111 protein-coding genes and 1 tRNA gene (2 of these 112 only partly in view) are annotated in these 112,465 nt (G+C 62.2%); 46 read left to right on the top strand and 66 right to left on the bottom strand.

The window, feature by feature from the left end; translation table 11 throughout:
- Positions 1-1,267: the 3' portion of a phenylalanine--tRNA ligase subunit beta gene (pheT, locus tag I554_RS0110065; protein ID WP_024576742.1), read on the top strand. The gene continues 1,166 nt to the left of window position 1, outside the view; the window shows 1,267 of its 2,433 coding nt (coding positions 1,167-2,433); its start codon lies beyond the left edge, outside the window; the stop codon is at positions 1,265-1,267.
- 91 nt (positions 1,268-1,358) lie between these two features.
- Here pheT and I554_RS0110070 read toward each other — a convergent pair whose 3' ends face one another.
- Positions 1,359-2,801 (bottom strand): FAD-dependent oxidoreductase, encoded by a 1,443-nt coding sequence (locus I554_RS0110070; RefSeq protein ID WP_024576743.1) that lies wholly within the window; start codon positions 2,799-2,801, stop codon positions 1,359-1,361.
- A gap of 193 nt (positions 2,802-2,994) precedes the next feature.
- On the opposite strand from I554_RS0110070, the gene I554_RS0110075 reads away from it, so the two are divergent.
- Both I554_RS0110075 and I554_RS0110080 read left to right on the top strand, forming a co-directional pair.
- On the top strand, positions 2,995-3,879 hold the full coding sequence (locus I554_RS0110075; RefSeq protein ID WP_024576744.1) for a YiiX/YebB-like N1pC/P60 family cysteine hydrolase: 885 nt from the start codon (positions 2,995-2,997) through the stop codon (positions 3,877-3,879).
- Between the two features lie 254 nt (positions 3,880-4,133).
- The gene (locus I554_RS0110080; protein ID WP_024576745.1) at positions 4,134-4,886 is read left to right on the top strand and encodes a sulfate transporter family protein; all 753 of its coding nucleotides are present in this window, start codon (positions 4,134-4,136) and stop codon (positions 4,884-4,886) included.
- A gap of 128 nt (positions 4,887-5,014) precedes the next feature.
- Here the strand turns inward: I554_RS0110080 and nth are convergent, their stop codons facing one another.
- The gene (nth, locus tag I554_RS0110085; protein WP_024576746.1) at positions 5,015-5,761 is read right to left on the bottom strand and encodes an endonuclease III; all 747 of its coding nucleotides are present in this window, start codon (positions 5,759-5,761) and stop codon (positions 5,015-5,017) included.
- A gap of 22 nt (positions 5,762-5,783) precedes the next feature.
- On the opposite strand from nth, the gene I554_RS0110090 reads away from it, so the two are divergent.
- Positions 5,784-6,308, top strand: coding sequence for a DUF2244 domain-containing protein (locus I554_RS0110090; protein ID WP_024576747.1), 525 nt, complete (start codon positions 5,784-5,786; stop codon positions 6,306-6,308).
- An 81-nt stretch (positions 6,309-6,389) separates the two neighbouring features.
- Complete coding sequence (locus tag I554_RS0110095; RefSeq protein ID WP_024576748.1) at positions 6,390-7,304, top strand: bifunctional helix-turn-helix domain-containing protein/methylated-DNA--[protein]-cysteine S-methyltransferase; 915 nt, start codon at positions 6,390-6,392, stop codon at positions 7,302-7,304.
- A gap of 4 nt (positions 7,305-7,308) precedes the next feature.
- On the opposite strand, the gene I554_RS0110100 is transcribed toward I554_RS0110095, so the two are convergent.
- Together I554_RS0110100 and dapB are read right to left on the bottom strand one after the other, a co-directional pair.
- The gene (locus I554_RS0110100; RefSeq protein ID WP_024576749.1) at positions 7,309-7,929 is read right to left on the bottom strand and encodes a 2,3-bisphosphoglycerate-dependent phosphoglycerate mutase; all 621 of its coding nucleotides are present in this window, start codon (positions 7,927-7,929) and stop codon (positions 7,309-7,311) included.
- Positions 7,930-7,956: 27 nt separating this feature from the next.
- The gene (gene dapB / locus I554_RS0110105) at positions 7,957-8,772 is read right to left on the bottom strand and encodes a 4-hydroxy-tetrahydrodipicolinate reductase (protein WP_024576750.1); all 816 of its coding nucleotides are present in this window, start codon (positions 8,770-8,772) and stop codon (positions 7,957-7,959) included.
- Positions 8,773-8,924: 152 nt separating this feature from the next.
- Here dapB and I554_RS0110110 point away from each other — a divergent pair, with 152 nt between their 5' ends.
- Positions 8,925-9,917: a hypothetical protein gene (locus I554_RS0110110; RefSeq protein WP_024576751.1), complete on the top strand. Its 993-nt coding sequence runs from the start codon at positions 8,925-8,927 to the stop codon at positions 9,915-9,917.
- 168 nt (positions 9,918-10,085) lie between these two features.
- Here I554_RS0110110 and I554_RS0110115 read toward each other — a convergent pair whose 3' ends face one another.
- The 6 genes from I554_RS0110115 to dnaK all read right to left on the bottom strand — a co-directional run bounded on the left by I554_RS0110115 (position 10,086) and on the right by dnaK (position 15,876).
- On the bottom strand, positions 10,086-10,391 hold the full coding sequence (locus tag I554_RS0110115) for a DUF1330 domain-containing protein (RefSeq protein ID WP_024576752.1): 306 nt from the start codon (positions 10,389-10,391) through the stop codon (positions 10,086-10,088).
- 16 nt (positions 10,392-10,407) lie between these two features.
- Positions 10,408-11,115, bottom strand: a complete 708-nt coding sequence (gene pyrF, locus I554_RS0110120; protein WP_024576753.1) for an orotidine-5'-phosphate decarboxylase — start codon at positions 11,113-11,115, stop codon at positions 10,408-10,410.
- A 6-nt stretch (positions 11,116-11,121) separates the two neighbouring features.
- Entirely contained in the window at positions 11,122-11,703 is a 582-nt protein-coding gene (locus tag I554_RS0110125; RefSeq protein WP_024576754.1) for an NAD(P)H-dependent oxidoreductase, read from the bottom strand.
- A 190-nt stretch (positions 11,704-11,893) separates the two neighbouring features.
- Positions 11,894-12,493 (bottom strand): rRNA adenine N-6-methyltransferase family protein, encoded by a 600-nt coding sequence (locus tag I554_RS0110130; RefSeq protein WP_024576755.1) that lies wholly within the window; start codon positions 12,491-12,493, stop codon positions 11,894-11,896.
- 254 nt (positions 12,494-12,747) lie between these two features.
- On the bottom strand, positions 12,748-13,884 hold the full coding sequence (dnaJ, locus tag I554_RS0110135) for a molecular chaperone DnaJ (protein WP_024576756.1): 1,137 nt from the start codon (positions 13,882-13,884) through the stop codon (positions 12,748-12,750).
- Positions 13,885-13,974: 90 nt separating this feature from the next.
- Positions 13,975-15,876: a molecular chaperone DnaK gene (gene dnaK / locus I554_RS0110140; protein ID WP_024576757.1), complete on the bottom strand. Its 1,902-nt coding sequence runs from the start codon at positions 15,874-15,876 to the stop codon at positions 13,975-13,977.
- 344 nt (positions 15,877-16,220) lie between these two features.
- On the opposite strand from dnaK, the gene I554_RS0110150 reads away from it, so the two are divergent.
- Positions 16,221-17,153, top strand: a complete 933-nt coding sequence (locus I554_RS0110150; protein WP_024576758.1) for a hypothetical protein — start codon at positions 16,221-16,223, stop codon at positions 17,151-17,153.
- 5 nt (positions 17,154-17,158) lie between these two features.
- On the opposite strand, the gene grpE is transcribed toward I554_RS0110150, so the two are convergent.
- Together grpE and hrcA are read right to left on the bottom strand one after the other, a co-directional pair.
- On the bottom strand, positions 17,159-17,752 hold the full coding sequence (gene grpE, locus I554_RS0110155) for a nucleotide exchange factor GrpE (RefSeq protein WP_024576759.1): 594 nt from the start codon (positions 17,750-17,752) through the stop codon (positions 17,159-17,161).
- 89 nt (positions 17,753-17,841) lie between these two features.
- Complete coding sequence (hrcA, locus tag I554_RS0110160) at positions 17,842-18,933, bottom strand: heat-inducible transcriptional repressor HrcA (protein ID WP_024576760.1); 1,092 nt, start codon at positions 18,931-18,933, stop codon at positions 17,842-17,844.
- A gap of 172 nt (positions 18,934-19,105) precedes the next feature.
- Between hrcA and rph the strand changes: the two genes are divergently transcribed.
- From rph to hemW, 3 genes are read left to right on the top strand one after another with little or no spacing between them, the layout of a single operon-like run.
- A complete protein-coding gene (gene rph / locus I554_RS0110165) occupies positions 19,106-19,822 on the top strand; it encodes a ribonuclease PH (RefSeq protein ID WP_006023335.1) in 717 nt (238 codons plus the stop codon).
- 43 nt (positions 19,823-19,865) lie between these two features.
- Positions 19,866-20,507 (top strand): RdgB/HAM1 family non-canonical purine NTP pyrophosphatase, encoded by a 642-nt coding sequence (gene rdgB, locus I554_RS0110170; protein WP_024576761.1) that lies wholly within the window; start codon positions 19,866-19,868, stop codon positions 20,505-20,507.
- On the top strand, positions 20,497-21,654 hold the full coding sequence (gene hemW, locus I554_RS0110175) for a radical SAM family heme chaperone HemW (RefSeq protein WP_024576762.1): 1,158 nt from the start codon (positions 20,497-20,499) through the stop codon (positions 21,652-21,654). Before rdgB ends, hemW begins: the two co-directional genes overlap by 11 nt.
- A 165-nt stretch (positions 21,655-21,819) precedes the next feature.
- On the opposite strand, the gene I554_RS0110180 is transcribed toward hemW, so the two are convergent.
- Positions 21,820-23,007, bottom strand: coding sequence for a penicillin-binding protein activator (locus tag I554_RS0110180; RefSeq protein WP_024576763.1), 1,188 nt, complete (start codon positions 23,005-23,007; stop codon positions 21,820-21,822).
- Between the two features lie 172 nt (positions 23,008-23,179).
- On the opposite strand from I554_RS0110180, the gene rsmI reads away from it, so the two are divergent.
- The 9 genes from rsmI to I554_RS0110230 all read left to right on the top strand — a co-directional run bounded on the left by rsmI (position 23,180) and on the right by I554_RS0110230 (position 33,517).
- The gene (gene rsmI, locus I554_RS0110185; RefSeq protein WP_024576764.1) at positions 23,180-24,124 is read left to right on the top strand and encodes a 16S rRNA (cytidine(1402)-2'-O)-methyltransferase; all 945 of its coding nucleotides are present in this window, start codon (positions 23,180-23,182) and stop codon (positions 24,122-24,124) included.
- Positions 24,111-24,572 (top strand): YraN family protein, encoded by a 462-nt coding sequence (locus I554_RS0110190; RefSeq protein ID WP_034461802.1) that lies wholly within the window; start codon positions 24,111-24,113, stop codon positions 24,570-24,572. Before rsmI ends, I554_RS0110190 begins: the two co-directional genes overlap by 14 nt.
- Before the next feature lie 88 nt (positions 24,573-24,660).
- Positions 24,661-25,602, top strand: coding sequence for a glutathione synthase (gene gshB, locus I554_RS0110195; RefSeq protein ID WP_024576766.1), 942 nt, complete (start codon positions 24,661-24,663; stop codon positions 25,600-25,602).
- A gap of 173 nt (positions 25,603-25,775) precedes the next feature.
- Positions 25,776-26,609, top strand: a complete 834-nt coding sequence (locus I554_RS0110200; protein WP_024576767.1) for a hypothetical protein — start codon at positions 25,776-25,778, stop codon at positions 26,607-26,609.
- A gap of 150 nt (positions 26,610-26,759) precedes the next feature.
- On the top strand, positions 26,760-27,740 hold the full coding sequence (locus tag I554_RS0110210; protein WP_024576768.1) for an MBL fold metallo-hydrolase: 981 nt from the start codon (positions 26,760-26,762) through the stop codon (positions 27,738-27,740).
- 116 nt (positions 27,741-27,856) lie between these two features.
- Positions 27,857-29,395 carry a YifB family Mg chelatase-like AAA ATPase gene (locus I554_RS0110215; protein ID WP_024576769.1) on the top strand — a complete coding sequence of 513 codons (1,539 nt, stop codon included), beginning with the start codon at positions 27,857-27,859 and terminating at the stop codon, positions 29,393-29,395.
- Positions 29,396-29,508: 113 nt separating this feature from the next.
- Entirely contained in the window at positions 29,509-29,973 is a 465-nt protein-coding gene (locus I554_RS0110220; RefSeq protein ID WP_024576770.1) for a hypothetical protein, read from the top strand.
- Between the two features lie 153 nt (positions 29,974-30,126).
- The gene (locus I554_RS0110225) at positions 30,127-32,379 is read left to right on the top strand and encodes an ATP-binding protein (RefSeq protein WP_024576771.1); all 2,253 of its coding nucleotides are present in this window, start codon (positions 30,127-30,129) and stop codon (positions 32,377-32,379) included.
- A gap of 109 nt (positions 32,380-32,488) precedes the next feature.
- Positions 32,489-33,517: a GNAT family N-acyltransferase gene (locus I554_RS0110230; protein ID WP_024576772.1), complete on the top strand. Its 1,029-nt coding sequence runs from the start codon at positions 32,489-32,491 to the stop codon at positions 33,515-33,517.
- A gap of 101 nt (positions 33,518-33,618) precedes the next feature.
- On the opposite strand, the gene coaA is transcribed toward I554_RS0110230, so the two are convergent.
- The 7 genes from coaA to hisB form a co-directional block, all read right to left on the bottom strand.
- The gene (coaA, locus tag I554_RS0110235; RefSeq protein WP_024576773.1) at positions 33,619-34,575 is read right to left on the bottom strand and encodes a type I pantothenate kinase; all 957 of its coding nucleotides are present in this window, start codon (positions 34,573-34,575) and stop codon (positions 33,619-33,621) included.
- Positions 34,576-34,629: 54 nt separating this feature from the next.
- Positions 34,630-34,953: a phosphoribosyl-ATP diphosphatase gene (locus I554_RS0110240; protein ID WP_024576774.1), complete on the bottom strand. Its 324-nt coding sequence runs from the start codon at positions 34,951-34,953 to the stop codon at positions 34,630-34,632.
- Between the two features lie 99 nt (positions 34,954-35,052).
- Complete coding sequence (gene hisF / locus I554_RS0110245; protein ID WP_006023320.1) at positions 35,053-35,817, bottom strand: imidazole glycerol phosphate synthase subunit HisF; 765 nt, start codon at positions 35,815-35,817, stop codon at positions 35,053-35,055.
- A 12-nt stretch (positions 35,818-35,829) separates the two neighbouring features.
- A complete protein-coding gene (gene hisA, locus I554_RS0110250) occupies positions 35,830-36,570 on the bottom strand; it encodes a 1-(5-phosphoribosyl)-5-[(5-phosphoribosylamino)methylideneamino]imidazole-4-carboxamide isomerase (protein ID WP_024576775.1) in 741 nt (246 codons plus the stop codon).
- A complete protein-coding gene (hisH, locus tag I554_RS0110255; RefSeq protein WP_024576776.1) occupies positions 36,567-37,217 on the bottom strand; it encodes an imidazole glycerol phosphate synthase subunit HisH in 651 nt (216 codons plus the stop codon). The genes hisA and hisH overlap by 4 nt, the downstream gene beginning before the upstream one ends.
- A complete protein-coding gene (locus I554_RS0110260) occupies positions 37,214-37,714 on the bottom strand; it encodes a DUF2628 domain-containing protein (RefSeq protein WP_024576777.1) in 501 nt (166 codons plus the stop codon). The genes hisH and I554_RS0110260 overlap by 4 nt, the downstream gene beginning before the upstream one ends.
- Positions 37,715-37,820: 106 nt before the next feature.
- Complete coding sequence (hisB, locus tag I554_RS0110265) at positions 37,821-38,414, bottom strand: imidazoleglycerol-phosphate dehydratase HisB (RefSeq protein WP_024576778.1); 594 nt, start codon at positions 38,412-38,414, stop codon at positions 37,821-37,823.
- A gap of 182 nt (positions 38,415-38,596) precedes the next feature.
- On the opposite strand from hisB, the gene hslV reads away from it, so the two are divergent.
- The 3 genes from hslV to hslU are packed head-to-tail and all read left to right on the top strand — an operon-like array spanning position 38,597 to position 41,106.
- Positions 38,597-39,148, top strand: a complete 552-nt coding sequence (gene hslV / locus I554_RS0110270) for an ATP-dependent protease subunit HslV (RefSeq protein ID WP_024576779.1) — start codon at positions 38,597-38,599, stop codon at positions 39,146-39,148.
- Positions 39,145-39,756: a DUF2585 domain-containing protein gene (locus I554_RS0110275; protein ID WP_024576780.1), complete on the top strand. Its 612-nt coding sequence runs from the start codon at positions 39,145-39,147 to the stop codon at positions 39,754-39,756. Before hslV ends, I554_RS0110275 begins: the two co-directional genes overlap by 4 nt.
- Positions 39,757-39,804: 48 nt before the next feature.
- Positions 39,805-41,106, top strand: a complete 1,302-nt coding sequence (hslU, locus tag I554_RS0110280; protein ID WP_024576781.1) for an ATP-dependent protease ATPase subunit HslU — start codon at positions 39,805-39,807, stop codon at positions 41,104-41,106.
- A 5-nt stretch (positions 41,107-41,111) separates the two neighbouring features.
- Here hslU and I554_RS0110285 read toward each other — a convergent pair whose 3' ends face one another.
- The 3 genes from I554_RS0110285 to I554_RS0110295 are packed head-to-tail and all read right to left on the bottom strand — an operon-like array spanning position 41,112 to position 44,075.
- A complete protein-coding gene (locus tag I554_RS0110285; protein ID WP_024576782.1) occupies positions 41,112-41,696 on the bottom strand; it encodes a Smr/MutS family protein in 585 nt (194 codons plus the stop codon).
- Positions 41,693-43,399 carry an MltA domain-containing protein gene (locus I554_RS0110290; protein ID WP_024576783.1) on the bottom strand — a complete coding sequence of 569 codons (1,707 nt, stop codon included), beginning with the start codon at positions 43,397-43,399 and terminating at the stop codon, positions 41,693-41,695. Before I554_RS0110290 ends, I554_RS0110285 begins: the two co-directional genes overlap by 4 nt.
- On the bottom strand, positions 43,377-44,075 hold the full coding sequence (locus I554_RS0110295; RefSeq protein WP_024576784.1) for a Tim44/TimA family putative adaptor protein: 699 nt from the start codon (positions 44,073-44,075) through the stop codon (positions 43,377-43,379). The genes I554_RS0110290 and I554_RS0110295 overlap by 23 nt, the downstream gene beginning before the upstream one ends.
- Positions 44,076-44,467: 392 nt before the next feature.
- Here I554_RS0110295 and secB point away from each other — a divergent pair, with 392 nt between their 5' ends.
- Entirely contained in the window at positions 44,468-44,953 is a 486-nt protein-coding gene (gene secB, locus I554_RS0110300) for a protein-export chaperone SecB (protein ID WP_024576785.1), read from the top strand.
- Between the two features lie 44 nt (positions 44,954-44,997).
- Here secB and dnaQ read toward each other — a convergent pair whose 3' ends face one another.
- The 4 genes from dnaQ to I554_RS0110320 are packed head-to-tail and all read right to left on the bottom strand — an operon-like array spanning position 44,998 to position 47,787.
- Positions 44,998-45,693 carry a DNA polymerase III subunit epsilon gene (dnaQ, locus tag I554_RS0110305; protein ID WP_024576786.1) on the bottom strand — a complete coding sequence of 232 codons (696 nt, stop codon included), beginning with the start codon at positions 45,691-45,693 and terminating at the stop codon, positions 44,998-45,000.
- Positions 45,694-45,725: 32 nt separating this feature from the next.
- Positions 45,726-46,325 (bottom strand): dephospho-CoA kinase, encoded by a 600-nt coding sequence (gene coaE, locus I554_RS0110310; RefSeq protein ID WP_024576787.1) that lies wholly within the window; start codon positions 46,323-46,325, stop codon positions 45,726-45,728.
- Between the two features lie 14 nt (positions 46,326-46,339).
- Positions 46,340-46,948, bottom strand: a complete 609-nt coding sequence (locus I554_RS0110315; RefSeq protein ID WP_024576788.1) for a Maf family protein — start codon at positions 46,946-46,948, stop codon at positions 46,340-46,342.
- A complete protein-coding gene (locus tag I554_RS0110320; RefSeq protein WP_006023305.1) occupies positions 46,945-47,787 on the bottom strand; it encodes a pyruvate, water dikinase regulatory protein in 843 nt (280 codons plus the stop codon). Before I554_RS0110320 ends, I554_RS0110315 begins: the two co-directional genes overlap by 4 nt.
- Before the next feature lie 522 nt (positions 47,788-48,309).
- On the opposite strand from I554_RS0110320, the gene hemJ reads away from it, so the two are divergent.
- The 8 genes from hemJ to I554_RS0110360 all read left to right on the top strand — a co-directional run bounded on the left by hemJ (position 48,310) and on the right by I554_RS0110360 (position 57,193).
- The gene (gene hemJ, locus I554_RS0110325) at positions 48,310-48,732 is read left to right on the top strand and encodes a protoporphyrinogen oxidase HemJ (RefSeq protein WP_024576789.1); all 423 of its coding nucleotides are present in this window, start codon (positions 48,310-48,312) and stop codon (positions 48,730-48,732) included.
- 274 nt (positions 48,733-49,006) lie between these two features.
- Positions 49,007-50,272: a transcription termination factor Rho gene (rho, locus tag I554_RS0110330; protein WP_024576790.1), complete on the top strand. Its 1,266-nt coding sequence runs from the start codon at positions 49,007-49,009 to the stop codon at positions 50,270-50,272.
- Positions 50,273-50,475: 203 nt separating this feature from the next.
- Positions 50,476-51,147 carry a GNAT family protein gene (locus tag I554_RS0110335; RefSeq protein WP_196812816.1) on the top strand — a complete coding sequence of 224 codons (672 nt, stop codon included), beginning with the start codon at positions 50,476-50,478 and terminating at the stop codon, positions 51,145-51,147.
- Positions 51,148-51,276: 129 nt separating this feature from the next.
- The gene (gene mnmE, locus I554_RS0110340; RefSeq protein WP_024576792.1) at positions 51,277-52,611 is read left to right on the top strand and encodes a tRNA uridine-5-carboxymethylaminomethyl(34) synthesis GTPase MnmE; all 1,335 of its coding nucleotides are present in this window, start codon (positions 51,277-51,279) and stop codon (positions 52,609-52,611) included.
- Between the two features lie 175 nt (positions 52,612-52,786).
- A complete protein-coding gene (gene mnmG, locus I554_RS0110345; RefSeq protein WP_024576793.1) occupies positions 52,787-54,655 on the top strand; it encodes a tRNA uridine-5-carboxymethylaminomethyl(34) synthesis enzyme MnmG in 1,869 nt (622 codons plus the stop codon).
- A gap of 8 nt (positions 54,656-54,663) precedes the next feature.
- On the top strand, positions 54,664-55,320 hold the full coding sequence (rsmG, locus tag I554_RS0110350) for a 16S rRNA (guanine(527)-N(7))-methyltransferase RsmG (RefSeq protein WP_024576794.1): 657 nt from the start codon (positions 54,664-54,666) through the stop codon (positions 55,318-55,320).
- Between the two features lie 36 nt (positions 55,321-55,356).
- Positions 55,357-56,214, top strand: a complete 858-nt coding sequence (locus tag I554_RS0110355; RefSeq protein ID WP_024576795.1) for a ParA family protein — start codon at positions 55,357-55,359, stop codon at positions 56,212-56,214.
- A 91-nt stretch (positions 56,215-56,305) separates the two neighbouring features.
- Positions 56,306-57,193, top strand: coding sequence for a ParB/RepB/Spo0J family partition protein (locus I554_RS0110360; protein ID WP_024576796.1), 888 nt, complete (start codon positions 56,306-56,308; stop codon positions 57,191-57,193).
- A gap of 189 nt (positions 57,194-57,382) precedes the next feature.
- On the opposite strand, the gene holA is transcribed toward I554_RS0110360, so the two are convergent.
- The 4 genes from holA to I554_RS0110380 form a co-directional block, all read right to left on the bottom strand.
- Positions 57,383-58,411, bottom strand: a complete 1,029-nt coding sequence (gene holA, locus I554_RS0110365) for a DNA polymerase III subunit delta (RefSeq protein WP_024576797.1) — start codon at positions 58,409-58,411, stop codon at positions 57,383-57,385.
- 24 nt (positions 58,412-58,435) lie between these two features.
- Positions 58,436-58,990, bottom strand: coding sequence for an LPS assembly lipoprotein LptE (gene lptE / locus I554_RS0110370; RefSeq protein WP_024576798.1), 555 nt, complete (start codon positions 58,988-58,990; stop codon positions 58,436-58,438).
- Positions 58,977-61,607 carry a leucine--tRNA ligase gene (leuS, locus tag I554_RS0110375; protein WP_024576799.1) on the bottom strand — a complete coding sequence of 877 codons (2,631 nt, stop codon included), beginning with the start codon at positions 61,605-61,607 and terminating at the stop codon, positions 58,977-58,979. The genes lptE and leuS overlap by 14 nt, the downstream gene beginning before the upstream one ends.
- Positions 61,608-61,709: 102 nt before the next feature.
- Complete coding sequence (locus I554_RS0110380; protein WP_024576800.1) at positions 61,710-63,401, bottom strand: diguanylate cyclase; 1,692 nt, start codon at positions 63,399-63,401, stop codon at positions 61,710-61,712.
- 106 nt (positions 63,402-63,507) lie between these two features.
- Between I554_RS0110380 and I554_RS0110385 the strand changes: the two genes are divergently transcribed.
- The gene (locus I554_RS0110385) at positions 63,508-64,197 is read left to right on the top strand and encodes a YggS family pyridoxal phosphate-dependent enzyme (RefSeq protein ID WP_024576801.1); all 690 of its coding nucleotides are present in this window, start codon (positions 63,508-63,510) and stop codon (positions 64,195-64,197) included.
- Positions 64,198-64,203: 6 nt separating this feature from the next.
- On the opposite strand, the gene I554_RS0110390 is transcribed toward I554_RS0110385, so the two are convergent.
- On the bottom strand, positions 64,204-64,773 hold the full coding sequence (locus tag I554_RS0110390) for a L,D-transpeptidase family protein (protein ID WP_024576802.1): 570 nt from the start codon (positions 64,771-64,773) through the stop codon (positions 64,204-64,206).
- Between the two features lie 130 nt (positions 64,774-64,903).
- Here I554_RS0110390 and I554_RS0110395 point away from each other — a divergent pair, with 130 nt between their 5' ends.
- Complete coding sequence (locus I554_RS0110395; protein WP_006023290.1) at positions 64,904-65,590, top strand: response regulator transcription factor; 687 nt, start codon at positions 64,904-64,906, stop codon at positions 65,588-65,590.
- 33 nt (positions 65,591-65,623) lie between these two features.
- Positions 65,624-66,064: a cyclic nucleotide-binding domain-containing protein gene (locus I554_RS0110400; protein ID WP_024576803.1), complete on the top strand. Its 441-nt coding sequence runs from the start codon at positions 65,624-65,626 to the stop codon at positions 66,062-66,064.
- 24 nt (positions 66,065-66,088) lie between these two features.
- Here the strand turns inward: I554_RS0110400 and I554_RS0110405 are convergent, their stop codons facing one another.
- From I554_RS0110405 to I554_RS0110440, 8 genes are all read right to left on the bottom strand, one after another.
- Entirely contained in the window at positions 66,089-66,904 is an 816-nt protein-coding gene (locus I554_RS0110405; protein ID WP_024576804.1) for an exodeoxyribonuclease III, read from the bottom strand.
- 138 nt (positions 66,905-67,042) lie between these two features.
- Positions 67,043-67,873: an outer membrane lipoprotein carrier protein LolA gene (locus I554_RS0110410; protein WP_024576805.1), complete on the bottom strand. Its 831-nt coding sequence runs from the start codon at positions 67,871-67,873 to the stop codon at positions 67,043-67,045.
- 85 nt (positions 67,874-67,958) lie between these two features.
- Positions 67,959-70,403 carry a DNA translocase FtsK 4TM domain-containing protein gene (locus tag I554_RS0110415; protein ID WP_024576806.1) on the bottom strand — a complete coding sequence of 815 codons (2,445 nt, stop codon included), beginning with the start codon at positions 70,401-70,403 and terminating at the stop codon, positions 67,959-67,961.
- A 4-nt stretch (positions 70,404-70,407) separates the two neighbouring features.
- Positions 70,408-71,640, bottom strand: a complete 1,233-nt coding sequence (locus I554_RS0110420; RefSeq protein ID WP_024576807.1) for an aminotransferase class I/II-fold pyridoxal phosphate-dependent enzyme — start codon at positions 71,638-71,640, stop codon at positions 70,408-70,410.
- A 334-nt stretch (positions 71,641-71,974) separates the two neighbouring features.
- The gene (locus I554_RS0110425) at positions 71,975-73,417 is read right to left on the bottom strand and encodes an ammonium transporter (RefSeq protein ID WP_024576808.1); all 1,443 of its coding nucleotides are present in this window, start codon (positions 73,415-73,417) and stop codon (positions 71,975-71,977) included.
- A 37-nt stretch (positions 73,418-73,454) separates the two neighbouring features.
- The gene (locus I554_RS0110430) at positions 73,455-73,793 is read right to left on the bottom strand and encodes a P-II family nitrogen regulator (protein WP_002713927.1); all 339 of its coding nucleotides are present in this window, start codon (positions 73,791-73,793) and stop codon (positions 73,455-73,457) included.
- A gap of 331 nt (positions 73,794-74,124) precedes the next feature.
- Positions 74,125-75,435: an ammonium transporter gene (locus I554_RS0110435; protein ID WP_024576809.1), complete on the bottom strand. Its 1,311-nt coding sequence runs from the start codon at positions 75,433-75,435 to the stop codon at positions 74,125-74,127.
- Between the two features lie 75 nt (positions 75,436-75,510).
- Positions 75,511-75,849: a P-II family nitrogen regulator gene (locus I554_RS0110440; protein WP_024576810.1), complete on the bottom strand. Its 339-nt coding sequence runs from the start codon at positions 75,847-75,849 to the stop codon at positions 75,511-75,513.
- Between the two features lie 247 nt (positions 75,850-76,096).
- Here I554_RS0110440 and I554_RS0110445 point away from each other — a divergent pair, with 247 nt between their 5' ends.
- On the top strand, positions 76,097-76,972 hold the full coding sequence (locus tag I554_RS0110445; protein ID WP_024576811.1) for a DUF4339 domain-containing protein: 876 nt from the start codon (positions 76,097-76,099) through the stop codon (positions 76,970-76,972).
- 87 nt (positions 76,973-77,059) lie between these two features.
- Here I554_RS0110445 and tesB read toward each other — a convergent pair whose 3' ends face one another.
- Positions 77,060-77,947: an acyl-CoA thioesterase II gene (tesB, locus tag I554_RS0110450; RefSeq protein WP_024576812.1), complete on the bottom strand. Its 888-nt coding sequence runs from the start codon at positions 77,945-77,947 to the stop codon at positions 77,060-77,062.
- A gap of 157 nt (positions 77,948-78,104) precedes the next feature.
- Between tesB and I554_RS0110455 the strand changes: the two genes are divergently transcribed.
- Complete coding sequence (locus I554_RS0110455) at positions 78,105-79,325, top strand: ubiquinone biosynthesis hydroxylase (protein ID WP_024576813.1); 1,221 nt, start codon at positions 78,105-78,107, stop codon at positions 79,323-79,325.
- Positions 79,326-79,342: 17 nt separating this feature from the next.
- Positions 79,343-79,846, top strand: coding sequence for a hypothetical protein (locus I554_RS0110460; RefSeq protein ID WP_152527622.1), 504 nt, complete (start codon positions 79,343-79,345; stop codon positions 79,844-79,846).
- Positions 79,847-79,858: 12 nt separating this feature from the next.
- On the opposite strand, the gene I554_RS0110465 is transcribed toward I554_RS0110460, so the two are convergent.
- The 3 genes from I554_RS0110465 to I554_RS0110475 form a co-directional block, all read right to left on the bottom strand.
- On the bottom strand, positions 79,859-80,251 hold the full coding sequence (locus I554_RS0110465) for a nuclear transport factor 2 family protein (protein ID WP_024576815.1): 393 nt from the start codon (positions 80,249-80,251) through the stop codon (positions 79,859-79,861).
- Between the two features lie 70 nt (positions 80,252-80,321).
- Positions 80,322-80,519 (bottom strand): Trm112 family protein, encoded by a 198-nt coding sequence (locus I554_RS0110470; protein WP_019199222.1) that lies wholly within the window; start codon positions 80,517-80,519, stop codon positions 80,322-80,324.
- A 104-nt stretch (positions 80,520-80,623) separates the two neighbouring features.
- On the bottom strand, positions 80,624-81,199 hold the full coding sequence (locus I554_RS0110475) for a TetR/AcrR family transcriptional regulator (RefSeq protein ID WP_029659486.1): 576 nt from the start codon (positions 81,197-81,199) through the stop codon (positions 80,624-80,626).
- Positions 81,200-81,285: 86 nt separating this feature from the next.
- On the opposite strand from I554_RS0110475, the gene I554_RS0110480 reads away from it, so the two are divergent.
- Complete coding sequence (locus I554_RS0110480; RefSeq protein ID WP_024576817.1) at positions 81,286-81,648, top strand: hypothetical protein; 363 nt, start codon at positions 81,286-81,288, stop codon at positions 81,646-81,648.
- A 10-nt stretch (positions 81,649-81,658) separates the two neighbouring features.
- Here I554_RS0110480 and I554_RS0110485 read toward each other — a convergent pair whose 3' ends face one another.
- Positions 81,659-82,333: an LON peptidase substrate-binding domain-containing protein gene (locus I554_RS0110485; protein ID WP_024576818.1), complete on the bottom strand. Its 675-nt coding sequence runs from the start codon at positions 82,331-82,333 to the stop codon at positions 81,659-81,661.
- 40 nt (positions 82,334-82,373) lie between these two features.
- On the bottom strand, positions 82,374-83,294 hold the full coding sequence (gene trxA, locus I554_RS0110490; protein WP_024576819.1) for a thioredoxin: 921 nt from the start codon (positions 83,292-83,294) through the stop codon (positions 82,374-82,376).
- Positions 83,295-83,642: 348 nt separating this feature from the next.
- Here trxA and I554_RS0110495 point away from each other — a divergent pair.
- Positions 83,643-83,717: transfer RNA gene (locus tag I554_RS0110495), tRNA-Gly, on the top strand.
- A 234-nt stretch (positions 83,718-83,951) separates the two neighbouring features.
- Positions 83,952-85,007: an alpha/beta fold hydrolase gene (locus I554_RS0110500; protein WP_024576820.1), complete on the top strand. Its 1,056-nt coding sequence runs from the start codon at positions 83,952-83,954 to the stop codon at positions 85,005-85,007.
- A 58-nt stretch (positions 85,008-85,065) separates the two neighbouring features.
- Here the strand turns inward: I554_RS0110500 and panE are convergent, their stop codons facing one another.
- The 3 genes from panE to I554_RS0110515 form a co-directional block, all read right to left on the bottom strand.
- Positions 85,066-85,995: a 2-dehydropantoate 2-reductase gene (gene panE / locus I554_RS0110505; protein WP_024576821.1), complete on the bottom strand. Its 930-nt coding sequence runs from the start codon at positions 85,993-85,995 to the stop codon at positions 85,066-85,068.
- A gap of 159 nt (positions 85,996-86,154) precedes the next feature.
- The gene (locus I554_RS0110510) at positions 86,155-86,892 is read right to left on the bottom strand and encodes an SDR family oxidoreductase (RefSeq protein WP_024576822.1); all 738 of its coding nucleotides are present in this window, start codon (positions 86,890-86,892) and stop codon (positions 86,155-86,157) included.
- Between the two features lie 71 nt (positions 86,893-86,963).
- A complete protein-coding gene (locus I554_RS0110515; protein WP_024576823.1) occupies positions 86,964-88,175 on the bottom strand; it encodes an ABC transporter substrate-binding protein in 1,212 nt (403 codons plus the stop codon).
- Between the two features lie 227 nt (positions 88,176-88,402).
- Here I554_RS0110515 and I554_RS0110520 point away from each other — a divergent pair, with 227 nt between their 5' ends.
- Positions 88,403-88,900: a helix-turn-helix domain-containing protein gene (locus I554_RS0110520; protein ID WP_024576824.1), complete on the top strand. Its 498-nt coding sequence runs from the start codon at positions 88,403-88,405 to the stop codon at positions 88,898-88,900.
- A 10-nt stretch (positions 88,901-88,910) separates the two neighbouring features.
- Here I554_RS0110520 and I554_RS0110525 read toward each other — a convergent pair whose 3' ends face one another.
- A complete protein-coding gene (locus I554_RS0110525; RefSeq protein WP_024576825.1) occupies positions 88,911-89,510 on the bottom strand; it encodes a DUF2239 family protein in 600 nt (199 codons plus the stop codon).
- A 142-nt stretch (positions 89,511-89,652) separates the two neighbouring features.
- Here I554_RS0110525 and I554_RS0110530 point away from each other — a divergent pair, with 142 nt between their 5' ends.
- The gene (locus tag I554_RS0110530; RefSeq protein WP_024576826.1) at positions 89,653-90,318 is read left to right on the top strand and encodes a glutathione S-transferase; all 666 of its coding nucleotides are present in this window, start codon (positions 89,653-89,655) and stop codon (positions 90,316-90,318) included.
- Here I554_RS0110530 and I554_RS0110535 read toward each other — a convergent pair.
- The gene (locus tag I554_RS0110535; protein WP_024576827.1) at positions 90,315-91,211 is read right to left on the bottom strand and encodes an amidohydrolase family protein; all 897 of its coding nucleotides are present in this window, start codon (positions 91,209-91,211) and stop codon (positions 90,315-90,317) included. The two genes, I554_RS0110530 and I554_RS0110535, sit on opposite strands and share 4 nt — an antisense overlap.
- Positions 91,212-91,368: 157 nt before the next feature.
- Here I554_RS0110535 and I554_RS0110540 point away from each other — a divergent pair, with 157 nt between their 5' ends.
- The gene (locus tag I554_RS0110540) at positions 91,369-92,046 is read left to right on the top strand and encodes a nitroreductase (RefSeq protein WP_024576828.1); all 678 of its coding nucleotides are present in this window, start codon (positions 91,369-91,371) and stop codon (positions 92,044-92,046) included.
- A gap of 37 nt (positions 92,047-92,083) precedes the next feature.
- Here I554_RS0110540 and I554_RS0110545 read toward each other — a convergent pair whose 3' ends face one another.
- The 4 genes from I554_RS0110545 to ggt all read right to left on the bottom strand — a co-directional run bounded on the left by I554_RS0110545 (position 92,084) and on the right by ggt (position 97,440).
- Entirely contained in the window at positions 92,084-92,950 is an 867-nt protein-coding gene (locus I554_RS0110545) for a L,D-transpeptidase (protein ID WP_081710761.1), read from the bottom strand.
- Between the two features lie 27 nt (positions 92,951-92,977).
- Positions 92,978-94,012: an amino acid ABC transporter substrate-binding protein gene (locus I554_RS0110550; protein WP_051358587.1), complete on the bottom strand. Its 1,035-nt coding sequence runs from the start codon at positions 94,010-94,012 to the stop codon at positions 92,978-92,980.
- A 239-nt stretch (positions 94,013-94,251) separates the two neighbouring features.
- A complete protein-coding gene (locus I554_RS0110555; RefSeq protein ID WP_024576830.1) occupies positions 94,252-95,550 on the bottom strand; it encodes an MFS transporter in 1,299 nt (432 codons plus the stop codon).
- Positions 95,551-95,694: 144 nt separating this feature from the next.
- Positions 95,695-97,440 carry a gamma-glutamyltransferase gene (gene ggt / locus I554_RS0110560; protein ID WP_024576831.1) on the bottom strand — a complete coding sequence of 582 codons (1,746 nt, stop codon included), beginning with the start codon at positions 97,438-97,440 and terminating at the stop codon, positions 95,695-95,697.
- Between the two features lie 147 nt (positions 97,441-97,587).
- Here ggt and I554_RS0110570 point away from each other — a divergent pair, with 147 nt between their 5' ends.
- On the top strand, positions 97,588-99,003 hold the full coding sequence (locus I554_RS0110570) for an MFS transporter (RefSeq protein WP_024576832.1): 1,416 nt from the start codon (positions 97,588-97,590) through the stop codon (positions 99,001-99,003).
- Here I554_RS0110570 and purH read toward each other — a convergent pair.
- From purH to I554_RS0110585, 3 genes are all read right to left on the bottom strand, one after another.
- The gene (gene purH, locus I554_RS0110575; RefSeq protein WP_024576833.1) at positions 99,000-100,592 is read right to left on the bottom strand and encodes a bifunctional phosphoribosylaminoimidazolecarboxamide formyltransferase/IMP cyclohydrolase; all 1,593 of its coding nucleotides are present in this window, start codon (positions 100,590-100,592) and stop codon (positions 99,000-99,002) included. The genes I554_RS0110570 and purH overlap by 4 nt on opposite strands.
- A gap of 140 nt (positions 100,593-100,732) precedes the next feature.
- Positions 100,733-102,487, bottom strand: coding sequence for a heparinase II/III family protein (locus tag I554_RS0110580; protein WP_024576834.1), 1,755 nt, complete (start codon positions 102,485-102,487; stop codon positions 100,733-100,735).
- 267 nt (positions 102,488-102,754) lie between these two features.
- Complete coding sequence (locus I554_RS0110585; protein WP_024576835.1) at positions 102,755-104,104, bottom strand: RsmB/NOP family class I SAM-dependent RNA methyltransferase; 1,350 nt, start codon at positions 104,102-104,104, stop codon at positions 102,755-102,757.
- Positions 104,105-104,356: 252 nt separating this feature from the next.
- On the opposite strand from I554_RS0110585, the gene I554_RS0110590 reads away from it, so the two are divergent.
- Together I554_RS0110590 and I554_RS27575 are read left to right on the top strand one after the other, a co-directional pair.
- Positions 104,357-104,581 (top strand): DUF1674 domain-containing protein, encoded by a 225-nt coding sequence (locus tag I554_RS0110590; RefSeq protein ID WP_024576836.1) that lies wholly within the window; start codon positions 104,357-104,359, stop codon positions 104,579-104,581.
- A 134-nt stretch (positions 104,582-104,715) separates the two neighbouring features.
- On the top strand, positions 104,716-105,249 hold the full coding sequence (locus I554_RS27575) for a thermonuclease family protein (protein WP_244432736.1): 534 nt from the start codon (positions 104,716-104,718) through the stop codon (positions 105,247-105,249).
- 178 nt (positions 105,250-105,427) lie between these two features.
- Here I554_RS27575 and I554_RS0110600 read toward each other — a convergent pair whose 3' ends face one another.
- From I554_RS0110600 to tsaD, 8 genes are all read right to left on the bottom strand, one after another.
- Positions 105,428-105,940 carry a L,D-transpeptidase gene (locus tag I554_RS0110600; protein WP_024576838.1) on the bottom strand — a complete coding sequence of 171 codons (513 nt, stop codon included), beginning with the start codon at positions 105,938-105,940 and terminating at the stop codon, positions 105,428-105,430.
- A 235-nt stretch (positions 105,941-106,175) separates the two neighbouring features.
- A complete protein-coding gene (locus I554_RS0110605) occupies positions 106,176-107,303 on the bottom strand; it encodes a kelch repeat-containing protein (protein WP_024576839.1) in 1,128 nt (375 codons plus the stop codon).
- A gap of 20 nt (positions 107,304-107,323) precedes the next feature.
- Positions 107,324-107,713 carry a Kazal-type serine protease inhibitor family protein gene (locus I554_RS0110610; RefSeq protein WP_024578275.1) on the bottom strand — a complete coding sequence of 130 codons (390 nt, stop codon included), beginning with the start codon at positions 107,711-107,713 and terminating at the stop codon, positions 107,324-107,326.
- Positions 107,714-107,745: 32 nt separating this feature from the next.
- Positions 107,746-109,698, bottom strand: a complete 1,953-nt coding sequence (gene acs / locus I554_RS0110615; protein WP_024576841.1) for an acetate--CoA ligase — start codon at positions 109,696-109,698, stop codon at positions 107,746-107,748.
- A gap of 167 nt (positions 109,699-109,865) precedes the next feature.
- Positions 109,866-110,537: a 50S ribosomal protein L11 methyltransferase gene (locus tag I554_RS0110620; RefSeq protein WP_024576842.1), complete on the bottom strand. Its 672-nt coding sequence runs from the start codon at positions 110,535-110,537 to the stop codon at positions 109,866-109,868.
- On the bottom strand, positions 110,534-110,947 hold the full coding sequence (locus I554_RS0110625; RefSeq protein WP_024576843.1) for an EVE domain-containing protein: 414 nt from the start codon (positions 110,945-110,947) through the stop codon (positions 110,534-110,536). Before I554_RS0110625 ends, I554_RS0110620 begins: the two co-directional genes overlap by 4 nt.
- Before the next feature lie 11 nt (positions 110,948-110,958).
- Complete coding sequence (locus I554_RS0110630; protein ID WP_024576844.1) at positions 110,959-111,939, bottom strand: NAD(P)H-dependent glycerol-3-phosphate dehydrogenase; 981 nt, start codon at positions 111,937-111,939, stop codon at positions 110,959-110,961.
- Positions 111,940-112,000: 61 nt separating this feature from the next.
- Positions 112,001-112,465: the final stretch of a tRNA (adenosine(37)-N6)-threonylcarbamoyltransferase complex transferase subunit TsaD gene (gene tsaD / locus I554_RS0110635; RefSeq protein ID WP_029659488.1), read on the bottom strand. It continues 618 nt past the right edge of the window; only the last 465 of its 1,083 coding nucleotides appear in the window; the start codon falls outside the window, past its right edge — the gene reads right to left on this strand; it ends in the stop codon at positions 112,001-112,003.

Genomic DNA, 112,465 nt, shown 5'->3' on the forward strand with positions numbered 1-112,465 from the left:
CGGGTCACCGTCGGAGATCGTGGTCGCCGGACAGTCCCATGGCGATGACCGGATTATCGAGTTTCCGCTGTCCGAGGTGAAACGTCTGGCCGGCATCGACGTGCCGTTCCCGGAGATGAAACTGATTCTGGGCCATCTCGGATTCATGGTCGCTGGCACCGGTCCCGTGGTGAAGGTCGCGGTGCCGTCGTGGCGCAGCGACGTGCACGGCAAGGCCGATATCGTCGAAGAGATCGTGCGCATCGTCGGCGTCGACAGCGTGCCGCTGACGCCGTTCGAGCGCGGCGATGCGCCGCGCAAGCCGGTGCTGACCCAGCTTCAGCTCCGCACCCGCCGCGCCAAGCGCGCACTGGCGGCGCGCGGCATGCTTGAGGCCGTGACATGGTCGTTCGTCTCCAGGCCGCAGGCCGAACTGTTCGGCGGCGGTCAGCCCGAACTCACGCTGGCAAACCCGATTGCATCGGATCTCTCCGACATGCGCCCTTCGCTGATCGCAGGACTCGTCGCAGCCGCGCAGGCGAACGCCGACCGCGGTTTTCCCGATGTGGCGCTGTTCGAGGTCGGCCAGATCTTCAAGGGCGATAAGCCCGAAGATCAGTTCATGGCGGCAAGCGGCGTGCGCCGCGCGATGGCGTCATCGAAGGGCATCGGCCGGTTCTGGTCCGGCTCGGCCACCGTCGATGCGCTGGACGCCAAGGCCGATGCGCTCGCGGTCCTCGCGGCCGCAGGCGCACCGATGCAGGGACTTCAGATCGTCTCCGCAAAGGAATCGAAGAATTTTCCGGCATGGCTGCATCCCGGCCGCTCCGGTGCGATCCAGATCGGGCCGCAGAACGTTCTTGGCTATTTCGGCGAGTTGCATCCGCGCGCGCTGGAAGCCCTGAAGGCTGACGGCCCGCTGGTGGCATTCGAAGTTATCCTCGAGCGCATTCCCGACGCCAAGGCGAGGCCGACCCGCGCCAAGCCGCTGCTGGAACTATCACCGTTCCAGCCGGTGTCACGCGACTTCGCGTTCATCGTCGATCGCAGCGTTAAGGCCGGCGACATCGTGCGCACGGCGCAGGCCGTCGACAAGAAGCTGATCACCGGCGTCACTGTGTTCGACGTCTATGAAGGCAAGGGCATCGATGACGACAAGAAGTCTATCGCCATCGCCGTGATGTTGCAGCCGCGCGAGAAGACCCTGACCGATCAGGAGATCGACGCGGTCGCGGCGAAGATCGTTGCCGATGTGACCAAGAAGACCGGCGGCACGCTGCGGGGGTAAATCTCTCCTTCACCTCTCCCGTGGGGAGAGGGAGCCGGCTCTCGCTTGATGCGACATCGAAGCGACGATTCCGATCAAACGAATACAGCGATCAATTCCGCGGCCAGTTCAGGCCGCGCCCTCCGGGCACAGATGGCTCTGCCCTGGCACGCGACTGCGTGCGCTTCGGCTTCTTGGCGGACTTCTCGGCGACCGGCGCATCTTTCAGCGCACCGATCTTGCGCAGGGCCGCATCCGCAGCACGCTCGCCGGATTCCCACGCACCGCCGACAGTACCCCACTGGGTTTCGTGCGCGGCTTCGCCTGCGAAAAACAGGCTGCCCAATGGCTCCATCAGAACCTTGCGCGCCGGCTGACCGCCGGGCGCCGCCGCCGACATCGCCCCATAGATGTACGGCATGTCGTTCCAGCGCGTCGCCGTGGTGCGCTTGGCGATGTTCTTCACATCGGCGCCGAACAGTTTGGTCAGCCAGTCGGAGGCGAATGCCACCATCGCCGCCTCGCCCCGCGCCGACAATTCTGTACCGAACGATCCCGCAACATCGACCTGACACAGCGATGAGCCGCCGAGATTGGCGAGCAGGAAGCCGGTTGAGCGGTCCACACTTTGCTCGATCACAATGTCATCGCGCGACAGCCCGAGCGGATTGCCCGGCAGCTCCAGCGCGATGTGATCGTAACTGCCGAGCATGAGCTTCGACGCCGCATCCTGCTGGCGCTTCGGCAATTCAGGCGCGAATTTGATTTTCCCGGACAGCAACGCGTTGGTCGATGCGGTCATGATGACGGCTTTTGCGGTGATCGTGCCCGCCGATGTCTCGACCTGCGCATCACGCCCGCTCCAGGCGACGCGCGTTACTGGCGTCGACAACACGACAGGAAGACCATCGCCAAGCTTCGCGATCAGCGTGCCCAATCCCTGACGGCAGGCCGATGGTCCGTCGCGCTGCGCCATCGCGACAAGATCGAGCGCGGAGAGATCCTTCAGATCCTTGCCTGTCGGCTGCGTGCCGAGGACAAAGTCTGTCGTTGCCGCCCATACACCGAGATCCCTCGGCAGCCCCGCGGCGGCCGGCATATCGGCCTTGCCACGCACGGCATCCCCCATCGCGCGATTGGCGCGCACCAGCGTGGCGAGAAAATCCTCGGCTTCGCCGGCGCGCGCGTTGCGGCGGCCGATCCGGATACGCTGGCCGCGCGGCGCGGGAAGCATGTCCATGCCGACACCGCGCGCCAGCTTCGCGACCGGGCTGGTCTCGGCGTTGTAGAGCCAGCGCGCGCCCCGATCGAACGGCGCGTCGAACGAGGCCGCATCGGTGACACAGCGCCCGCCAATGTTGGGGGCGGCTTCGATCACGACGACCTTGCGGCCGGCTGCGGCGATCCGGCGCGCAGCGGCAATACCGGCAGCGCCGGCTCCTATCACGACAATGTCAGCATCCCGCGGCAAGGGCGCGGCCACTGCACGCGCCGCAAGCGGCGACAGCGCCATCGCTGCTGAGCCGGCCAGAAGATTGCGCCGGGTAATTGTCATGTCATGGTTTCCAGAATTCGACCAAAAACGGGGGTGTGGGGCGAAATTGCCGTATCATAAGGCTTCCGGCAACGGTCATAGTGAATGTTTGATGAGCAGCACCCTTGACGCATGAACTAAATTGAAATTGGTTTCGACAAAACTAGGCCAACAAGAAAGCGGCCGGAATGCGCCGCTCGGGGGGAAGAACACCATGGGCTTCGTGCTCGATACCGTCGGCAAGATCATTGCCGGGTACCTCCAGAAAGAGGTTCCGGGATATGAACCCTTCACGCCCAGCGATCCGGAGCGACTGCGCGGCCTGATCGAAGCCGGCGACGTGCTGCTGGTCGAGGGCAACAACCGCGTCTCCGGCATCATCAAGTATCTCACCCAATCGACGTGGTCGCACGCCGCGCTCTATGTCGGCGCGATCGACGGCGCGAACGAGCCCGACGGCGAACCGCATGTGCTGATCGAGGCAAATATCGGCGAAGGCGTCACCACCGCGCCGCTCTCGAAATACTATCCCTATCATACCCGCCTCTGCCGCCCCGTCGGTCTGTCCTATGAAGACCGCACCACGGTCTGCCGCTACGCCATCAACCGCGTCGGCTTCGGCTACGATACTAAGAATATTCTCGACTTGATGCGCTATCTCATTCCGCTGCCGATCCCGCAGCGCTGGCGGCGGCGGATGATCTCGCTGGGCTCCGGCGATCCGACCAAGATCATCTGCTCTGCGCTGATCGCGCAGGCCTTCGGCGCGGTGCGCTATCCGATCCTGCCGAAAATCACGCAGGCCGCGAGCCGCCAGGCGCGCCGCGAAATCCTGCACATTCGCGATTCTTCGCTCTACATGCCGCGCGACTTCGACATCTCGCCCTATTTTGAAATCGTCAAGCCGACGATCGTCCGCGGCTTCGACTACACGGCGCTGCACTGGGCCGACACGACCAAGCCGTCCCCGGAGGTGACGGACGACACCGATCCCTTTCCAGAGGGAATCTTCGAAACGCCAGAGGCACCGCTCGCGCCTGTTGCGGCGTTTGAGCAGGATTCGCCGGAGCGCGAACCGGCGCGCGACCTCGCAGCCTGAACCGGAATCCGATCTCGAGCGAAGCGGATAACCGACAGTGTCGTCATTCCGGGACGCGAGCTTTGCGAGCGAGCCCGGAATCCTGAAGTTGTTCCCGATGAATTCATCTGGATTCCGGATCAGCCGCGATGCGGCTGTCCGGAATGACGTGGAATCCTCGAAATTCAGCGCCACACCGACGCTGCCATTTTCTGCCACTTGCCAGACACCTTCCCCGTACTTAACTCTCGCCAGGTTTTATGGAGGGAAGGCCCATGCTTGACGCCGCATACAAGGCGTTGTCCCAGATCCTGTCGCCACCGATGCGCTCCATCCTGTGGAAGTCTGTCGGCCTCGCGCTGGTGCTGATTGTCGCAGCGGCAGTTAGCCTGCAGCGGCTTTTGAGCTGGCTCGCCGGATCGGGCGAGGTCTGGGCGGAGACCATGGTCGGCTCCGACTACCACACCCTCATCACCATCCTGTCATGGATCGTCTCGATCGCAGCCGGGCTCGGCATTGTGGTGGGCGCGGTGTTCCTGATGCCCGCCATCACCTCGCTGGTCGCGAGCGTGTTCGTCGATGACGTCGCCGACATTGTCGAGCGCGAGCACTATCCGGCGGAAAAGCCGGGCAAGGCGCTGCCCATCGGGCTCGCAATCACCGAAGGCACCAAGACCGCGCTCTTGACCGTGCTGGTTTATATCGTTGCGCTGCCGTTCGTGCTGCTCGCGGGCGCAGGCTTCATCGTGTTCTTCATCGCCACAGCGTGGCTGCTCGGCCGCGAGTACTTTGAGCTTGCCGCGATGCGTTTCCGCACACCGGAGGAAGCCAAGCTCCTACGCAAACAGAATGGCGCGACCGTGTTCACGGCGGGACTGTTCATCGCCGCCTTCGTGTCGATCCCGATCGTGAATCTCGCAACGCCGCTGTTCGGCATGGCCTTCATGGTCCACATGCACAAACGGCTGTCGGGACCGCGGCCCGAGCTACTCGAGCCGGTGCGCCGGACAAGCGTGCCGAGCGTGTGAACCCCTTCTCCCTCGCCCCGTTCTTACGGGGAGAGGGTCGGGGTGAGGGGCTGATCCGATGAGATGCCCCTCACCCGGACCGTTTCACGGTCCGACCTCTCCCCGCGTGCGGGGAGAGGTGAAAAAGATCAAACCGTCTTCTCCGGCCATCGGCACAGGTCATTGATGATGCACACCTCGCAGCGCGGCTTGCGCGCGATGCAGGTGTAGCGGCCGTGCAGGATCAGCCAGTGATGGGCGTGCCGCGCAAATTCCGGCGGCACGATCTTCAGCAATCCAAGCTCAACTTCGAGCGGTGTTTTGCCGGGCGCCAGTCCCGTGCGATTGCCGACGCGAAACAGATGGGTGTCGACGGCGATGGTCGGCTCCCCAAACGCGATGTTGAGCACGACGTTCGCGGTCTTGCGTCCGACGCCGGGCAATGCCTCCAGCGCCGCTCGATCGCGCGGCACCTGACTGCCGTGCAGCGCGATCAATTGTTCCGAGAGCGCGATGACGTTCTTCGCCTTGGTCCGATAAAGACCGATGGTCTTGATGTATTCGCGAAGCCTCTCCTCTCCGAGTTCCACCATCTTCTCGGGCGTGTCGGCTACCGGAAACAGATGCCGCGTCGCCCTGTTGACGCCGACGTCGGTCGCCTGCGCCGACAACGCGACCGCCACCAGCAGCGTGTAGGGATTGAGGTGCTCGAGCTCGCCTTTCGGCTCGGGATTGGCATTACGGAAGCGGGTAAAAACCTCGACCACTTCCGCCGGGATCCAGGGCTTAAACTTGCCTGGCTTTAGCTTCGGCTTGGTGGCCTTTAACACCCGCTTTGCCGGTCCGGCCGGACTTGCTTTGGATTTTGAACCGGACGTGATCGCCTTTTTTGCCATGTTCCCGGTATAGTAAGGCGTCATGGATGAGCGCAACGATTTTGATCTTGAGCAGATCGCGGACGCGCCGCTGTTCAGCGCGCGGCTGACGCCGCATCGTTCGCTCAGCCGTCACGGCTTCCTGGTGCTGATGGGATTTGTGATCGCCGTGAGTTTCGCGGCCGGCATCATGTTCCTGATGATGGGCGCATGGCCCGTGCTGGCTTTCTTCGGGCTCGATGCGCTGGTCATCTACTGGGCGTTCAAACTGAACTTCCGCCGCGCCGACGCGATCGAGGACATCGTCGTTACGCCGTATGAAATCCGCGTCCGGCGGGTCAGCCATCGCGGACATGTTGTCGAATGGACGCTTAATCCGCTCTGGGTCCAGCTCGAGCAGAAATCGCACGCCGAATTCGGCATCGAGAAACTTTATCTCGTCTCCCGAGGACGGCGGCTTTCAATCGGCAGCTTTCTCGGTCCCGACGAAAAGGCGAGCTTTTCCAAAGCATTATTGGCCGCACTCCAGGCCGCCAAACGCGGACCGACCTATAATCCGCTGACCTGATTGAAACAGGAAACGGGTGGTTGCGACCGGGCGGGCGGCGTACATCGGGATCATGATGGACACCGCATAACGGATGCCGCCATGATGAACACCGCGATGAAATCCATGCTCGCCGATCTGAAACTCGCAAAGCCCTCCAAGCAGGGCGCGGCACTGCGTGACTATGATTCGGTCCGCCGGGCGATCGGATTCATCTCCGAGCAGTGGCGCACGCAGCCGACCATTGAAGCGATGGCGGACGCCGCGCATCTGACGCCCGACGAACTGCATCATCTGTTCCGGCGCTGGGCAGGACTGACGCCGAAGGATTTCATGCAGGCCCTGACCCTCGACCATGCCAAGCGGCTGTTGCGCGATTCCGCCAGTGTGCTGGATGCCGCTTATGACTCCGGTCTGTCAGGTCCCGGACGGCTGCATGATCTGTTCGTGACGCATGAGGCGATGTCGCCGGGCGAATGGAAGAAGGGCGGCGAAGGCATGACGCTGCGCTACGGCTTCCATCCCTCGCCGTTCGGCATGGCCGTGATCATTGCCAGCGAGCGCGGGCTTGCAGGCCTGGCGTTCGCGGATGAAGGCGAGGAAATGCCGGCGCTGGCCGACATGCAGCGGCGCTGGCCGCTGGCGACCTACATCGAGTCGTTCGCCGAGACCGCACCACTGGCGAAACGGATTTTCGATTCCTCGCAATGGCGCGAGGACCAGCCGCTGCGCGTGGTGCTGATCGGCACCGACTTCGAAGTCCGCGTCTGGGAGACGCTGCTGAAGATTCCGATGGGTCGCGCCACCACCTACGGGGATGTCGCCTGCAAGATCGCAAAGCCGAAGGCCTCCCGGGCCGTCGGCGCGGCCGTCGGCCGCAATCCGATCTCGTTCGTGGTGCCGTGCCACCGGGTGATCGGCAAGAGCGGCGAACTCACCGGCTATCACTGGGGCATCACGCGCAAGCGCGCGATGCTCGGCTGGGAAAGCGGACAGGCGGCAGGGCTGACAGCTTAGGCCGTTACGCCAGATCGACGACCGATGCGACGGTGGAATCGGCGTTGAGCCGGTAGACAACCGGCGCGCCGGTGCCGAGTTCGCGCTTGAGAATCTGATCCGGCGTCAGCTTTTCCAGCACCATGATCAGCGCCCGTAGCGAATTGCCGTGGGCTGCGACCAGCGTGCGCTGGCCGCGCAGCACACAGGGCAGAATCTCCTGCACATAGTAGGGCAGCGTCCGCGCCAGCGTATCCTTCAGGCTCTCGCCGCCAGGCGGCGGTACATCGTAGGACCGCCGCCAGACCAGCACCTGCTCCTCGCCCCACTTGGCGCGGGCATCGTCCTTGTTGAGACCCGACAGATCGCCATAGTCGCGTTCGTTCAGCGCCAGATTGCGCGTGATCGGAATCCCGGTCTGGCCCATTTCCTTCAGTGCAAGATCGAGCGTGGTCTGCGCGCGCGTCAGAACCGACGTGAAGGCGACATCGAACGTCAATCCCTGTTCCTTCAGCTTGCGGCCCGCGCCGATGGCTTCCTTGACGCCAAGTTCGGTGAGACCCGGATCTTTCCAGCCGGTGAAAAGATTTTTCAGATTCCATTCGCTCTGGCCGTGGCGCACGAGCACGAGAAGACGATCGCTCATTATTTCAATTCCGGTTCGATGATGAATTCAGGAGGCGCCGATGCCGAGCACATCGGCCATGGTGTAGAAGCCGGGCTTCTTGCCCTGCGCCCACATCGCCGCCTTCAGCGCGCCGCGCGCGAAGATCATGCGATCCTCCGACTTGTGGGCAAGCTCGATGCGTTCATAGGGCCCGGCGAAAATCACCGTGTGATCGCCTGTGGCGGTGCCGCCGCGCAGCGTCGCGAAGCCGATGTCACCCGGAATACGTGGGCCGGTATGACCATCCCGCGCGCGGACCGACCGCTGATCGAGATTGACGCCGCGCCCGTCCGCAGCGGCCTGGCCGAGCAGATAGGCGGTGCCTGACGGGGCATCGATCTTCTGCTTGTGGTGCATCTCGAGAATCTCGATGTCGAAATCCTCGTCGAGCGACTTCGCCACCTGCTTCACCAGCGCCGCCAGCAGATTGACGCCAAGGCTCATGTTGCCGGACTGCACGACGACGGCCTGCGAGGTCACGCTGCGGATCACAGCGTTATCCGACGCCGACAGCCCGGTGGTGCCGATGACATGGACAATGCCGCGCTGAGCCGCGATCGCGACATTGGCGATGGTCGCGGCTGGGACGGTGAAATCGAGGATGCCGTCGGCATTCTTCGACAGGGACCAGAGATCGCCGGACAGTTCGATCCCGTTGGGCGCCAGCCCCGCCAGCACGCCGGAATCCTGCCCCAGCAACTCCGAGCCCGGCGCCTCCAGCGCCCCGGCCAGCGTGGCTCCCGGGGTCTCGGCAATGGCGCGGATCAGGGTCCGCCCCATCCGGCCACCGGCTCCAGCAACAATCAGGCGCATATCGGCCATTTCCAGCCCTCAAACCCGTTCCAAGACTTGCTTTTGGCGGTATAGCGGCGCCAAGCCACGGCGGCAACCTTGCACGGCTGGACTGCCTTGCCCCGGTTCATGTGCGAGTCACGCTCGCGGGCTATTGAAACACCCTTCTGAGGAAGATTGCCATGCGCCACCTGCCCGCCCTCTCCGGATTGATGCTCATCATCGCAACCGCGTTGAACCCTGCTTCCGCAGCGGAGCGGATCGGCGGCGACAGCGCGTTCTCGTTCGTGGCGCTCGGCGACATGCCCTACAACCTGCCGGAGGACTACGCGAAGTTCGACCGGCTGATCGCCGCGGTGAACGCGCTCAAACCCGCCTTCACCCTGCATGTGGGCGACATCAAATCCGGCGGACTGCCGTGCAGCGACGAGGTCCTCAAGAAATCATACGACCAGATCCAGACCTTCGAGGGCGCACTGGTCTATACCATCGGTGACAACGAGTGGCTCGACTGCCATCGCAAGGCCGCCGGCGGCTACAATCCCCGTGAACGCCTTGCGAAACTTCGCGAGATGTTTTTCGCAACGCCTGCGAAATCTCTCGGCAAGACGCCGCTTGATGTGGAGAGCCAGACACTGCTGATGCCGGAATTCTCAACCTACGTCGAGAACACGCGGTTCGCCAAAAACGGCGTGATGTTCTTCACCGCGCATGTGCCCGGCTCGAACAACGGCTTCGAGGCGCAGGACCCCGAAGCAGCGCCGGAATTCTTCGCCCGCGATAAGGCCAATGTCGCCTGGATCAACGCGAGCTTCGCCAAGGCTATCGCGGATAATGCCAAAGCCGTTGTGATGTTCGTGCAAGCGGAGTTCGACGAGTCACGCTTTCCGAACGGGGCGATGCCGCGCCAATCCGGTTTTACCAACACGCTCGACGCCATCGAGGCCGGCGCGAAAAGCTTCGGCAAGCCGGTGCTGCTGATCCACGGCGACGAGCACTATTTTTCAATCGCGCCGCTGCGCAACAGCAAGGGCAAGCCGATCCCCGGCGTCAACAAACTGATGGTCTACGGCGACACCCTGGTCCACGCCGTGCGCGTGGTGGTCGATCCGGACAGCAGCAACGTGTTCGGCTTCATTCCGCTGATCGTGCCCGAGAACGGGATGGGAAAGTAAAACACATTGCGCGAAGTGGCCGATGCAATCAGCGCGTCGTCATTGCGAGCCGACGGCCGGCTTCGCCGGCCCGATGATATACTCCGCGAAGCAATCCATCTTTCTTAGCAGAAACTGGATTGCTTCGTCGCAAGTGCTCCTCGCAATGACGATTTGCTCTAACCGCGCTTACGGCTGTTCGCCATCGTAGCCTTCGACAATCACGATCTCGCCCTCGGAATGCGGTGCGCGCGCCTTCACGAGAGCGGCGTATTCCGGCGAGTGATAGCAGGCGAGCGCGGTCGCGTAGTCCTTGAATTCGATCACGACATTGCGCGAACGCGCCGGGCCTTCGTGGGCCTCGTGGGTACCGCCGCGCACCAGAAACTTCGCGCCGTATTTCTTGAACACCGCGCCATTGTGCGCGACATAGTCGCGCCGATAGGCATCGAGGTCATGCACATCGATCCGCGCAATCCAGTAACCCTTGGCCATTGTTGTCTCCTTTTTATTAGCCGCCCGCCTGCGCGATTTCGGACACAATCGCTTCCGCCGCCGCCTTCGGATCGGCGGCTTCCACCACCGGGCGGCCGACCACGAGATAATCCGCACCCGCCGCGATGGCGCGGCCCGGCGTCATGATACGCTTCTGATCACCCACCGCACTGCCTGCGGGGCGAATGCCCGGTGTCACCAGCGCCATCTGCGCGCCAATGATGCCGCGCACGGTGGCGGCCTCTTCGCCGGAACACACAAGGCCATCAATACCGAGCGTCTGCGCCTGCAAGGCACGCGCCTCGACCAGATCGGAGACGCCGAAGCGGAAACCCGCCGCGTGCAGATCGTCATCGTCGTAGGACGTCAGCACCGTGACCGCGAGAATCTTCAACGACGATCCGCGCGCCTCGACCGCCGCCTTCATGGTCTGCGGATAGGCATGCACCGTGAGGAACGTCGCACCGAGCTTCGCAACGCTCTCGACGCCTTTGGCGACCGTATTGCCGATGTCGTGCATCTTGAGATCGGCGAACACCTTCTTGCCGCGCTCAGCCAGTTTCGGCACTAGTGAAAGCCCGCCGGCATAAGCAAGCTGGTACCCGATCTTGTAGAACGTCACGCTGTCGCCGAGCCGCGCGATCAGCGCCTCCGCGGCCTCCACGCTGGAGAGATCGAGCGCGACGATCAGCCGGTCGCGGGTTTCAACATGTGCGGGCTTCATGCGGTCTCACATCATCTGCTGGGAAGTGTCGATCAGCTGGCGCAAGGTTCCGCGCAGCAGTTCGGCATCCGCAGGATCCTTCAGCCGGTCCATGTCGTCGAAAGCCTGATCGGCGAACGACAGCCCCATCTGCTTCGGGACCACCGTCGCGCCGCAGCCCAGCGCCAGAATCTGGCGCAGCGCCATCAGCACACGAAGCCCGCCGAATTTTCCGTCCGACGCCGCCCCGATCGCGAACGCGCGCTCGCGAAACACCTGGCCGAACGTCTCGTTGCGGTCGCGCACCCGCGTCACCCAGTCGATGGCGTTCTTCAGCAGCGGCGGCACCGACGAATTGTATTCCGGACTGACGATGAAGACGCCGTGATGCGCGCCGATCATGCGCTTGAGATCGACGGCGTTGGCCGGCACGCCGGATTTCTGTTCGAGGTCACCATCGTAGATCGGCAGCGGATAATCGCTGAGCGAGATTCGCGTGACATCGACGTCGAGCAGCGCCAGTTCCTTGACGGCGACAGCGGCCAGCCGTGCGTTGATCGAGCCGGTGCGCGTTGAGCCGGGAATGACGAGGATTTTCAGCGCTGCCATGGCGTCAGAACTAGAGCGTTTTCTGACGAAGGGAAAGCCGGTTCAGCGTCTTCTTCACCTCTCCCGTGGGGAGAGGCCGACGCGCGAAGCGCGGCGGGTGAGGGCGTAGAATCCATCGACAGATTGAGAGCCCCTCACCCCAACCCTCTCCCCCACAGGGGAGAGGGAGCACATCGTGCTCGTCGGGATGTCACCCCTTGCGATAGACCCAGACCCGCGCGGGCGGCAGGTTCATCCAGACCCGCTCGGACGCCTGGGTGTGGATTCCCGGGAGCGACTTCGGGATCGGCGGTGCCACCGAATAGGTGAACTGGATGAAGGGCGCGCCCGCTTCCATCTTCTGGAAGGCGTCGCGCATCAGCTTCAGGCGGACCAGCATCGGCTTGGTGACCAGCGGCAAGCCGGAGGCCATTGCGGCGGCGGGCTCCTTCAGGTCAGCCAGCGTCTGATCGAGATTGTAGGCATCGCCCTGAATGACCATGGCCTGCGGATAGCGTTCACGCAGCAGCGCGCAGAAGCCGGGATCGAACTCCACCAGCACCAGGCGTTTCTCGGCGATGCCGTGAGCGATCAGCGCGTCGGTGATGGCTCCGGTGCCCGGACCAAGCTCAATGACGGGTCCAGTGGAATGCGGATCGACATAACGCGCCATCGTGCGCGCGAGCGCCTTGCTGGAGGGCATCACTGCGCCCATGTGCAGCGGCTTTTCAATCCAGGAGCGGAGAAAACGAACTTCGTCGTCGAGACGAAGCGGCTTTTTCAACGCACGCGCAGTGGATTGGGGAGCCATGATACTTCCAGCGGAGCCCGGGGAGGGGCGAGGCGTCAAATTTCCTTCACAATGGGGTACCGACGCAAGCAAAAAGCGTCAAGAACGCCGCCAGTGTCCCGAATCCGAAGTTCGCCAGGTTTTGCAGCAAGTTCCGTAGCGAACTTCGGATTCAAAGGGACACTGGGTAACTATGATTCTAGTGATCCCTTGGTTCTGGCATTCGTAAAAGTGCCTGCGAGAGAGGCGGTACGAATGCCAGAACCAAGGGATCACTATGGCGAATTGGCGCGGGTTCCGAAGAAGTCCTTGACCATCTTGAAGAAACCGGCCGCCTCCGGCTGGGTGTCGCCCGACGACAGCTTTTCGAACTCCGCCAACAGTTCTTTCTGCTTCTTGGTCAGGTTTTGCGGCGTTTCGACCACGACCTGCACGTACATGTCGCCCGTCTGCCGGGAACGCAGCACAGGCATGCCCTTTCCACCAACGCGGAAGCGGCGGCCGGACTGGGTGCCCGACGGCACCTTCACCTTGGTCTTGCCTTGGTCGATGGTCGGCACTTCGAACTCGCCGCCCATCGCCGCCGTCACCATCGAGACCGGGACGCGGCAATGCAGATCGGCGCCGTCGCGCTGGAAGAACTTGTGCGCCGCCAGCGACAGGAAAATATAGAGATCGCCCGCAGGACCACCCTGAACGCCCGCCTCGCCTTCGCCGGCGAGACGAATGCGGGTGCCGTCCTCGACGCCCGGCGGAATGTTCACCGACAGCGAGCGCTCCTTCTGAACGCGGCCCTGCCCCGAACAGGACGCGCACGGCGTTTCGATCATCTGGCCGCGGCCCTGACAGCCGGGGCAGGTCCGTTCAAGCGTGAAGAAGCCTTGCGCCTGGCGAACACGCCCGGCGCCGCCGCACATCGAACAGGCCTTCGGCTTGGTGCCGGCCTTGGCGCCGGTGCCGGAGCATGTCTCGCAAGTGACCGCGACGGGAATGTTGATCTGCGCAGTCTTGCCGGAGAATGCCTCCTCCAGCGTGATTTCCATATTGTAGCGCAGGTCCGCGCCGCGCTCGCGGCCGCCACGGCCGCCGCGCTGTCCGGCCATGCCGAACAGGTCTTCGAAAATATCGGAGAAAGAAGACGCAAAGCCCGCGCCGAAGCCGTGCGCATGGCCGTTGCCATTGCCCTGCTCGAACGCGGCATGGCCATAGCGATCGTAGGCGGCACGCTTGTTGCCGTCCTTGAGGATCTCGTAGGCCTCGGAGATTTCCTTGAACTTGTGCTCGCAGGACGGGTCGCCCGGATTCTTGTCCGGGTGCCATTTCATCGCGAGCTTGCGGAAGGCCGACTTCAGGCCGGCTTCATCGACAGAACGTTCGACTTCCAGTGTCTCATAATAGCAGGCCTTAGACATGGCTAATCTGGGTCATGCGAGTCTGGATGTGTGAGTGGTTCGGTTCACCACGAAAGGCCTCCCCTTGAAGGGGAGGCCGGTCGTGTACAGTTACGCGGACTTCTTGTTGGTCTTATCGTCGTCGACTTCGGTAAACTCGGCGTCAACGACATCGTCCTTCGCAGCATCCTTGGCGGCGTCCGCCTCGGCCTGCTGCGTGTACATTGCCTCGCCGAGCTTCATCGAAGCCTGAGCGAGGGTATTGGTCTTCGTCTTGATGGCTTCTGCATCGTCGCCCTTCAGGGCTTCCTTCAGATCCGCCAGCGCGTCTTCTATGGCCTTGCGCTCGGGCTCGCCGACCTTCGATCCGTGCTCGGCCAGCGCCTTCTCGGTGGAATGCACCAGCGCGTCGGCATGGTTCTTGGCGTCGACCGCCTCGCGGCGCTTCTTGTCCTCGGCCGCATTGGCTTCGGCGTCCTTGACCATCTTCTCGATATCGCTGTCAGACAGTCCGCCGGACGCCTGAATGCGAATCTGCTGTTCCTTGTTGGTCGCCTTGTCCTTCGCCGACACGTTGACGATGCCGTTGGCGTCGATGTCGAACGTGACCTCGATCTGCGGCATGCCGCGCGGCGCCGGCGGAATGCCCATCAGGTCGAACTGACCGAGCATCTTGTTGTCCGCCGCCATCTCGCGTTCACCCTGGAACACGCGAATGGTGACCGCGCCCTGGTTGTCCTCGGCGGTCGAGAACACCTGGCTCTTCTTGGTCGGGATCGTGGTGTTGCGCTCGATGATGCGCGTGAACACACCGCCCAGCGTTTCGATGCCGAGCGACAGCGGGGTCACGTCGAGCAGCAGCACGTCCTTGACGTCGCCCTGAAGCACGCCGGCCTGAATCGCGGCGCCGATGGCGACGACTTCATCAGGGTTGACGCCCTTGTGCGGCTCCTTGCCAAACAGCTGCTTCACGACTTCCTGCACCTTCGGCATGCGCGTCATGCCGCCGACCAGAACAACCTCGTTGATTTCGGCCGCCGAAAGACCGGCGTCCTTGAGCGCCTTGCGGCACGGCTCGATGGTCTTCTGGATCAGGTCGTCCACCAGCGCCTCGAACTTCGCGCGGGTGAGCTTCATGGTCAGATGCTTCGGACCGGACGCGTCCGCCGTGATGAACGGCAGATTGATTTCGGTCTGGGTCGTCGACGACAGTTCGATCTTGGCTTTTTCAGCGGCCTCTTTCAGGCGCTGCAGAGCGAGCTTGTCGTTACGCAGGTTGATGCCCTGCTCCTTCTGGAACTCGTCCGCCAGATAGCCAACGAGACGCATGTCGAAGTCTTCACCGCCGAGGAACGTGTCGCCGTTGGTGGACTTCACCTCGAATACGCCGTCGCCGATCTCGAGGATCGAGACGTCGAACGTGCCGCCGCCGAGGTCGTAAACCGCGATGGTGCCGTTCTTGCTCTTGTCGAGACCGTAGGCGAGCGCGGCAGCGGTCGGCTCGTTGATGATGCGCAGCACTTCAAGGCCGGCGATCTTGCCGGCGTCCTTGGTGGCCTGACGCTGGGCGTCGTTGAAATAGGCAGGCACGGTGATGACCGCCTGATCGACCTTCTGGCCGAGATGAGCTTCCGCGGTCTCCTTCATCTTCTGCAGAATGAAAGCAGAGACCTGCGAGGGCGAATAGGTCTGGCCGTCGGCCTCGACCCAGGCGTCGCCGTTGGAAGCTTTTACAATCTTGTAGGGGACAAGCTTCTTGTCCTTTTCGACCGTCGGATCGTCGTAGCGGCGGCCGATGAGGCGCTTGACGGCGAAGATGGTGTTTTCCGGATTTGTTACTGCCTGGCGCTTGGCCGGCTGACCGACGAGGCGCTCACCATCGTCAGTGAAGGCAACGATGGACGGGGTCGTCCGCATGCCTTCGGCATTCTCGATCACTTTCGGCGATTTGCCGTCCATCACGGCCACGCACGAATTCGTGGTGCCGAGATCGATCCCAATGACCTTTCCCATGGTCCTCTAGTCCTTCTTTTTGCGGCAGGTTGGCTGGGCCCTGACGGCGCACCAATCCAAACCCCCAAGTATCAAATATTCGCGACGTTGCGACGCTCCGCCTCATATAGGAGGGGGGCATGGGCCCGCAAGGACCGGCCCTTGTAAACAGCCGGGAAAATGAATTCCGGCAGGCCCCGTGAGCCCTCCCTCCGGGCGCGGAAAGCCTCCGCGAATGCGTCAATTTGCAACGATTCGGGCCTTGATCTGTTGGCCCGGCGCAGAAACAGTCAAAGCCTCGCAACGAGACCATCTCGCGCCGGACCGACCATCGAACGGCCTCAATACGACATCAGTCAGGTTTCATGAAAACAATCGCCCGCGTCCTTGCCATTGCCGCCATCACCATGGCCTCGCCCGCCCTTGCCGCTGATCCTGTGTTCCCGTCGGGTGCGCGGGTTGGGCTGGTGCCCGCTGAAGGGCTGAATGTGGCCAAGGAATTCCTCGGCTTCGAATCCGATGACCAGAAGATCAAGGTCGGAGTAGCCGAGATTCCACCCGAGGCTTTCGCAGCGGTCGAGACTGCCGTGAAAGAGGGCAAGGCACCCCCCGCCGGCGCCAAGCCGGAAGCCTTCGACACCGCAGCAGGCAAAGCCTTCATTACCTCGGATACCGGCAAGGACGGCGCAACCACCGTCCGGATGTATTCGCTGATCGTGTCTGGCGACAAGTTTACGGGATACGTTATCGCGCAAGCGCGCGAGGACGCGGCGAAACCGCTTTCCGACGAGGCCGTTCGCAAGATGCTGGCGTCGACAAAGCTGCGCAAAGACGTTCCGGTCGACGAGCAGCTCAGCCTGATGCCGTTCAAGATCGGTGAACTCGGCGAGTTCAAGACCGTTCGCACCCTGGCGCCGCGCTCGTCGATCCTGCTGACTGACGGCACCGAAGACACGACGCTGGATGGTGCGCCTTACATGGTGATCGGCCTGACCGCGGCGGGTCCGGCCTCGCCGGAAGATCGCGGGCGCTTCGCGCAGCAGACCGCTGCCACCATTCCCGGCATTCGCAACGCGCGCATCACATCGAACGAGCCGCTGCGGATCGAGGGCACGCCCGGATACGAAACCCGGATCGATGCGGTGGCCGGCAAGAACGATACACCGGTGACCGTGGTGCAGTGGCTGAGATTCGGCGGCGGATCATCGCTGCGGATCATCGCCAGCGCGACCCGCGACGAATGGCCGAAGGCGTTCCCGCGATTCCGCGCGGTCCGCGACGGCATCGATCCGCGCTAGAAGAACTAGCTCTTCGCGCCGCCCTTGGACACAGCAACCAGCGCCGGACGCAGCACGCGATCGCCGATGGTGTAACCGCCCTGCACGACCTGCACGACGGTTCCCGCAGGGACCGAGGAATCCGGCACCTCGTACATCGCCTGATGGAAGTTCGGATTGAACTTCTCGCCGAGCGGATCGAGCTTCTGCACGCCGTTCTTTTCCAGCGCCTTGTGCAGCGCCTTCTCGGTCAGTTCGACGCCTTCGATCAGGCCTTTGAGGCCTGCATCGGCCGCTTCGCGCGCCTCTGTCGGCACCGCATCCAGCGCACGCTGGAGATTATCGGCGATGTCGAGCACGTCACGCGCGAACGCCGTGATGCCGTAAGTGCGCGCATCCGTGACTTCCTTCGCCGTGCGCTTGCGCAGGTTTTCCATCTCCGCAAGCGTGCGGAGCGTGCGGTCCCTGGCCTCGGCGACTTCCTTGGTGAGCGCCTCGACCGACCCTTCCTCCGGATCGTCCGGCATCACGTAAGGCTTTGAGACCACAGGTTCCTTGTCGTTCGCCGCTTCCGGCGCAGACGCGTCCTGCGGTTCCTTTTGCCCGTTGGAATTGGCCATTACTCACCTTTTCAGAAAATCGTCATCGCGAATGTGTGATTGTTAGCCCGCATATCGTGCTTTGGAGGCGGAAAATCAAGCGCGAAGCGTTATTTGCCGATCAGCTGACTGACGATCCGGGCGGCATAATCCACCGTCGGAATGACCCGTGCATAGTTCAGCCGCGTCGGGCCGATCACACCCAGCACACCAACGATATGGCCTGCGCCGTCGCGATAGGGCGCGATAATGGTCGAGGAGCCGGACAGCGAGAACAGCTTGTTTTCGGAACCGATGAAGATGCGCACGCCGTCGGCGCGTTCCGCGCGGCCAAGCAGGTCGATCACGCCTTTCTTCGCTTCAAGGTCGTCGAACAAGAGCCGCACCCGCTCGAGATCCTCCATCGCGTGAAGATCTTCCAGAAGATTGGCATGACCGCGAACGATCAGTTGCCGCTCGTCGCTGGCGCCGCCCGACCAGCTGGCGATTCCTGCTGCAATCACCTTCTGCGTGAGCTGATCGAGCTCGCTGCGTCCCGCCGTCAGCGCGGCTTCGAGTTCGCTGCGCGCTTCGGCCAGCGTGCGCCCGCGAATTCGCGAATTGAGAAAATTGGAAGCTTCCGTCAGCGCCGACGACGGCACGCCCGGCGGCAGCGGCAGCACGCGGTTCTCGACCTGACCGTCTTCCGCCACCAGCACGACCAGCGCCTGCGTCGGTTCCAGCCGCACGAATTCGATATGCTTGAGCCGCACATTCGACTTCTGCGTAAGGACCACAGCGGCTGCGCGGGTCAGACCCGACAGCCGTGTCAGCGCTTCGCTCAGCGCGGCTTCGACTGACGTTGCTCCGCCGACGGATTTAAGCTGGCTTTCGATCGACTGCCGCTCCGGCTCGGTCAGATCCCCGACCTGCATCAGCGCATCGACGAAAAAGCGCAGGCCGAGTTCGGTCGGCAGCCGGCCCGCGGAGGTGTGCGGCGCGTAGATCAGTCCCAACTGCTCAAGATCCGACATCACGTTGCGCACCGAGGCCGGAGACAGCGGCATCGTGATAAGGCGCGAGATGTTGCGTGAACCCACCGGCTCGCCAGTGGCCAGATAGCTCTCGACGATCTGGCGGAAGATATCCCGCGACCGCTCGTTGAGCTGCGCCAGTCCGGCGTTCGGCGTGATCAGATGGCCTATCGGGTCGTGGTGGGCCAAAATCGGGCTCCAAACGGGTTGTTCCTGCTACAATTGTCCATCGCGCGGCGCCATGACAAGCGTCATTCTGCGAACATCCTTATCGGCCCTTCATCTTCCCTTGCCGCTGCGGCCCCAACCCCCTAAAAGCAGCGCCAAATCGACGTTTCCCTATGTTTCTGGAGGATATCTCATGCGGCCGAGCCGTCGCGCGCCCGACGAACTGCGCCCCGTCACGCTGGAACGCGGCGTGGTCAAATACGCCGAAGGTTCCTGCATGGTGAAATTCGGCGATACCCATGTGCTGGTCACCGCAACGCTGGAAGATCGCCTGCCGCCATGGCTGAAAGGTCAGGGCCGCGGCTGGGTCACCGCCGAATACGGCATGCTGCCGCGCGCCACCCATGAGCGCATGCGCCGCGAGTCCGCCGCCGGAAAACAGAGCGGCCGCACCGTCGAGATTCAGCGCCTGATCGGCCGCTCACTGCGCACCACCGTGGATCTCGTTGCGCTAGGCGAACGTCAGATCACGGTGGACTGCGATGTCATTCAGGCCGACGGCGGCACCCGCACTGCGTCAATCACCGGCGCCTGGGTCGCTCTTGCAGATTGCCTGCAATGGATGAAGGCCCGCAACATGCTGAAGAACGACAACGTGCTGCGCGACAACGTCGCCGCGATTTCGTGCGGGATCTACAACGGCACGCCGGTGCTCGACCTTGATTACGCGGAAGACTCCGAGGCCGAGACCGATGCGAACTTCGTCATGACCGGCGACGGCCGCATCATCGAAGTCCAGGGCACCGCCGAAAAGACGCCATTCTCACAGGAGGAGTTTCTCAACCTGATGGCGCTGGCCAAGAAGGGCATCGCCCGGCTGGTCGACCTGCAAAAAATGGCGGTAGCGTAATTTTCCCGCTTTCAACCGCGCTTCTCAGGGATAAGCATTGCGCATGAGTGATCATCGCCGAATCACCGGCCGCCTTGTGATCGCGACCCACAATCCCGGCAAGCTCGCCGAGATGCGCGAGCTGCTGGCACCGTATGGTGTTGAAGCGGTGTCCGCGGCGGAACTCGGCCTCGCCGAACCGATTGAGACCGGCACGACCTTCCAGGCCAATGCCCGCATCAAGGCCGTGGCCGCGGCACAGGCGACGAAACTTCCGGCCTTCGCCGACGACTCGGGCCTCGCAGTCGATGCGCTCGATGGCCAGCCCGGAATCTATTCGGCGCGCTGGGCCGGAGATGACAAGAATTTTCTCGCAGCGATGTCGCAGATCGAACGCCTGTTGCAGGAGCGCGGCGCGAAGGAGCCCGCACAGCGCAAGGCACATTTCGTATCCGCGCTGTGCGTGGCATGGCCGGACGGACACCTGGAAGACGTGGAAGCGCGCGTCGACGGTACGCTGGTCTGGCCGCCGCGCGGCACCGCCGGCTTCGGCTACGATCCGGCGTTTCTGCCGGACGGCCACAGCCGCACCTTCGGCGAGATGACCAGCATCGAGAAGCACGGCCTGCCGCCGCACGGCATGGGCCTGTCCCATCGCGCCAAGGCCTTCGTGAGACTCGCGGAGATGTGCCTCGATGAGCGCTGACACGAAACAGGCCTTCGGTGTTTACGTCCACTGGCCGTTCTGTCTGTCGAAGTGTCCGTACTGCGACTTCAACAGCCATGTGCGTCATGCGCCGATCGACGAGTTTCGTTTTGCCCGTGCTTTCGAGCGCGAAATCGAGACCACCGCCGCGCGCACGCCCGGCCGCGAGGTCACGTCGATCTTCCTCGGCGGCGGCACCCCGTCGCTGATGCAGCCGCAGACCGTCGGCGCGATCCTCAACGCCATCGCCAGGCACTGGCGCGTCGCCAGCGACGTCGAAGTAACGCTCGAGGCCAATCCGACCAGCGTCGAGGCCACGCGCTTCAAGGGCTATCGCGCAGCGGGTGTGAATCGTGTCTCCCTCGGCGTACAGGCGCTCGACGATGCATCACTGAAGGCGCTCGGGCGCCTGCATACGACGCGTGAAGCGCTCGACGCGGTTGCCATCGCGCGCTCGGCATTCGACCGTTATTCGTTCGATCTGATCTACGCGCGTCCCGACCAGACCCCGCGGATGTGGGAAGACGAACTCAAGCTCGCGGTGGCGGAAGCCGCCGAGCATCTGTCGCTGTATCAGCTCACCATCGAGCCGGAGACACCGTTCTTCGGTCTGCATGCCGCCGGCAAGCTCAAGATCCCCGACGAGGCCGTGGCGCGCGCACTCTATGACGTGACGCAGGATGTCTGCGCCAAACTCGGCCTGCCCTCCTACGAGATCTCCAATCACGCGCGGCCAGGCGCGGAGTGCAAGCACAACCTCGTCTACTGGCGGGGACAGGAATATGCCGGCATCGGTCCTGGTGCACATGCCCGTCTCGATATCGACGGTATCCGTCACGCCATCGCCACCGAGAAGCGGCCGGAGACCTGGCTGATGCGCGTCGAGGCGCAGGGGCATGGCGTGATCAGCGACGACCTGCTCAACAGCGAAGAGCGCGCCGACGAATATCTGCTGATGGGGCTGCGTCTGGCGGAAGGCATCGATCCGGTACGCTATCGAGCGCTGTCGGGCCGCGCGCTCGATCCGAGGCGGATCGAAATCCTGCGGGATGAGGGCGCAATCGCCGTCGATCCCGACGGGCGCGTGCGGGTGACGATGCAGGGATTTCCGGTGCTGGACGCCGTGGTCGCGGATCTGGCGGCTTAGTAAAATCTTTTCTGGACCACAGCATCGCTGCACGATCTGCTCCCTCTCCCCGGCGGGGAGAGGGTTGGGGAGAGGGGCTCTCAATCTATCGAGAGATTCTACGCCCTCACCCGATGCACTTCGTGCATCGACCTCTCCCCACGGGAGAGGTAAAGAAAAAACTTTCTACGCCCCAAAACTCTTCGGCGATCCGGCGACAATCTGTCCGCCGCCGGCCGTGACGCGCATCACCGCCAGACCGCGCTCATTGGTGCCGTCGCTGCGGAATCGAAACAGCCCGTCGATACCTGCAAAACCTGACGGATTGGTCAGGACCTCCGGCGAAAACCGCTGGCCGCCCTGTGTTCGCGCGAGCGCCGCAACCAGCGCAACTCCATCATAGGCAAGCGTGGCGGTCCGGACCGGATCACCGCTGTACTTCGCACGGTAGCGCTGGGAAAAGCTGCGGAAGCCGGATGGATCGGGCGCAGCATAAAGCCCGCCGCGCAAATTGGTGTTCGCGAACACGCGGGGATTGTCCCAGAGACCCGTGCCGAGCAATTGCACACGCTTGAGATCAGCTCCGCCCGCGGCAAGCGAATCCGCAACTCCGGCCAGCGCGTCGCCATCGTCAGCGAGCAGCAACGAATCCGCATTGGTTAGCGCCTGGCCGATGGTCGCTGCGGGTTGCGCGCGATCGGCGCCGTATTTCTCAAACGCGGCAATGCGCCCGCCCCGGCGCGGGACGGCCTGCTTGAACGCGGCTTCGACCACGTTGCCGTAGGCATTTTCCGGCAGCAGGGCTGCGAAGGATCGCTTGCCGGTGCCTGCGGCGTATTCAACGATCCGGTTGACGTCCGACTCGGGAAGAAAGCTCAGGAGATAGACGCCGCGTCCGGCAACGCTCGAGTCAGTCGAGAACGCGATCATCGAGATACCGCGATTGCGCGCGACCTGCGCGGCGGCCGGCACCGACTGGGCGAACAATGGCCCGAGAATGATTTCAGCGCCTTCATCGACGGCCTGCTGCGCACCCTGCTGTGCGCCCTGAGGCGTCCCGTTATCGTCCTTGATCAGAAGCTGGATGTTCGGATTCTGGAATTCGGCGAGCGCCAGTTCTGCGGCGTTGCGCATCGATTGCGCGGCCACGGCGGCATTGCCGGATGCGGACAGCGGCAGCAGCAGCCCGACCTTGACCTGGCCGCTGCCCACCGCCGCCGGCTGCTGTGGCGGGCCGGCAGGCTGCTCGCCACCGGAGAACGGCGACTGCATTCCGGCGCAACCGGCAAGGAGAGGCGCCCCCAGAATCAGGCCGACAGCACTGCGGCGGGTCGCGCCGGTGCGTGGAGGCTTTGGAGTGAACGGCGCAACCATCATTGTCTTCCGGGTATCGATCCTCAGACACGTGTGGAAGAGGATTCAGGCATATTGTCGGCTATAAGCGAGCCGGATCAAAGGCTTTTTGCACATTCCAGCACAACCGGAGATGAACAGCTATTGCAGGTGCGAACAAGACGCGGCGGCGCTGCCGCGCTAGATTGCCCCGATGCGCACCAAATCATCTCCCGCTTCACTACCTGATTCCGACTCCACCCGCAGTTTCGCGATCGCAGGGCAGCTTGTGCATGCGCCGAAAGCCGCGCCTGGCCTGTATCTGGTCGCAACGCCCATCGGCAACCTCGGCGACATCACGCTGCGCGCACTGGAAACCCTCGCCGGCGCCGACATTGTGGCCTGCGAAGACACCCGCATCACACGGCGGCTGCTTGAACGATTCTCCATCGCCGCACCGCTGATGCAGTATCACGAGCACAACGCCGCAGCGGCGCGGCCGAAGATTCTGGAGAAGCTCGCGGAAGGTGCGTCCATCGCGCTGGTGTCCGATGCCGGAACGCCGCTGATTTCCGATCCCGGCTTCAAACTGGTGCGTGAGGTCAGCGCGGCGGGTTTCCCGGTGATCGCATTGCCGGGACCGTCGTCGGTGCTGACGGCGCTATCGGTGGCGGCGCTGCCGACGGATCGCTTTTTCTTCGAGGGCTTCCTGCCGTCGAAACAAAATGCACGCCGCACCCGCCTCGCCGAGCTTGCGCGCATCGACGCAACATTGGTGATGTTCGAGAGCGGCGCACGGGTGCAGGATTCTCTGCAAGATCTTGCTGGCGTCATGGGCGAGCGCGAAGCCGCGATCTGCCGCGAAATGACCAAGCTGCATGAGGAGGTGCGCCGCGCGACGGTGAATGAACTCGCGGCGATCGCCGACACGCTGGAGACGCGCGGCGAATTCGTTCTGGTGATCGGGCCGCCCGCCGCCGACGCCGGGCTGATGAGCAATGATGCGCTCGACGATCTGCTGCGCTCCGCGTTGGCGAACGGTAGCGTCAAGGATGCAGTCGCGCAGGCAGTCGACGCATCGGGTCGCGCCAAGCGCGAGGTCTATGCCCGCGCGCTTGAACTCTCGAAGGAAACGCGGAGCGGCGATGACGCGGAATAGCGATCCGCCACCGCGAACGCTCAAGACGCGCGGCACTATCGCGCCAACGAATTCAGCGCACGAGGACCGCCCAGCAAAAATTCCCTCGCCTGCGCGCGTGGCCGCGTTCCAGACCGGCATGTCTGCCGAGAGTAAGGCCTGCGTTTACCTGATCGCCAAGGGGTATCGTATTCTGGCGCGTCGGTTTCGTACGCCCTATGGCGAAATCGACGTCGTTGCACGGAGGCGGGGACTACTCGCCTTTGTCGAGGTCAAGGCGCGCGCCTCGCTGGACGACGCGGCGTACTCCGTCACTCCCCAACAGCAGCGGCGCATTGTCGCCGCCGCCCAGTTCTGGCTGATGACGCATCCCGAGCATGCGGATTTCGAAATGCGCTTCGATGTGGTCCTGATCGCGCCGAAGCACCTGCCAAAGCACCTGATGGCGGCGTTCGATGCCAGTGTCTGACGGGCAGGGTTGCGCGGATTTGTTCTGGAAAGATCGCGCCAAATCGCACAGATTGCCGCCGCAACAGGTCAACAGTCAGGTTTAAAGCATGAAGCTGAACGTCGCCGTCCAGATGGACCCCATCGCACGGATCAACATTCGCGGCGACTCGACATTCGCGCTGCTGCTCGAAGCGCAGAAGCGCGGCCATGCGCTGTCCTACTATACGCCGGAAAAACTGTCCCTGAAGGGCGAGCAGCTGGTTGCGGCAGTCCAGCCGCTGACCGTGCGCGATCAGGAAGGCGATCACTTCACGCTGGGCGATGCCACGCGCGTCGATCTCGAATCCTTCGACGTGATCCTGCTGCGGCAGGACCCGCCGTTCGATCTCGCCTACATCACCACGACGCATTTCCTCGAACGCATCCATCCGAAGACGCTGGTTGTCAACAATCCGGCCAGCGTGCGCAACGCACCGGAAAAAATATTCGTGATGGAGTTTGCGGACCTGATGCCGCCGACGCTGATTTCGCGCGACAAGGACGAGATCAACGCATTCCGCGCCGAGCATGGCGACGTGGTGATGAAGCCGCTTTACGGCCATGGCGGTGCGGCGGTGTTCCGGATCACGCCGAACGACATGAATTTTGGTTCGCTCTACGACATGTTCTCGGTGACGTTCCGCGAGCCGTGGGTAATCCAGCGCTTCCTCCCCGAAGTGAAGCATGGCGACAAGCGCATCATCCTGGTCGACGGCGAATTCGCCGGTGCGGTCAATCGTGTCCCCGCAGCGGACGATCTGCGCTCCAACATGGTGCGCGGCGGCGCGGCCGCTGCAACCGATCTGTCGCCACGCGAGCGCGAAATCTGCGCACGGCTGGGACCCGCGCTGCGCGAGCGCGGCCTCCTGTTCGTCGGCATCGACGTGATCGACGGTCATCTGACCGAAATCAACGTCACTTCGCCCACCGGCATCCGCGCGATTGCCCGGCTCGGCGGGCCCGATGTTGCGGCAAAGATCTGGGATGTCATCGCCGCCAAGCGCCGCTGAAAATTTCTGATGAATAATGACGCCATCGCCTGTCAGCGATCCCTGTCGCGCCACGCGTCTGCGATGCATTTGATGGCCTTAATCAATTGCTGACCACCTTCTGCCAATCTCGCGGCAGGGGGAGTGTGCCGCTACCGGATACGCGGTATGCGTGCACCGAAACGGGCTGGCCAATGGCAATTGAAGTCTTCAACGGCACATCGATTCCGCGCGAGTTGACCACCGCTGCGATGGAATTCCTGTGGGTCAAGTGGAAAACTCTAAACGATACCAATGACTTGACCCTGCAGCGGCTGACAGAGGAAAGCTCCTATCAGCTTCGCGCCAACTCCATTCATCTGCTCACGATCAATGACGACTTCGTCTACATGTACGTGGGCGAGGCGGTTCAGGCCAACGCCAGCGAACATCTGGCAGGCAGCCTGCTGTCGCAGCAGGTCAATCCGCTGAAGCGGGAATTCGCCGACGTCTATCGTCAGGTGGCCAAGCGCCTCACCCCCGCCTTCGTCCGCTTTACCGCAACCTGGTCGCAAACCGGCCAGCTCTGGCAGCGCCTGATCCTGCCGATCAAGGTCACCGACGGCGCCGTTATCCTCGTGGTCTATTCGGAGCTGATCAATCATCAGACCGAGATCTACGATCACCTGTTCCGCACCGCGCCAGATGCGATGATCATCGCCTGCCCCATCACCAATGATGCCGGTCACGCCATCGACGGCTGGGTGCTGATGATGAACGACCGCTCACGCCATCTGCTGAAATTCGACGGCACCATCGGCAACCTGCGTCTGACCCAGTTGCCGCAATTCGCCGGTGTCGATATCTGGGGCCGGCTCTACGCACCGAAATCCGCCGCCGCCGCAACGCCGGTGACCACCGCGGACTTCAATGTCGATATCATGCGCTTTCCGCATGTGTTCGGACTTCGCATCTCGCCGAAGGTCGACGACAGGGACGTCACGCTGGTTCCGCACGCCAGCGCCCACGCCGCAAATCAGCCCGCCTGATTTTTCGAGACATTCCAGTTCGCCAATTTTGAAGCCGGCGTGACACTGCGCATGCGTGCGCATGCCGGTCCTTGCCAGTGCATCGCAACGCGCCTCATAATCGCGACCGCGACCATAAGCGGCCAACAACAAAATTCAACGGAGGAACGCATGACGATTGATGTTTCGCGACGATCTCTCCTTGCTCTTGGTGCAGGACTCGGCGCAAGTCTTGGCGCAACAATGATGAGCGGCGCTGCCATGGCGCGCGCGCCAAAGCTCGGCACGCAGGCTCCCTACTTTCATCGCTTCACGCTCGGCGACGCCGAAGTCACGGTGGTTTCCGACGGGCCGCTGCCGCTCGGCGATCCATCCGGCACATTCCTCGGCGTGCCGAAGGAAGACGTGCAGAAGATGCTGAGCGATAATTTCCTCAGCCCCAGCAATGTCGTTCTCGAACAGAACGCGCCGATCGTGAATTTCGGCGAACGCATTGTCCTGTTCGACACCGGCATGGGCACGTCGAAACTTTTTGGACCGACCACCGGGCGTTTGCAGAAGAGCATCACCGAGGCCGGTCTCAAGCCGGAGGATGTCGATGCGATCGTTTGCTCGCACGCGCATATCGATCATATCGGCGGCATTGTCGATGAAGGCGGCAAGCCGCTGTTTCCGAATGCGCAGGTCTACATCAGCCAGGCCGATCTCGAGTTCTGGACCGACGAAAAGAAACTGGACGGTCCACTCAAGGATTTCATCGCACACGCCCGCAAGAACCTGATGCCGGTGCGCGACCGCATCGTGTTCTTCAAGGACGGCCAGGAATTCCTGCCGGGCATCACCGCGATAGCCGCGCCCGGCCACACCTTCGGCCACCACATCTTCATGATCCAGTCGGGTGGAAAGTCGTTCGCATTCCTCGGGGATCTCACCCACCATCAGGTGCTGCTGCTGGAGCGGCCGAAGATGGAGTTCGCCTACGACTCCGATCCGAAGATGGCCGCGGCCACCCGGGTCAAGCTGCTGGACACGATCGCGGCCAACAAGACGGCGGTGATGTCCTATCACTTCCCATGGCCAGGCTACGGCCATGTTGTGAAGGCCGGCGAGGGCTTCCGCTACATCCCCGAGCCGATGATCATGAATCTCTGACTGCTGACCTGCGGCAGAAGGCACGTCCTCCTGCCGCAGGTTTCCCCCGAATGTTCCCTAAATGTTCTTGCGCTCCAGAAAGTTCCTGCTAGGGTTGTGGCGGGGGCGAGGGAGCCATGGTTCAGCGCGTTTCCACGGTGGCGTTTGAAGGCATCGAAGCCCGCACGGTGGACGTGCAGGTTCAGGTCGCGCCCGGATTGCCCGCTTTCACCATCGTAGGCCTGCCAGACAAGGCAGTGTCTGAAGCCCGCGAACGAGTGCGATCCGCCCTGATCGCCTCGGGCCTTGCGCTGCCGGCCCGGCGAATCACCGTCAATCTGGCGCCCGCCGACCTGCCCAAGGAAGGCAGTCATTACGATCTCCCCATTGCCCTCGGGCTGATGGCTGCCATCGGCGCGATCCCGCCCGATGCGCTGAGCGGATTTACGGTACTCGGTGAGCTCGGGCTCGATGGCTCGATCGCGCCTGTCGCGGGCGTGCTTCCCGCAGCGATCGGAGCGAACGCGCGCGACGAGGGACTGATCTGCCCGGCGGCCTGCGGCGCGGAAGCGGCTTGGGCCAGCCCCGAAATTCAGATCGTTGCCGCGGCGTCGCTGATTCAGATCGCCAACCACTTCAAGGGCACACAGGTTCTGACGCGGCCCGAGCCGAAGATCACCGAACGCCAGATCGCATCGCTCGACCTGCGCGACATCAAGGGCCAGGAAAGCGCCAAGCGCGCGCTGGAGATCGCCGCCGCCGGCGGTCATCACTTGTTGATGATCGGATCGCCCGGCGCGGGAAAGTCGATGCTCGCGGCGCGGCTGCCCTCGATCCTGCCGCCGCTGTCGCCGTCCGAACTGCTCGAGATTTCGATGATCGCATCTGTCGCGGGCGAAATCGAAGGCGGCGCATTGACGGCGCGGCGGCCGTTCCGCGCGCCGCATCACTCCGCAAGCATGGCCGCGCTGACCGGCGGCGGCATGCGCGCAAAACCCGGTGAAATTTCGCTGGCCCATCACGGCGTGCTGTTTCTTGACGAACTGCCGGAGTTCGATGCACGCGTGCTGGATTCGCTGCGCCAGCCGCTGGAGAACGGCGAGGTCGCGGTGTCGCGCGCCAACCATCGCGTGACATACCCCGCGCGTTTCATGCTGGTGGCGGCGATGAATCCCTGCCGCTGCGGACATGCCTATGAACCCGGCTATTCCTGCAAGCGCGGCCGCATCGACCGATGCACCGCGGATTATCAGGGCCGTATTTCCGGACCGCTGATGGATCGCATCGATCTGCGCATCGAAGTGCCGGCCGTGACCGCATCCGACCTGATTCTTCCGGCGCCTGCGGAAGGCTCCGCTGAAGTTGCGGCGCGTGTCGCCGCGGCCCGCGCCGTTCAGATCGCGCGCTATGCGGCCTTGGGCCTGCCGCACGTCCGCACCAACGCGGAAGCGCCGGCCGCGGTGCTGGAAGAGATCGCGCAGCCCGATGCGCAGGGGCAAAAGCTGCTGCGCGACGCCGCAGAAACCATGCGGCTGTCGGCACGCGGCTATCACCGCGTGCTGCGGGTGGCGCGCACCCTCGCCGACCTCGACGGCGCGGACACCATCGGGCGGCTTCATCTCGCCGAGGCCCTGTCCTACCGCGCGCTGGCTGAAGATTTACGCCGCGCGGCGTAGCTCATATCCACGCCCGCAAACCCTTCAGTAACGATCTCTCTTTACACTTCAAAAACCATAAACCGCCCTGTCGTGGCGGCTTTGGCGGTAACCCGTGTTGCGAGTAGCGTCCCATGTTGCGTGTGAAGATCCTGGCTTCGACCATTCCGCTGCTGCTGGCCGGCGTGGTTGCCGGCGGAGAGTTGGTTCCGGGCGCGAGCCCCTGCATCGCGCTGGGCCGGGCTTCGATGCAGATCGCAACCGGCCCATGGCAAAATCCGCTTCATGTCTCCTTCACCGACGATCCGGAAGTCGCCACCGTGCGGGTTCAGGTGGTCGACAACGCCGACATGGCGGACTTCGCCGTGATCGACGGCCTGCAGACCGCCGAGACAGATAGTTGCACGGTCTCCCGTCATACAACATTCGTCAGCATCGTCGATCACGCTTCAACATCCGATCCGGTGATCTATCTGTCCCAAGAATCCGGCGCGGACTACCGGATCTTCGTGCAATCGCGGACGTTCAGCCCGCGCGACGCAGCCGCCCTCGTGGTCAGCGCCGGGCACAACGTCCGCCTGGCCGAGCGGTCGATGTGACGCCGCAGCGATCTATCCCGGCGTTAACGCCTCGTTAGCCACGTTTGGATCGCCGCCGGCGATCCGCGCGCGCTTCAAACTCTTCGAAACATCCCCAACACATTCTTGCGCGGACTTTCCTCACGCACGATCCCAACCGCGGAGCGGACACCAATGCTGCGAGCCTTGCGCATCCGATCCCGGCTTCGCCCTTTTTCCCGCCGGCATCCCTGGATCAGCGCCACGATCCGCTCGGTGATGATTTTCTCCGCAGCTTTTGGCGGAGCCTACGGGTTCATTACCGGAAGCCGCAGCGAGACCTACGATCCGCACAGCTTCGCCCTCGGTGCGAGCTTCCTGTTCGCGCTGGCCTGTCTGGCGCTTGCCACGCTCAGCATGCGGATGCGCTGGCTGCGGAAGAAGATGCGCAAGATCGAACTGCACAATGAAGCGCTGGCCGACCGCAACTGGGAACTGAAGGGCGCCGAGGAACATGCGCGCAGCCTGTTCGAATCCCAGAGCGACCTGATAGTGCTGCGCGACAGCGACGGAATCATCACCTCAGTGAACGACGCTTACTGCGCCCTCGCACGCAAACCGCGCGAGGCTCTGATCGGGACACGGTTCACGCTTCCCGTGCTGGAACAGGGCGCCGTTGCGATCGAGCCGAACGGGACACGGGCTCACGACCAGAAGATCGATAGCGCGATGGGTCCGCGCTGGGTCGCATGGCGCGAGGGCCTTGTGCGCGGCGATGCCTATCAGCCCGCCGATCTGCAATGCGTCGGCCGGGATGTGACGGACCGCGCCGAGACCGAAAGGGCTCTTGCCGAAGCGCGCGACATCGCCAATTCCGCCAACCGGGCGAAGTCGAAATTCCTCGCCATGGCGTCGCACGAGATCCGCACACCGCTGAACGGCATCATCGGCATGAGCAACCTGCTGCTCGACACAGCACTGACCGCAGAACAGGCGACCTACGCGAAGGCGGTGAAGACATCCGGCGACGCCTTGATGGCGCTGATCGACGAGCTTCTCGATTTCTCCAAGATCGAAGCAGGCAAGATCGATCTCGAACACCGGCCGTTTGCACTCGCAGCAATGATCGAGGAGATCACCGAATTGCTCGCGCCCCGTGCGCAGGCGCGCAAGCTCGAGATTGCATCCTATGTCGACGAGCGGTTACCGGCCGAGGTGATTGGCGACGCGGCGCGGCTGCGGCAGGTCCTGCTCAATCTCGCCGGCAACGCCATCAAGTTCACGCCCGCCGGCGGCGTCGCCCTGATCGTGGAGCCTGGAATCTGGCCCGGTGAGATCTCCTTCCTTGTCCGCGACACGGGCATCGGCATCGCGCCGGAAGCGCAGCAGCGGATCTTCCGAGAGTTCGAACAGGCCTCCGAGGGTACGGCGCGCAATTACGGCGGGACGGGTCTGGGGCTCAGCATCAGCGAGCGTATCGTCCGGCGCATGGGCGGGCGGATCACGCTGGAAAGCGCCGAAGGCGCCGGTGCAACATTCGCGTTCTCGATTCCGCTCGCGCCGGCAGCGCACAGCGATGGCGTTGCGTCGCCCTTCCTCGCACCCGATCTGACAGACAGGTCGGTCATGCTGGTCGGCCCGCAGTCGATCGAAGCCTCGCTGATTGCCCGGCGCCTGGGACGCTGGGGCGCACAGACCTGCACGGTGGCGGACGCCGCCATCGCACGCGCATTGCTGCCGGAGCGTTCGTGGTACGCAATCCTCGTCGATTGCACGAGCGGCGATGCGCAGTTGCAGGATTTCGCCGAGACCGCCTCACGCCATGCCATGCACCGGATTGCGATGTTTACGCCGTCGGCGCGCCGCGATATCGCGCCCGGCATGATGGCTCTGTTCACGGGATATCTGGTGAAGCCGCTGCGTGCGACATCGCTGGCTGCACGTCTGTCGATGCCCGGCGCAGCGCTGGTGCCGGAACTTCCTGACGACACCGAAGCTGCGATCGAATCCTCGACTATTGTCTCGCAGCAGATTGCGCAGCGTCCGCTCTCGATCCTTGTTGCGGAAGACAATGAGATCAACGCGCTCCTGATCCGGTCGTTGCTGACGCGCATGGGTCATCGCCCGGTCATCACCACCGACGGCGAGGAGGCCCTGGAGTCATGGCTGGCTGCAGACGGCGCCGGCACGCCTTACGATGTGGTGCTGATGGACATCCATATGCCGAAGCTGGACGGCATCGCGGCCACGAAACGAATTCGCGCGTTTGAGGCGGAGCGCAGCCCGCAACGAACGAGAATTCTTGCGCTAACGGCAAACACCCTGGTGGATGATCGCTATGCCTGCTTCGAAGCGGGCATGGACGGCTTTCTGGTCAAGCCGCTCGACCGCGACAAGCTGACGGATGCACTGGCGGCAACTGCGTCATCACGCACGGTGAATGCCTGAACCCCACCATCGCTGCGCGTTGCGGTGTCATAAATCCGTATCACGACCATGATTATTGATACCTCAGGGCTGCGCTTGACGAATCAATGCGCGCAGCCGCGAGGAAGCCATGAGCGGCAACAAACCGGCGCTGACGAAGCCGGATGCAAACTCTAAAACATTTCGACAGCAGGCCGTTCGAAGCCCGCTTGAAGTATTTCGCCAAAATCCGCTGGTGCAGATGCTCCGGCCCGCTCATGCAAAATCGGCCGCAACGACCGCCGCCACCTGGCTGATGCCAAACCTTCTGCACTCAAGCCTGCGCGGCGAGGCCGTGCCGGAGATGATACAACCCGCGCGCCTCGGCAAGATCGGCTCGCTGGAAGTCCGTCTTGCTCAATCCAAGAGCGACGTGAAGCGCGCGCAGAAGCTGCGCTACAAGGTGTTCTACAAGAACGGCTCCGCCATCGCCGACGCCGCGACCATGCTGGCACAGCGCGACAAGGATGCGTTCGACAAAATCTGCGATCACCTGCTGGTGGTGGATCATGCCGCCAAGCCGACAATGAGCGGCAAGCAGCCCGTGGTCGGCACCTATCGGCTGCTGCGCCAGGATGTCGCCGAAAAACACGGCGGTTTCTACACCGGTGACGAGTTCGACATTTCAGGTCTGATGCAGCGGCAGACAGGCTTGAAGTTCCTCGAGCTCGGCCGTTCCTGCGTATTGCCGCCCTATCGCACCAAGCGAACTGTTGAATTGCTGTGGCACGGCGTGTGGAGCTATGTGCGCCGGCATAATCTCGATGTGATGATCGGCTGCGCCAGCTTCGAGGGCACAGATCCCGACCGGCTCGCATTGCCGCTGTCGTTCCTGCACCACTTCGCAGCCGCGCCGGAAGGCTGGCGTGCCAGCGCTCATCCTTCGCGCCGGGTGGACATGAACCGTATCGCGAAAGAGAATATCGACACCAAGGCGGCGCTGCGGATGCTGCCGCCGCTGATCAAGGGTTATCTTCGGGTTGGCGCCTTCGTTGGCGATGGCGCCGTAGTCGACCACCAGTTTGGCACCACGGATGTACTGGTTGTCATGCCGGTGTCGGCGATCTCCGGCCGTTATCTCGATCACTTCGGCGCCGACGCAACGCGTCACGCGGCATGATCCATCTGACTGTCATTGCGAGCGCAGCGAAGCAATCCACTTTTGGGAGAAGCTGGATTGCTTCGTCGCTCCGCTCCTCGCAATGACGAAGAAAACTCTGCCTACAGCCGGCGCAACTGAACGTCCTCGATCACGTGGTCGCTGCCCTTCTTCAGGATCAGCGTCGCGCGTGGCCGGGTCGGCAGAATGTTCTCTTCCAGATTGACCAGGTTGATGGTGGTCCAGAGCTCAAGCGCCCGATCGGTCGCTTCCTTGTCGGACAGCTTGGCGTAGCGATTGAAGTAGGACCGCGGATCGCGGAACGCCGTGTCGCGCAGCGTGAGAAAGCGCTCGACATACCACTCGCGCAGGATCGGCTCCTCCGCGTCGATATAGACCGAGAAGTCGAAGAAGTCCGACACATACGGAACGGCCTTGCCGTCGCGCGGCAGACGTCCGGTTTGCAGCACGTTGACGCCTTCAACGATCAGGATGTCGGGCCGGTCGATTTCGACGCCTTCGTTGGGAATGACGTCGTAGGTGAGATGCGAGTAGACCGGCGCGCGGACCGGCCGGCGGCCGGCCTTGATGTCGGACAGGAAGCTGAGCAGCGCCGGAAGGTCGTAGCTTTCGGGAAAGCCCTTCTTCTGCATCAGGCCTTCGCGCTCCAGAATCTCGTTCGGAAACAGAAAGCCGTCGGTGGTGACAAGATCCACCTTGGGCCGCGGCGACCAGCGCGCCAGAAGCGCTTGCAGCACACGGGCCGTGGTCGACTTGCCCACCGCCACCGATCCGGCGACGCCAATAATGTAGGGCATCTTGCGATCTTCGATGCCGAGGAAATGTCGCTGCGCGACGAACAGGCGCTGGGCCGCCGCGACATAAAACGACAGCAGGCGCGACAGCGGCAGATAGATTTCCTCGACCTCCTTGATATCGAGGCGATCATGCATCGAGTGCATCCGCGCGATTTCCTCGGCGGTCAGCGTCATCGGCATGTCGTCGCGCAGGGCGGCCCACTGTGCGCGCGAGAAAACGCGGTAGGGATTGTACTGAACCTGGTCGGCTCTCACATCCATGAGCCATTCCCTCCTGCCCGGCACCCGCGTATCCCCGCGTCTGCCGGAATTGAACTAATCGCGCTTGCGCGCAGCTTTCTCTTCAAGGCCCGACATCTGAGTGCGCTGCGCCAGCGCGTCTTCGACATCGGCAAGACTGATGCCGCGCGACTTCAGCAGCACCAGAAGATGGAAGACGAGATCGGCGCTCTCGGCGATCAGATGATCGCGGTTGTTCTCAACGGCGGCGATCACGGTTTCCACCGCCTCCTCGCCCAGCTTCTTGGCGCAGTGATCCGCGCCCTTGTCCAGCAGCTTGCGGGTATAGGACGCATCTCCGCCCGACGCCGCGCGGGCATCGATGGTGGCTGCCAGATCGTGGATCGTAAAACGGCTCATAAAGCGCCTTCTATCACTTCCGTACCCCGGTAGGGAGCGCAAAGAATTGATCGGATTCAGGTATTTGGCATACGGCCAGTTGCCTTCCCATAACGAAGCTCATGGATCGAGCCGCATCGGCAATCCGGCGCGAACCATGTGGTCCTTCGCCTGGCGGATGGTGAACTCCCCGAAGTGGAAAATCGAAGCCGCCAGCACCGCGGTGGCGTGCCCCTCGCGGATGCCCGCCACCAGATGGTCGAGATTGCCGACGCCGCCGGAGGCGATCACCGGAACCTTGACGCTGTCGGCGATGGCGCGGGTCAGATTGATATCGAAACCCTGGCGGGTGCCGTCGCGGTCCATCGAGGTCAGCAGGATTTCTCCGGCGCCCAGCGAAACCACCTCCTGCGCGTATTCGATGGCGTCGATGCCGGTCGACTTGCGGCCGCCGTGGGTAAAAATCTCCCAGCGGTCGGAGCCGGTGCGCTTGGCGTCGATGGCGACAACGATGCACTGGTCGCCGAACTTCTCCGCGGCTTCCTTGACGAATTCACGCCGGGCAACCGCCGCCGAATTGATCGACACCTTGTCGGCGCCATACGTCAGGAGCGTGCGGATATCGTCCACGGTGCGCACGCCGCCGCCAACCGTCAGCGGCATGAAGCAGGCTTCCGCCGTCCGCCGCACCACATCGAGAATGGTGCCGCGGTTCTCGTGGGTCGCGGTGATGTCGAGAAAGCAAAGTTCGTCCGCGCCTGCTGCGTCATAGGCAATCGCAGCTTCGACCGGATCGCCCGCGTCACGCAGATCGACGAAGTTGACGCCCTTGACGACTCGGCCGTCTTTCACGTCGAGACAGGGAATTACGCGAACCTTGAACATCGTTGCCTGCCCTTAAGCCGCCGCCCGCGCGTTGCGGATCAGCGTCAATGCCTCGGCCGGATCGAGGCGGCCGTCGTACAGCGCGCGGCCGGAGATCGCGCCTTCCAGCTTTTTGGCGCGAGGCTCAAGCAGCGCCTTCACGTCAGCGATGGAGGCGAAACCGCCGGAGGCAATCACCGGAATTGAGATCGCGTCGGCCAGCGCGATTGTTGCGTCGAGGTTGAGACCCTTGAGCAGGCCGTCGCGCGCAATGTCAGTGAAGATGATCGCAGCGACACCGGCGTCCTCAAAGCGCTGCGCGATATCGAGTGCCGTTACAGTCGACGTCTCAGCCCAGCCTTCAACGGCGACCCTGCCGTCGCGCGCATCGAGACCCACCGCAACCCGGCCCGGAAATTCTTTCGCGGCCTCTTTCACCAGCGCGGGATCGCGCACCGCGGCGGTGCCGATGATAACCCGGCGAATGCCCTTGGCGAGCCACGCCTCGATGGTCGCGAGATCGCGAATGCCGCCGCCGAGCTGCACCGGAAATTTCACCACCTTGAGCATGGCTTCCACAGCCTGCGCGTTCATCGGCTTGCCGGCAAACGCGCCGTCGAGATCGACAACGTGAAGATATTCGAAACCCTGCGTCTCGAAGGTTTTGGCCTGCGCGGCGGGATCGAGGTTGAACACGGTCGCGCGCGCCATGTCGCCCTGCTCGAGGCGCACGCACTCACCGTTCTTGAGATCGATCGCGGGAAAAAGAATCACGGTTTCCACTTCAGAAAATTTGAGATCAGGGCGAGACCAAAACGCTGGCTCTTCTCGGGGTGAAACTGCGTGCCGATCGCGGTGTCCCTGGCGACGATCGCCGTCACTGGCCCGCCGTAGTCGGCGCGCGCGACAACGTCGGCCTTATTCGCCGCATTCAGGTGATAGGAGTGCACGAAATAGGCATGGCGGCCTTTGTCGCCAAGCGGCAGCCGCTCCAGCACCGGATGCTCACGCACCAGATCGAGCGTGTTCCAGCCCATGTGCGGAATTTTCAGATCTTCCTCGCGCGGCGTGATCTTCACCACGTCGCCGGCAATCCAGTCGAGTCCCGGCGTTGTGACGTATTCCTTGCCCTGGGTCGCCATCAACTGCATGCCGACACAGATGCCGAAGAACGGCCGTGCCTTGTCGCGCACGGCCTCGGTCATCGCGTCGACCATGCCATTCAATCCATCGAGACCTTTACGGCAATCGGCGAAGGCGCCGACGCCGGGTAAGACAATGCGATCTGCACGGAACACCGTGTCGGGATCGCGGGTCACGACAATCTTCGCCGGCTGCTCCATGCTGCGCGCCGCACGCTCGAAAGCCTTTGCCGCCGAGTGCAGATTGCCAGAGCCGTAATCGATGATGGCAACGCTCAACGCGACGCTCCGGATTCAGGAAACAAGCCGATAATGCCTTGCGGCTGCGAAATGGATGCGCGTGGCAGCGGAGGCGGAGACGACGCTCCAGTGCGCTCACTGCCTTGCGCGGCCTTTGCATTCCAGCGCTCGAAGAAGCGGCGCTCGGCATCTTCCTCAGAGTCCGCCACGACAACGTCGAGCTGACGCCATTTGCGGCCCGACAGCTTCCAGCGGCGCAGCGATCCGGCCTCAAGACCGACCAGCAATGCGATGACAGCCATCACCAGCAAACGCGCGCCCGATCCGACGCCGGCAGCCGACATTGCGATTTCAGCCACGATCATCAGCGCGATGTAGCCGAGCAGCGCCAGCCACAGCCGGTGCCAGATCAGCCAGAAGATCGCAGCGACGAAAGCCCAGACATAAAACCCGTCGCGCACGAACACGAGCTTTTCCGGCGCCGTGCGGACATCGACGCCGTAGCTCGCCGGAGCGTGAACCGTATAAACCGCCATGATCGTTCTCCGGAACCTCGTTCGGCACGATCCGGCAAAGATCGTGCGTCACTCACTGGTCCAAAAGTGAAGTCCAGCGCATGACCGGCATGCGCTTCCGCTCAAATCAGCCGCCCAGCGTGCCCTTGGTGGAGGGAATTTCGCCCGCGGCACGCGGATCGATGGCAACCGCTGCGCGGAGCGCGCGCGCCAGACCCTTGAAGCACGACTCGGCGATATGATGGTTGTTCTCGCCGTAGAGCGTCTCGACATGCAGCGTTATGCCGGCGTTGATCGCAAAGGCATTAAACCATTCGCGCACCAGTTCGGTGTCGAACTCGCCGATCTTGTCACGCGGGAACTCGGCCTTGAACACCAGCACCGGTCGTCCCGAAATGTCGATCACGACACGCGACAGGGTCTCGTCCATCGGCATGTGAATGCTGGCGTAGCGGGTGATGCCCTTCATATCGCCGAGCGCCTGCTTCACAGCCTGCCCGAGCGCGATGCCGACATCTTCCGTGGTGTGGTGGTAATCGACATGGAGATCACCGTCGGCCTGCACGGTGATGTCGATGCGCGAATGGCGCGCCAGGAGATCCAGCATATGATCAAAGAATCCGATGCCGGTCGCGACATTGGATATGCCGGTCCCGTCCAGATTGACCGACACCATGATGTCGGTTTCCTTGGTTTTGCGCTTGATGGTAGCCGTGCGCATGAAAAGTGCTCTCCAGAAGCCGGAAGTCGCGCCCTTTTAACAGGCACATGACGCCTTCGCTACTGCGGGATGACGCGATTTTTGCCTGAGTTTTCAGATATGGTGACCGGAATTCGCCGCCCGGCGGGTCGATTGCAACCGGCGGCGCCAGTGCCTAGATGAGGGCCCTCAACGAGGTTTTTATGCAGGCATCACAAGCTGAAATCTGGCACGGCACGACGATTCTCACAGTCCGCAAGGGCGGCAAGGTGGTCATTGGCGGCGATGGGCAGGTCTCCATCGGCCAGACCGTCATCAAATCCAACGCCAAGAAGGTCCGAAAGCTCGGCAAGGGCGACGTCATCGGCGGCTTCGCCGGGGCCACTGCGGACGCCTTCACGCTGTTCGAGCGGCTCGAGGCCAAGCTGGAGCAGTATCCGGGCCAGCTCACCCGTGCGGCGGTCGAACTGGCGAAGGACTGGCGCACGGACCGTTATCTGCGGCGCCTTGAGGCCATGATGATCGTGGCCGACAAGGAGGTTTCGCTGGTGCTGACCGGAACCGGCGACGTGCTCGAGCCGGAGCACGGCGTGATGGCGATCGGCTCCGGCGGCAACTATGCCCTCGCCGCGGCACGCGCGCTGGCCGATTCCAACCAGGACGCCGAGACCATCGTGCGCCGCTCGCTGGATATCGCGGCCGATATCTGCGTCTACACCAACCGCAACGTCACCATCGAAACGCTGACCACATGAGCGCGGCATCGGACCAGGCAGCCTTGTCTGCAAGGTCGGGGCTGTCGCCGCGCCAGGGATTCATCATCGCAGCCGCGCTGCTCGCGCTTCAGGCCGCGATCCTCTATGCCATGGGGCGCGTGCCGATCTGCACCTGCGGATATGTCAAGCTCTGGCATGGCGTGGTGCTCAGCTCGGAAAACTCGCAGCACATCGCCGACTGGTACACGTTCTCGCATATCATCCATGGCTTCCTGTTCTATGGCCTGACATGGCTGGCGTTACCTCGCGTGTCGTGGATCGCGCGTCTTCTGATTGCGATGCTGATCGAGGGCGGCTGGGAACTCCTGGAAAATTCGCCGCTCATCATCGAGCGCTATCGCGCCGGCACCATCTCGCTGGATTATTACGGCGACAGCATCGTCAACTCGATATCCGACACGCTGGCGATGATCGCGGGCTTCATTGCCGCGCGGAAACTGCCGGTGATTGCGACGGTAATCATCGCCATTGTGTTCGAGATCGCCGTCGGTCTTCACATCCGCGACAACCTGACGCTGAACATCATCATGCTGATCCATCCGTTCGATGCGATACGGCAATGGCAAGGCGGGCCGCCGATTATCTAGTGATCCGCCACGCTTGCGATCCATCTTCTTCAACAATAGCTAAGAGCCATGACAGACTTCTCTCCCCGCGAAATCGTTTCCGAACTCGACCGCTTCATCGTCGGACAGGGCGACGCCAAGCGCGCGGTGTCCATCGCGCTGCGCAACCGCTGGCGGCGTCAGCAACTCACCGGTTCATTGCGCGAAGAGGTGCTGCCGAAGAACATTCTGATGATCGGGCCGACCGGCGTCGGCAAGACCGAGATCGCGCGGCGGCTCGCACGGCTGGCGAATGCTCCGTTCATCAAGGTGGAGGCCACGAAGTTTACCGAAGTCGGCTATGTCGGCCGCGATGTCGAGCAGATTGTGCGCGACCTTGTCGAAGTCGGCATCTTGCAAACCCGCGAACGCAAGCGGAAGGACGTGCAGGCGCGCGCGCAGCAAGCCGCCGAAGAGCGCGTGCTCGACGCGCTCGTCGGACCCAATGCAGGCGCATCGACGCGGGATTCATTCCGCAGAAAACTTCGCGCCGGTGAGCTGAACGACAAGGAAATCGAAATCGAGACCCAGTCGTCCGGCGGCGCGCCGATGTTCGAGATTCCCGGCATGCCGGGCGCACAGGTCGGCGCGATCTCGATCGGCGACATCTTCGGCAAGATGGGCGGCCGCACCAAAACGCGCCGGCTCAGCGTCGCGGATTCACACGAAATTCTTGTCAACGAGGAAAGCGACAAGCTGCTCGATAACGAACAGGTGGTGCAGGAATCCATCCAAGCCGTCGAGAACAACGGCATCGTGTTCCTCGACGAGATAGACAAGATCTGCGTCCGCGATGGCGTACGCGCCGGCGATGTCTCCCGCGAAGGCGTGCAGCGCGACCTGCTGCCCCTGATCGAAGGCACCACCGTGTCCACCAAGCACGGCGCGGTGAAGACCGATCATATCCTGTTCATTGCGTCGGGAGCCTTCCACATCGCCAAACCGTCGGATCTGCTGCCAGAGTTGCAGGGCCGCCTGCCGATCCGCGTCGAGTTGCAGGCGCTGACCCGTGACGATATGCGGCGCATTCTCACCGAGCCCGAAGCGTCGCTGCTCAAGCAGTATGTCGCGCTGATGCAGACCGAAGGCGTGACCCTCGACATCACCGACGATGCGATCGACGCGCTTGCCGATATCGCCGTCGCGGTGAACTCAACCATCGAGAACATCGGTGCGCGGCGTTTGCAGACGGTCATGGAGCGCGTGCTCGACGAGACATCGTTCCACGCTCCGGACATGAACGGTCAGACCATCACGATCAACGCCGATTACGTGAAAAAGCATATCGGCGATCTGGCCAAGAACACCGATCTCAGCCGGTTTATTCTGTAGGCGATCTACCGCGCCCGGCGGACCCGCACATAAAGTGCGCCCTCGCCGCCGTGGCCGATGTGCGCTTCCTCAAAGCCGATTACGAAGCTGCGGAATTCCGGCAGCCCAAGCCAGTGCGGGACCTGACGACGGAGCACGCCGCGCTCCGACTCCGGTCCCACCGTGCGGCCCTTGCCGGTGATGATCAGAACGAAGGCCATGCCATTCTCGTGCGCGTGATGCAGGAAGCTCAACAGCACACGATGCGCTTTGGTCTGCGTCATGCCGTGCAGATCAAGCCGCGCGTCGATCTCCTTCCGGCCGCGTGAAAGCTGCGAGCGCTCACGCCGTCCCAATGGCGCAAGCGGCGGCGGCGCTGGCGGAGCGGCCGGAATCTTTCGATGCATCGCTGGCGATTTCGGTGCCGGTGCCAGCTTCGGAGCGACCGGTGATTCGTCCAGCGCTTCTGCGGAAACCTTCAGCGAACGCGGTCTCTTGCGCAGCGGCTTCGCCTGCTTCGCCACGCTTTCCCATAGTTCGACTTCTTCGCGGCTGAGCGCGCGCTTTCGTCGGGACACAGGCGGTGGATCGAGATTGCGCGGACGTTTCATTGGCGATGACGAGTGCGCCGGTAGTGCCGCTTGCGGCGCGGCTGTTCAGGTTTCACGGTTGCGGTTGATGCCACATCGGGCGCAGCTTTCGGACGCGCCTCCGGCAGCGGCACGGCTTGTGCAACTGGCGCGGTTACGGCGGGTGCTGCCGGTGCGACGGCTGGCGTCTGGGCTGCCGCGGGCTGATCCTTGGACTGGCTTTTGGGTGATTCCTTTGATTGCGCTTTGGGCTGCTCTTTCGGCACGTCCTTGGCTGTTTCTTTTGGAGCTTCTTTCACAACTTCTTTCGGCGTCTCCTTGACCGGCTCCTTTGCGGGTTCCTTGGACAGATCTTTTTGCGGAAACAGCTTTGCGATCGTGGCTGAAGGCCGGTCTTCCGGCAGCGGCATGGTCTTGCCGCGCGGCACCGGATCGAGACTGTTCGGCAGCAGCATGACGAAGCGCGCAGGATTTTTCAGGCGACCTGCGACGCGGCCTGCATCGGCGCCCGCACCGAAGTATATGTCCGCGCGTGCCGGACCGATGATCGCCGATCCGGTGTCCTGCGCGATCATCAACCGTCGGAACGGCGTGTTCGATGTGTCTGACTCAATAGGCAGGTTGCCTTCGATAAAGAATGGCGTGCCATAAACGTGCAGCGACTTGTCGACAGCGATCGAGCGTCCCGCCGTCAGAGGCACGCCCTGCGCGCCGACCGCCTCGTCATCCGCCCCGAGCTTCACCTCGCGAAAGAACACATAAGAGCGATTCTGCCGGCGCAGTTCTTTCGCGGCATCCGGGCTCTGCTCCATGTATTCCCTGATCTTCTGCATCGACATCTGATCTTTGGGAATGATGTTGCGTTCGATCAGGATTCGGCCGACGGGCATATAGGGAAAGCCGTTATGTGCATCGTAATTGATGCGCACGAGCGAGCCATCCTCGAGTTTGATTCGTGCCGAGCCTTGAATCTGGATGAACAGCAAATCGGTCTGGCTCCTGAGCCACACAACTTCGAGTCCCCGTCCCGCGATCGCACCGTCTTCAATCTCGGCGCGGTCGTAATACGGCACCAGCTTGCGGCGCCCGATCTTGCGGAACACCTGACCCTTGTTCGGCATGCTGGAATTGGCCTGCGAGTATCCGCGCACGAACAGGTTCGACGGCCGGCGATAGACCGGCACGTTGTACACATCGGTCTGGACCCGCGAGCCGTCGACGATCGGCTCGTAATAGCCGGTGACAAAACCGGCATCCTCACCGATCCGCGAAATCAGCAACGGCGTGAAATTCTTCTCGAAGAATTCGCGTGCCTTGGCGCTCTCGGAAATATCCTCGGCCCTGGCGGCGATGCACGGATCGCGTAGCGACGTGCCGATCGCCTTGCTTTCCGCAAGCGGACCTTTCTGCGCAGCGATTGGCTTGCAGCTTGCGCGAAACGTCTTGAAGGCGGGGAGCGGATCGTCGTCGGTCCAACCGGCGACCTCGCTCCATTTCAGCGGCGCGTACTGAGCGCCGGGAAATTCCAGCGGCCAGACAACCGGTCGACGCCTTTGATGTTCATGATGTTCGTGGGAGGTATGGCGGCTCGCTCTCGCCTGGGCGTCCGCGATGACAAGGCCGGCGACACAAAGTCCGGCCGCTCCCGCTTTCAGCCACGCGCCACAACGCCCGGCTCGTGCACCGGGCGCAGCAACGTCGTTACTGTCCGCTTTCCGTCCCAACCAGCTTCCAGTTCGGATCGCGCGACGCGATGTCACGGGCGAATGTCCAGACATCTGTGACATCGGTGAGCTTTTCCGCATTGCCATCGACGACGGTGCCGGCCTTGTCGCGCGTGACCGAAATCATCTGGGAGACAAACCGGACGGTGATCTGGGCGGACCGATCGCGCGTTTCCGCGTTGACGATCTCCGCCTTGTCGATCGAAGCGAACCGGGTCTCGACCTTTTCGCCGCGCTGCTCGCGTTCCTTGATCGCAGCCTCGAAACCTTCATAGACCTCAGACGACAGCAGATCCTTCAGCGTGCGCCGATCGCCATTGGCGAACGCGAGCACGATCATCTCATACGCGCTCTTGGCGCCGCTGATGAAATGCTGCGCGTCGAAGGACGGATCGGAAACGGCGATCTGATCGAGACCGCGCGCGAGCGCCGAACCGGATTCGGCAATTCCCTTCCACCGGTCAACCACGACCGCAGGTTCGGCCGATGGCGCCAGCGGAGCCTGATCGATGGTTTTGCCGGGCAACGGCACGACATTGTCGGACATGCGCGCATTGCCCCGCGCCGGCAGGTCGAACGGCGGACGTTCGTCACCGGTGCGCTGTCCCAATACGTTGCGCAGCCGCAGGAAGATGAAGACGGCCAGAGCCAGAAAAATGATAGTGTAAATATCCACGTCGCATTCACTTTCTGATCGGTGCTTCACGCAACCCGAAAAAAACCCGGATGGGCCAACCACGAATTTGCCTGTCACATGTAGGCACGAAACCCGATCCAGCCAACACCGCCATATGCCGCGCTTTGAAGTGCCCAAAAGACAGGGTTTGGGGCATTCACGGCGCCTGTTTCGCTTAATTCTACCCGATCCAGCGGTCAGAGCCAGCCGAAACGCAACAGAATGAGGCCTATCGTCCTTGTCGAATGAGGCAAGGCTATGATAGCCACTCGCCCCAACAAAGGCCTGTCCGAAGCGGACGTTCCCGCCGCCAAGGCCTTTTTCGCAGGCAGTTCCCGGACCGGATTGCTCCCTGGGCGATTCAGTTTCCACATTCTCGGAGAGATCTATCCATGACCAACGGCAACGGTGCACCTTCCGAGAACGCGGCCCCGCCCCAGTTCAACGTCCTGGCGCAGTACATCAAGGACTTCTCGTTCGAGAATCCGAACTCTCCGGCTTCGCTGGCGGCCCAGGACAAGCAGCCCACCATCAACATTCAGATCAATGTCACCGCGAACGCGGTTGCCGAGCACGACTTTGAGGTCGCGCTGTCGATCGAGGGCAAGGCCGAGAACGACAATCTTGTGCTGTTCGCTTTCGAGCTGATCTATGCCGGCGTGTTCCGCATTCAGAACGTTCCGCAGGACAGCATGCATCCGTTTATCATGATCGAATGCCCGAGGCTGCTGTTCCCGTTCGCCCGGGAAATCATTGCGACGTCGGTGCGCTCCGGCGGCTTCCCGCCGCTGATGCTCGACCCGGTGGATTTCGTCGGCCTCTATCGCCAGAACATGGCGCGCCAGGCGGAGCAGCAACAGCAGGTCAAGCCGAGCTAAGACTTGAACCGGGCTAAGGCTCAGCGGCGGACGTTCGCGCCGCTTTAGGATTCCTTGGAAAATTCGTTCCAGACCGGCGTGCCGCCCAGGGTCGCGACAAAGGCTGTGTGCGCGGCTACATCCGCTTCGGTAATGCGCGGTGCAAGCGGCACCTCGCGCTGCCGCCGCGGTGCATCCGTCTGTCCCGTGCTGAACGACTGACGCGTCTCCGACAGAATAAGCTGCGACTGCCGCGCGCCGATCAGATCGATGTAGACTTCCGCCAGCAGTTCCGCGTCGAGCAACGCGCCGTGCTTGGTGCGGCGGGAATTATCGATGGCGTAGCGCGAACACAGGTCGTCGAGCCGGTTCGACACACCGGGGTGCTTGCGGCGCGCCAATGTCAGCGTGTCGACCAGACGGTCGCGCGGAATCCCCGCCCGTGAAACCTTGGTCAGTTCCGCATTGATAAAGCCGATATCGAACGACGCATTGTGAATGACCAGCGGCGCGTCCCCGATGAAGGTCAGGAAATCATCAGCCACCGCCGCGAACAACGGCTTGTCGGCGAGAAACTCGCTCGACAGCCCATGCACCGCGAAGGCTTCCTGCGGCATGTCACGCTCGGGATTAAGATAGACGTGAAACGTCTGCCCTGTGGGCATGCGGTTGATCATCTCGACACAGCCGATCTCGACCAACCGATCGCCGCGCAGCGGATCGAGGCCTGTGGTTTCGGTATCGAGAACGATTTCGCGCATGAGAATGTGAGAATGCCGGTTGGTTTAGCGAATCAGCTTCGCCGTCTCGGCATTTTAACGACTTCGCGGAGAATTTCTCCGATCTGCTGCCGCACCGGGTCCAGACCATGGGATGTGTCCACCACAAAATCCGCCCGTTTGCGTTTTTCGGCATCGGGAAGCTGGCGCGCCAGAATGGCATCCAGCTTTTCGGGAGTCATGTTGTCCCGCGCCAGAATGCGTTCGCGCTGGATCTCCGGCGCGGTGGTGACAACCACCACCGCATCGACGCGGTTCTCGCCGCCGGTCTCATACAACAACGGCACATCGAGCACCGCCACCGGCGCACCGGACTTTTCCGCATCGCTGAGGAATTTGAGCTGATGACTGCGCAGCATCGGATGCACGATGGTCTCGAGCTTCTTCATGGCATCGGCGTTGTTCACAACCATGGCCGACAGTTTTTGCCGGTCCACCTTGCCGTTCACCGTACTCCCCGGAAACGCCGCTTCCACCGCCGGCGCAGCCTCGCCCTCATAGACCTTATGCACCGTGGCGTCGGCGTCATAGACCGGCACGCCCGCCTCCTCGAACAGCTTCGCGGTGGTGGATTTCCCCATCCCGATCGAACCGGTCAAACCCAGCAGCAGCATCGTCACTTCTTTCATCAAACAGCCAGCAGGTTGCGGCTGCGCAGGAAACCAAGCAACGGCAGCAGCGGCAATCCCAGAATCGTAAAATGGTCGCCCTCGATGCGCTCGAACAGGTGCACGCCGGTGCGTTCCAACTGGTAGGCGCCGACACTTGCGGTGACCGCGTCGCCAGCCTCATCGATATAAGCGGTAATCTCACGCTCAGTCAGAGCCCGCATCGTCATGCGCGCCACGCTGACATGGGAAAACAGCAGCGCACCGTCTTTTGTCACGCTGACCGCGCTGTGCAATTCGTGGGTCTGTCCGGACAGCGTTGCGATCTGCGCCGAAGCCGCGGCGCGATTTGCGGGCTTGCTGAAAAGCCGTTCGCCCAGCGCCAGCGTCTGATCCGCCCCGACCACATACCGGCCCGGATGCCTGAGAGAAATAAACTTTGCCTTCTCACCGGCAAGCAGCGCCGCGATCTCACCCGGATTTTTCAGACCTGATTTGTCCTGGATGGCACGTTCGTCAATGTCAGCCGGGATGGTCTCAACGGCGATACCTGCATTCGCAAGCAGGCTTTTTCTCACAGCACTCTGCGATGCCAGAATCAACGGTTGCCGTTCACGCCAGACAGTCACGTTTGCGATGCCTTCTGGCGCTGGCGATCGGCAAAGAGCTTCATGATGGCCGCGGCGGTTTCCTCGATGGAGCGCCGTGTCACATCGAGAAGCGCCCAGTCGAACTTCGCGCTGAGTTTCCGGGCAAACGCAACCTCCTCGGTCACGGCCTGACGATCGATATAGGTATCGTCGCCAGTCTTGCCGATGCCGAGCAGGCGATTTTGCCGCACCTGTATCAATCGCTCCGGCGTCGCATGAAGGCTGACCACAAGCGGATTCTTCAGCGTTTCAAGCTGATGCGGGATTGGAATTCCCGGCACCAGCGGAACATTGGCCGTGCGAACGCCGCGGTTGGCAAGGTAGATCGATGTCGGAGTCTTCGATGTGCGGGAGACGCCGACAAGAACCACATCGGCCTCCTCCAGCCCTTCGACGTGCTGGCCGTCGTCATGCATCATCGTGTAGTTCAGCGCGTCGATCCGCTTGAAATACTCGGCGTTGAGGGTGTGCTGTGCACCGACCCGGCGCGAGGTTTCGGTGCCGAGATAGGCCTGAAACAACTGCATCACTGGACCGATGATCGACAAGCTCGGAATATTGATTTCCTGGCATTTGGCTTCCAGCCGCTCGACCAGATCCTTTTCCAGCAACGTGAACAGCACGATTCCGGGCGCTTCCTCGATTTCGGCTAGCACGCGATCAAGCTGCTTCTGACTGCGGACCAGGGGATAGACATGCTCCACCGGCGAGACGTTGGAGTACTGCGCAGCCACCGCACGCGCGACGGTGATCAGCGTTTCACCGGTCGAATCGGAAATCATGTGGAGGTGAAAATAACTGCCGGTGGTAGGCGCCATGGCGTGTCGAATCCGTTTCCGCTCAATCCGGCGACTGTGAATCGCTGTGAATCCCTGTGGGCATATTGGCCTCGCTCTGGCGCCCGTCGGCACCAGCCGGGATAACCCGCCTATTCATTCACAGCGCTGATTTCGGGATGAAATCTAACCTTCACTTCGATGGTAGCGGGGTTGTGTGGATTTGTCTTGGGATAATGGCGGGCCAACAGCAGGCAAATACTTGAAACCATCGGCGTATTTTCCACGGCTCTCATAGAGACCAGCAGCGGGTACAAACCGGCGGCTTGTGGACGAACACTGGATAAACACTGGAGAGAAATGCGCGAGCGCTAATCACGGCTACACTTAATCAAACTTAAGAATCTAAAAGGATTCTTTAAGGAAGTGGTGCTTGCGGACAGACCCCTTCTCGCGTCATCTACCGATGCTGCTCAACCCACCGGGCAGAAATTGGTTCCTGCATATCGAAACTGGAAAGACCGGTTTCGATGCAGGAATAAGCTCAGCAGAGAAGAAGACGCGATGTACGAATGGATCAAGGCGCTGCATGTGATCGCCGTGATTTCCTGGATGGCAGGCATGCTCTATCTGCCGCGTCTGTTTGTTTATCACTGCGAAGCTGAAATCGGATCGAAACAGTCCGAGACATTCAAGGTGATGGAACGGCGATTGCTGCGGGCGATCATCGATCCAGCGATGATCGTGACCTGGCTGGCCGGTTTATGGCTGGTCTGGCAGGGTGGCTGGTATGTTTCAGGCTGGTTTCACGCAAAATTCCTGCTGGTGCTGATCCTGTCGGGCGTTCATGGATTTTTCGCGGCCCGGGTGCGGGACTTCGCCAATGATCGAAATACCCGAAGTCAGAAATTATATCGTATTATCAATGAGATACCAACGGTTCTCATGATCGGAATCGTTGTTTTGGTGATCGTGAAACCGTTTTAGGCAATTCGCTGTCTTCTCATTCGCCAATGACCGTCTTGCGAAGACCCGGACGATTTTCTATATTCTTGTCATCCCACCGAACGCAGGCGGATGTGGTTGAGTCCCGGTCTCATTGTTGGACCGGCCGCTACATCAGGTTCGAAGCCTCCCGGCACCTTCCTCGCTCAAGACCTGCGGACTTCTGATCGCGTTTATAGTCCGTATGTCGTCAGCAGACTGAACCTTTCGCTTCCCTCCCCTCTCTTTTCTTCACATGCTCCACAGGACAACCCCAATGCGGGAAATCAAACTACAGGACCTCAAAACCAAAACACCGGCGGAGCTTGTCTCGTTCGCTGAAGAGCTTGGGGTCGAAAATGCCAGCACCATGCGCAAGCAGGAGCTGATGTTCGCCATTCTCAAGCAGCTTGCGATCCAGGAAACCGATATCATCGGTGAAGGCGTCGTCGAGGTTCTCTCCGACGGCTTCGGATTCTTGCGCTCATGGGACGCCAACTACCTGCCCGGCCCCGATGACATTTATGTCTCGCCATCGCAGATCCGCCGTTTCGGGCTTCGCACCGGCGACACCATCGAAGGCCATATCCGCAGCCCGAAGGAAGGCGAACGCTACTTCGCGCTGCTCAAGGTCAACACGCTGAACTTCGAGGACCCCGAGAAGTCCAAGCACAAGGTCAACTTCGATAACCTGACGCCGCTGTTTCCGGACGAGCGTTTCCGTCTCGAACTTGATGACCCGACCCGCAAGGATCTTTCGGCCCGCGTCATCGACATCGTGGCTCCGATCGGCAAGGGCCAACGCGCGCTGATCGTCGCGCCTCCCCGCACCGGCAAGACGGTGCTGATGCAGAACATCGCCCACTCAATCACAGCCAATCATCCGGAATGCTACCTGATCGTTCTTCTGATCGACGAGCGTCCGGAAGAAGTCACCGACATGCAGCGTTCGGTGAAGGGCGAGGTTGTGTCGTCGACCTTCGACGAACCGGCGGTGCGTCACGTGCAGGTCGCCGAGATGGTGATCGAGAAGGCCAAGCGTCTGGTCGAACATGGCCGCGATGTTGTCATTCTGCTCGACTCCATCACCCGCCTCGGCCGCGCCTATAACACCGTGGTGCCGTCATCCGGCAAGGTGCTGACCGGTGGTGTCGACGCAAATGCACTGCAGCGTCCCAAACGTTTCTTCGGCGCCGCGCGGAATATCGAGGAAGGCGGTTCGCTCACCATCATCGCGACGGCGCTTGTCGATACCGGCAGTCGCATGGACGAAGTGATTTTCGAAGAGTTCAAGGGTACCGGTAACTCCGAACTCATTCTTGACCGCAAGGTTTCGGACAAGCGCACCTTCCCGGCGATCGACATCTCGCGCTCCGGTACGCGCAAGGAAGAGCTCATCACCGATCCGCAGCTGCTCAAGAAGATGTACGTCCTTCGCCGCATCCTCAATCCGATGGGCACCATGGACGCGATCGACTTCCTGCTCGACAAGCTCCGCAACACCAAGAACAATGCCGAGTTCTTCGACTCGATGAATACCTAAGAACTTCTGACCGCCAGCAGCTGTCAGCTTGTTTACGACGCCCGGCCCATCAGTGCGAAGCATGCCTTCGTATCGATGTGCCGGGCATTTGCATTTTCGGCCTACCACGTCAGGATGATTGCGCTGCTCGCATCGGCACAAGCTGCGCCAGCAAGGGAGGTTGTGTCTTGTCGTCAAATCCCAGTCTTCCGCTCGGCGCTGCCCTGCCCGGCTGGACGCGCCGTGCGTCGCCGCAACCGGTCACGATCGATGGCCGCACCTGCCGTATCGAACCGCTCGATGTGGCGTGTCACGGTGACGATCTGCTCGCGGCATTCAGAGACACCGATGAAGCATCGTGGGTGTATCTGTTCATCGGTCCCTTTGCGGATGACGCCGGCATTCTGACCTGGCTGACCGAAGCTGCGAACAGCAAGGATTACATTTACAGCGCCATCATCGACCGCGCGTCGGGACGCGCCGGCGGTGTTTGTGCGTTCATGCGGCCTGATCCTGCCAACGGCGTCGTGGAAATCGGCAGCATCCACTACGCCGACACACTCAAGCGCACATCGGTGACCACCGAGGCGATGTATCTTTTGATGCGCTATGTATTCGATGAGCTCGGCTACCGGCGTTACGAATGGAAGTGTAACTCATTCAACGCGCCGTCGCGCCGCGCTGCGCTGCGGCTCGGATTTCGCTTTGAGGGAATTTTCCGCAATCACCTGGTGGTCAAGGGCCACAACCGGGACACCGCCTGGTTTTCGATTCTCGACAGCGAGTGGCCGGCGCTGAAAGGCGCTTATGAGAAATGGCTGGCGCCGGAGAATTTCGACCTGGAGGGCAAGCAGCGCATGTCGCTCTCCGATATGATCACCGCAGCCCGCGGATGATTCGCATTGTGCGCCGCAACAATAAAAATATTGCAGCCAATGTTGCGGCATATTGCGACGCAGCAATTGTAAAATCATAGCCTCCTGGGAATTTTCGTTGCCTGCCGAACGGGTGTCCGACAAATAGGCATGCATTCCGCTGACCAGACCATCTTCGCCCTGTCGTCCGGCCGTGCCCCGTCGGCGATAGCCATCATCCGCGTGTCTGGCCCGCAGGCGAGGGCGGCGGTCGAGCGGCTGTGCCGGAAACTGCCGACACCCCGCGTGGCGCATCTTGCGACTTTGCGAGACCTCGACGGCAGCGCCATCGACGAATCGGTGGTGCTCTGGTTTCCAGGTCCGGGCAGCGCGACCGGCGAAGACGTCGCGGAATTTCATGTCCATGGTGGACGCGCCGTCATTGCGGCGATGTTCGATGCGCTTGGCTCCATCGATGGCTTGCGTCCGGCAGAGCCAGGCGAATTCACACGGCGCGCTTTTGAAAACGGCAAACTCGATCTCACCGAAGCCGAAGGTCTTGATGATCTGATTCATGCCGACACCGATCGTCAGCGCCGTCAGGCCTTGCGGCACCTGAAAGGTTTGCTTGGCGCGAAGGCGGAGAGTTGGCGGCAGCAGATCATCGAAGCGTCGGCACTGATCGAAGCGGGAATCGATTTCTCGGACGAGGGCGATGTATCGGCTGAGCTTGTCGCGCCGGCTTTGAAGAAAATCGCGGCGCTTAAATCCGAAATCGAAGAAACGCTTGCGGCATCGGCACAAAGTGAACGTCTGCGCGAAGGTCTCACAGTTGCAATCGCCGGTCCGCCGAACGCCGGCAAATCGACGCTGCTCAATCGTCTTGCGCGGCGCGAAGCTGCAATCGTTTCTCCACATGCCGGCACCACGCGCGATGTGATCGAGGTTCATCTCGATCTCGACGGCTATCCGGTGACGCTGATCGACACCGCGGGCGTCCGTGACACTCAGGATCCGGTCGAGCAGGAAGGTGTGCGCCGCGCGCGCGCCCGCGCCCGCACATCAGATCTGGTTCTGTGGCTTGTCGATGCCAACGATAAGATGGCGCCGTTGCCGCAGAACGAAGACGGTCACGCGCCGGTCTGGATCGTGCGCAACAAGGTCGATCTGATCGGCGGCAAAGGCGAGGGCCGGGCTGGGGCGCAGTTCGATATTTCCGCTGCGCAGGGCGACGGCGTCCCCGAGTTGATCGCGGCGCTGGTGGCCTACGCCCAGGATTACTTCGGGGCGGGCGAAATGGCTTTGGTCAGCCGCGCCCGGCACCGGACATTGCTGCGCGAGACTGTGGAGGCACTGGACCGGGCAGGGCGCTCGGCCGGAAAGGGCGACGAGCTTCTGGCGGAAGAGCTACGAATCGCGATTCATTCATTGGGCCGTTTGACCGGACGGGTGGATGTCGAGGACATCTTGGATGTGATCTTCCGGGAGTTCTGTATTGGCAAGTAGGCCATTGGCCGACCGGGGTTCCAGGTCGGCCACTGGGCCTGTTTCACGTGAAACAGGCGGAACCCTTTCACTGTTTCACGTGAAACACCCGTTCGAACCCCCTATGTTTCACGTGAAACATCTCTGATTGATTTCCGTCTTTCAGCTTTCGCACCAAAGCGATAGAAGTCTGCTCATGCAGACATTCGACGTCATTGTGATCGGTGGAGGCCACGCCGGCTGTGAGGCTGCGGCGGCATCCGCGCGCGCGGGCGCCCAAACCGCGCTTGTAACCCATCAGTTCGCGACGATTGGCGCGATGTCCTGCAATCCTGCCATCGGAGGCCTTGGAAAGGGCCATCTGGTCCGGGAAATCGACGCCTTGGATGGCCTGATGGGTCGCATGGCTGATCAGGGTGGCATCCAGTTCCGGGTTCTGAATCGCCGGAAAGGACCCGCGGTGCGTGGTCCCCGGGCCCAGATCGACCGTAAGCTTTATGCAGCGGCCATGCAGGCGGAAATCCGGGGTACGCCCAACCTGACTGTGATTGAGGGCGAAGCCGACGAGCTTTTGCTGTCCGAGGGTCGAATCTCCGGGATTCGTCTGGGCGATGGCCGGGAATTTGCCGTTGGCGCGGTGGTCGTGACCACCGGGACCTTCCTGCGGGGTCTGATCCATCTCGGTGAGAGGAACTGGCCCGCCGGACGGGTCGGCGAAGCGCCGGCGATGGGTCTTTCCAAATCCTTTGAGCGAGCCGGATTTATTCTGGGCCGTCTCAAGACCGGAACGCCGCCGCGGCTCGACGGATCGACGATCAACTGGTCGGCGGTGGAAATGCAGCCCGGAGACGATCCGATCGAGCCGTTTTCGGTGCTGACCGACCGGATCATGACCCCGCAGATCGAATGCGGGATCACCCGGACCACCAATGCGACCCATGAGATCATCCGGGCCAATGTCCATCGCTCACCGATGTATTCCGGCCAGATCAAGAGCTCCGGGCCCCGCTACTGCCCCTCCATCGAGGACAAGATCGTCCGGTTCGGCGATCGCGACGGCCACCAGATCTTCCTGGAGCCGGAAGGGCTGGACGACACCACGGTTTATCCCAACGGCATCTCGACCTCGCTGCCGGAAGAGGTCCAGCAGGCAATTCTGGCGACCATTCCGGGCCTCGAGCACGTGAAAATGGTCCGGCCGGGCTATGCCATCGAATACGATCATGTCGATCCACGTGAACTCGATCCAACCCTCCAGACCAAGCGCGTGCCGGGCCTGTTCTTGGCCGGACAGATCAACGGCACCACCGGCTATGAAGAAGCCGGTGCGCAGGGGCTGGTGGCTGGATTGAACGGCGCCTTACTGGCCGGTGGCGGCAAGCCGGTCATGTTCGATCGGGCTGACGGCTATCTCGGCGTGATGATCGACGACCTGACCTCGCGCGGGATCACCGAGCCGTACCGGATGTTTACCTCCCGGGCCGAGTACCGTCTGACTCTCCGGGCCGACAATGCCGATCAGCGCCTGACCGACCGCGGCATTGCCCTGGGATGCGTCGGCAGCAAACGGGCAGGGCGTCACGCTGCCAAGATCGCCGAACTTAACACCGCGAAATCATTGGCGAAATCCCTTTCGGTGACCCCGAACGAAGCCGCAAAACACGGTCTCACGCTCAATCATGATGGCCAGCGCCGGACCGCATTCGAGCTGCTGGCTTACCCGGAGGTTGAGTGGACCACCGTTACGTCGATCTGGCCGCAACTCAATAGCATCGACCCGAAGATTGCCGTCCATCTTGAGATCGACGCCAAGTATGATGTCTATCTGGCCCGGCAGGCTGCTGACGTGCAGGCATTTCGCCGCGACGAAGGTCTGGTTCTGGCGGATATCGATTACAGCGCCGTTCCAGGACTCTCGAACGAAGCGCGGCAGAAGCTCGAGAAGGTTCGGCCTCGGACCATCGGGCAGGCGGGCCGGATCGAAGCCATGACTCCGGCAGCGCTGGCAATTCTCGCGGCCTATCTGCGCCGCGAGGCTCGCCGATCATCCGCCGCCTCGGCCTGAGGCATCCCATGCCCAAGGCGGCCCCGATTTCCATCCCGGCTTCGGACAAGACGGCGGCCTTGGCGCTGACGCCTGTTTCACGTGAAACAGAGGCGCGGCTCGATCGCTATGTCGGTTTGCTTGTGGCGTGGCAGGCCAAGACCAATCTCATTGCACCATCGACGTTGCCGCAGCTCTGGACCCGGCACATTTCCGATTCACTCCAGCTTCTGGATCTCGCCCCGTCAGCGCGACGCTGGCTTGATTTCGGCAGCGGCGGCGGTTTTCCCGGAGTGGTCCTGGCCTGCGCGATGGCGGAGCACGAGGGCGCGTCTGTCCAGCTTGTCGAGCGCATCGCCAAGAAAGCGGCGTTCCTGCGCGAGGCACTGCGGGTCACCGGCGCGGCCGGCTCAGTTATCCTCGCCGACATCGGGGATTATGTGGATAGCTCGCAGACGCCGATAGATTGCGTCACAGCGCGTGCGGTCGCTCCACTACATATGTTGCTGGGCTATGCAGAACCCCTTGTGAGGCGAGGCGCGAAAGCACTCTTTCTAAAGGGACAAGATGTAGAGTCTGAATTGACGGAAGCTACTAAATACTGGAATATCGAGCCCATTTTGCATCCCAGCCGCACAGGCGGACACGGCTGGATCGTCGAGCTCAACAAGATCGAGCGGCGATAACCGTCCGGCAGTAACAGGTACAAGGCGGCCAGGCACATGGTTGGCATCGACGGAATTTTTGAAGGCGAGAACGGCACGGCGACGGGCGAACGGGGGCACCCCCGCATCCTGGCGCTGGCCAACCAGAAGGGCGGCGTCGGCAAGACCACGACCGCCATCAATCTCGGGACGGCGCTGGCCGCCATTGGCGAGCGGGTGCTGATCGTCGATCTCGATCCGCAGGGCAACGCCTCGACCGGTCTCGGCATCGACCGCCGCAACCGCAGCTGCTCGACCTACGACGTGCTGGTCGGCGAAGCCAAGCTGCGCGAGGCGATTATTCCGACTGCGGTGCCTCGCCTGCACATCGCGGCTTCGACCATGGATCTTTCGGGTCTTGAGCTTGAGCTCGGCACCACACGCGACCGCGCGTTCCGTCTGCGCGACGCCATTGCCGAGCTCAACGTCAATGTCGCGCCGGACACCGACTACACCTATGTGCTGGTCGATTGTCCGCCGTCACTCAACCTCATCACCGTCAATGCGATGGCGGCATCGCACGCCATCCTCGTTCCGTTGCAATGTGAGTTCTTCGCGCTTGAAGGTCTGTCGCAGTTGCTGCAGACGGTGGAGCAGGTGCGCTCGACGCTCAATCCGACGCTGTCGATCCACGGCATCGTGCTGACGATGTTCGACTCGCGCAACAACCTGTCGAACCAGGTCGTTGCCGATGTGCGCCAGTTCATGGGCAAGAAAGTTTACGACACCATGATCCCGCGCAACGTGCGCATCTCGGAAGCACCGTCCTACGGCAAGCCGGTTCTGGTCTACGATCTCAAGTGTGTCGGCAGCGAAGCGTATCTGAAACTCGCGACGGAAGTCATCCAGCGCGAGCGTGAGTTGCGCGCGCACTGATCCTGCGACGTTAAAGCTTGCGGCGATGATGCTCGCCGCTGTGAAAATTTGTGAAGCAGGAGTGCGTGAGTTGAGTGCGAGGGAAGCGGCAATGGCCGAAGAGCGTTCGCGACTGGGTCGCGGTCTTGCAAGTCTGATTGGCGATGTCGGCGGCGAGGCGGCGCATGTTGATCGTCCCGCGCGCACGCCGCGCCGCGTTCCCATCGAATTTCTCAAAGCCAACCCGCGCAATCCGCGGCGGACTTTTTCCGACGAAGAACTCAACGAGCTGTCGGCGTCGATCAAGCAGCATGGCGTGATTCAGCCGATCGTGGTGCGGCCGGTGAGGGGCGCGCAGGATCGTTTCGAAATCATCGCCGGCGAACGGCGCTGGCGTGCGTCGCAGCGCGCGGGTCTGCACGATGTGCCGATTGTCACCGTTGAGGTGAACGACAGCGATGCGCTCGAGATTGCGATCATCGAGAACGTGCAGCGCTCCGACCTGAACGCGATGGAAGAGGCGCAGGGCTATCACGCGCTCGCCGCGGAATTCAAACGCAGCCAGGAAGACATCGCCAAGATCGTCGGCAAGAGCCGCAGCCATGTCGCGAACATGATGCGGCTGACCAAGCTGCCCGATCAGGTTCAGGCCTACATCGCGGAAGGCAAATTGTCGGCCGGTCATGCGCGCGCGCTGATCGGCGTGCCTGACGCGGCAGCCGCGGCGAAGCGGATTGTCGAGGAAGGTCTGAACGTGCGTCAGACCGAAGCGCTGGCGCATGAAGAAGGCGTGCCGGAGCGCGGCGCCCAGAAGGCGCGCGGTGGCGGTTCTGCCAAAGTAAAAGATCCCGACACCATTGCGCTCGAAAAGCGGGTCAGCGATGTGCTCGGCCTGAAGGTCAGCGTGGATCACCGCAATCCCGGCGGCACGGTGCAGATCAAGTACACAGATCTCGATCAGCTCGACGAGATTTTGCGGCGGCTGGAAGCAGGCAAGTAAGCCAGAAAGAGATCGCCGCTCTATCTTCCGGTCATCCCCGCGAAAGCGGGGATCCATAACCACTGAATGTTGTGGTGAAGGAAGAAAGCCAGTCCCAGCATATTCTATGAATCGAAAGTTCAGGGAGTATGGGTCCCCGCTTTCGCGGGGACGACATCGCATGTGATGCTAAGCCGCGTCTCGGATCGTCTAGCCCCGCCGCCGGGCATTCACCGCGATTGCAAGCAGCGCACGCTGTGCAATGACTTCCGCCAGCGACGACTGTTTGCGCATGTCGAATGCCGCATCCGCCAGTTGTGCCATGACACGCGCCAAGCGCTCGGAACTGGTATTGCGCAACGCCGTCTCGACCAGCGTCTTGCGCGAAAAATGCAGCCGCGGAAATCCGCTGTCGAGCGCCTCGAGTTCGCTGCGCCCTTCTTCGATCGAGAGCCGCGCCTTGTGCAGCAGCGCCGCGTGGCGCTGCGCCGACATGATGATCAGGCCGGGATAGGTTCCTGCGGCCATTGCCTTGGCGAAGGCCGTTTCGACATCGGCGGCGCGTCCCGCAAAGGCATTGTCGACAATCGGATCGAGCGCCAATCCCGATGCGTCGGTGACGATGGCAACCACGTCATCAAGCGTGACCTCACGCTGACCATGCGCGTAAAGCGCGACCTTGCGGATTTCGTTGCGTGACGCTTGCCGGTCGCCGCCAAGCAGTGAGGTGAGTGCCGCGCGCGCGTCCGGTGCAATTTTCAGATTCGACAGGCGCAGTTCGTCGTCGATCAGTCTGGCAAGATCGCGCTCGGTGTCGGCATAGCAGGCGATGGCGACGGCGGTCTTTGCTTTCTCGCAGGCTTTCCGCAGCGGTGCATCCGGGCGCAGTTCGCCGGCCTCGATGACGATGCGGCAATCCTTCGGCTGCATCTCGGCCAGCGTATCGATGCCGCTTGCGAAGCTGCGCGAGCCGGCGCGAATCCGGATCGCGCGGCGGCCGCCGAACAGCGGCACAGTCATGGCTTCGTCAACCAGGCGTGATGGCTCGGCGGCGAGTTCGTCGCCGTCCATCCTGACCAGGGAAAAAGGATCGTTCGGATCGTCGACAGCAGAGGCCATCAAGGCATCGGCGCGCTCGCGTACGAGGCCTGCGTCCGGGCCATAGAGCAGGATGATCGGCCGCGACGGATCGGGCCGGGCCAGAAACGCGTCGATTTCTTTCCCGCGAAGCGCGACCACACTTATCTCAAGGCTTATTGTCGATCAGGTGCCAGCGATGAAGAACGAGGCGAGGCGCTGGCTGATATTGTCGGCGATGACCTTGGCTGCGCGGTCTTCGGCATCACGCAGTCCGCGCGAGCGGGCGAAACGCTGCGCCTGTCCCGGAATATCGTAGGACACACGCGAGAAGGTCGTACCGGTCAGCACCGTCTTGTCGGTGGCGTTGTCCTTCAGTTCATACGTCGCATCGATACCGTAGTTCTCGATATCGGGCCGGGCGGTTGTCGGGTCGACGATGACCGACAGCCGGGATGTGCTCAGCCGCATCACCAGACGGTGGGTTGGCGGGCCGCCGACTGCGCTGCCGTACATGCTGAACATCAGATGGTTGCGAATCTCGACACCGAGCCGTGCTTCGCGCGAACCGTTCGGCAGGTTGAGCGGAGGAACCTCGACGCCCTGCAGCTTTTCGCGCAAAGCCGAGCCGCCCGTCGCGCTGCGTTCGCCGTACATCGGCTGGAAGCACCCGGCCGTCAGGGCCGCAACGGCGGCCACGGCAATGAGCCGGACAGCGATGCGCTTATCAAACCACGACATTCACGATCCTCTGCGGAACGACGATGACTTTTCGGGGAGGTTTCCCGTCCAGAACCGATTTTACTGCATCGAGTGTCAAAACGGCAGCCTCAATTTCCCCGTTTGAAGCATTTCGGGCGACCGTGACATCCGCGCGCTTCTTGCCATTAACCTGCACTGGCAGCGTAATTGTGTCATCGACCAGCAGTTTGGCCTCGGTTTCAGGCCAATTTGCCTCCGAAACCAGTTCCTGATGCCCCAGAGCCTGCCAGCATTGCTCGGCCAGATGCGGCATCATCGGGGAGATCAGCCGAACCAGGATGTCGAATGCCTCCCGCGCCGCCGCTGCCACGGCGGGGTCGGTCTGCAGGGATTTCGCCGGCCCGTCGACGACGTCGCCCAGCGCGCCGACGAAGGTATAGAGCTTGGCGATCGCGGTATTGAAGCGAAGCCGCTCGATGGCGGTCGAGACATCCGCAAGCGTGCGATGGGCGATGCGCCGGAGCGCCATTGCACCGTCGTTGTTATCCGCCACGGCTGTACCCGGCGGCGGCAGATGCGGGGCGGCGGCGTTCACCAGCCGCCAGATGCGCTGGACGAAGCGGCCGGCGCCCTGCACGCCCTCTTCGCTCCAGATCACATCGCGGTCAGGCGGCGAGTCCGACAGCATGAACCAGCGCGCGGTGTCGGCGCCGTAAGTGCCGATGATGTCGTCGGGGTCGACCGTGTTGCGCTTCGACTTCGACATCTTCTCGATCGGGCCGATCTCGATCGGCTCTTTCGTTGTCAGCAAGGACGCGCTGCGTTTATCGCCGACGGTTTCGATGCTGATCTCGGCCGGTGAGGCAAACGTGCCGTCCCGCTTCTTGTAGGTTTCGTGCACCACCATGCCCTGCGTGAACATGCCGGCGAACGGCTCGTCCATACCGATATGCCCTGTCGCCTTCATCGCGCGAACGAAGAAGCGGCTGTAGAGCAGATGCAGGATCGCATGCTCGACGCCGCCGATATACTGATCGACCGGCATCATGCGATCGACGACATTGCGAGTCGTCGGCGCGTTCTCGTTCCACGGATCGGTGAAGCGCGCGAAATACCACGAAGAGTCGACGAACGTGTCCATCGTGTCGGTTTCGCGCGTGGCCTTGCCGCCGCACTGCGGACAGGTGACGTGCTTCCAGGTGGGATGATGATCGAGGGCATTGCCCGGCTTGTCGAAGGTCACATCCTCCGGCAGCACGACCGGCAAATCCTTGTCCGGCACCGGCACCACATCGCACTTCGGGCAATGGATCACCGGGATCGGACAGCCCCAGTAGCGCTGGCGCGAAATACCCCAGTCGCGCAGGCGGAAGTTCACCTGCCGCTCGGCGACCGGCGTATTGCCGCGCGTTGCGCTCTCGAGGCGCCTGGCGACGTCTTCCTTCGCCTCCTCGATGGTCATGCCATCGAGGAAACGCGAGTTGATCATGCGGCCTTCGCCGTCATAGGCGGTGTCCGTAATGACGAACGATTTGGGATCGACGTCCGGCGGACAGACCACCGGCGTATTTCCGAGGCCGTATTTGTTGACGAAGTCGAGGTCGCGCTGGTCGTGCGCGGGGCAGCCGAAGATGGCGCCGGTGCCGTATTCCATCAGCACGAAGTTGGCGACATAGACCGGCAGCTTCCAGTCGGGATCGAACGGATGCACGGCCTTGATGCCGGTGTCGAAGCCCTGCTTCTCGGCGGTGTCGATGATTTCCTGCGCGGTGCCCTGACGTTTGGTCTCGGCAATGAACTCGGCAAGCTTCGGATTCTTCGCCGCCGCCGCCTGCGCAAGCGGATGATCCGCCGCGATCGCCATGAACTTCGCGCCGAACAGCGTATCCGGCCGCGTCGTGAAAACCTTGAGTTCATTCTCGCCGCCTGGCGCCGTCGCCGGGTCAAGCGCGAAACGGATCAGCAATCCTTCCGAGCGGCCGATCCAGTTCCGCTGCATCAGCCGCACCTTGTCAGGCCAGCGATCGAGCGTGTCGAGCGCGTCTAGCAGATCCTGCGAGTACTTCGTGATCTTGAAGACCCACTGGTTCATCTCGCGCTGTTCGACAACGGCGCCGGAGCGCCAGCCGCGGCCGTCGATCACCTGCTCGTTGGCGAGCACGGTCATGTCGACCGGATCCCAGTTGATCTTGCGCTTTTCGCGCTCGGCCAGCCCCGCCTTCATGAAGTCGAGGAACATCTTCTGCTGATGCTTGTAGTAGCTCGGGTCGCAGGTCGCGAATTCGCGCGACCAGTCGAGCGACAGCCCCATGGTCTGGAGCTGCTTCTTCATCGTGGCTATGTTCTCATAAGTCCACGCCTTCGGCGCGACCTTCCGCTCGATGGCGGCATTCTCGGCAGGCAAACCGAAGGCGTCCCAGCCCATCGGATGCAGCACGTTGTGGCCCTTGGCGCGCATGTAGCGCGCGACCACGTCGCCCATGGTGTAGTTGCGGACATGACCCATGTGGATGCGCCCTGACGGATAGGGGAACATCTCGAGCACGTAATATTTCGGCCGGGGATCGTCGTTGCGAGTGGCGAAAATCGCCCGCTCGTCCCAGAGCTTTTGCCAGCGTGGCTCGGATTCGCGGGCGTTATAGCGTTCGGTGCTCATCGGATGGGTCGTCTGCCAAAGGGGGATTCAGGAGGCGGCAGACTAGCCACAAAAGACCGCGAGGGGTCAACGCTTTAGGCGCAAATATGGCCTGCGCGGCCCTTAGCCGGCCAGGGAAACCGGCCGATCGGCAGGCAGGATCAGGCCGTGTTCGACCACCGTGTTCCGGCCCCGGCGTTTGGCTGCATACAGCGCCGCGTCCGCGGCCTCGATCAGATCGTCTTGGGGCTGGGCGCTGCCCGGCGTGACCGTCGCGATGCCCACGCTGACGGTGACGTGCTTGAAGTCGCTGGTGACGTGGGGAATCGTCAGTTCTTCGATTGTTGTGCGAACTTTTTCAGCCACCTGCAGCGAGCGGGCGGCACTGCTGTTCGGCAGCAACAAACAGAATTCCTCGCCGCCATAACGGGCTGCGAAGCCTGCATAGGCATCCGCGATTGTCGACAGCGCCTCGCCGACGCGGCTAAGGCAGGCGTCGCCTTCGGGATGGCCGTAGGTGTCGTTGAAAAGCTTGAAATGATCGACGTCGATCATCAGCAGCGAAAGCCGGCTGTCGCATTGCAGCGCCTTCATCCACTCGAATTCGAGCCGGCTCTGGAAGCCCCGGCGGTTGGCCAGCCCGGACACCAGATCGAGCGATGCGATGACGGTGAGCCGGTCGTTCGCGGCAGCCATTTCGCGCTCACGCTCGGAGAGTTGTGACGCCATGGTATCGAACGCCTTGGCGAGAGGAATGAACTCAATTGGCAAGGAGGCGTTGGAGGCCTTGGCGGAAAACTCGCCGCGGCCAAAACGATTGGCGGTGTCGGTCATCATGCGGAGCGGCCGGATGATGAGGCGCTCGCCGGCGAACCATGCGCCGAGCAGCGTCGCAAGAACGACAATTGCGAGCTGTATGTATGCAGTCCTGATCTCGCGGTTGATGTCACCCAGTAACAGCGACTGGTTGATGCTGACGATCATGCGGGCCCGCGTGCCGGTAACTCGCGCGAAAGACACTGCCTTGCGCTCCCCGTCGGCCGATTCGAACGAGATCGAGCCATACTCACGATCGAGATTGATTTCCCGCAGCGTGACCGCTTCCAGCAGCGACGTATCCTTGAGCTTCTGCCCGATCAGATTCATGCTTTCGGGCGGAGATGCCAGGATCGTTCCGGTGCCGTCGACAAGGACGACCGACACGCCGGAGCGTCCGCCGCGGTTCGCCAGCAACTGCGACATCCATTTCAGGTCGATTGCAGCGATCACCACCGCTTCCTGCCGGCCGTTCACCGCGGAAACCGGATACGCCGCAATCAGCGTCGGCAGGGCGGTAATGCGGCTCGGGATGTAATCGCTGATGACGAAATCATGAGTTTCACGCGCCTTGACCACATAGTCGCGGTCGCTGAGATCGAAGCCGACAACGCTTTGCGACGTCGAGCAATCGATCTTGCCTTCCGGGCCGATGATTGAAAGGTTTCTGATCCAGGGCAGATCGACCCGCAGGCTTGCGCGCATCACCGCGCAGCCGCGTCCCTGCTGGGAGGCTGCGGCGTAAATGTAGGCGGAGGATTTCACAACGGCCTGGACCGTCGAGATGATTTCGCGCTGCGCGTCGGCGGTATGCTTTGCAAGCTCCGATAGTTCGTTTGCGGCCTGGATCATCTGCCTGGAGCGCGAGTCTTCCAGCAGACGGACGCGGTCGAGCATCAATGGCACGACCAGAATCAACGCCAGAAGCACAAGGCGCGCGCGAATCCCGAATAGCGCCTTGAGTTTTGACGTGTTGCGGCCGAAGCTGGCGATTGACATCGGTATTCCCTTGCCCCACGCCAACACTACAAAAAAGGGTTCAAGGACCCTTTTTTGAATTCGCTAAAATTCGAATGATCCTTAATTTGAAGGCAAGTTTACATCGATGGCTGTGGATAATGTGCCGCCGGTAACATCCGATTCACCAAACGGTCTCGACGCCGTGGAGCGGGAAATTTCGCGTGCGTGCAGGGATGCCCGCCGGGAGCGCTCCTCGGTGACGCTGGTTGCCGTGTCGAAGACATTCGACGGCGACGCCATCGTGCCGGTGATCCGTGCGGGTCAGCGCGTGTTCGGCGAAAACCGCGTGCAGGAAGCGAAAGCCAAGTGGCCGCCGTTGATGGCGGCGCATCCTGGCCTCGCGCTTCATCTGATTGGACCGTTGCAGTCGAACAAGGCCAAGGAAGCCGTCGCGCTGTTCGACGCCATTCATTCGGTGGACCGCGCCAGTCTCTGCGAGGCGCTGGCGAAAGAAATCGTTAAGCAAGACCGCCATCCGCAACTGTTCGTTCAGCTCAACACCGGCGAGGAGCCGCAGAAGGCGGGTATTGCGCCGGCGGATGCCGATGCATTCATTGCGAGTTGCCGCGACGTCTACGGTCTGCAAATTTCCGGACTGATGTGCATTCCGCCGGCCGCGGATCCGCCTGCGGCGCATTTCGCGCTGACCGCCAAGATCGCAGCGCGCAATGGACTGAAATTATTATCGATGGGGATGAGCGCGGATTTCGCCACCGCGATTCAGCTCGGCGCAACCCATGTGCGTGTCGGGTCCGCGATTTTCGGTCATCGCTGAAACGATTCAGCCGATTACGATTTTCGTGTCCGGTCCCAGTCGCGACAGCAATCTCAGCATCGCGTTTTTGGTGAGCCCGACGCAGCCCGCGGTTGGCGAAAATTTCTCGCGGGCGAGATGCAGGAAAACGGCGCTGCCCCGCCGTGCGATGCGCGGACGGGTGTTGTGGTCGATCTCGATGATGAAATCATAGAGATGATCTTCACGGGCCAATCGGTCGCCGCCTTCGCCAGGCGCACGCTTGACCGCGCGGTTGTAGTGTCGCTCGGCGGGATCTTCCGACCAGGCGTCCGCAGGGCCGATCGCCCGGACCGGAAGATAGGTTCGCGGCCGGGGGTGCCTGTCGGCGCGCCACCAAAGCCGCACCGGCCGGAAGATGCCGCGGGGTGTTCCGCCGTCGCCTTCGAACTTGTTGGCCTTGATTCCGCCGCGTCCAAGCGCGACCGGTAGGATATGGGTGCCCGCCACCAGCCAACCCTGGTTCGGCCGGCCGGCGGCAGCATGGACCCTGACAGCGGAAAGCGGCCGATCACGCAACGGTGTTCGATAAGCCCTTGGAAAGCCTAGATTTCCCATAATTGGTTCCCGTGACTGCGTACAACTCCGGCTTGCGCTTTCGCCTGCAAATGCTCTATTTCGCCGAGGTTCTTCGAGATCGCTCTTAGGACCTTCTATATACAAGCCGAATTTTAAAGGACTGGATGCAATGGCCAACGCCCGCAAGATCCTGATCGTGGACGACGACACCGATCTGCGCGATGCCCTGGTGGAGCAGTTGTCGCTTCACGAGGAGTTCGAGGCATCCGCCGTCGATACCGGCGCGAAAGGCGCGCTGGCGGCGAAAAGCAACTCGCCCGATCTCGTGCTGATGGATGTCGGCCTGCCCGACACCGATGGCCGCGAGGTGGTCCGCAGCCTGCGCAAGGGCGGCTTCAAGTCGCCGATCATCATGCTGACCGGCCACGACACCGATTCGGACACGGTTCTCGGGCTCGAATCGGGCGCGAACGACTATGTCGCGAAGCCTTTCCGATTCGCCGTGCTGCTGGCCCGCATCCGCGCGCAGCTGCGCCAGCACGAGGCCAGTGAAGACGCGGTGTTTTCGGTGGGTCCTTACAGTTTCCGGCCGGGCTCCAAGATGCTGACTGGCGCCAATGCCAAGAAGGTCCGGCTCACCGAGAAGGAAACCGCGATCCTCCGTTTCCTTTACCGTGCCGGCCAGATGCCGGTGTCGCGCGAGACCCTGCTGCAGGAGGTCTGGGGCTATAACTCAGGCGTCACCACTCACACGCTGGAAACGCATATCTATCGCCTGCGCCAGAAGGTGGAGAAGGATGCCGCCAACCCCGAAATTCTTGTGACTGAATCCGGCGGCTATAAGCTGGTGCCATGAGGCGAATCAATCGCCGATCCATCTCGGCGCCCTATGGCTATTGAAGACGACATCGCCCTGTTTTCGCGCGTCCCGACACTGAATTTGTTGGGCCCGGCGGCATTGCAGGTGCTTGCGATCGGCGCGGAGCAGCGCGATTACGGATTCGGCGAGCGGCTGTTCGAAGAGGGCGATCCTGCGGATTCCGGTTTCATTGTTCGGCACGGCGCGTTTCGCGTGGCTTCGGACGATGGTCATGAAGCCATTGCGGGCCAGAACGTCCTGATCGGCGAGCTCGCGCTGGTGGTTCCGATGGCGCGGCCGGCGACGGCGACGGCTCTCGAACCGTCATCGGTGCTGCGCATTTCGCGCAGCCTGTTCCAGCGTGTGCTCGAAAGTCATCCCGAAGCGGCAAGGCGCCTGCGCGATGATTTCGCCGCGCGCACCAACGCGGCGGCGGGTGCAATGATCCGGGCGACCGAAACGCTGCGATAGTTTTCGCCGCCGCCTTATGTGAAATCATAGATCGAGCACTGCCGTCACCGGCACATGGTCTGACGGGCGCTCCCAGCCGCGCGCGTCCCTGGTGATTTTGAAATCACGAACGCTGTCGCCGAGCGCCTGTGAGACCCAGATGTGGTCAAGGCGGCGGCCCTTGTTCGCCGCGCTCCAGTCCGCGGAGCGGTAGCTCCACCAGGAATAGACTTTCTCGGATAGCGGAATTCGCTGCCGCGCGACGTCAATCCAGTTGCCCTGCGCCTGTACGCCGAGCAGCTTTTCGCATTCGATCGGTGTATGCGACACGATCTTCAAGAGCTGCTTGTGCGACCACACGTCATGCTCGTGCGGGGCGACGTTGAGATCGCCGACGAGAATGTGCCTGTCATTGGCTTTCGGATGCAGCGGCTCGCAATCGCGCATCTCGTCAAGGAACGAGAGCTTGTGCTCGAACTTCGGATTGAGCGCGGGATCGGGAATGTCGCCACCGGCAGGCACGTAGAAATTATGCACGACCAGCGGCTTGGCGATTTGTGCCTTCTGTCCGAAGGACACCGAGATATGACGTGAATCGACCTTGCCGCAGAAGGTTTGCACATCGCTGCTCTCGAAGGGAATCTTCGAGACGATGGCGACGCCGTGATAGCCCTTCTGGCCATTGAGTGCGACGTGCTCATAACCGAGCCGCTTGAAACGCTTCAGCGGGAATGCGTCATCGATGCATTTGGTTTCCTGAAGACACAGCACATCGGGCCGCACCGACTTGATGAATTTCGCGACCAGATCGATGCGCAGCCGCACCGAATTGATGTTCCAGGTTGTCAGGGTGAAGCGCATGGGGGAGGCGGGATTCCGGATCGTCACACCCCGTCTATTCAGGGCGGATCGCCGGGCGCAGGCTAACGGAAGCGGCACCGTTCTTCAAATGGCTGCGCTTGCCCAGACGGTGGGCAGCCGCAACTCGCGCAGGACGCGTCAGTTGTTCGAATTCTGGTAGTTGGTGAAGTCGATCTTGAACATCGAGGGATCGAGCTTCTTGGTGGTGTCGAGATTGTAGACCGCGACGGTGGTGTCGTATCCCTGCGGATCGGTGACGGTCCATTGCTTGAGCTGATTGTCCTTGGCCCCGATCATCAGCATCAGGCGGCTGGTCCCGACCAGCGCCTGCTTTTCTTCGATCGTCACGCTGATAAACATGTTGTCCGATGACACGCCCACCACATTGGTGTCGCGCAAGAGATCGATGCGGTCGGACAGGAGATAGCGCAACGGGGTTTGCGACAGCGGGTAGACGTCCTGGGTTGCGAGCCTGCGGTCGAGCACGACCACCGATGTGCCGTCGGCCACAAGCGCGATCGGCGACGGATCGTCATACTCGAAACGGATCTTGCCGGGCTTCTGGATGTAGAAATCGCCGGTCGTGCGTTTGCCGTCCGGACCGACCTGTACGAAATTACCCGAGACGTTCTGCAAGGACGAGAGATAGGTGCTGACCTTGCCGGCCAGCGCCTTCTGGTTGGCGTCGAAGCTTGGCGTGCCGCCGCCGAACAGGCTGCGCAGATCCGGAATGATCGGCGTCGGAGGCGTCGAGGTGTTCGGAGCCTGCGCCTGCGGCGCCGGGATGTCGCCGGGGCGTGCTTTCGGCGCGGGCTTGGGAACCGGAACAGCCTGCGCCAGCGCCGACGGCATCATAAGCGATGCTGCAATCGTCGCCGCGAGCGCCAGTGTCGGCACCTTCGCGACAGAAAAAACGCGGGCTGGCCGCCGGGGCTGGCAGGACGGCTGATTGCGATGGGGTTTTTTCAACGGTCCGTCCTGTCGGGAATGCCTTGTGATCTTTCCGCCGGGGCTAGCCCCAAGCTATGGCGTTTTCGCGGCTGCGAACAGGGTCTCAGCCAAATCGATCCTCTTCCTCGGCGACGAGAATCTCGCGTTTTCCGGCGTGATTTGCCTGTCCGACGATACCTTCCAGCTCCATCCGCTCCATCAGGGTGGCGGCGCGGTTGTAACCGATCTGGAGCCGCCGCTGGATGTAGCTGGTCGATGCCTTGCGGTCGCGTTTCACGATGGCGACGGCCTGCTGGAACAGGTCGCCTTCGCCGCCGTTGGCGCCCATGCTGGTGCCGTCGAACACGGCGTTGCCGTCCTCGTCGGTTTCCTCTTCCGCAGTGACCGCCTCGAGATATTCCGGCTGTCCCTGCGACTTGAGATGACGGACGATCTTTTCGACTTCCTCGTCCGACACGAACGGGCCATGGACGCGGCTGATGCGCCCGCCGCCCGCCATATACAACATATCGCCCTGGCCGAGCAGTTGCTCTGCGCCCATTTCGCCAAGAAGCACGCGGCTGTCGATCTTCGAGGTGACCTGGAAGGAGATACGCGTCGGGAAGTTCGCCTTGATGGTGCCCGTGATGACGTCCACCGAGGGGCGCTGCGTGGCGAGAATCACATGGAGACCCGCGGCGCGTGCCATCTGTGCGAGGCGCTGCACCGCGCCCTCAATGTCCTTGCCGGCGACCATCATCAGGTCGGCCATTTCATCCACAATGATGACGATATAGGGCAACGGTTCGAGTTCGAGTCTCTCTTCCTCGTAGATCGCCTTGCCGGTTTCCTTGTCAAAGCCGGTTTGGACGGTGCGGGTCAGTTCCTCACCCTTGGCCTTCGCCTCGGCGACGCGCGTGTTGTAGCCGTCGATGTTGCGGACGCCGAGTTTCGCCATGTTCTTGTAGCGTTGCTCCATCTCGCGCACGGCCCATTTCAGCGCGACGACCGCCTTCTTCGGATCGGTCACCACCGGCGTCAGCAGATGCGGAATGCCGTCATAGACCGACAGTTCGAGCATCTTCGGATCGACCATGATGAGGCGGCACTGGTCCGGGCGCAGGCGATAGAGCAGCGACAGGATCATGGTATTGATGCCGACCGACTTGCCCGAGCCGGTGGTGCCGGCGATCAGAAGATGCGGCATGCGCGCCAGATCGACGATCACCGGCTCGCCGCCGATGGTCTTGCCGAGGCACAGCGGCAGCTTCGCGGTGCTCCCGGTTGCCTCCTTCGCGTTGAGCAGTTCGCGCAGGTAAACTGTCTCGCGCTTGACGTTTGGCAATTCGATGCCAATGGCGTTGCGCCCGGAGACGACCGCGACACGCGCCGAAACTGCACTCATTGAGCGTGCAATGTCGTCGGCAAGGCCGATCACGCGCGACGACTTGATGCCCGGTGCGGGTTCGAGCTCGTAAAGCGTCACGACAGGTCCGGGGCTGGCTTTCACGATTTCGCCGCGCACGCCGAAATCCTGCAACACACCTTCCAGGGCGCGCGAATTCGTCTCAAGCTCGTCCTTGCTCAACGTGAAGCGATCCGATGCTTTCGGAGCGGCGAGAACGGAGATCGGCGGCAGCACGAACACGCCCTTGCGTCCGGAAGATTTCGGTTCGGCACGCTTGCGGGCACGCGGCGCGGGCTCTTCGTCTTCTTCCTCGTCCTCTTCTTCCTCTTCGTATTCGTCCTGTGGTACCAGCGACGGAGCGCGGCGTTCCCCGCCGAGATTTGGCTCCATGCGCTCGAACGATCGCGTGCGTTGTGATTCGGATCGTCCGACCATCATGGCGAAAAGCGCGGAGCCCATGCGGACGATGCGCGCCTTTGCACTCATCGCCGCATGGACGAGCCATCCCAGCGAGATCGATCTGCGATCATCTTCCTCGAAATCCTCTTCGTCTTCGATCATCGGCGGCCGTGTGCGCTCCACGATCTTTTCCTGCGCGCCCGCGCCGCATGCAAAGACGAAGCTCCCGATCATCGCGGCGAACAGGATGATGCCGAGCACGATACGATAGATCAGGCCGGGCGGGCCGAACACGACGGCCGGGAAACGCACCAGCGCATCGCCGACGACGCCGCCAAGTCCGGTCGGCAACGGCCATGCGCCGCTGCGCGGCAGGCAGCTTGCAAATCCTGCCGCGATCACCGCGCACAGAATCCAGCACGCGATCCGAAGCGCTTCGCGGTCGAAGTGACGATGCGTCACCAGTCGCCATCCCCAGACCGCCACGGGGAGAATCAGCATGATCGCTCCGAGTCCGAGAATCTGCATCAGCATGTCGGCGCCGATTGCGCCCGGACGGCCCATGAGGTTGCGGATCGGACCTGAGGTCGCGTGGCTGAGGCTCGGGTCCTGCACAGACCAGGTCATCAGAGCCGCGGCGACGACACAGGAGAGGGCGATGACGCCGAGGCCGGCGAGTTCGCGCAGGCGACGCGCCAGCATCTCGCGTAATGGATCGGAAATCTGGCCGACGATGGGAATAACGCGTTCGATCGCTGGCATTGTTTTACGAGCCCCGAGCTTCGTTCAGGACGTCGACCATACGGTGCAACGCCTCAGCCGTTGTTTCACTGTCCTGTTGCACCAAGGCGACGCGGATGTATCCGGCGCCGGGGTTGCTGCCATCTGCCTGCGGCCGCGCCAGATAACTTCCGGGGATAACGCGCACGCCGCCATCCCTGAAAAGCCTCACCGTCGCGGCTTCATCGCCGCCATGCGCGGAGACATCGAGCCAGATGCAGAATCCGCCCGCAGGCCGCCGGTAACCGAAACGGTTGCCGAGGATCTGATCCGCGAGATCGAACTTGATCCGATAGAGCCTGCGATTCTCGTCGACATGGGTTTCGTCGCCATAGGCGGCGACGGCGACGTGCTGAAGCGGCACCGGGACCTGGGGCGCCGCGACATTGCGCAGCTCATGGAAGCGCGCGAGGAAGTTTTTGTCGCCGGCAACAAAGCCGACGCGCAGGCCCGGCAGGTTTGATCGCTTGGAGAGCGACTGGAACGCGACCACGTTGGCGAAATCGTTTCCGGCGGATGCGAGCATGCTGCCGGGCGCTTCGCCGGTGTAGATTTCGGAATAGCATTCGTCGCTGAGCACGATGAAGCCGTGGCGGTCGGCGAGCTGCTTCACCCGGTCGAAGTAGGCGCGCGATGGCACCGAGCCCTGCGGGTTCGCAGGCGATGCCAGGTAGAAGGCGACGGTGCGGTCGAGGGTTTCCGCGCTTAGCGACTCGAGATCGGGCAGAAAGCCATTCTCGCGCGTGGTCGGCAAGAAGATCGCTTCACATCCGGCGGCCCGCGCACCCGCCGCATAGGCCGGATAGAACGGATTGGGCATCAGGATCGCGGGCGTGCCCTTGCGCGGACTGACGTAGCGGGCCGCGGCGATGCCCGCGAAAAACAGGCCCTCCCGGCTGCCGTTGAGCACCAGAATTTCGGTGTCGGGGTCGATGGCCTTGGTCAGGCCGAATCGCCGCGAAGCCCAGCCGGCGGCGGCCTGCCGGAACGGCTCGATGCCCTTGGCAATCGGGTAGCGGCCGAAGTCGCTGATATGGCTGGCCAGCACCGGTCCGACAAAACCCGGCACCGGATGCTGCGGCTCCCCAATTGACATATTTATCAATGGCTTACCGGGCGTGTAAGGGCTCAGCAGCTCGGTCAGCCGGGCAAACGGCGAGCGCTCGCCGTCTTGGGCGCCGGCGGCGGAAGCCGAGCGGGAAGAAGCGGTCATGGCCATTCGAAAAACGCCAGCACTAGTAAGGTCCGTCGATCCTGCGGGTCGGTCAGGGGGCCACGCAGGATGTGATCACGTCACCATAGGTGCGGCGAGGTTAAGACGCGATTAACCATCGCGGCGCGGGCATGGTTTGCGGCGCTCCCCGAGAGATGAACCTGTCTGAAAAAGTAAGGGCCCCAGCTTGTGCTGGGGCCCTCCGACGGAAGGGGCATTGCCGGGTTTGTGCCCCAACCGTTGTTCAGAAGGATGATCCGGAAAAGTGGAAACCGGTTTTCCGATAAGATCATGCTCACCAGAGAAGTCGCCGCGACCCGTAAGGATCGCGGCAGGTCGCTTACATGTTGTAGGCGCGCTCGGTGTGGTCGGTGAGATCCAGACCTTCGCGCTCCTGCTCGACCGGAACGCGCAGACCGACGATCACGTCGACGACCTTGTAGATGATCGCCGAACCGATGCCCGAGAACAGCAGCGTGGTGCCCACGCCCCAGCTCTGCGAGATCATCTGAGCGACCATGTCGTAGTCGCCGATCTTGCCGGTGACGTAGTCCATGACGCCGGTGCCGCCGAGGGCAGGGTTGACCAGGATGCCGGTGCCGAGAGCGCCGACGATGCCGCCGATGCAGTGGACGCCGAACACGTCGAGCGAGTCGTCATAGCCGAGCGCGTTCTTCACAACCGTACAGAAGAACAGGCAGACGACGCCGACGACGAGGCCGAGAACGATTGCGCCCATCGGACCTGCGAAGCCGCAAGCCGGAGTGACGGCAACGAGACCCGCGACCGCACCCGACAACGCGCCGAGGACCGACGGATGACCCTTGATCATCCACTCCGCGAACATCCAGGACAGGGCCGCAGCAGCGGTTGCCAGGAAGGAGTTGGTCATCGCGAGAGCAGCGCCGCCCGAAGCTTCGAGGTTCGATCCGGCGTTGAAGCCGAACCAGCCCACCCAGAGCAGCGAAGCGCCGATCATGGTCATGGTCAGCGAGTGCGGAGCCATCAGCTCCTTGCCGTAGCCGGTGCGCTTGCCGATCAGGAGAGCGCCGACGAGACCTGCGATACCGGCGTTGATGTGCACCACCGTGCCGCCTGCGAAATCGAGAGCGCCCTTCTTGAACAGGAAGCCGCCGTCAGCCATCACCTCGTCGAGTTTCGCCTGTGCCGCAGTCTTTGCAGCGCCGTCAGCCGCGGCTGCCAGTGCCTTGGCTGCATCGCTGATCGCGTCCGGTCCGGCCCAGTACCAAACCATGTGGGCCATCGGGAAGTAGATCAGCGTCACCCAGAGCGGGATGAACAGCGCGATAGCTGCGAACTTCATACGTTCGGCAAAGGCGCCGACGATGAGGGCCGGCGTGATCGCGGCGAAGGTCATCTGGAAGCAGAAATAGATCATTTCCGAGATGTTGGCATCGACCGAGAACGTCGCCGCCATCGAGTCGGTCGTGATGCCGGACATAAAGGCTTTGGAGAAGCCGCCGATGAAATCCGAACCGCCGGTGAATGCAAGGCTGTAGCCGTAGAGGGCCCAGATCACGCAGACGATGCAGACGGTGTAGAAAACCTGCATCAGCACGGACAGCATGTTCTTGGAGCGGACGAGGCCGCCGTAGAACAGCGCGAGGCCCGGGATGGTCATCAACAGCACGAGAACTGTTGCTGTCATCATCCAGGCATTATCGCCCTTGTTGACGGTTGGCGCGGCGTAGGCGGCTGTCGTAGCGAAGAGGCCGACGGCGAGAGCTGCCAATCCCGCGCTGGTGGGACGCTTGAACGTCATTTGTTTGTACTCCTGATAAGATGAGGTTTGCGCGAAATCAGAGCGCCGCGTCATCGGCCTCGCCCGTGCGGATGCGAACCGCATGGTCGAGATTGATGACGAAGATTTTGCCGTCGCCGATCTGGCCGGTCTTTGCAGCACCGGTGATCGCTTCGATGGTCTTGTCGACTTGGGACGAGGCGACAGCGACCTCGATCTTGATCTTGGGCAGGAAACTGACGGCGTATTCAGCGCCGCGGTAGATTTCCGTGTGGCCTTTCTGGCGGCCATATCCCTTGACTTCCGTCACCGTGAGACCGTGAACGCCGATGGCGGTCAGGGCATCACGGACCTCTTCCAGCTTGAATGGCTTGATGATGGCCATAACAATTTTCATGGGTACTTCCCCGCTTGGGCCCGGTCGTACGGACCGGGCGTTCTCGACTGAGGGTCACCGCGCGAAGACAGATCACTCCACGGGCACAGCCGGGTCCCTTAGAATCAAATGCCGTGCCAGAACCGGCGAAATCCCTAACGGTTTATGAATCCGAGGGTTTTTGGCTCCGGAGGGGGTGCGAAGAAATTGGGCTGTTTTGTCGCGCCTAAAACAGTGACAGTGATGCCAAAAACATAGGCACACCAGACTGCCGACACATTCGTGCCCATCGGACAAGCAAAAGGTATCCGGCCGCCGAAAACGCGGGGGTAAATCCAACCAAATGGGGCGATTATTGGAGCGCTTCGCCGTGCTGGGTGATGTCGAGCCCTTCGACCTCATGCTCGTGCGGAACCCGCAGGCCCGCCAGCATGTCGACCATTTTGAGCAAGACGAACGTCATCCCGCCCGTCCAAACGAACACAACGGCCACGCCATAGGCCTGGGTCAGCAGCAGCCTGGGATTGCCCTCGATCAGCCCAGCGGTCCCGCCAATGGCGGCGGTCGCGAAGATGCCGGTCATCAGGGTGCCCAGCAGCCCGCCGATGCCGTGGATGCCGAACACGTCGAGGGTGTCGTCATAGTTGAAGCGGTGCTTGAGGCTGGTGCAGGCCCAGAAACAAATCACGCCGGCCGCCACACCGATCACGATGCCATGCCAGGGCTCCACGAAGCCCGAGGCGGGTGTGATCGTGCCGAGCCCCGCAACGGCGCCGGAGATCATGCCGAGCACCGACGGCTTGCGCCGCGTGACCCATTCGATCGCGCTCCACGTCAGCGCGCCGGCGCAGGCTGCCAGATGGGTTGCGAGGATCGCCATCACGGCGCGTGAGTTGGCCTGCAAGGCCGAGCCGCCGTTGAAGCCGAACCAGCCGACCCACAACAGGCCGGTGCCGATCACCGCCAGCGAAAGATCGTAGGGCGCAAGGTTCTCGGTGCCGTAGCCGCGGCGTCGTCCCATCACAACGGCTGCGACCAGACCCGCGGTGCCGGCGCTGAGATGAACCACAAGGCCGCCGGCGAAATCGAGAACGCCGGCCTGCGCGAGAAAGCCGCCGCCCCACACCCAGTGCGCCAGCGGAATGTACACGACCGTAAACCAGCCGATGCAAAACAGGACGTAGGATGAAAAGCGCATGCGGTCCGCAACCGATCCCGCCACCAGCGCGACAGTGATGACCGCGAAGGTCATCTGGTAGATCACGAACAGCGCCTCGGGAATGGTCTTCGCTGCACTGTTCACGCCGTCCATCGTCATGCCGGCCAGCAGGAAGCGCTCCAGTGTGCCGAGCCATGCGCCGTCGCCGACGAACACCAGGCTGTAACCGTAGATCACCCACAGAATGGAAATCAGCGCCACTGCGATCAGGCTTTGCGCCATGGTCGCCAGCACGTTTTTCTTGCGCACCATACCAGCATAGAACAGCGCAAGACCCGGTATCGTCATCATCAGCACGAGCGCGGTCGCCGTGATCATCCACGCCGTATCGGCGGCATCGATCTTGACGGTTTCAGCGAGGGCCGGCGTTGCAGATGCAAGGGCGAAGCCCGCAGCAGAAAACGCCGCCGCAAAATGTGCGACCGCACGCGGCAATCTCAACATGGTAATCCCCCCGGCTAGGAAGACCTTGCGGCGTCTTGCGTGCGCCGCTGCAGTCGTGATGCGTATTCCAGAAAATTAAAGTGCGTCGTTGTCGGTCTCGCCGGTCCGGATGCGGACGGCATTTTCGATCGGCGTGACGAAAACCTTGCCGTCACCGATCTGGCCGGTGCGCGCACCGGCGGTGATGACCTGCACAGCCTTGTCGGCGAGGTCGGACCCAACCGCGATCTCGATCCGCAGCTTGGGCAGGAAGTTCACGATGTACTCTGCGCCGCGGTAGATTTCGGTGTGGCCCTTCTGGCGGCCGAAACCCTTCACCTCGGTCACGGTCATGCCGTGCACGCCGATTTCGGTCAGGGCCAGACGAACCTCCTCAAGCTTGAAGGGCTTGATGATGGCGGTGATCAGCTTCATGGAGCGCTTCATCCCTTAAAATCAGTGCGGCAGCGTCACGAGTCTTTACTCGGGCCCGCGCGAAACCGCTACCTTTTTGGGCAATCGGGCAGAAAAATATGCAGGTTCGATTGAAAATCGTTGCGGCAAAGCGCGGTCCGTTTGTAGCATCCGCCGTCTCGGGGGCTGAGACCGATTGCCATTGATGCCGCAGGATTTCCTCGCGGCTGGTCCGGCGCTCCGTTGTCCCACAAACAAAGGAAATATCATGCCGGGCCGATCTTGGTTTGTTGCTGCCGGGGATAAGCAGGAAGGCCCGTATTCCGAAGACGAATTTCGAGATCTGATCGCGCGGGGAAGCATCAAGCCGGACACTTATGTGTGGGCCGACGGCATGCAGGACTGGAAATATGCCGGCGATATTCCGGGGCTGCTTTCTGGCGGAGTTGCGCCGCCGGCAATTCCGCGCCCCGGCGCATCGGTCCCCTCCGCCAATGGCGATCCGTCCGGCGGATCGTTTTCGATCGACATCGGCATCTGGGAGATGCTTGGCCGCGCACTGGTTTTCGTGATCGGATTCCTGCTGGTCGTTCCGGCGCCATGGGTGGCGGCGAGCTTCTACGGCTGGATCGTCTCGCGCATTCATGTGCCGCAGCGAGGTTATCTCGGCTTCACCGGCAAGCCGCTCGACATCTGGTATGTGTTTGTCGGGCTGGCGCTGATGACGTATGTCGGGCTCCTTGGCATTCCCTATCTTGAATACCTGTTATTCCCGGTTCAGGCGTATCTGTCGTGGATGACGGTGCGCTGGGTGATGGCGAACATCACATCGGAGGGTCGTCCGCTCCAGATCAGTTTCGACGGCAGCCCTTGGGTCTATATCGGCTGGTATCTTCTGATGGCGCTGTCTTTCATCACCATCATCGGCTGGGCCTGGGTTGTCGTCTACTGGATGCGGTGGATCTGCGCCAACATCGGCGGCACGCGGCGCGCCATTTCGTTCAACGCGACAGGACTTGAGGTGCTGTGGCGAACGCTGGTGTTCTCCATCGGCTGCGTGCTGATCATTCCGATTCCATGGGTGATGAGCTGGTACACCCGCTGGTACGTTTCGCAGTTTTCTGCGGAAGAACGGCTGGCGTAACACAACGCGATGATGCGAAAGTTAGCCAGCGTCGGTTTCTTTTACTCGGGCATGATCTGATCCGAAACCGGTTCCCACTTTTCGGGATCATGCCTGAACCGGCTTTTCCTTGCGCTCGCGCACCGAGCCTTCCTGCGCGACGGAGGCGACCAGTGTTCCGTCCTGCTTGAAGATCAGCCCGCGCGTCAGGCCGCGGCCCCCCTGCGCGCTCGGAGAGTCCTGACTGTAGAGCAGCCATTCGTCGGCGCGGAACGGGCGGTGAAACCACATCGCGTGATCGAGGCTCGCAGGCATCATGCGCTGATCGAACAGCGTGCGGCCGTAACGCGCCATCACCGCATCGAGCAGCGAGAAGTCCGACGCGTAGGCCAGTGCGCACATGTGCAGCGCCGGATCGTCGGGCAGTTTGGCGACGGTGCGAATCCAGATATGGATGCGGCCGTCGTCGATCTTGTGGCCGAAGTAGCGGCCGAGTTCGACCGGGCGCAATTCAATCGGCCGGTCTGATTCATAGTAGCGCCGGATGAACTCCGGCATCTCCTTGAACATCGGCTGCTTGGAGACTTCCTCCGCTGTGAGTTTTTCCGGCGGCGGAACGTCGGGCATCTTGTCCTGATGATTGAACGAGCCTTCTTCCTCGGCGTGGAACGACACCATGATCGAGAAGATCGCCCGGCCGTGTTGTATCGCGGTGACGCGCCGCGTCGAATAGCTCTTGCCGTCGCGCAGCCGCTCGACCTCGTAGACGATCGGAATCTGCGGGTCGCCGGGCAGGATGAAATAGCAGTGCAGCGAATGCGGCAGCCGCTTCTCGACATTCTCGACGGTGCGGCAGGCCGCTACCATCGCCTGACCGATCACCTGCCCGCCGAACACACGTTGCCAGCGCGTCTTGGGACTGACGCCGCGGAACATGTTCACTTCGAGTTGCTCGATATCGAGGATCGACAACAGATCAATCAGGCTTTTCGACATTCACGATGTTCCGATCTTCGGCCTACAGGTAAGGCGAGCGGGTTTCCGGTGACCCGCAAACCCTGATAAACCCATTCACGGGGCATATTTCCCCCATGGCCGGGCCTGAGGCAAGGGCGGCCATGAAACGAAATGCACCTATGAAAGTTCGGACTTTATGTCGTCACAACGAAGTATCGTGATCGGTGGAGGCGCATTCGCCGGTCTGGGGCTGGCGCTGGCGCTGCGGCAGGGTCTTGGCCCCGACGTTCCGATCGTTGTTGCAGATCCCGCCTTTGCCATGCGGCCGAGCCGCGATCCGCGCGCATCCGCGATCGTGGCCGCCTGCCGCCGCCTGTTTGAAGTGGTCGGCGTCTGGGATCAGGTGGCCGAGAGCGCCCAGCCGATCCTCGACATGGTGGTGACAGATTCGAATCTCGGCGACGCGACCCGGCCTGTCTTCCTGACATTCGCCGGCGAGGTCGAGCCCGGCGAGCCGTTCGCGCACATGGTCGAGAACCGGCATCTGATCAATGCACTGGTGACGCGCGCGGAAGCGGAAGGCGTTGAGCTCAACGCCGTCGCAGTTTCTGCCTATGAATCGAATGCCGAAGGCACGCGCGTCACATTGAGCGATGGCCGCGTCATCGATGCTTCGCTTCTGGTTGCTGCCGACGGTGCAAAGTCGAAACTGCGCGAGCGCGCCGGCATTGCGACCCATGGCTGGGACTACGATCAGTCCGGTATTGTCGTCACCGTCGGACACGAGCGCGATCATCAGGGCCGCGCCGAAGAACATTTTCTGCCTGCGGGCCCGTTCGCGATTCTGCCGCTGAAGAATAATCGCTCATCGCTGGTCTGGACCGAAAGCCGCTGTGAGGCTGCGCGGATCGTTGAACTGCCCGACAATGAATTTCAGGCTGAACTCGAGAGGCGGTTCGGGCTTCATCTCGGCGAAGTGAAGGCGCTCGACAAGCCGCGCGCCTTTCCGCTCGGCTATTTCGTGGCGCGGTCGTTCATCGCGGAGCGCCTCGCTTTGGTTGGTGACGCCGCCCATGTGATTCACCCCATCGCCGGACAGGGCCTCAACATGGGCCTGAAGGATGCGGCTGCGCTGGCGGAAGTGATCGTCGATGCGGCGCGGCTCGGCATCGATCACGGACAGGCGGATGTGCTGGAGCGCTATCAGCGCTGGCGGCGGTTCGACACCGTGGCGATGGGCGTCGCCACCAACTCGCTGAACATGCTGTTCTCGAACAAGTCGGCGCTGCTGCGCACGGTGCGCGACATCGGTCTCGGGCTGGTCGATCGCGTGCCGCCGCTGAAAAGCGCGTTCATTCGTCAGGCGGCAGGTCTCTCGGGCGAGGTGCCGCGGCTGCTGCGCGGCGAGGCGCTGTAACTTCTAGGCCGATGCTGATGGTTAAAGTCCGAAAACTTGTTTGTCTGCTTCTTGTCGCAATGCTGCTGGCATTGTCTCCAGTCAGAGCTCTTGCGTTAGTGGCTGAACCGTCGACATTCGGGACTCCTATCGCAGAAAAATGGCGTAGGCCATTTGCTCGCTTTCTGGGAGAGCTCGGCGTAGCTGAGATTGATACGGTTATTGCTGCGAGTCGTGCCAGCGATTATCCAGAGTTTTTCGATAAGGATGCTCCTGCGAAAATCATATTTCGCATTGTTCATCCTCACGCGTGCGTTCGCGATCAAGACGAATGCATGACGATCATTGGCCAAATCAAGGATGAGGTCTTTGTTGCTGAGGCGATGTTCTATGCGGGCGACAGAATCATCGTCGGTGACAGCTCACCCCGAATTTTAGGTGTTCAATCTTCTACGCCAATTTCCTTTATTAGCAGAACCTCAGCCATCAGCGTCGTAAGGACCGCGAAAGGCATCTTGATCGTTAGCCAGCCTAAATATTAATCTAATCGAGGGTTAACCTGCCTTCGCCAGTTGTTCGCCCATCAGGCGATGCAGCAGGTTGATCGCCTTCAGCGGGCGGACCATCACCTTGAAATGCGTGATCTGGCGTCCGTCTTCGCTGAAGGTGATGATGTCGACGCCGTTGATCTTGATACCCTCGACTTCGTTCTCGAATTCGAGCACCGCGCCGTTCTCGTTGCGCCACTCGTTCAGATATTTGAAGCCGGGGCCGCCGAGCACCGTTCCGGCGCTGGCCAGATACTTAAATGTGATGTCACGTCCGCGCTGCGGCGTATGGACGACAGGACTTTCAAACACGGCGTCAGGGTGCAGCAGGTCCCACAGCGCCTTCTCGTCATGAGCCTTGATGAAGTCGTGCCAGCGTTCGAGGGCGAAGGGTCGCATCGGGTGTCCGGTGTTATGGGCAAGGCATCGCTTCGGCGGCGATGTTCTGGGTCGCGCGCGCGGTCCGCTCTTAATCGATCCGGCGCGCTTCTTCCGGCAGCATGATCGGGATGCCGTCGCGGATCGGATAGGCGAGCTTGGCCGAGCGCGAGATCAATTCCTGCCGCGCGCTGTCGAACTCCAGCGGCCCCTTGGTCTGCGGGCACACCAGAATTTCCAGCAATTTGGGATCGACACCGCTTTCGGGCCGCTCAGACGGCGAGGTCATAGGTCAACTCCACATCCATACTTTGGCAACGCATTGCCTCGGTCTTTGTATCACACCCAACACGGCCCGGATCAACTGGCCGGCCGGTTCCGTTATCGCAGTCCTTATTCCGGTGTGTTGGCGATCCTGATCAGATCCTCGAGAATTTCATCTTGCCGCGCTTTCGGCAGCGGTCTGTCCGACAGGGTAAAGCCCAGAAACGTCCAGTAAAGAATCTGGGCACGGGCACGTGCGAGCGCCGGTGAGTACCCTCTCATCGCGAACTGGTCTTCCATGTAGGACAGCCGCCGCCTGTCGATGGCATGGACCGCCGCGCGTGCCGCCGGATCGACAGTCGCCCATGTGCGAACCGCAATCTCCAGCGGAAGCCTGCCGCCGCCGAACGCGCGGCGCAGCAGCACGCTGATGGGATTTTCACCCTCCGGCAAACGTTCGAGCCTGGCGATGATCTGCTCGGTCATGATGTCGCGCCAGCGTTTGAGCAGGGCGGTGTGGAACGCTGCGACATCGGCGAAGTGCCAATAGAAGCTGCCGCGCGAGACACCCATCGCCTTCGCGAGCGGCTCGGCCTTCAGCGCGGTAAAGCCGCTCCGGGTGAGCGTTATCAGGCCCTGATCGAGCCAGTCCGTGGCGGAGAGCTGATCAGCTTTGGGGCTGTTCTTTGCGGATGACGTTCTCATCGAGAGCACCATACATAACTGTATTGACATGCTCCAGCGTCAGGATATGTTCACCATACAGTTATGTATGGCGAGAGGAGAGAGCGATGCGCGATCTGTTGCTGCAAATCTCGGGATGTCTCGCGATCGTCGTGGCGCTGATTCACGGCACGCTTGGCGAAACCAGAATATTCGCCTCGGGCAATGGCCGGATGACCATTGAGCCTCCGCAGCTTCGAACCTTGCTGCGCCTTGTTTGGCAGACCGGAACGGTGGCGTGGATCGGCGGCGGAGTGCTGTTGCTGACGGCCCCGCTGATGGGATCGGATGCCGCGCGCCACTGGATCGTTGTCACAATGGCCGTGGTGTTCGCCTTCGCGGCTGCGGCCAATGCCTGGGCCAAGCGCGGACGGCATTTCGGATGGATTTTGCTGAGCGCGGTGGTCGCGACGGCGATCGCGGGATACTAGATCCGAAAAATTACTGCAGCGGCGGATCGCCAGTGGTCTGCTTCTTGGCGAGATCCATTTCGGTCACCGCGATTAGAATCTCGGCGCGGGTTTTAAGATCCGGCGCTTCAAGCAGTGCCTGCTTCTCCGCAGGCCCATAGGGTGACATCATCGCCAGCGCATTGACGAGCGCTTCATTGGGCGCGCTTTCGATGCCTTCCCAATCGACCTTGAGCTGGTTGGCTTTCAGGAATTGCGTAAGCGCCTGGAGCAGGGCCTGACGATCAACATTTTCCTCGCCTTTGCGTGCGATGAAATCGTCGACGAATTCGGAAAAGTCCACGCGGCACTGGCGATAGGGCGTGAGAACCGTTTTCTCCTCCATCACCTTGAAGCGTGCAATGCCGGTCAGCTCGAGAATGTAGCGGCCGTCGCCCGACTCGGCGAGTTGCGTGATTCGCCCGACACAGCCGACCTTGAACAGCGAGGGCCGCTCGCTGCTCTGGGAATGGGTGACATCGGGCTGGATCATTCCGATCAGGCGGTGGCCGTCGCGGAAGGCGTCATCCACCATCTGAAGATAGCGCGGCTCGAAAATATTCAACGGCATCTGGCCGCGCGGCAGCAACAACGCTCCCGGCAGCGGAAACACCGGAATGATTTTCGGCAGATCGGCGGGCCCACGGTATTCGGCGTTAATCGGCATCCGCTTCCCTCACTCAGGCGCAAGAAACCCCATCGGAGTTTCAGGAGAAAAGGATCGTCGACAAACGCTTGCGGCTGTCAACGGTCGCGTCGTCGTCCGCCCCCCATGCTTCGAAGAACTGCACCAGCTTCTTGCGTGCACCGTCATCGTCCCACTTGCGGTCGCGCTTGACGATGTCCAGCAGGTGGCTGGCCGCCTCGGCGCGTTTGCCGCCGGCGTTGAGTGCGACGGCGAGATCGAAACGCGCCTGATGATCCAGCGGGTTGGCGGCGACTTTCTGCTCGAGTTCTGCGACGGGGCCGACTGACTTTGCCTGCTCGGCGAGATCGAGCATGGTCTGCACTGCGGAGATCGCGGCATCGTTGCGCTTGGACTCCGGCACCAGGGCCAGCGTCTGCCTGGCCTGCTCCAGTGCACCGGTCGCGACATAGCACCGCGCGAGACCGGCAAGTGCGGTGAGATTGGTGGCGTCGACACTGAGCACTTCGGCGTAGATCGAGGCGGCAGTCGCCGCGTCGCCTGCCGCCATCGCGGCCTCCGCCTCGTTGAGGACCTCGGCGATGTCGCCTTCCGGCGAAGGCATGCCTTGGGTCAGCTTGTCGATAAAGGCCGTGACCTGGCTTTCAGGCACCGCGCCCATGAAGCCGTCGGCCGGCTGGCCGTTGACGAAGGCGATGACGGCCGGGATCGACTGGATGCCCATCTGCCCCGGAATCGCGGGATGCTCGTCGATGTTCATCTTGACGAGCTTGACCTTGCCCTTGGCGGCGCGGACGGCCTTTTCAAGGCTCGGCGTCAGCTGCTTGCAGGGGCCGCACCATGGCGCCCAGAAGTCGATCAGCACCGGCTGGCGCTTCGATTCCTCGATGACGTCCTTCACGAAGGTCTGGGTCGTGGTGTCCTTGATGAGGTCGGGGGGCGTCATTGCCGCCGGTCCGTTGCCTTGCTCGACTATGGTCACGTGATCCTCGCCTGCCGCATGTCTTATGAAAGAAAGCCGCTTCTAGCATGATCGGGGCATTTTCCGGCAGTTTCGATCCGCCGCAGTGAAAATGGCCGATATGCAGAAGGCGCAAATTTCCGCACGGCCCGGGCGGGCGTCAGGGCGGAAACGGCGCAAAGCCACAGATGGAGGCCTTTTGGTGGATTTTCAATCGGGCGATAGGCCGCAAAGGCGCGTGAAAACATCGATTTGGCCCGAAATCGCCGGAACCGGGGGTGCGGATTAAAGGATCAGCCCTGTTGCATTGCATGGCGGCATTTGGCATAGGTTTGCCCGGCGGCGCGCTTGCGCCCCGCCAATTCTGATGCGGGTGTAGCTCAGGGGTAGAGCACGACCTTGCCAAGGTCGGGGTCGAGGGTTCGAATCCCTTCGCCCGCTCCAGAAATTCTCGATTGAGAATCTTGGCCGACAGTTACGACAGGATCGTTGCCGTCGAATGACAAGCCGCCGCAAGGCGGCTTTGTCGTTTCTGGCTGTCATCGCCTGCCGGAGACCAGCCTCGGCAAACCCGCCGCTACTCACCGAGAAGAAATCTGCCTAGCATCGCTTCGCTCAGGCAGAGCGGACCATCGCCCGGGTGATAAAGCTCAAACATAAAGTCCGCAGGAGGATTCGATGATCGGCAGATTTTCCCGAATTGCTTTGGCGTGTCTTTCCACGGTGGCAATCTTTGCCAGCGTGAGCGCGCAGGCAAAAGACGTCAGGCTCGAGACGTCGGACACCATGATTCCGACCGGCGATGCCGGCATCCAGTTGTTCGTGCGCAACAAGCATCCGGCGGGCCAGAAAAAATTCGCACCTGAGAAAATTCTGCTTTATGTCCACGGCGCGACCTATCCGTCCGAGACCGCGTTCGATCTGCCGATCGAAGGCAAGTCGATGATGGATCTGATCGCGGCGCGCGGCTACGACGTCTATCTGGTGGATATCCGCGGTTATGGCCGCTCGTCGCGGCCCTCGGAAATGAGCCAGCCGCCCGGCGACAACAAGCCCATCGTCCAGACGCGCGTGGCCGCGAAGGATTTCGGCACGGCGGTGGATTACATTCTCAAGAAGCGCGGCGTCTCCAAGATCAATGTGATGGGCTGGTCGTGGGGCACATCGACGGTCGGTCTCTACACCAGTGAGAACAACGCCAAGGTCAACCGCCTCGTGCTCTACGCCCCGCAGTGGATTCGCACCGAACCGCCGCCGGCGCAGTGGCCGAAGCTTGGCGCGTATCGTCTTGTCTCGAAGGATTCGGCCAAGGAACGCTGGCTGAAGGACGTGCCGGACAACAAGAAGGCCGATCTCATTCCGCCCGGCGTGTTCGACGCGTGGGCCAAAGCGACCTGGGCCACGGATCCGGATTCGGTGACGAAAAATCCCGGGATGTTGCGGGCGCCGAACGGTGTGGTGGAAGACACCCAGCTCTACTGGGGGGCCGGCAAGGCGCTGTTCGATCCCGGCAAGATCACGGTGCCGGTGATTGTGCTGCATGCCGAATGGGATGCCGATCTGCCGAGCTATCTCGCGCAGAACTACGTCAAGCAACTCAAGAACGCGCCGTACTGGCGGCTGATCGAGATCAGCGAAGGCACCCACACGGTGATGATGGAAAAGAACCGCATGCAATTCTTCCGCGAGCTGATGAACTTCCTCGATGAGGAAAAGCCGCTTGCCTTGAAATGAAAGAAAAAGGCCGGGTTTGACCCGGCCTTTTTGTGTTTTCAAGACATCGCCAAATGGCTCACGCAAGCTGCGATTCGTACGCTTTCAAATGGGTGTAGACGATGCGCAGCAGCGGCACGTTCAGCGCACCCTTCTTGTTGGTCTCAGCGCGGTGGATCAGATCGCCGATAATCTGGTCGGCCTCGATCCGCGCATTGCTGCGGATATCGCGCAGCATCGATGCCGTCATCTGTGATCCCGGTGCGAACAGCAGGCCGCCTGTGCGCTCCAGAAATTCAGCGCGCGGCGCATAACCTGCCGCGTCGGCCACCGAGGCGATCTCCGCGCGAAGGCCGCGGATGAACTGTTCGCCGCCCGGCGCACCGGTGATGTGTCCGGCCGGCGCCCGCATCAGGGATGTGGCGCCCGCCAGCGTTGCGAGGAACACCCACTTCTCGTACATTTCCTGAACAATGACATCGCTGGCCTTGGCATCGAACATTGCGCCCTGCAGCGTCGTCTCGATGCGCTTGGCGCGATCGCCTTTCGGCGTGCCGCGCTCGCCGAAGGACATCGCGTGCATTGGCGTAAGCTGATGAATGACGCCCTCCGCATCGAGCATCGCCGCGACCTGGCATTGTCCGCCCATGACGCGGTCGATCCCGAATTTCGCATCCAGCACGTCGAGGTGCTTCATGCCGTTGAGGAATGGAATGATCGCGGTGTCGGGGCCGACGGCGGCGGCGAAGGATGCAATTGCGCTGTCGAGGTCGTAGGCCTTGCAGCTCAGGATGATGACGTCGAATGGCGTCGTGATCTTTTCCGCCAGAATGGTCGGCGGGTTCTTGAGCGTGACGTCGCCGACCGGGCTTTTGATGACGAGGCCGTTCTTGGCCAACAGCTCGGCCCGCTTCGGACGCACCAGAAACGTCACATCGCGGCCCGCCTGCAAAAGTCTGCCGCCGAAATATCCGCCTGTCGCGCCGGCGCCGATAACGAGTATGCGCATAATCAGATCCACTTCTTTTGAGTGTTGGGTAGGTCCCGAAAAGTGGAAAAAGGTTTTCGGGTTGGCTCAGGCCCAATCGATAAGCGCGCGAACCTTGCTCAAATGACAGCGCCGGCGCAAGCAGGGCTCACGCCGGCGTGATGCTCGGCAGCTATGCACTTACCATTTCTCGCCGAACGGACGGATTTCGAGTTCGAACGTCCAGGCGCTGCGCGGCTGCTGGTAGAGCAGCCAGTAGGATTCCGCGACCGACGACGGCGGCATCAACAGATTGGGATCGTCCAGTGCGCCGGGACCATTGGCCTCGATGCGCCGCTGACGGACCCATTCGGTATTCACGCCGGAATCGATGATGAGGTGAGCGACGTGGATGTTCTGCGGTCCGAGTTCGCGCGCGGTCGCTTGCGCCACGGCGCGCAGGCCGAATTTGGCGCTGGCAAAGGCCGCGTAGCCGGATCCGCCACGAAGGCTCGCGGTCGCTCCGGTGAAGAAGATGTTGCCCTTGCCGCGCGGCAGCATGACCCGCGCTGCTTCGCGTCCGGCCAGAAATCCGGAGTAGCACGCCATCTCCCAGACCTTGCGGAACACACGTTCGGTGGTGTCGAGGATCGGGAAGTTGACGTTGGCGCCGATGTTGAAGATGCAGACTTCGAGCGGCGCGTGCTTGTCGGCGTCGGTAATGAAGGAGACGATCTCCTCTTCCTTGCGCGCATCGAGCGAGCGGGCGTGGATCTCTCCGCCTGCGGCCTCGATTTCCTTCACCAGCGGTGCAAGCTTGTCGCCGTTACGGCGGCCGGCGAATACCGTGAAGCCTTCAGAGGCAAACTTCTTCGCAATCTCGGCGCCGATATAGTCGCCGGCGCCGATGACCGCCACGGTCGCATTTCTCTTGGCCAAGGTCCGTCTCCTGTTAACAGAGGGTTTGCTGTTGTCGCGGTGCGGCAGGCTCTGCCGCGCCATTCAGATTATCACTTCGCGTCGTCGTTGATCAGGCCGCCGACCAGATCCCACGCCTTGCCGTTCCATCGCTGAAGATTGAGCTGGGTGTACATCTTGTTGTTGGTGGCGCTGGTGTTGACGACGATTCCGGGCAGCGACATCGGCAGTGCAAGCCCCTTGATGTTGCGGGTCTGCTTGAGGATGTTCTCGCGCGACAGATCATTGCCGCACTGCTTGAGCACTGCTTCCAGAATCACGCCCTGGTGCAGGCCGGTGAAGTAGTTGCTGTCGGCCAGATCCGCGCCCGGCATGTTCTTTTCCATGAACGCGCGGTACATCTGGACGCCCTTGTCGCCGGCCCATTTCGGATCGTCCGGATCCTTGCGATAGGTCGCGGTCATCACGCCGGTTGAGATATCGAGGCCTGCGGGCGCAAGGACCGCGGCGATCGAACTCGAGATCAGGTTGGTGATGAACAGCGGCTTCCAGCCGGATTCGTGAGTCTTGCGGATCGCCTGCGCCGCGAATTTCGGTGTGCCTGCGAACAGCATCACAGTCGCGCCGGTGCTCTTCAGCGACACGATCTGCGAATCGATGGTGGGCTGGCTGACTTCATAGCTCGAGGTCACGACCTTGCTGTCGAAAGCCTCTTTCAGTTCGGATTTGAAGCCCGCGATGAAGTCCTTACCCAGATCGTCGTTCTGGTAAAGGATGGCGATCTTGGCGTTAGGCATTTCCTTGGCGAGATAACGCGCATAGGCCCGCGACTCGGTGTCGTAGCTCGGCAGCCCTGTGGTGATCATCGGGTATTCATTGTAATCCGTGAAACGCGTCGCGCCGGTGACGATGAAGGCCTGCGGAATTTTCTTTGCGGCGAGATACTTCGCGATGGCCAGATTGCTCGGCGTTCCAAGAGTCGAGAACATGAAGGCGACTTCGTCGGATTCCACCAGCTTGCGGGTGTGCTCGACAGCTTTCGGCGGGCTGTAGGAATCGTCCATCGCGATCAGATTGATCTTGCGCCCGTTCACGCCGCCCTGTTCGTTGAGGACGTTGACATAGGCAATCAGCGCCTTTCCGACCGCGCCCAGCGCCGAGGCCGGGCCGCTGAAGGGAAAGACTGCTCCGACCTTGATCTCGGTTGCCGTCACCCCTGGCGCGTCGGCTGCTGCGACTGGAGCGGACAGCCCGGCAAGCAACAGGGCCGCCACGGTGGCCTTGAGTGCGGTTCTCCTCAGCATCGGTTCGTCTCCCTTTGGTCTGATTTTTCGCTGTTTGAAGCGCCGTGCCGGTTCTGATCCGGACCTCTCTTGCTTCGACCAATAGAGTTCTAATATAGAACTGTCAATGAGAAGTGAGCTGACGCAATGTGCTGCGATGCACAAACACCGGGCTTCAAATCCATCCACGATAGAGGTATAGTAAATATCAAATCAGAATGGACGACCGATCATCGCGGAGATGCGGTATGAAGTGGGAATCCCTTGAAGACGAGGCCTGTTCGGTAGCGCGCACGGTCTCCGTTATCGGCGACCGCTGGACGCTGTTGATTTTGCGCGATTGTTTCCGCCGCATCCGGCGGTTCGATGAATTTCAGTCGCGGCTCGGCATCACGCGGCACCTGCTGGCCGAGCGTCTCAGGAAGCTCGTACGTCAGGGCGTTCTTCGCCGCGTCGTCTATCAGGAGCGCCCGAAGCGTTACGAGTACATCCTGACGCAGAAGGGCCTTGAACTGCATCCGATCATGATGGCGATCGTCCATTGGGGTGATGTTCACATGACGGACGAACGCGGACGGCCAGTGCTTCATCAGCACAAGAGCTGCGGTCACCACTTCGATCCGGTGATGACGTGCTCGGTCTGCAACGAGCCGCTCTCCGCAAAGGAAGTGCACGTGCATCCGGGACCAGGCGCTGACCAGTCAAAGCTCGCATTGCCATCGATCGAACAGCAGATCCTCGATTGATACGAGGTTGCTACGCGGTCTCGAATGCGATGGCCGCCAGCCGTCTGACATGATCGCGCACATCGGCGGGCCATCTGGAAATCGCGATATCGAAGCGTGGCTGGTCGCCCGCATAGACCGCGCGTAGCGCGTCTTCATAACGCGGCTGGTCCCCGGCCATCGCCGTCATGAATCGGTGCAGCGATTCCTGCCCCTCGCGCGCGCGATCCTTGGCCGCATTCGCTCGCCGCGCTTCCTCGACGAGTTTGCGGATCGCGACCGACGCGCCGCCCGGCTGGAGCGACAGCCATTCCCAGTGCCGCGGCAACAAGGTGATTTCGCGTGCGACGACCCCAAGCCTGGGCCGGCCCGGTCCGCGCGGCGCAGCTTCCTCTGCCGCTTCATCGTCCTGAGCAGGCGTGCGGCGCGCGACACGCTTCTGCACTTCGGCAAGCGATCCGCGCAGATCGATCTCGGCGGGCTGGCTGGTCGCTGCGTCGAAAATCAAAAGGCGTGCATCGCCATTCTTCTCCAGAGCCTGTTTGGCTTTTGCTGCGACAAGCTGAGGGTCGCCCAGACCAAGGCATCGGTTGCCCTCAAAGGCGATCATGACGGCGGGAAGGGGATGCATGGCTTGTCCTCAAGACTCGTTGGCTGGAGTATTTACCCGGGTAAAAATGACCTGTCAATATACCCGGGTAAAATTCCATCTCGACTTTCCGGAAACAGGCTGTCACCACTGATGCCCCGCAACGAACCATGACCGGCGCCTCATGCTCACAGTTCATCACCTGAATAACTCCCGCTCGCAGCGCGTGCTCTGGCTGCTGGAAGAACTCGAGGTGCCGTATGAAATCGTGCGCTATCAGCGCCAGCCGTCGATGCTGGCGCCGAAGGAGCTGCGTGCGATCCATCCGCTGGGAAAGTCGCCGGTCATCACCGACAACGGCAACACCATCGCGGAGTCCGGCGCGATCGTCGAATACATCATCGATACCTATGGCAATGGCCGCCTGATCCCGCCGCCGAAAACGCCGGAGCGGCTGCGCTATACCTACTGGCTGCATTACGCCGAAGGCTCGGCAATGCCGTTGCTGTTGCAGAAGCTGCTGTTCACGCTGGCACCGAGGCGCGCGCCGGCATTGATGCGGCCGCTGCTGATGCCGGTGTTCGGCAAGATGCTCAACACGCTGGTCAACCCGCAGCTCAAGCAGCACATCGCGTTCTGGGAAGGCGAACTCGGCAAGAGCGAATGGTTCGCGGGCAATGATTTCACCGCCGCCGACATCCAGATGAGCTTTCCGCTGGAAGCCGCTTCCGCACGCGCGGGTCTTGATGAGAGTTCGCCGAAGGCATGGGCATGGCTGCAACGCATCCACGCGCGTCCGGCCTACAAGCGTGCTCTGGAAAAAGGCGGGCCGTATCAGATCGGGCGCTAGGTCGCCGCCGGAAATCCAAACAGCCGCTGCGGATTATCGACCAGAATGCGGTTGCGCAGATTGCTGTCCGGCACCCAATCCGCCAGGAGATCGAGCAGATCCGACACGCCCATCATCACACCCCAGTTGGCGACATGCGGCCAGTCCGATCCCCAGACACAGCGGTCGGGCGCGGCAGCCACAAGATTATGCGCGAACGGAGTCGTGTCGCGATAGGGCGGACCCTCGACGGTGTTGCGATAGGCGCCCGACAATCGCACCCATGCGCCGTCGCGCACCAGCGACACCAGCGTCCGGAATCCTTCGTCCTCGATCCCGCGGGTTGTCGGAAAGTGTCCCATGTGATCGATCAGGAATGGCACCGGCAATTTCGACAGGCGCGGCGCAAGCTCCGGCAACTGCCGTGCATCGACGAGGAATTGCAGGTGCCAGCCCATCTCGCGGCACAAGGATGCATAGCTCTCGACCTGTTCGAAGCCGATGCCGCCACCGTACAGCACATTGATGCGCAAGCCGACCACGCCGGCGTCCTTCAGTGCGGCACGGTCCTTCTCGGGACAGTCCAGCGGAATCACCGCGATGCCGCGCAGGCGCTGCCGGTGCGCGCGCAGCGTATCCACCATCAGGCGATTGTCGGTGCCGTGCACGCTGACCTGCGTGAGTACGCCGTAGGTCATGCCGGTGGCATCCAGCATCGCGATGTAATCGCGCGCGGTGGCTTCCGGCGGCGTGTAGCTGCGCGCTGCGACGAACGGATAGTCTGGCGGAAGACCGATGACGTGCGCGTGAGTATCGACAGCACCGCGGGGGACTTGAAAACGAGAACTGGTGCGCTGCTCCGGCGGAGGGCCCGGACATGGCCGAGCTTCGGCATCACGGTCTTTCGCTTGCATATCGGCCTCCCCTCGGAGATCTCGGCATCGGCAGATCTGCCTTGCGCAAAAAAGCGAACATACGGCCTGCCTGTTGACGCCTCCCGTCTTGCACGAAGGCCGACGAACCGCAAATATCCAGCCAACCTCAGGTATCATCCAAAGGAATTCCAGACCAATGAAGTTTGATGACGTTATTCTCGGCCGCCGCAGCATCCGCGGGTACAAACCGGATCCCGTGCCAAAAGCGCTGATCGAGGAAATCATCGGTTTGGCGATGCGCGCCCCATCATCGATGAATACTCAGCCCTGGAATTTTTACGTCATCACCGGCGAACCGCTGAATCGAATCCGTGCCGGAAATACGGAACGGATGGTGGCAGGCGTGCCGCAGTCGCGCGAGTTCCGCACGGGTCAGGCTTTTACCGGCCCACACCGCGACAGGCAGGTTGGCGTTGCCAAGCAACTGTTCTCCGCAATGGGGATCGCGCGCGATGACAAGGACATGCGCCAGGACTGGGTTCTGCGCGGCTTCCGTCAATTCGATGCGCCTGTGTGCATCATCGTGACGTATGACCGCATTCTGGACGGCAGCGACGATACGCCCTTCGATTGCGGCGCCGTGGCGACCGCTCTGGTCAATGCCGCCTGGTCTCGCGGACTTGGCGCGGTGATCAACAGTCAGGGCATCATGCAGTCGCCCGTTGTGCGTGAACATGCCGGCATAGCCGACGATCAGGTCATCATGAAAAGCATCGCACTGGGGTGGCCGGATGAAACTTTCCCGGCGAATGCGGTGGTGTCTGAGCGAAAGTCAGTGGAAGAAGCCACGGTGTTCGTGGGTTTCGACAACTAGTCTCCGATGAGTTGCACCTTGCCAGCCTCGGAGATTGTTAGCTGACGAAGATAACCCGGGCCTCCAGCGAGACGCGGCGATAGAGGTCCTCAACGTCATCGTTCACGAGCCGAATGCACCCGGACGAGACGAGATGTCCGATGGTTTTGGGCGAGTTCGTTCCGTGAATGAGAAGGCTCGGCCTGTCGGTGACAAGTGCGCGGGCGCCAAAGGGATTTCCGGGGCCGCCGGCCATCGGGCGGAGCGCCGCGACATCCTTTGCGACGCTGGCGCTTGAGGGTGTCCATTCGGGCCATTCGAGTTTGTTCGTGACGCGATAGAGTGTTCCCGATTTCAGGCACTCCTGTGCGATTCCGATGCCGTAGCGACGAGCCGAATTGTTTGAGTCGATGAGATAGAGGAAGCGGTTTTCCCGGTCGACAACGATGGATCCGGGAATGATGGTGGTCCGGTAAAACACGACCTGACGCTGAAATGCGAAAGGCAGGTCCACAGCCGAAGAGCCGCCATCGACGCCGGGGTTCAGATCCGCCATGACGGTATTCGTGCTGCCGTGTGCCGTCGCGGCGCGGGGCTTCTTGCTTGCCATGTAGTCGTAGGCGAAAACGGACAAGCCGATGACGGCAACGATTCCGCCCGCGATGAGAGCCATGCGGCCCCAGTTCACGCCCGGCGACAGCGTTCTGACTGCTGCCGAAGATTGCTCTTCACTGAATTCGTCAGCGATATCGCTTTCGATGCGCCGGACCGCATCCTCAAGCGCAGCGACGTGAGACGCCGCGGCTTGGGGTGCCAGGTTGGATCTCTCGATGAGGGCGCGTGCATCGTCGTAAATCCTGTCGCGCGCCGCTGCATTCTTCCCCGCGACGGCTTTTGACAACAACGCGAAGTAATCCACGTTCATGATCTCACTCCATGAACTATCTGAGAACTATCTGACCGGAGGCGCGTACTGGATTCCACCCTGCGTCCAAAGCGCGTTCAGACCGCGTGGAATGCTGAGTCTGGACTGCGTCCCCACGTTCCTTTCATAAATCTCGCCGTAGTTGCCGACAGCCCGGACAGCGCGAACGGTCCAGTCCTTGGTCAGTCCCAGCTGCTCGCCGAATTCGCCTTCGGTGCCGACCAGCCTGCGGATGTCGGGCTGCGGCGACTTCATCGCATCGTCAATCGACTTCGACTTAACACCGAGTTCCTCAGCGTTGATCAGGGAGTAAAGCGTCCACTTGATCAGATTGAACCACTGATCGTCGCCCTGGCGCACGGCCGGCCCAAGCGGCTCCTTCGAAATCACCTCGGGCAGGATGATGTGACTGTCAGGTGACGAGAGCTTGAGACGCTGGGCATAGAGCTGCGAGACATCGCTTGTCAGGACATCGCACTTGCGGTCGTCATAGGCTTTCAAGGCCTCGTCGGAGGTCGGAAATGTCAGCGCCTTCAGGTCCATGGTGTTGGCCCGGAAGTAGTCTGCCAGATTCATCTCCGTCGTCGTGCCGCCCAGGGTGCAAACGGTTTTCCCGCCAAGCTCCAGTGCGGTATCGATCTTGGCGTCCCTGCGCAGGAGAAAGCCCTGACCGTCATAATACGCGACGGCGGCAAACATCACGCCGAGCGAACCTTCCCGGGACAGCGTCCAGGTCGTGCCGCGCGACAGCACGTCGATTTCATTCTTCTGGAGGGCGGTAAAACGAGACGCCGTATCGAGGGGGACGAAGGTTACCTTCGCAGGATCATCGAAAATGGCGGCGGCCACGGCACGGCAAAAATCGACGTCAAAGCCGGACCATGCATCCTTGTCATCCTTGCTTGAAAAGCCGAGCAGGCCTTGACTGACCCCGCAATTCAGCGTCCCCCGGTCCTTGACCGACTTCAATGTCTGAGCGTGAGCGCAATACACAGGCACCAAAGAACCGGCCAAAACAAGAAGGCTCAGAACTTTAGAGCGAATCTTGAAGCGAGAAAGCATTTGGGTCCTTTTGATCAGTTGGGACGGTGTGCCGTTTCTTGGTCTGGACGCCTCAGCAGGGTAGCATCGCCGGAATACCGGTGACGTTGCCGGGGCATCCGTCGCTACTGTTCCGGAGAACCATTCTCACTGCAACCATTACAGTTTGAAGAAAACCGGCCGGATCGGGATGGTGCGGCCCTGACAACGCCTGAGGCCCCGGACATGCCGGGGCCTTCCTTGCTGTCGAGCCGGTCGGATCAGGCGTCGGCGTGAAGAATTCTACCGCGGGTTTCCGGCAGGGCGAACGCGGCCAGAAAGAACAGCCCATAGGCTAGCACCGCGAAAATGCAGATCGCATTTCCGAGCGATGTCGATGTGGACAGCCAGCCGACAAGGAACGGAAACAGCGCGCCGATGCCTCGTCCGAAGTTGTAGCAGAAGCCTTGCCCCGAGCCGCGCAGCCGTGTCGGGAACAGCTCCGTCAGGAACGCGCCCATGCCGGAGAAGTATCCCGAAGCGAAGAAGCCGAGGGGGAAACCCAGCAGCCACAGCACCTCATTGGTCAGCGGCAATTGAGTATAGGCGAGAACGACGGCCATCGCGCCAAGCGAGAAGGTCAGAAACAGATTGCGCCGTCCGATGCGGTCGGCGAGCCAGGCGCCGACCAGATAGCCGACGAACGAGCCGATGATCAGCGCCGCGAGATACCCGGTGGAGCTGACAATCGAGAGCTTGCGTTCGGTGGTGAGAAAGCGCGGCACCCAGAAGGTGATGGCGTAGTAGCCGCCCTGACAGCCGGTCGCTGCCAGTGAGGCAAGGATCGTGGTCTTTGCGATGGGGCCTGAGAAAATTTCCCAGAGTGCCGGGCGGTCGCCGGAAACCTTCTGTTTCGCCAGTGTTTCAGCGGCGACCTTGGGTTCTTCCACGTAGCGGCGCAGAAAGAACACCAGCAGCGCGGGCAAGGCGCCGATCGCGAACATCCAGCGCCATGCGACTTCCGCCGGCAGATAGGAGAACAGAACAGCCTGCGACAGCACGGCGAGACCCCAGCCGACGGCCCAGCCGGACTGTACCGAGCCCACGGCGCGGCCGCGATACTGCGGACGGATCGCTTCGCCCATCAGCACCGCGCCCGCGGCCCATTCGCCGCCGAAGCCGAGGCCGAGCAGGGCGCGCGCGACCAGAAGCTGGTCGAAGTTCTGCACGAACGCGCAAACCAGCGAGAAGAACGAAAACCAGATGATGGTGATCTGCAGCGTCTTCACGCGGCCGATGCGGTCGCAGAGATATCCGGCGAGCCAGCCGCCGACGGCGGATGCCAGCAGCGTGACCGTCCCGGCCAGACCTGCTGTGCCCGGATCAACCTTCCACATCGTGATGATGGTGCCGATGACGAGCGGGTAGATCATGAAATCCATGCCGTCGAGTGCCCAGCCCGAGGCGCAGGCCCAGAATGTGCGCCGCTCCGGCGTGTTCATGTCGCGGTAGAAGGCAAGAAGGCTGGTGTCTTCGATGGGCGCGACTTCAATCGCGCCTGACGGCTGAACGTTCGTCATGGATACTCCCCAGATCCGCGGCCGTGTTTAGTGCCCTGCGCTTGCCGCAACGCACGGGACTTCAAACTCTTTGTTGTGCGGCAAATTCTACGCGGATCATTTTACCTGTCATCAGGCAAATGAGGAAAAGCAGTCTGAATGTCTCTAATAGCCGGCAGCTTCTGCTCCGCGTGTGCGCGGATCGGGTGCGCCGAGCAGCCCATCGGGCGTGACGGCGATCGAGTTGGCCGAGGTCTGTCCGAGCGGTTCAATCACGCGATGCCCACGCTCACGCAACGCAGCAAGTGTCGCCTCGGGGAATCCGCGCTCGACGCGGACCTCGTCGGGCAGCCATTGATGATGCAGCCGTGGGGCCGATACGGCCGAGGCGACGTTCATCTCGAAGTCGATGGAATTGAGGATCACCTGAAGCACCGCCGAGATGATCCGGCTGCCGCCGGGCGAGCCCGTCACCAGCACCGGCTTGCTGTCCTTGAGAACGATGGTCGGTGACATCGAGGACAAAGGCCGCTTGCCCGGGCCGGGCAGGTTGGCCTCGAAACCGACGAGGCCGTACGCATTCGATGCGCCGGGAGCTGCGGTGAAATCGTCCAGCTCGTTGTTGAGCAGGACGCCGGTGCCGTCTGCAACGAGACCGACGCCGTAGCTGAAATTCAGCGTGTAGGTGTTGCTGACGGCGTTGCCGTCCTTGTCGACCACGGAATAGTGTGTGGTGTTGCTGCCTTCGCGAGGTGCCGCCGCCGTCGCTTCGCTCCAGGGCGTTGCCTTCGCAAGATCGATGGTGGCGCGCTGCTTGGCGGCGTAGTCCTTTCCGATCAACTGGAACGTCGGCGCATTGACGAAAGCCGGATCGCCGAGATAGCGCGCGCGATCGGCATAGGCGCGCTTCATGGCTTCAATGGAGACGTGCAGCGCATCGATCGAACCCGCACCCATCTCGCGCAGCCTGTAACCCTCGAGGATGTTCAGCGTTTCGATCAGCACCGTGCCGCCGGACGACGGCAGCGGCATGGATACAACGTCGAAGCCGCGATAGGTGCCGCGCACCGGCGCGCGGACGATCGGTTGATAGGTTTTCAGGTCGTCGCGCGTGATGATGCCGCCTGCGGCCTGAATGCCTGCGGCCAGCTTTTCGGCAACCGGTCCGTCGTAGAAGCCGCTCGTGCCTTGAGCGGCAATCGCTTCCAGCGTGGTCGCAAGATCCCTTTGCACCAAACGATCGCCCGGTTGGAGCGACGTGCCATCGGCGCGAGAAAAGATTTTTGTGCTCGACGGCCATTTCGCGAGCCGCCGATGCCAGTCTGGCAGCGTGTCGGCGGTGTCGTCGGCGATCACGAACCCGTCGCGCGCCAGTGGGATGGCCGGTGCGATCAGATCCGCGAGCCTGAATTTTCCGGAGCCATATTTTTCCAGCGCCAGCGCAAGTCCCGCGACGGTGCCAGGCACCCCAATGCCGAGCGCCTGATCGCGCGACTTCTTGGTGTCGGGCTTGCCGTCGTCTCCCAGAAACATGTCGCGCGTGGCTGCGGCCGGCGCGCTCTCACGATAGTCGATGGCGATATCTTCGTTGCCGTTTGCCAAGTGAATCATCATGAAGCCGCCGCCGCCAATATTTCCCGCGCGCGGGTAAGTGACGGCCATGGCGAATCCGGTGGCGACAGCGGCATCGACCGCGTTGCCGCCGCGCGCCAGAACGTCACGGCCGATTCCCGCCGCGATGCGCTCCTGCGCAACCACCATGCCGTTTTTTGCGGTAACCGGGCGAACGGCTTCGATCGCAGGCGGTGTGTAATATCCGTGTCTGGAATCCTGTGCGACGGTGGGTGCAATCAGCAGGCAGGCTGCGCCCATTGAGAAGACGAGCGCGCGGCACATGGTAAACAGGCTCATGGGCTTCTCCGGCAAACCGCGTCTCGACGAAGCGAACTTCGAATTCAGGACACTGGGTAAAAACGCGATGGCAATTGAACCGCTGCACTATATGGTTTTGCGGCGACGACGGACAATGTCCGCGTTGATTCGGCAGGAAATTCGATAATGGCTCAAGCTCTTCCGGCGCATAACAGTCACGCAAACGTGTCGCCGCAGACTTATCCGCCGCGTTCGGCGGTTTTCGGCTGGATTTTGTTCGACTGGGCCGCGCAGCCTTATTTCACCCTGATCACCACGTTCGTATTCGCGCCGTACTTTGCCTCGCGTGTCGCATCCGATCCGGTCACGGGACAGGCGAGTTGGGGATATGCGACCGCCGCTGCGGGCCTCGTCATCGCGATGCTGTCGCCGGTGCTTGGCGCAATCGCCGATGCCGGCGGTCGCCGCAAGCCCTGGATCGCGGCATTCGGTACGCTTCTCGTGATCGGTTCGTCGCTGATGTGGATCGGCAAACCCGGCGATCCGGCGATCATCGTGCCGTTGCTGATCGCTTACGGGATCGCGACCGTCGGCGTCGAATTCGCAACGGTGTTCAACAACGCGATGATGCCGACACTGGTCCCGCCGGAGCGCATCGGGCGATTGTCAGGCACCGGATGGGCCACCGGCTATATTGGCGGAATTCTCAGTTTGATCCTCGTGCTCGGCTTCATGGCTGCAAATCCGGTCACCGGCAAAACGCTGTTCGGTCTCACGCCGATCTTCGGTCTCGATCCCGCAACGTTTCAGGGCGACCGGCTCACCGGGCCGCTGACCGCGGTCTGGTTCATGATCTTCGTACTGCCGATGTTTCTGTTCACGCCTGACCACGCGGCGAAAGCGCCTGCGCGCGGTGCTGTGCGCGAAGGCCTGCGTGAACTGCGCGAGACGCTGGCGCGATTACCGAAAACACCATCCATGCTCGCGTTTCTGATCGCGAACATGATCTACATGGACGGCCTCGTGTCGCTGTTCGCGTTCGGCGGCATCTATGCCGCAGGGACCTTCGGCTGGAACACGATCCAGATCGGCACCTTCGGCATTCTGCTGGCGATCTCCGGCACCATCGGTGCGTGGCTCGGCGGCCGGCTTGATGACAAATTAGGGCCGAAAACAGTTGTCGCGGGCAGCCTGCTGATTCTTCTCGGCGCGATTGTCGGAATACTGCTGATCGATCGCGATGCGATCTTCTTCATTCCGGTGACGCCGCCGGTGCCGAACGGGCCGTTGTTCGCAGCACCCGCTGAAAAAGCCTATCTCGCGCTCGGATTCCTGATCGGCCTTGCGGCAGGCCCGATGCAGGCGGCGTCGCGCACCATGCTGATCAGGCTCGCACCGAAAGATCGCATCACGCAATGCTTCGGACTGTTTGCCCTGACAGGGAAAGTCACGTCGTTCTTCGGACCGCTGCTGATCGGTATCGTGACGGACGTGGCCGACAGCCAGAAGGCCGGAATGGCCGTTCTGGTGCTGTTTTTCGCCGGCGGCCTCGCCCTTCTGATGCGGGTGAAGGCCCAGTCGGTTCGCGCGCTTCCGGCTTAGTGCTTGAAGTGCCTCGTGCCAGTGAAGACCATGGCAATGCCATGGGCATCGGCGGCCTCGATTACTTCGTTGTCACGCATTGAGCCGCCGGGCTGAACCACAGCCGTTGCGCCGGCCTCGATTGCGACCAGCAAGCCGTCCGCGAACGGGAAGAAGGCGTCGGATGCCACCACCGACCCCTTGGTCATGGGTGCTGCGAGCCCAAGCTCCTTCGCGGCATCTTCCGCCTTGCGAGCGGCGATGCGGGCCGAATCCACCCGGCTCATCTGCCCGGCGCCGATGCCGACGGTGGCGAGATTCTTTGCGTAAATGATGGTGTTTGACTTGACGTGCTTGGCGACACGGAAGGCGAAGCGCAGATCGTTCAGTTCGGCATCGGTCGGTGCGCGCTTGGTGACGGTCTTGAAAGTCATATCATCGACCACCGCATTGTCGCGCGTCTGCACCAGAAGGCCGCCCGCGACCGTCTTCGTGGTCAGTCCCGCGGCGCGCGGATCGGGCAGGCCGCCGGCCAGCAGCAGGCGCAGGTTCTTGCGCTTGCCGATAATGGCGATGGCTTCATCCGTCGCATCCGGCGCGATGATCACCTCCGTGAAGATTCCTGCGACGGCATTGGCCGCGTCGGCGTCGAGCGTGCGATTGAACGCAATGATGCCGCCATAGGCCGATGTCGAGTCGCAGGCCAGCGCCTTGCGATAGGCTTCGGCAAGGTCCTTGCCCTCGGCGACGCCGCAGGGATTGGCGTGCTTGACGATGACGCAGGCTGCGGTGCGCTTCGCATCGAACTCGGCGATGGCCTCATAGGCCGCATCGGTGTCGTTGATGTTGTTGTAGGACAGCTCCTTGCCCTGAAGCTGGCGCGCGGTGGCGACGCCGAAGCGGCGGTCGGGAGTCTTGTAGAACGATGCCTGCTGATGCGGGTTCTCGCCATAGCGCAGCGCCTGGATCAGCTTGCCGCCGAAAGCGCGGAAATCAGGCGCATCGATCTTGAGCTGATCGGCGAACCAGTTCGAGATCGCCGCGTCGTAAGCGGCGGTTCGTGCATAGGCCTTCTGCGCAAGTTTTTTGCGCAGGGTGAGCGTGGTTGCGCCCTGGTTGGCGGCGAGTTCATCCAGCACCGCCTGATAGTCGGACGCCTCAACGACGACGGCGACATCGTGATGATTCTTCGCCGCCGCGCGGATCATCGCCGGGCCGCCGATGTCGATGTTCTCGATGCAGTCGTCCTCGGACGCACCTTTGTCCACCGTCGCTTCGAACGGATAGAGGTTGACCACCAGAAGATCGATCGGCGCGATGCCGTGTTCCTTCATGCTGCGGGCGTGATCGGCGTTGTCGCGGATCGCCAGCAATCCGCCGTGCACGTTCGGGTGCAGTGTCTTCACCCGGCCATCCATCATCTCGGGGAAACCGGTCAGGTCCGACACGTCCCGCACCTTGAGGCCGGCATCCGCAATGGCCTTGGCGGTGCCGCCGGTGGAGACCAGTTCGATGCCGTGACCGGCGAGCGCGCGGGCGAATTCGATCAGCCCGGATTTGTCGGAAACGGAGAGGAGTGCGCGCGCAATGCGGCGCGGGTGGTCAGCCATAAGGTGCATCCTGGTTCGGATAGGTGTTGCTCGCCGGGTAGCATGGTTTTTCGCCCGGCAAAACCACCAATCCACGCACTTTTCGCAACGATTTTTGCCGCTTTTTCGATCCGTTCCGGGCTCGCGGCGGGGACGTGCGCCTACAGCGGCAGTTCCGGCTCGCGCCTGGCGTCGCGGCGGGCACTGGTCACCGCTGCCGAGGCGGAGGAGCGGGTGAAGCTCCAGCGGATGGTCGGCGAGTCCTTCCGATTCTGCCGGATCACGATCTGGGCGGTGCGGCGCGGCCCGTCGGAGCCTGCCAGGAAGACGCTGTCTTCAAGGTCGACCTTGTCGTTCACCGCCTCGAACGTCCACACGTCGCGGTTGGGCAGGACGAGCATCACGCCGCGGGCATCGGACAGGCGGCTGGCCTTCACCGCCGGATGCAGATGAAACCGCAGTACGTAATCGTCGGGCTTGTTGCGCGTCGAGGAACCGGATGCGTTCAGCAGCGTGTCCTCGCCCTCGAGTCGGCTGCCGTCGTTGGACAGCGTCAGACTGCGCTGATGCACGACGCCGAACTGCCGTGCATAGGCGTCATGGGTTGCGGTCAACTGGACGCCGTCGTTCGCGGCCTCGCGAAACACGCCGACATTGGATGGCCCGCTGACGATCGGCGCGCCCTGCAGCATCCGCTTCATCGCCGGAAGTTCAATGAACTGGCACGACGACGTCTCGTGGCAGGTCAGGGTCGAATGCGCAGCGGTTGAGCGCGCGAAGGCGCGCCAGTTGTCGCGGCCGGTTGAAGGAATGCCGCAATTCACCACGATGCGGCCTGTGCCGGACGACAGTTCGAACGACAGGCAGCCCGCATGGGCGTCGCGGCTCACTGCCGGTGGCGGTGGTGCGCCGGTGTCCATGATGACGGCGGTGTTGCCGGCATCGAGGCGCTGGAAGCCCGAATGCGGCATATTCGACATCGGAATGCCGTGAGTGTCGTCATAGGCCAGCAATGTCGCGAGCAGGCCGGACGGCGCGCTGCTCATGCCGTTGAACAGCGCGAAGCTGCCGTCGCCGTGGCGGAAGAAGCGCAGCATCGGCATCATGCGGTCGATGGCGTTCAGCAATGCCGGAGGCGGCGCGATGTTGCGGGCGGCGAACGTCTGGCGCAGCGGCAGCAGATCGGGCAGCAGTTCGATCAATGCGCCGGGATTGCGCGAAATGTGCCCGCCGTCGGGGAGCAATTGCCGCTGCAGTTCGTCCGACAGTTTGCGCGAGGAGGTGCGGATATGCTTGGCCTGATTGGCGAGGCACAGCGATGCGTAACATAGCGCGATCAGCACCTGGAGACGCGGCACGCCGTCGGGAATATCCACCATCGTGTAGCGCAGATAGCGGATCTCGCGGGTCAGACTGCGCAGGAAACGGCGATAGAATTTCCCGTCGGCGTCGTTCAGCACCAGCGGCGCCTGCGAGAGCAGCGAAATTACGCGCCGCGCCAGCACGTCGGCGCGCCAGCCCGCGCCGCGTTTGCGGATCGGCTTTGAAATCCAGTCGTCGATCAGGGCGCGCGCATTGGCGCGGGTGATGGCGGAATCTGCGGCGCGCAGATGGCGCAGCCAGCCAAAGCCGAGCAGATTGGCTTCCCAGTCTTCCGACGGCGGATCGAGTTCGAAGATCGACCGGCCGTGCGAGGTGACGATCTTTCCGGCGAAGACGAAACGTCCGGCATAGATTTCCGACGCGCGGGTGGCATCCACGGTGCGAAGATCATTCGGTGCGATCAGCAGCCGATCGGTGCGGCCCGGCCAGAAGCGCGACAGCGCGACAGACTTGCCGCTGGCGCGTGCGAGTACGTTCCGCGCGGCGCGGCCAAGCAAAAGAGACGAGATGCGTCGTCGGTAAGCGACCGCCACGTGCGCCCTTGTCCTGAATCACGCCGGTGGCCGGGTTAAAGGCCCGTTGCCGAACGCGATCGTTCCCCACAAAACGGAGCATTCCTCCCCCGAAACTCACGCCGGCGACGAGCACGCCATACCGTGAGGGAATCTCCGCGACTCTTTGTAGTCCGGAAATGCCTGTAAGGCACCCCCGACGCAACCCCGGGGAAGCCCATTGACCCGGGCATGTGGATCACGAGCGTTTGGCGGTTGCCGCGAATCACATGCGGGTCGGTATTCGACTCAGGATTTGATGAGACGGGCGGCGTAGAATCCATCGAGACCGCCGAGTCGCGAATCGGCATGGGCGAGATGCGAGGGCAGGGTGCGGATATCGCCGTCCGGTGTGAGAACCTCGTCCAGCCCGGCCACTTCATCGCGGCTGACAGGCGCGCGGCGCAGGCCTGATTCGGCCGCAAGGACGCTTGCGATCGCCTGTTCGCCTTCCTCGGGCTCAAGCGAGCAGGTGCAGTAGACCAGAGTTCCACCGGGCTTGAGCAATGTAGCCGCTTTTTGCAGCATGCGTTTCTGCACGGCGGCCAGCGCGCCGATGTCGGTTTCCTGTTTCAGCCATGCGACATCGGGATGACGCCGGATCGTTCCGGTCGCAGCACACGGTGCATCGATCAGTACGCCGTCGAACAGTTCGCCTGCCGGCGGCTGCCATTCGATCGCGTCAGCCACTGCGGTGCCTGCCTCGAGAGAGAGCCGCGCCAGATTTTCGCGCAGGCGCGCGATGCGGTTCGGCGAGCGGTCGACCGCCGTGACCCGTGCGCCGGCATGGACCAGTTGCGCGGTCTTGCCGCCGGGCGCCGCGCACAGATCGGCGATGGCCTTGTCTTTAACGTCACCGAACAGCCGGGCCGGGATCGCGGCGGCGGCATCCTGCACCCACCACTGGCCTTCGTTGAACCCGGGAAGCATGGTGACGGAGCCATGCAGCAATGTGCGCACGGTGCCGGTCGCGAGCGGCTCGCCATGCAACCGCGTCGCCCAGCCATCGGGATCGGACTTGACTGTGAGATCCAGCGCAGGTTCGACGCTGATTGCGGCAGCCATTGCGCGGGTCGCGTCTTCGCCGTAAGCCGCGATCCAGCGCGCGACCAGCCATGGCGGCAGATCGAGCATCTGCGATTTGACTTCGTCGATCAGCGGCTGGCCTTCACGCGCACAGCGCCGGAGCACGGCGTTGACGAGACCGGCATATTTCGCCGCTCGCCGGTCCGCCTGCACAAGGCGCACCGACAGATCGACGGCGGCGTGATCGGGAACGTCCATCCACAGGATCTGTGCCGCGCCGATCAGCAATGCGCTCTGCGCACGCGGCGCATCGCTCGGAATGCCGCGATCGAGCAGCCGCGACAGGACGTGGCCGAGCGTGCCGAGCCGCCGCAGAATCGTCGCAACCAGCCGGCGCATCAGCGCGCGATCGCGATCCGCCAGCGTTTTCAGTCCGGGATGCGCACCCGGACCGTCGAGCTGATCGTCGAGCATGCGATGCTTGTGCAGCACACCGTCGAGAATATCGGCCGCGATCCTGCGCGCTGCGAGGCCGGGCACCTCGGTGGGCGGGACAAATCTCGAAGGCTTCATGCGTGAAAAAACATTCGCTGGGAGGAGAAACGCGACAAATGTCGAACCGGACATGACGTCGTGCCATCGGAATATGCCAAATGTAAGAATTGGTCCGTTTCTGAATCGCCTTGTCTGAAACATCTTTGGAAAATGTGAGCTGGTTCACGGACAGATGGCTCGCCTGCGTCAGACTGCATCGGCCACAGGGTCTTGATCGGACGCGTTGCCGGTCTAGATTGACTTTGGCTCTGACCACCGGGAGTGTCAGCCATGACCCAAGATTCAACCCATTCCGAACCGGCCGTCGCAGGCACGGTCGTGCCGCGTAAACCGTTGTCCCCGCAGGCGCAGCGGGCGCTTGCGGAAGCCGAAGAGCGGCGATCCAGAGCCGCGCAGGACAACACCGCTCTCGCAAAAGAGGTTCAGGGCCCCAAAGGGCTGGAGCCGACCCGATACGGGGATTGGGAGCACAAGGGGCTTTGTTCGGATTTCTGACCGTACGCACGACTACGGATGCGCCGGTTCCGCGCTTGCGGGCAGGGGTCTTTTGATCCTATTCTAGGCATATGTTCCTAGATCGGTCACTTCATCGGGTACCCCGGCATCCGTACCACGGTTCACCGCCCTGGCTGCTTGGCCTGATTTTTGTCGCCGGCATCGCAACTGGAACTGTGGTTCCGCTCAAGGATCATTTGCCCGGGGCGCGCTCCTCCACCGCGTCCGCGAATCCTTCAGCATCGAGCCGGGCCCAACAGCCCGCACCTCAGACATGGAGCCGTGACGGCAATCCGGGCGTGCGTCATTCCGTCGAGGTGGTGCGCGTGGTCGACGGCGACACATTCGAGGCGCGCGTTCATCTGTGGCCCGGACTGGAAATGACGACACGGGTCCGGCTTCGCGGCATCGATGCGCCGGAAATGAAAGGCGCCTGCGCGGAAGAATTCCGGATGGCGGAAGCGTCGAGCGAAGCGCTGCGTGCGCTGCTTGCCGACGGCGATGTTGCGATCTTCAATATCGGTCCCGACAAATACAACGGACGCGTCGTCGCCGATGCCGCGACGCGTCGAACGCCGAACGTTTCCGGTGCATTGCTCGCATCGGGCCATGCGCGTCCATACCAGGGCGGCAAGCGCGGCGGCTGGTGTTGGCTATCCGCCAGATAAGAACTGGCTCTGGTAAGAGTTTCCAGTTGTCATTGCGAGGAGCGTAGCGACGAAGCAATCCAGCTTCTCTCTCAAGAGTGGATTGCTTCGCTTCGCTCGCAATGACGGTGGGAGACGTCGCCGGCCAATAAAAAAGCCGCGTCATGACGCGGCTTTTTGCATTCCCGGAAACGGGACCTCAGCGCGAGGTGACCACCACCGGCGTGCCGACCTCGACGCGCTCGAACAGATCGCTGATGTCCTGATTGTACATCCGCACACAGCCGTAAGAGACATAGCCGCCGACAGAGTTCGGACGGTTGGTGCCGTGGATCGCGTATTCGCCGCCGGCCAGCGTCATGGCGGCGACGCCCATCGGATTGGATGGTGAGCCGCCGGGAATGACGTCCGGGATGCTCGGATTGTCGCGCTTCACGTCCGCAGGCGGCGACCATGCCGGCTGACGATATTTTCCATCAATGCGGGTGGCGCCGGCCCACTGCTTGCCGGCCTTGCCGACACCGACCGGGTAGCGCAACGCGCGTCCCTCGCCGAGGACAAGGTAGAGTCTGCGTTCGTTGGTCTTCACCACAATGGTGCCCGGCGCATAGCCGTCGGGAGAGGCCACCAGCGATGGCGCAGCCTGCGCCGCGGTTCCTGACAGGCCGATGGCCATGGTGACGGTGAAAGCCACCGCGAGTTGATGCAACATTGCAACCTCCAAAACACTTTCAAGCATCGCAGGCCCATGCATGGCCGCGGAACCCTGATCGAATTCGCCAGTCTGGGGCAGAGGCTTCAACAGGCGGTTTCCGCGAACCCCATGGGCGGATCGAACGCGACCTTAAGAAGAAAATTCCCGCGGCAAAGTAAATGCCCGGAAAACAACACCCGCGCCCAAAGGCGGCGGGAACGGGTGACATTTTTGTGAGTGTGGCCGATGGCGCTCAGGCGAGCGTGAAGGCTTCGTGCACCGCGGACTGCACCGCGCCGCCGGTAACGGCGCCGCCGCCCGCGACATAGATCCAGTCGCCGATCGTCACCGCGCCGACCGCATGACGCGGCGTCGGCATCGGTGCGTGGCTTTGCCATGTGTCGGTCTTCGGATCGTAGCTCTCCATCTGGCCGAACACCTTGCCTTGCGTGATCTGGCCTTTGGAGATGAGACCGGCTTCGCCGCCCATTGCGAACAGCCGGTCGCGGTACACCACAAGCCCGTGACCCGAGCGCGTGGTCGGCAATGGCGCACGCGTCTCCCATGTGTCGCGGTCCGGCAGGTACACATGATGCAGTTCGGTGTTGTATTCGAAGGTGTTGAAACGCCCGCCGACGATGTGAATGAGTCCATTGTACGCGACGCAGCCGACATGATCGCGTGCACCGGGCAGCGCTTTCAGCGTCGTCCATTTGTCGGTCTTCGGATCGTAGACCTCGTGCCATCCGACGCTCGCGCGTTCCATGGTCGGTTCCGACGCGCCGCCGATCAGATGGACGCGGCCATTCAGCACCACTGCGGCACCTGCACCGCGCGGACGCGGCAGCGGCGCGATCCTGTCCCAGCGATTGGCCGCGACGTCGTAGGCGTAGGCGTTGTGATCGGGATTGCGATTCTGTTCGATGAAGCCGCCGAGCGCGTAGACGCGACCGGCATCGGCGGCGACGGCGACATGGTTTGCGCCGCGCGGCAACGGCGCGCCGTCGAACCAGGCGTCCTTGGCCGGATCGTAGATGTGATGATAGGTGCGATCGACCCGGCCTTCGCCGTAACCGCCGACGATATGCGCGCGCCCCGCCCATTCGGTGGCCCATGCCATTTCGCTGCGGGGAAGCGGCAGCGCCGCGCGGGTCACCCAGCGGCCGGGCGGCCCCTGTGGCGCAGGGCTTTGCGTGACGCGCTGTGCCTGTTCGTCCGGCGAGATGTGATGCGGCGCGTTGGTGCGAAGGCCGGTGAAAGGTTCGGACGACGGTGGGGCCTGCGGCAGCGGCGCGTGCTGATGTTGTGTGTGCTGCGCGTGCACCGCTGTTGCGCCGAGCGCGAGCGATGCGGTCCCTGCAAGGAACGTTCTGCGATCCATGCCGGCGTCTCCTGGCGTGATTATTGTTGTTTCTTCGGCGCCTTTGACTTGGACGGCTTCACCGCCTTCTCGTCCTTTGCCTTCGGCTCTTTGGGGCACGCGCCGATATAGTCGAGCTGAACCCTGGCCTTCTGGCGCTCGCAATCATTTGCGTAGGTCTTGCCGTTGCAGCCGCAAACCGGCCGGTGGATCTGCATGCAGAAGGCCGGCGCCTTGTCGCATTGGCCAGCCGCATCAGCGGTCTTGCATTGACCAGCTGTCGTCTTCTGGCACCACAGGGCCGAATTGCAGGTGATGTTGGCGGCGCCGCCGCAGGCTTCGCCGAGATTGGCCGCGTTTGTTTGTCCCGGCCCGACCGCCATGCCGAGCATGGCGATCAGGAATACAACAGTCAGGCGAGTGAGGGGCATTCGCAAGGAAGACCTCCGGCGCTACCCCAGCGTCAGGCGCTGGCCTTCTTATTCTGCCGGTTATGTACCAGATCGTCCACCACCGCGGGATCGGCCAGCGTCGATGTGTCGCCGAGCGCGCCGGATTCGTCTTCCGCGATCTTGCGCAGGATGCGGCGCATGATCTTGCCGGAGCGCGTTTTCGGCAGGCCCGGGGCAAACTGGATCAGATCCGGCGAGGCGATCGGGCCGATGTCCTTGCGCACCCACGCGACCAGTTCCTTGCGCAGCGTCTCGGTCGGCTCGACGCCCTTCATCAGCGTCACATAGGCGTAGATGCCCTGACCCTTGATGTCGTGCGGGTAGCCGACCACGGCGGCTTCCGACACCGCATCATGCGCGACCAGCGAGCTTTCGACTTCCGCCGTGCCCATGCGGTGGCCCGATACGTTGATGACGTCATCGACGCGGCCGGTGATCCAGTAATAGCCATCGGCATCGCGGCGGCAGCCGTCGCCGGTGAAGTACTTGTTCTTGTAGGTCGAGAAATAGGTCTGTTCGAAACGCGCGTGATCGCCGTAGACCGTACGCATCTGGCCAGGCCACGATTTGGCAATGCAGAGATTTCCCTGCGCCTCGCCCTCGAGAACCTTGCCGTCGGCATCGACGATTTCAGGCACCACGCCGAAGAACGGCTTTGTCGCCGAACCCGGTTTCTGCGCAATCGCGCCGGGCAGCGGCGTAATGAGAATGCCGCCGGTCTCGGTCTGCCACCAGGTATCGACAATCGGGCAACGGCCATCGCCGACCACGCGGTGATACCACTCCCAAGCTTCAGGATTGATCGGCTCGCCGACCGAACCGAGCAGGCGCAAGCTGGCGCGCGAGGTCTTCTTCACCGGATCGTCGCCGGATTGCATCAGGGCGCGGATCGCGGTCGGTGCGGTGTAGAAGATATTGACCTTGTGCTTGTCGACCACGTTCCAGAACCGGGAATTGTCCGGATAGTTCGGCACGCCTTCGAACATCAGTGTGGTGGCGCCGTTGGCGAGCGGTCCATACAGAATGTAGCTGTGGCCGGTGACCCAGCCCACGTCCGCCGTGCACCAGTAGATGTCGCCCTCGTGATAGTCGAAGACGTACTGATGCGTCATCGAGGCGAAGGTGAGATAGCCGCCGGTGGTGTGCAGCACGCCCTTGGGCTGACCGGTCGAACCAGATGTGTAGAGAATGAACAGCGGATCTTCCGCGTTCATCGGCTCAACCGGACAATCGGTGTCGACCATTGCCGCGGCTTCGTGATGCCAGACGTCGCGCACCGGGTCCATCTCGACTTTGCCGCCGGTGCGCTTCACCACGACAACCCAGTCGACGCCCCCGACCTTGGCGATGGCCGCGTCGAGGTTGGCCTTGAGCGGCACCTTCTTGCCGCCGCGCAGACCCTCGTCGGCCGTGATGACGACGTTGGATTTGCAGTCCTTGATGCGCTGCGCCAGCGAGTCGGGCGAAAAGCCGCCGAACACCACCGAATGGATCGCGCCGATCCGCGCGCAGGCCAGCATCGCGTAGGCCGCTTCCGGAATCATCGGCAGGTAGATGGTGACGCGATCGCCTTTCTTGACGTTCCGCAGCCGCAGGATGTTGGCCATCTTGCAGACTTCGTCGTGCAGTTCGCGATAGGTGATCTTCTTCGATTCCGACGGATCGTCGCCTTCCCAGATGATCGCGGTCTGATCGCCGCGCGTCTCGAGATGACGGTCGACGCAGTTATAGGCCGCGTTCAGGACGCCGTCCTCGAACCACTTGATCGAGATGTTGCCCGGCGCGAACGAGACGTTCTCGACCTTGGTGAAAGGCTCAATCCAGTCGAGGCGGCGGGAGGCTTCGTCAGCCCAGAAGCCGTTGGGGTCCTTGACCGAACGCGCGTACATCTCGCGGTACTTGGCATCGTCGATAAAGGCGCGCTTCGCCCATTCCGCGGATACGTCGTAAATTTTATCGGACATGGCTTCCTCATTTCCTCCACGCAGGCCGTCCGCGTCGCAACATGCGCGCAGCTTCTTCTTGTTTTGTTATTATGCGCCTGTGCATACATCAGCGACAAGCTGCGGCAACTAGGACTTTTGTCGGACCTCGGATTTCCCAAAGCATATGAAGGGGATGACACCGGATTTCAGGCCGGCTGCAGCAGGCTCCAGACCGCAGTTTGCTTGATTTCGGCGTCCTCGAGATCGCGGGTCACCGGGACGCTGTAGTCCGCGATGCGGCGCAATTTGTCGCGGGGCAGGTAGCTGCGGCCGGGGTCGCCGATCAGCACGGTCGCGCCGCGCGCAACGTGGCCGAGCAGGAAATCGAACACGCGCTGCGCGGTGTCGCGTTCGTAAAAAATATCGCCGGCCAGGACGACATCCCAACAGCGGCCGCGCGGCTCCGCCAGCAGATCATCCTGGCATGTCGACAGCGTGACACCGTTTTCGGCGGCGTTCAGCGCTGCGGCCGCACAGGCGAATGCATCGATGTCGGCGACGGTCACCAAGGCTGCGCCGGCCTTCATCGCGGCGATGCCCACAAGGCCCGATCCGCTGGCGAGGTCGAGCACGGCCTTGCCGCGCACCAGATCCGCGTTGTCGAGGACATGACGCGCGAGCGCCTGACCGCCGGCCCATGCAAAGGCCCAGAACGGCGGCGGCAATCCGGCTTCGCCGATTTCCTCTTCGGTCTTGTGCCAGAGCGGCACGGCCTCGTCGGCCAGCAGCAGCGAAATCTCCGGCGTCAGCGGCACCGCGCGCAGCCGTGTGTTGGCGCGGATAAACGCGTCCTTGTCGGCGATGACGGGCGCGTTCACACGCCGCCCAGCTTGCAGATCAGTTTCCACTCATCCGGCTTCACGCTCTGCACCGACAGCCGGGAATACTTCACGAGATCCATCTCCGCGAGCTTCTCGTTCGTCTTGATCGCTTCAAGAGGTACAGGCTTCTTGAGGGGTTTGTCGGCGGCGATGTCGACACAGACGAACTTGGCGGTCTTGTCGGTCGGATCGGGATAGTGCTCGCGAATAACTTCGACGATGCCGACGATCTCCTTGCCTTCGTTGGAATGATAGAAAAAGGCACGGTCGCCCTTCTTCATTTTCATCATGTTGAGCTTGGCGGTGTGGTTGCGCACGCCGGTCCAGGCTTCGCCCTTGGCGCCTTTTGCGACCTGCTGATCCCACGACCATGTGGAGGGTTCGGATTTTACGAGCCAGTACGCCATTGCCGTTTCCTTTATCCCTCGGCCCTGAACGGCCGTGTCAGCAACATTTCGATCGCTTCATCGATGGTCAGGGCGCCGCCGAGAACCGCAGCGACCGCATTGGCGACCGGCATTTCAATATTCTTTTCGCTGGCGAGTTCAATCAAGACAGGCGCGGTGAATTCGCCTTCGACCAATTTGCCGCGCGGCGGCGTCTCGCCGCGTCCGAGCGCGATGCCGTAGGAAAAGTTGCGCGATTGGGAACTGGAACAGGACAGCAGCAGGTCGCCGAGCCCCGACAATCCCGCGATCGTCTCGGGCCTGGCGCCGCAGGCAACGCCGAGCCGCATCAGTTCCGCGAAACCGCGGGTGGTCAGCGCCGCCAGCGCCGATGCGCCGAGCTGTTTGCCGGCCACGATCCCGGCGGCGATCGCCAGCACGTTCTTGGCCGCGCCGCCGATCTCGACACCGCGCACATCCGTTGAATGATAGGGGCGGAATGTCGCCGATCCGAGTGCCTGGACCAGCGCTTTGGCAAGCTGCTCGTCGCCGGTTGCAAGCGTGACGGCCGTCGGCAGTCCGCGTGCGACATCGACGTCGAAACTCGGTCCGGACAGAATCGCGGGAACGGCGCGCGGCAGAACCTCTGCGACGATCTGCGTCATGAACCGATGTGTGCCGCGCTCGATGCCCTTGGCGCAGATGATGACGGGTGTATCCGGTGCAAGATGAGGCGCGAGCGCCGTCGCTGCCTGCCGCAGGCTTTGCGCAGGCGTGACCAGCAGCATGGCGCTGGCTTTTCCGGCTTCGGCAAGATCGCTGGTGACAGAGACCGTCTTCGCGAGCTGGATGCCCGGCAGTTTCGGATTCTCGCGGGTGCGCGCAATCGTTTCGGCCGCGGCGCTATCGCGGGCGTAAAGAACGACATCGCGTCCGGCGCGTGCCGCGGCGTTCGCAAGCGCCGTGCCCCACGCCCCGGCGCCGACAATCGAAATGCTTTGATGTGCGATCATGGTCGATAACTTTGGAGCACGATTTTTTCCGAAAGCCGGTTTCCACTTTTCGGCATCATGCCTAGTGCCTCGCACGCGTGTTGGCGAATTTCGCCGGTGTCGATGCCGTTTCATCGAGCCGCCAGCGGGCGCGGGGTGCGGTTTCCATGGCGTCCACCATCCGAAGCGCAAGACGTTCCGCGCCGGCCCAGGCGATCATCGCGCCGTTGTCGGTGCAGAGCGCCGGCGGCGGAACAATCAGCATGGTCTGGGCGCGGGCCGCGATGTCATGCAACGCACTGCGGATCGCGAGATTGGAGGCAACGCCTCCGGCCGCGACCAGCGCGCGGGGCGGGCCGAATTTTTCCTGAAACAGGCGCAGCCCGACGCTGATCCGGTCGGCGGTGAGGTCGAGCACGGCAGCCTGAAATCCGGCGCACAGATCGGCCACGTCCTGCGGCTCGAGCGGCATCAGGCGCGTTGCTTCATTACGCACGGCGGTCTTCAGCCCGGAGAGCGAGAAATTCGCGTCAGGCCGCCCCACCAT

Source organism: Afipia sp. OHSU_II-C1 (assembly GCF_000497575.1).
Classification (GTDB): domain Bacteria; phylum Pseudomonadota; class Alphaproteobacteria; order Rhizobiales; family Xanthobacteraceae; genus Afipia.

What these genes read in the sequence shown, in the direction of transcription:
- hemJ (WP_024576789.1), top strand. Translation starts at nt 48,310, where the DNA reads ATGTACGAATGGATCAAGGCGCTGCATGTGATCGCCGTGATTTCCTGG.
- I554_RS0110150 (WP_024576758.1), top strand. Translation starts at nt 16,221, where the DNA reads ATGAAAACAATCGCCCGCGTCCTTGCCATTGCCGCCATCACCATGGCC.
- I554_RS0110415 (WP_024576806.1), bottom strand. Translation starts at nt 70,403, where the DNA reads ATGCCAGCGATCGAACGCGTTATTCCCATCGTCGGCCAGATTTCCGAT.
- I554_RS0110360 (WP_024576796.1), top strand. Translation starts at nt 56,306, where the DNA reads ATGGCCGAAGAGCGTTCGCGACTGGGTCGCGGTCTTGCAAGTCTGATT.
- nth (WP_024576746.1), bottom strand. Translation starts at nt 5,761, where the DNA reads ATGGCAAAAAAGGCGATCACGTCCGGTTCAAAATCCAAAGCAAGTCCG.
- I554_RS0110630 (WP_024576844.1), bottom strand. Translation starts at nt 111,939, where the DNA reads ATGATCGCACATCAAAGCATTTCGATTGTCGGCGCCGGGGCGTGGGGC.
- I554_RS0110285 (WP_024576782.1), bottom strand. Translation starts at nt 41,696, where the DNA reads ATGAAACGTCCGCGCAATCTCGATCCACCGCCTGTGTCCCGACGAAAG.
- I554_RS0110585 (WP_024576835.1), bottom strand. Translation starts at nt 104,104, where the DNA reads ATGAAGCCTTCGAGATTTGTCCCGCCCACCGAGGTGCCCGGCCTCGCA.
- I554_RS0110190 (WP_034461802.1), top strand. Translation starts at nt 24,111, where the DNA reads ATGACGCGGAATAGCGATCCGCCACCGCGAACGCTCAAGACGCGCGGC.
- dnaQ (WP_024576786.1), bottom strand. Translation starts at nt 45,693, where the DNA reads ATGCGCGAAATCGTTCTCGATACCGAAACCACAGGCCTCGATCCGCTG.
- hemW (WP_024576762.1), top strand. Translation starts at nt 20,497, where the DNA reads ATGAGCGCTGACACGAAACAGGCCTTCGGTGTTTACGTCCACTGGCCG.
- I554_RS0110180 (WP_024576763.1), bottom strand. Translation starts at nt 23,007, where the DNA reads ATGGTTGCGCCGTTCACTCCAAAGCCTCCACGCACCGGCGCGACCCGC.
- I554_RS0110550 (WP_051358587.1), bottom strand. Translation starts at nt 94,012, where the DNA reads ATGCTTTCTCGCTTCAAGATTCGCTCTAAAGTTCTGAGCCTTCTTGTT.
- I554_RS0110625 (WP_024576843.1), bottom strand. Translation starts at nt 110,947, where the DNA reads ATGGCGTACTGGCTCGTAAAATCCGAACCCTCCACATGGTCGTGGGAT.
- hisF (WP_006023320.1), bottom strand. Translation starts at nt 35,817, where the DNA reads ATGTTCAAGGTTCGCGTAATTCCCTGTCTCGACGTGAAAGACGGCCGA.
- I554_RS0110425 (WP_024576808.1), bottom strand. Translation starts at nt 73,417, where the DNA reads ATGACGTTCAAGCGTCCCACCAGCGCGGGATTGGCAGCTCTCGCCGTC.
- dnaK (WP_024576757.1), bottom strand. Translation starts at nt 15,876, where the DNA reads ATGGGAAAGGTCATTGGGATCGATCTCGGCACCACGAATTCGTGCGTG.
- rsmG (WP_024576794.1), top strand. Translation starts at nt 54,664, where the DNA reads ATGCCCAAGGCGGCCCCGATTTCCATCCCGGCTTCGGACAAGACGGCG.
- I554_RS0110260 (WP_024576777.1), bottom strand. Translation starts at nt 37,714, where the DNA reads ATGGCGGTTTATACGGTTCACGCTCCGGCGAGCTACGGCGTCGATGTC.
- ggt (WP_024576831.1), bottom strand. Translation starts at nt 97,440, where the DNA reads ATGAGCCTGTTTACCATGTGCCGCGCGCTCGTCTTCTCAATGGGCGCA.
- I554_RS0110220 (WP_024576770.1), top strand. Translation starts at nt 29,509, where the DNA reads ATGTTGCGTGTGAAGATCCTGGCTTCGACCATTCCGCTGCTGCTGGCC.
- I554_RS0110090 (WP_024576747.1), top strand. Translation starts at nt 5,784, where the DNA reads ATGGATGAGCGCAACGATTTTGATCTTGAGCAGATCGCGGACGCGCCG.
- I554_RS0110555 (WP_024576830.1), bottom strand. Translation starts at nt 95,550, where the DNA reads ATGACGAACGTTCAGCCGTCAGGCGCGATTGAAGTCGCGCCCATCGAA.
- I554_RS0110485 (WP_024576818.1), bottom strand. Translation starts at nt 82,333, where the DNA reads ATGCCGATTAACGCCGAATACCGTGGGCCCGCCGATCTGCCGAAAATC.
- coaE (WP_024576787.1), bottom strand. Translation starts at nt 46,325, where the DNA reads ATGCTGCTGCTGGGTTTGACCGGTTCGATCGGGATGGGGAAATCCACC.
- I554_RS0110590 (WP_024576836.1), top strand. Translation starts at nt 104,357, where the DNA reads ATGACCCAAGATTCAACCCATTCCGAACCGGCCGTCGCAGGCACGGTC.
- I554_RS0110385 (WP_024576801.1), top strand. Translation starts at nt 63,508, where the DNA reads ATGGCTGTGGATAATGTGCCGCCGGTAACATCCGATTCACCAAACGGT.
- secB (WP_024576785.1), top strand. Translation starts at nt 44,468, where the DNA reads ATGACCAACGGCAACGGTGCACCTTCCGAGAACGCGGCCCCGCCCCAG.
- I554_RS0110545 (WP_081710761.1), bottom strand. Translation starts at nt 92,950, where the DNA reads ATGAACGTGGATTACTTCGCGTTGTTGTCAAAAGCCGTCGCGGGGAAG.
- I554_RS0110080 (WP_024576745.1), top strand. Translation starts at nt 4,134, where the DNA reads ATGCTTGACGCCGCATACAAGGCGTTGTCCCAGATCCTGTCGCCACCG.
- I554_RS0110515 (WP_024576823.1), bottom strand. Translation starts at nt 88,175, where the DNA reads ATGCTGAGGAGAACCGCACTCAAGGCCACCGTGGCGGCCCTGTTGCTT.
- I554_RS0110480 (WP_024576817.1), top strand. Translation starts at nt 81,286, where the DNA reads ATGCGCGATCTGTTGCTGCAAATCTCGGGATGTCTCGCGATCGTCGTG.
- hisB (WP_024576778.1), bottom strand. Translation starts at nt 38,414, where the DNA reads ATGCGCACGGCTACCATCAAGCGCAAAACCAAGGAAACCGACATCATG.
- gshB (WP_024576766.1), top strand. Translation starts at nt 24,661, where the DNA reads ATGAAGCTGAACGTCGCCGTCCAGATGGACCCCATCGCACGGATCAAC.
- I554_RS0110405 (WP_024576804.1), bottom strand. Translation starts at nt 66,904, where the DNA reads ATGCGCTTCACCCTGACAACCTGGAACATCAATTCGGTGCGGCTGCGC.
- grpE (WP_024576759.1), bottom strand. Translation starts at nt 17,752, where the DNA reads ATGGCCAATTCCAACGGGCAAAAGGAACCGCAGGACGCGTCTGCGCCG.
- I554_RS0110225 (WP_024576771.1), top strand. Translation starts at nt 30,127, where the DNA reads ATGCTGCGAGCCTTGCGCATCCGATCCCGGCTTCGCCCTTTTTCCCGC.
- mnmG (WP_024576793.1), top strand. Translation starts at nt 52,787, where the DNA reads ATGCAGACATTCGACGTCATTGTGATCGGTGGAGGCCACGCCGGCTGT.
- hslV (WP_024576779.1), top strand. Translation starts at nt 38,597, where the DNA reads ATGCAGGCATCACAAGCTGAAATCTGGCACGGCACGACGATTCTCACA.
- panE (WP_024576821.1), bottom strand. Translation starts at nt 85,995, where the DNA reads ATGCGCATACTCGTTATCGGCGCCGGCGCGACAGGCGGATATTTCGGC.
- I554_RS0110100 (WP_024576749.1), bottom strand. Translation starts at nt 7,929, where the DNA reads ATGAGCGATCGTCTTCTCGTGCTCGTGCGCCACGGCCAGAGCGAATGG.
- I554_RS0110275 (WP_024576780.1), top strand. Translation starts at nt 39,145, where the DNA reads ATGAGCGCGGCATCGGACCAGGCAGCCTTGTCTGCAAGGTCGGGGCTG.
- I554_RS0110230 (WP_024576772.1), top strand. Translation starts at nt 32,489, where the DNA reads ATGAGCGGCAACAAACCGGCGCTGACGAAGCCGGATGCAAACTCTAAA.
- I554_RS0110400 (WP_024576803.1), top strand. Translation starts at nt 65,624, where the DNA reads ATGGCTATTGAAGACGACATCGCCCTGTTTTCGCGCGTCCCGACACTG.
- I554_RS0110075 (WP_024576744.1), top strand. Translation starts at nt 2,995, where the DNA reads ATGGGCTTCGTGCTCGATACCGTCGGCAAGATCATTGCCGGGTACCTC.
- I554_RS0110525 (WP_024576825.1), bottom strand. Translation starts at nt 89,510, where the DNA reads ATGCATCCCCTTCCCGCCGTCATGATCGCCTTTGAGGGCAACCGATGC.
- leuS (WP_024576799.1), bottom strand. Translation starts at nt 61,607, where the DNA reads ATGAGCACCGAACGCTATAACGCCCGCGAATCCGAGCCACGCTGGCAA.
- rdgB (WP_024576761.1), top strand. Translation starts at nt 19,866, where the DNA reads ATGAGTGATCATCGCCGAATCACCGGCCGCCTTGTGATCGCGACCCAC.
- dnaJ (WP_024576756.1), bottom strand. Translation starts at nt 13,884, where the DNA reads ATGTCTAAGGCCTGCTATTATGAGACACTGGAAGTCGAACGTTCTGTC.
- I554_RS0110240 (WP_024576774.1), bottom strand. Translation starts at nt 34,953, where the DNA reads ATGAGCCGTTTTACGATCCACGATCTGGCAGCCACCATCGATGCCCGC.
- I554_RS0110530 (WP_024576826.1), top strand. Translation starts at nt 89,653, where the DNA reads ATGCTCACAGTTCATCACCTGAATAACTCCCGCTCGCAGCGCGTGCTC.
- I554_RS0110455 (WP_024576813.1), top strand. Translation starts at nt 78,105, where the DNA reads ATGTCGTCACAACGAAGTATCGTGATCGGTGGAGGCGCATTCGCCGGT.
- I554_RS0110110 (WP_024576751.1), top strand. Translation starts at nt 8,925, where the DNA reads ATGCGCCACCTGCCCGCCCTCTCCGGATTGATGCTCATCATCGCAACC.
- I554_RS0110445 (WP_024576811.1), top strand. Translation starts at nt 76,097, where the DNA reads ATGCCGGGCCGATCTTGGTTTGTTGCTGCCGGGGATAAGCAGGAAGGC.
- I554_RS0110540 (WP_024576828.1), top strand. Translation starts at nt 91,369, where the DNA reads ATGAAGTTTGATGACGTTATTCTCGGCCGCCGCAGCATCCGCGGGTAC.
- I554_RS0110355 (WP_024576795.1), top strand. Translation starts at nt 55,357, where the DNA reads ATGGTTGGCATCGACGGAATTTTTGAAGGCGAGAACGGCACGGCGACG.
- pyrF (WP_024576753.1), bottom strand. Translation starts at nt 11,115, where the DNA reads ATGAAGCCCGCACATGTTGAAACCCGCGACCGGCTGATCGTCGCGCTC.
- I554_RS0110605 (WP_024576839.1), bottom strand. Translation starts at nt 107,303, where the DNA reads ATGGATCGCAGAACGTTCCTTGCAGGGACCGCATCGCTCGCGCTCGGC.
- I554_RS0110535 (WP_024576827.1), bottom strand. Translation starts at nt 91,211, where the DNA reads ATGCAAGCGAAAGACCGTGATGCCGAAGCTCGGCCATGTCCGGGCCCT.
- I554_RS0110380 (WP_024576800.1), bottom strand. Translation starts at nt 63,401, where the DNA reads ATGTCAATCGCCAGCTTCGGCCGCAACACGTCAAAACTCAAGGCGCTA.
- purH (WP_024576833.1), bottom strand. Translation starts at nt 100,592, where the DNA reads ATGGCTGACCACCCGCGCCGCATTGCGCGCGCACTCCTCTCCGTTTCC.
- I554_RS0110520 (WP_024576824.1), top strand. Translation starts at nt 88,403, where the DNA reads ATGAAGTGGGAATCCCTTGAAGACGAGGCCTGTTCGGTAGCGCGCACG.
- I554_RS0110430 (WP_002713927.1), bottom strand. Translation starts at nt 73,793, where the DNA reads ATGAAAATTGTTATGGCCATCATCAAGCCATTCAAGCTGGAAGAGGTC.
- I554_RS0110440 (WP_024576810.1), bottom strand. Translation starts at nt 75,849, where the DNA reads ATGAAGCTGATCACCGCCATCATCAAGCCCTTCAAGCTTGAGGAGGTT.
- rsmI (WP_024576764.1), top strand. Translation starts at nt 23,180, where the DNA reads ATGCGCACCAAATCATCTCCCGCTTCACTACCTGATTCCGACTCCACC.
- I554_RS0110435 (WP_024576809.1), bottom strand. Translation starts at nt 75,435, where the DNA reads ATGTTGAGATTGCCGCGTGCGGTCGCACATTTTGCGGCGGCGTTTTCT.
- I554_RS0110470 (WP_019199222.1), bottom strand. Translation starts at nt 80,519, where the DNA reads ATGACCTCGCCGTCTGAGCGGCCCGAAAGCGGTGTCGATCCCAAATTG.
- dapB (WP_024576750.1), bottom strand. Translation starts at nt 8,772, where the DNA reads ATGGCCGATATGCGCCTGATTGTTGCTGGAGCCGGTGGCCGGATGGGG.
- I554_RS0110070 (WP_024576743.1), bottom strand. Translation starts at nt 2,801, where the DNA reads ATGACAATTACCCGGCGCAATCTTCTGGCCGGCTCAGCAGCGATGGCG.
- I554_RS0110210 (WP_024576768.1), top strand. Translation starts at nt 26,760, where the DNA reads ATGACGATTGATGTTTCGCGACGATCTCTCCTTGCTCTTGGTGCAGGA.
- I554_RS0110420 (WP_024576807.1), bottom strand. Translation starts at nt 71,640, where the DNA reads ATGGCCATGACCGCTTCTTCCCGCTCGGCTTCCGCCGCCGGCGCCCAA.
- I554_RS0110320 (WP_006023305.1), bottom strand. Translation starts at nt 47,787, where the DNA reads ATGGCGCCTACCACCGGCAGTTATTTTCACCTCCACATGATTTCCGAT.
- I554_RS0110130 (WP_024576755.1), bottom strand. Translation starts at nt 12,493, where the DNA reads ATGGCTCCCCAATCCACTGCGCGTGCGTTGAAAAAGCCGCTTCGTCTC.
- I554_RS0110460 (WP_152527622.1), top strand. Translation starts at nt 79,343, where the DNA reads ATGGTTAAAGTCCGAAAACTTGTTTGTCTGCTTCTTGTCGCAATGCTG.
- I554_RS0110395 (WP_006023290.1), top strand. Translation starts at nt 64,904, where the DNA reads ATGGCCAACGCCCGCAAGATCCTGATCGTGGACGACGACACCGATCTG.
- I554_RS0110570 (WP_024576832.1), top strand. Translation starts at nt 97,588, where the DNA reads ATGGCTCAAGCTCTTCCGGCGCATAACAGTCACGCAAACGTGTCGCCG.
- I554_RS0110390 (WP_024576802.1), bottom strand. Translation starts at nt 64,773, where the DNA reads ATGGGAAATCTAGGCTTTCCAAGGGCTTATCGAACACCGTTGCGTGAT.
- I554_RS0110500 (WP_024576820.1), top strand. Translation starts at nt 83,952, where the DNA reads ATGATCGGCAGATTTTCCCGAATTGCTTTGGCGTGTCTTTCCACGGTG.
- I554_RS0110095 (WP_024576748.1), top strand. Translation starts at nt 6,390, where the DNA reads ATGATGAACACCGCGATGAAATCCATGCTCGCCGATCTGAAACTCGCA.
- coaA (WP_024576773.1), bottom strand. Translation starts at nt 34,575, where the DNA reads ATGGATGTGAGAGCCGACCAGGTTCAGTACAATCCCTACCGCGTTTTC.
- I554_RS0110215 (WP_024576769.1), top strand. Translation starts at nt 27,857, where the DNA reads ATGGTTCAGCGCGTTTCCACGGTGGCGTTTGAAGGCATCGAAGCCCGC.
- tesB (WP_024576812.1), bottom strand. Translation starts at nt 77,947, where the DNA reads ATGTCGAAAAGCCTGATTGATCTGTTGTCGATCCTCGATATCGAGCAA.
- I554_RS0110115 (WP_024576752.1), bottom strand. Translation starts at nt 10,391, where the DNA reads ATGGCCAAGGGTTACTGGATTGCGCGGATCGATGTGCATGACCTCGAT.
- rho (WP_024576790.1), top strand. Translation starts at nt 49,007, where the DNA reads ATGCGGGAAATCAAACTACAGGACCTCAAAACCAAAACACCGGCGGAG.
- acs (WP_024576841.1), bottom strand. Translation starts at nt 109,698, where the DNA reads ATGTCCGATAAAATTTACGACGTATCCGCGGAATGGGCGAAGCGCGCC.
- mnmE (WP_024576792.1), top strand. Translation starts at nt 51,277, where the DNA reads ATGCATTCCGCTGACCAGACCATCTTCGCCCTGTCGTCCGGCCGTGCC.
- I554_RS0110465 (WP_024576815.1), bottom strand. Translation starts at nt 80,251, where the DNA reads ATGCGACCCTTCGCCCTCGAACGCTGGCACGACTTCATCAAGGCTCAT.
- I554_RS0110610 (WP_024578275.1), bottom strand. Translation starts at nt 107,713, where the DNA reads ATGCCCCTCACTCGCCTGACTGTTGTATTCCTGATCGCCATGCTCGGC.
- rph (WP_006023335.1), top strand. Translation starts at nt 19,106, where the DNA reads ATGCGGCCGAGCCGTCGCGCGCCCGACGAACTGCGCCCCGTCACGCTG.
- lptE (WP_024576798.1), bottom strand. Translation starts at nt 58,990, where the DNA reads ATGTCGTGGTTTGATAAGCGCATCGCTGTCCGGCTCATTGCCGTGGCC.
- I554_RS0110475 (WP_029659486.1), bottom strand. Translation starts at nt 81,199, where the DNA reads ATGAGAACGTCATCCGCAAAGAACAGCCCCAAAGCTGATCAGCTCTCC.
- I554_RS0110125 (WP_024576754.1), bottom strand. Translation starts at nt 11,703, where the DNA reads ATGGCAGCGCTGAAAATCCTCGTCATTCCCGGCTCAACGCGCACCGGC.
- I554_RS0110600 (WP_024576838.1), bottom strand. Translation starts at nt 105,940, where the DNA reads ATGTTGCATCAACTCGCGGTGGCTTTCACCGTCACCATGGCCATCGGC.
- hslU (WP_024576781.1), top strand. Translation starts at nt 39,805, where the DNA reads ATGACAGACTTCTCTCCCCGCGAAATCGTTTCCGAACTCGACCGCTTC.
- I554_RS0110200 (WP_024576767.1), top strand. Translation starts at nt 25,776, where the DNA reads ATGGCAATTGAAGTCTTCAACGGCACATCGATTCCGCGCGAGTTGACC.